Consider the following 85,462-nt stretch of genomic DNA (forward strand, 5'->3'; position numbering starts at 1 on the left):
ATGTATCATGATATATCAACTATACAAAAAATATTCAAACCTATCAAGATCATTTAAAATAAAAGCGCGAGCCGGCAGTCTCCCCGTACATCGGGATGAATCTGCGGCTCGCGCTATTGAAGCTAAACCGGTATGATTTCGTTACTATCACTGCGTTATTTACTTCCAGAGGCCGGAGTTAGCTAAGTTCCATCGTTAATTCGGCCCAATCCGCTGGCGGCGAGCGGAATTAGCTAAGTTCCTTCGTTCTCTCGGTTCAGTGACGGCGTGCGAAGATAGTAAGCTTTTGTTACTATCTCGTTTCGTTTCGACTACGGCGGGCAGAGATAGTAAGCTTTTGTTACTATCTCGGCTCGTTTCGACTGCGGCGGGCAGAGATAGTAAGCTTTTGTTACTATTTCGGCTCTTTTCGACTGCGGTGGGCAGAGATAGTAAGCTTTTGTTACTAGCTCGGCTCGTTTCGACTGCGATGGGCAGAGATAGTATTTTTTCGTTTCTATCTCGGCTCGTTTCGACTGCGGTGGGCGGAGATAGTAAGCTTTTGTTACTGTTTTGTCGTTATTTGCTCGCATAAGCAATCGTCTAACTTAGATCGCCCAGTTGCCCTTCCGGAACACCGGCACTACCGTACCGTCCGCAAGCACTCCGTCGATATCCATGTCAGCGGAACCGATCATGAAATCGACGTGCGTGATACTGGAGTTCACGCCGCTATTCGCAAGCTCTTCGGGAGACATCTCTTTGCCGCCTTCCACGTTAAAGGCATATCCGCTGCCGATGGCAAAATGGTTCGAAGCGTTCTCGTCGAATAACGTGTTTAAGAACAGCACGTTCGATTGAGAAATTGGCGATTCATGCGGTACTAAAGCAACCTCGCCTAAGTAATGCGAGCCTTCGTCGGAATCGACCAGCTGCTGGAGAATCTCCTGCCCTTTCTCCGCCTCCACGCCAATGATGCGACCGTTCTCGAAGGTCAGCTTGAAGCCATCGATGACATTGCCTCCGTAGCTTAACGGCTTAGTGCTCGACACATATCCGTTTACGCCCGTCTTCAGAGGCACGGTAAACACTTCTTCCGTCGGCATGTTTGCCATGAACGGAATCCCGTTCATGTTCGTGCTGCTGGCTCCTACCCAAATATGCTTCTCCGGCAGCTCGACTGTAAGCTCCGTACCCGTGGCGCGATATTGCAGCTTGCGGAACCGCTTCTCGTTCAGGATATCGCTTTTCCCGTGAAGCGTGGCGTTATGCTCTTCCCAGGCCTTGACCGGATCGGCTGCGTTTAATCGAACTGCCGCGAAGATCGCTTCCCATAGCCGATCGACCGCTTGCTGTTCCGACTCGCTATTCGGGAACACCTTAACCGCCCAATCCTTCGTGGACGCGGCGACGACTGTCCAGCTTACTTTATCAGCCTGAATCGCTCTTCTGAACTCCGCAAGCCCTTTGCCGGACGCCTTCTGAAAATTGCCGATTCGCGAAGAGTCGATGCCTTTCAACAGATCCGGGTTCGGAGAGATAATGGAAATGAAAGCTGCCCCGCTAGCGACGAACGCGCCTCTCTTGGCCGTCTCCCACTCGGGGAATCGCGTAAACACGTCATCGGCTGCTTTCTCGTATTTCAATCGGGACAGTGCCTCGTCCGTCCAATCCACGTGCACGTTGCTAGCCCCGGCTTCATACGCTTTACCCGCTACAAGGCGTACGAGAGTTGCCATCTCGATCGATCCCGTAACGAAAACCTCTTGTCCTTGTTGCACGTTCACTCCGACTCTTACGATAAGTTCCGCGTATTTCTCAAGCTGTTGGTTGAAGGTTATCATGAAAACAGCACGCTCCGATTCGTTATGTAAAATCACAAAAACGACAGGCAACCGCGAAACGCGGCTCCTGTCTTAATTTTTTTTAAAAATCGATTAAACCGACGCTAATTTGCAATGCTTCGTCGACCTTGCGCATGGTCTCGTCATCCAGATGAGTGATCTTATCCGTCAACCGTTGCTTGTCGATCGTCCGGATTTGCTCCAGCAGGATAACCGAGTCTCGCTCCATGCCGTGGTTCTTCGCTTCGATCTCGACGTGAGTCGGCAGCTTCGCTTTCTGGATTTGGGCCGTAATGGCCGCTACGATAACCGTTGGACTGAATCGGTTGCCGATATCGTTCTGGATAATGAGCACGGGGCGCACCCCGCCTTGCTCCGACCCTACGACCGGCGACAAATCCGCATAGAAAACATCCCCGCGCTTCACGATCAAAGCCTACACCCCGCTTACGAGGCGACCGAGAATGCTATCCGTTTCTTCTTCGGCGTGAAACGCTTCAGAAGCCATATGCAGATTGATTTTAGCCATTTCCAAATACCCGCGCTGCATGGCGTCGCGAATCAACCGTTTTTTGCGATCGACCAGGTAATGCTTCATTGCCTGACGAATAATCTCGCTGCGGTTAGTATTCTCCTTGGCGACGACAAAATCGACTTCGCGCAGCAAATGATCCGGAAGACTGATCATAATGCGTTTCGTATGGTGTAAATTGGCCACCGAACAGACACCCCCAAAGATTTTCCAACAAGCAACCTATTTCCCAGTATGCATGAGACGGCTAATAAATATACGAAAATTCAGGTAAAAAACGGTCATAATAGTAACCATTCTAGATAGGAGTAAAAATTTCCTGCCAAATCACAAAAAAACAGGATGCTAATATTATCCTAATAGCGGGTTTACGACCGTTACGACCTCTCCGTTGCTTCTGTAAACCCGCGGCACCCTTGCCGCAAGCATGCAGGTCAATTCATAGTTAAGCGTGCCTAACTTCGCTGCGACTTCGTCGGCCGAGATCAATGCCTCTCCTTGACGGCCGATCAATACGACTTCTTCCCCAGGCACGATCTTCGATCCTCCCGCAGCCTCCGCGTCATCTAAACGGATCATGCACTGATCCATGCAGATCGTACCTAACACCGGTACCCGTCGTCCTCTGACAATCACTTCGGCCTTGCCGCTAAGCATCCGGCTGAACCCGTCCGCATAACCGATCGGCAGCGTGCCGATCGACTCCTGACGCTGCGTGAAGTAACGCGTCCCATAGCTGATTCCTTCGCCTGCAGCCAAGCTCTTCACATGCACGACGGAGGTCTTCAGCGTAAGCACGGGCTCCAATTGAACCTGACGGGAATTGACTTCCGCGCTAGGATACAATCCGTACATGCTAATGCCTAAGCGCAGCATGTTGCCGACGTGCTCAGGCAGGTCGATTCCCGCAGCGCTATTGCCGGAATGGATAATCGATATCGGCATTCCGATGCGGCGAACATATTCGACTACTCCCGCGAATCGCTCGACCTGGAGGAGCGTGTAGCCCTTATCCGTTTCGTCCGCGCGGGCATAGTGGGTGTACAGCCCTTCCACTTCCAAATGCGGGATGGCGAAAGCCCTCTCCAGGAATCGTTCCGCTTGCTTGCCGGGAAGCAAGCCTAACCGGCCCATACCGGAATCGATCTTGATATGCGCTCTTAATTTCTTGCCGGACGCGGACGGAGGAAGACCAATCACCTCATCCAGCGTTTCGTCTCGATATAATGTTAAGGTAATGTCTTGCTCCCTTGCGACGGGGAACCCGCTCGAAGGCGTATAGCCAAGGACCAAAATGGGAGCATCGATTCCCGATGCGCGCAATTGCAACGCTTCGTCCAGGAAAGCGACCCCCAAGTAATCGGCGCCGACGGCCACCGCTCTTCTCGCTATTTCTACTGCCCCATGCCCATAAGCGTTCGCCTTGACGGAAGCCAGCAATCTCGTGCCGGAAGCCAAGTGCTTGCGAAATGCTTCGATATTGCGATCGAGGGCATCAAGGGAAATCTCGGCCACGGTCGGCCGGTAATAACAGTCCACGGACCGTTCACCTACCCTGCTGCTGCAAAAGCTACAATAAAGTAATGTTACCGGGAGGATGAGGTACTGTCAACGATATTCAAGCAGGCAACCTTTTCCTTCTTAGTGAACAAGAGGGCCGATCGCTTTGTGATCGGCCCCTATTCCAACCTTATTTGCCCGAGGATTGCTCCATCGATTGGGCGATTCGTATCATATCTTCACGCGGCAAGTCCTGGCTATTCAAGCGGTATTCCACGCCTTCGTAAGTCCAAGTCAATGTGCTCGTCTCGTCTTCAGTCAGATGTCCGATCGTAAATCCTAGATCCAAGAGGATTCCCTTGCTCATCGTTTCCTCAACATCCTTGGATATCATCTCGACGATCGTAAAGTCGTAAGTACCCCAGTAGCGGAGCATGACGCCTTGGTGATCGCCAAGTTGCAGTTCGCTTTGGTCCAGAAATTCTACGCCCACAGGTAGAGCGTCCGCATCCGGTTCAATAACCGAAAGCTCTACATCCACGGCAGGCGTTTCGCTGCCTTCGCCAGCCGTTCCTTCTTGATCCGGCTGCGCTGACGTATCCTCATCATCCGGCGATGCGGTTGCATCCGGGGAAGAGCTGGCATCCGGTGCTGCCGATGCGTCAGGGCTTGCCGTTCCTTCCGACGAATCCGAAGGCTTGGAATTGGAATTCGGGATAACTCCCATGTTCTTATCCATGTCGAAGGCGGACTTATCGTACTTCTTGTCGAATTCGAAGGAAGTAAAGGAAACCTCGACCATTTTGTTTCCGTTGGCATCCGATACCTCGACATGCGTCGGCGCGTAATTGTCTTGAGCAAGCCAGATCTTCTGGCGAGCGAAGGAGCCGTTCTGGTAATTCCCGGCCATTACGTCGAACACGTAATTGTCCTTGTCGGTCGTAAACTGCCTGGAATTATCCAAGATAATGCTTTTCGCTAAAGTCTGGAACAGATAGACTTGCCCTTGATTGTCCGGCCAGTCGCTCTGGAAACGATAGCTCTTGTTCAATTGCGGGGTTAGTACGAATACCCCTTCGTCGTTGCGCAGAACGATTTGCGTGATGTCCCGCTTGGCGTTGGTGAGCGAGATCCGGTATCGATCCGGCTTCTGATACAGCACTTCCACTTTGTACTCCAACGGCTGCTGACCTGTATGTAAGATCATCGTACCGCTGCCTTCATAACTCTCCATCTTGTCAACGACATTGTCCAGGTCCTTCACGATCGAATCCGCGTTCTTGCTCCCGCAACCGGTCAGGATGATGACCGAGATTAGGGCAATAGCGGTGATCCATGAAATCCGACGACGCATGCGATCCACCCCTCTGCACATTAATAATTCCATGGTTCATGTCTATGAGGGGACTTGACCAATTATGCAGACTAGCATGACAAGCTTGACGAGCTTATAACTTGAACGGAAAAAGGGCTATCCCTCAGGTTATGAAGACCTGATGGATAGCCCCATTCTTGCTTACTAATTATTTACCTTCTTGCGCTCCGTACATTTCAGCCGCATAGAAGGCACCCAAACCATAAGCTCCAGCATGCTCTTGAGCAATCGCTAGAACTTCATTGTAATGAGTTTGATCAGCCCAGTCGCGTTGCAGTTCAAGCAAATACTGCAACCAAGTCATAGGTATCGCGCCAGCTTGGATCATGCGCTCTACGGCCATGTCATGAGCTTCCTCGGATACGCCGCCGGAAGCATCGGAAATGAAGTATACTTCAAATCCTTGATCTAGAGCTGACAAAACAGGGTCTACTAGGCATACTTCTGTCCACAGACCGGCCATTACGATTTTTTTCTTGCCAAAGCTGTTGACTTTATCTGTTACGTTTTTGTCTTCCCATGGGTTCATGGTCGTACGATCGATAGGCTCTTGATCAGGAAATACTTTTTGAACTTCCGGGAAAATCGGTCCGCTAAAAGTCTTAGAAGCTACAGTTGTTAAGATCGTTGGAACATTAAATGCTTTTGCGGATTTAGCTAGCGCTTCAGTATTATTGCGAACCAGCTCTACGGAATGAGATTTAACGGCAAATGCCATTTGCGGTTGATGGTCTATTAACATTAAGGAATGATCCGTCGGCGTTAAAAGTTGATGGGCCGCTACAGGTTTTGCAAGTACTTTAACTTCTGAGTTACCAGCTGCTTTCGAAGTTCCGTTTACCGCTGCGAAACCCGTAGCAATAAGTGTTAGGGCCATTACACCCGTTGCTAACTTTTTGAAGATTGGCAGTTTCATTTTTATGATCTCCTTTATGATGGCTTTTTTGTGATGCTTGCGTAGTCGCGCTCTACAATTTTTAGTATATAACAAAAAGTTAGTAAGGTATAGAAAAATATCTTAAATTTAAGATGTATATTTTTCCAACACCATTGCCGGACAATTCAGGGAAAAATTCGTTAACGAAAAATGGCGGGGCAGGAATTATCTCCTGCACCGCCACTTTTAGATTGATCGGGCTAGTCTTCTTATTACTTAAAGCTTTGCAGCATGGGCATGATAGTTTTAATCATTCCATATCCCATTTTCATTATCGGCCATGCTTTTCCCATAAACCCCATGAAACCGCTCAAACCGCCTAAACCCAAGCCGCCGCCACCTCCCGGTATTCCAGCCCCCGCGGCTCCGGGGTTGACGCCTCCGCCCATCAGGGAGCCACCTCCCAGCATGGACCCTCCGCCCAGCATGGAGCCTAGCATGCCGGGTATAAAGCTGGAGACCTGCGCTTTGCTAGAGCGTTTGGAAGAGGTCACCCGAGGCTTTAGAGGACTTCTCCGGCCGGAAATTATCAATTGCCCTCTCTCCGCCCCGGTTACCAACCCGATGTACGAGCTGCCGTCCTTTAATTCGATATATACGGGCTTGCCGATCCACTGCTTGGCGTTTCTGCTCGTAATCTTAGATTTTGCAGCCATCTGTTCATCACCTCTTTTCCACATGTACTACACTCTATTCAGGCTATCGGGAATCGCCTGTACAGTGGAGCTAGGTTGGAGGCAATCAAATCTCAAGATTCCATTATGAACCCGGCCAGCATACGCGCGCCGAAACCAGTCGCTCCGATAACCTGTTCTCCCTTAACGGAGGACGAATCTTTCGGTCCGTTCATGTCGATATGCACCCATCTTAGAGAAGGGTGAACAAACTTTCGCAAGAACAACGCAGCGGTTATCGTTCCCGCTCCTTCGCCGCGGCTAATGTTGCAGACATCCGCGTAATCGCTGTCCATGTAGGATTCGTACTCGTCCACTAAAGGCATCTGCCACATTTTCTCGCCATACGGCTCTCCGGCTTTTTTCAGCCTGCCAACCAGTTCGTCGTCCCCTAAAACGCCGGCGATCTTGGTTCCGAGCGCTCCGACGACGGAATAGGTTAGGGTGGCCAAATCAACCGCTATTTCGGCGCCGATGCGATGAGCATGAATCAAGGCATCCGCTAGGATGAGCCGGCCTTCTGAATCGGTATTGCCAACCTGAACGGTTAGCCCGTTCGCGTAACGGATCACTTCGCCCGGCAACATCGAACGGTCGGACGGACTATTCTCCGCTAAAGGCACCAGAACAGCCACGTTCGCCGCTGCCTCGCTTCGAACCAAAATATCGAGCGCGCCAAGAACCGCCGCCCCTCCGGCCATATCCATTCTCATGTCGCTGATATCGTTGTCCCGCTTGAGACTAATGCCGCCGGTGTCGAAAGTGACTCCCTTACCGATTAACGCTATAAGCGGCAGCGTCTCGTCCGTGCAGTATCGCAGCTCTAGAAAGACGGGCGGATACGCGCTTCCTTTACCTACCGCTGCCAGACCAACGAAACCGAGACGCTCGAGTTCCTCGCCTTCATGAACGAATACTAGCGCTTTCGTCCCGGTAAATCGCTCAACCGTTCTATCCGCCATCGTTCGCGGACGCAAATAATTGGGGGGTTCATTGGTCAAATCCCGAACCCACATCGTACTTTCCGCCCGCACTCGGCCTTGTTGAATCGCTCCTTTCCCATTCTCGCATGGTTCATCTATAAAATGAACGGTTATGTCCGCGGACTCGGACCGTTTTTCTTTATACTTATCGAATGAATAAGTGCCTAGCAGCGATCCTTCGACCCACGCCGAAACGAGGTCTGCCTGATTGCGTCCTGAAAATTCTGCAAGCTGTAGAGCTTCGAACGATACTTCAACCGTCGAGCGCTTCTCCTTGATAAGCGATCGTCCCGCATTGCCGGCTGCTTCGCGCAGGAAGGAGGCTTGAAACTTATCGACCTCGCCCAGACCGACAAGCACGTAATCCGGCTCTCCGCGTTGGCCGTAGAACCATGTGACGGCGTGTCTGGCTGCCATATGCGGCAATACCGACAACGAGCCGAACGCGTCGCTGATATTCGGCAAACGCGGCAAGCTTTCCACGAACACCGGCAGGATTACGGTTTGCGGGGAGGCGGCTCTTCCGATTTCGAATTTCATCGAACAACGCCTCCATTATCCTGAACGATCCAGGTGTCAAAATCTCGCTTGCCTTCCCGAAGCCGAATCACGCGCGCGCCTCTTTGCAATTTGCCGTAACAGTTATAACCGGTAACCCGTCCGTAACATAGTCGGATTCCGTGGACGGTGCCGCAGTAGTCGTTGTCATGGTCGTGACCAACGAAGGCGCCCATCACGTCCCCCATTTGGACCATCGCTCCGAACAATCCGGTGTTGATTTTGGGACACTCGACCTTTTCCTCTTTCGTTCCGATTACCTGATCTCCGTTCCATGCGGCTTCGTATTCCGGAACCGGAATGTGAAAGAAAGCGAGCGCGGGAAGAGGCCCTCCGCTCCCTTCCGCCAGCTTGCGGGATTGCTGCGTATACCAATGAATCTGATCCGGATGAATCCATGCGTAACCGCCGATAGGATCCGGCGCGTTGATCCCGGAGTCGAAGAAATACAATGCGGCAGTATCCCCATTCCCGGTAGATCCCTTCACTTTTAACACAAAGTTGCCTACGCCGTTAATGTCCGCGGGCCCTGCGGAGGTAAGGCAATTCTCGGATTCCCGCTGAATGTCCAACAGTTCCTCCCTCGAAACCCCGTCTTCCGCATCGTGGTTTCCGTAAACGGCGGCCCAAGGCACCTGCGAGTTGACGATCGGCGCGATCGCCCTTCGGAATGAAGCTTTAGGATCTGCAACGCCATGACTCCAGATCATATCGCCGGTGAGCACCACGAGATCCGGCTTCTCGCTTGCTATCACTTGCTCCACTAAAGCAGCCGTTTGGCCGTCAGCATCCCGCTCTTCCTCTTTCCCGTCCCCATAATGCATATCCGTGAACTGTATGATCGTAAAAGTACCGTCCTCGCGAAATTTCAAGTCGGCATCCATAAGCGCCCTCCCGTTCCGATCAAAATCATCTTTTTGCCGCATGCTATTTACTCAAATATATCTGAATGCTTTCCAAAGTAGGCTGCCATCTGGATGCCGTGACGGATAATCTGATGTATCGGGCGCTCACCTCGCCGAAGCGGCAAATTCGTTTGTAACCGACAACCGTCCCGCGATCAAGAGGTTTCCAATCGTCTCCGTCTTTCCATGCCAATTCAAAGCTTTCGATCCGTTGGCCAGCCCGGATATGTTCCATCAGGACGATGCGGTCGAATGATTTTTCCCTCTGCAGGTCGATGATGATCTCCGCCTGCTCCGCACCTTCCGGAGGGCACCAGAAAGAGTCGCGCTTCCCGTCCAGCAGGTTGACAGCCGGATGCATGGCGTCCTCGTGAGAGGCAACGACCGCGGCTTCCAGGCACATATCGTTCCGGAACGTTTCCCGGATCTTCTGGCCGAGCTCTCTCATCCGTCGCGCATCGTTCTCGTGGATCAGCCCTCGCTTGTCCGGCGGCAGATTCAGCAGAAATGCGGCATTGCCGCCTACCGACCGGTAGTACACTTCCAGCAATTCATCGAGCGACTTTACTTGGTCATCCTCTTCGGGGTGATAGAACCATCCCGGCCGGATCGAAGTGTTGACTTCCGCGGGATACCAAACGAGTTCGTCCGCTTCCCGTATGATCTTGCGGCTTCCCAGGTCATCGTCTTGCGAGTTGATTCGCTTGGCAAATTCGCCGTCATCCTTTTTTTGCGAATTTTCCTGGATCTTCTCGTTGTCCCGCATGCTCGCGGGCACGACGCTCCATTCGGACGTTCGAGTATGGCCCGCTTCGTTCCCGCACCAACGCACGTCCGGTCCGCATACCGAAATGACGGCTTCGGGCTGCAGCTCGCGTATCAGTCGGTAATAACTTTCCCAGTCATAGACCTGTCTTTTACCATTGGGTCCTTCACCGCAAGCCCCATCGAACCATACGCTGAAAATATCGCCGTATTCGGTTAACAGCTCCCGGAGCTGGTTTAGAAAATAGGTATTGTACGCCGCCGAATCTCCGTAAGCAGGTTCATGAAGATCCCACGGAGAAAGGTAGATACCGAAGCGAATTCCGCCAGCGCGGCAAGCATCGGCAACCTCGCGGACCAGATCTCCCTTTCCCTCTCTCCACGGGCTGTTCTTGACGGAATGCTCGGTATACCGGCTTGGCCATAGGCAGAACCCGTCATGATGCTTGCAAGTTAGGATTAATCCTTTCATTCCGGCCGCTTTGCAGGTATCTACCCATTGAACGGCATCGAGCTCGCTCGGATTGAATATCGCCGGATCCTCTTTTCCATTGCCCCACTCCGAATTCGTGAACGTGTTGACCGTAAAATGAATGAAACCGTAGAACTCCATCTCTTGCCACGCGAGCTGTCGCTCCGAAGGCCTTATCCTTGCTGCCGATTGAATGAACTGGTCCATAATCCACATCCTCAAATAAGGAAATTTTCGCCTCTTAAGCTCGAACCCTTATACGACTGCCCAATGATCCGTCGTTTGCCCTTCATTTTCCGCAATAAAACGCTCTAGCGCGGCTCGGTCAGGAGTCCCCGTGCTTCCGCCGAAATGGCTGACGGACATTGCACCGCAAGCATTCCCTAACAGCAAGGATTGCTCCGTCGGTTGACCTGCCAAGAAACCGAAAATGTACCCGGCATTAAAAGAATCTCCTGCGCCCGTCGTATCGACGACGGGCACCTCGAATCCGGACCGATACATCCTTACGCCGTCAACCGCCGCCACGGCTCCGATCGAACCAAGCTTCAGCACGAAATGGCGGCTATGCTTGGAAAGCTCCCGCATGCACTCGTCTATCGAGGAGCGACGGGTATATTGTTGGACTTCGACTTCATTCATGAAGATGACGTCCACGATTTCCATCAGTTCGAATATGCCTTTATACCATTCTCCGGTATCGTCCCAACCGACATCGAGAGATAGGGTCATGCCCATCTCCTTCAGTCTGCACGCCGTTTCCATATATTCCATATGGTTATGGCTTCCGCGGTAACTAGTCAAGTGAACATGCCGCCCTAGCTCGACGCTTTTCATGTCCAATTGCCGAAGGTTAAGTTCAGCATTAGAGCCTGCATAAGTAATGAAGGACCGGTCTCTGTCCGGATTAATGGCAATCGAAATACCGGTATTGTTCAAGGTACTCGTCTTAATAAATCTGGTATCGATACCATATTGAGTGAATTGCTCCCGGACGAATTGTCCGAAGCCGTCCCCCCCTAGACTCCCGTGAAATGCCACCTTCATCCCGAGCTTGGCGAGCGCCAGGCTGAACAAAGCCGCGCCGCCGCCGACATGGAGAGTCATGTTATTAACGAACACTTCTTGACCCGGTCCCGGTATCTCGTTACATCCCGCAACGACCAAATCTATATTCACGTCTCCGATTACAATGGCATCGAATGGTTTCAATGTTATCCCGTCCTCGTAACTGCGGTTTGCTTAATCAGGTTGTCAGGTTGCTATGCTATTCATATGCGCGGTTGACAACTTTCGCGTATGACCAAACGATGTTCCAGCACGACATCGCCCGTCGGAATTTTTTTACCGGAAATTTGTTTCAACAGCACGTCCATGGTCGCTCTTCCCATCTCTTGAATCGGCTGCTCCATCGAAGTCAGCGTCGGCCGGACAAGCTCCGTCAACAAGCTGCCGTCGAACCCCATTACGGATATGTCCTCGGGCACGCGCAATTGATGGTCCCGGATGCAGTTCATGGCCCCGAGCGCCATATCGTCGCTGACGGCGAACACGGCGGTAGGCGGCCGTTCGATGCTAAGGAGCTCTTTCATATGAAGATAGCCGCTTCTGACCTTGTAATCGCCAAAACGGATATGCTCGTCGACGAGCGTTTTGCCGTTATCCGCCATGGCATTCCGATATCCGCTGTAGCGGTTTTGTCCCGACGTGATATCTTGCAAATCCCCGCCGATGAATCCGATCGTTTCATGACCCAGCTCGATCAAATATTTCGTTGCGTCGTAAGACGCCTGATAGTCGTCGACGATAACCGATGCGAATGATTGATCCAGCGGCTTCACGCTAGAGAATATAACGGGAATATTAATTTTATGGATTAAATGGCGAATCTCTTCGTTGATCTTCTCGTGCATGATAATGATGCCTTCGACCCGCATTTCTTGAAAAACGTTCAAATATTTGAGCTCTTTATCGATATTTTCGCTAATATTGCATACGAGAAGATTGTAATCGTTGGCGCTTGCCATATCTTCGATGCTGCTTAGAATCGTCGAATAGAAGCTTGAGGTGAGGTCCGGCACGATGACGCCGATCAGATTCGTTTTATTGCGAACCAAGCTGCGGGCGATTTGGCTCGGAGCGTATCCCAATTCTTGGATGGCATCGTTCACTTTGGCTTTGAGATCGTCTTTCACGTACCTTTCTCCGTTCAGAACCCTGGATACCGTGGTTACGGACACACCCGCATGTTTCGCAACGTCTTTGATTTTGACCTGCATCTCTCTCACCTCATCGAAAAACTGTAAAGCTACCAAAGAGATGGATTCGCCGCGAAAACGTTATATCCTTTTCAATATCCTATTTTTCGACAAAAAGCGGCTGGGAAAACGCGGAATACCCGCCTTCCAAATAGACGGCGATGCGCACGTATCCTTCGTCGCCCTTGCACTCGTATTTCGCTTGTTTGATTCTGCCCGTCGTTTCCTGCAGCACCCGTCCGTCTTTACCGAAGAACGTGACGTATTTGTACATTTTGTCCAGCAGCTCATTCGAACGAAGATCGACCACTACAGTATCGTCTTCCACTTGGATCGCATCGAACCCGTATCCCGTAGAAACGTAAAAGTTGCCTTTCACGATCGCGTCGACGATCGCTTCGTTCGTGTTTTCCATGGCCATGACCATGTTCCAAGCCCGCTTCTCTTGACCGTATACATGGGAGTCGTCGTTTCCGAAGCCCCACACCTTACGTCCGGCGGACAACAGCGCGTCCCATTTGTCAAAGGCGATATCGTACTCCGGGTTGCCGTCGCCGTTATAAACCTCAACCCCAAGAAAATTTTCCATCTTAAACATGTCATCCAATTTCCAAAAATTAGAAAAGTAACGATTCGGATGCACGAGTACCGCGAATCCGCCGTTTGCCGCCGTTAAATCCACGAAGCGTTGATAGTTCTCGATCGTAAACTCGCTGCTGTAGTTTTCCATGATGCTATGAGGAGGATTGACGAGCAACATATGCGTTTGCCTGCTGCTAACCTCGATTGCTTCGAAGACGGTTGGAATTTCCCTTTCCCCTTCGTGTTTCGTGATTTTGTCATGATCGGAAATGCCGAGAAAATCGTATCCCCCGTACATTTTGTAAACCGTCTCCAGCGGAAACCAGCCGTCGCTATTGGTCGTGTGGTTATGGAAGCTTCCTCTTAGCCATTTTCCCGTTATTTCGTACGGATTCCAGATCTTCATCCTTATTTCCTTCCTCTCCTCTCCCGGCTGCATTACTCTTTCATCGAACCGATCATGATTCCTTTGGCAAAATATCGTTGCACGAACGGATAGATGATGATGATCGGAGCGACGACGACGATGATCGTTGCCATTTTAAGCGAATTCCCCGTAATCTGGATTCTTTCAAGCATGTCGTAGTTAGCTCCTGCAGCCTGGTTCAGCGTATCCCGCATAGCTTCCGCGCTCATCAGCATCTCTTGAAGCAGAGTGGACAGCGGTCGAAGATCCGCCTTGCGGATGAAGAAGGCGCCGGTAAACCAATCGTTCCAGTGGCCGACGGCGGTAAACAAGCCAATGACGGCGATAACCGGCCGGCTTAGCGGCATGATAATGCGCAAAAAGATCGAAAAATCGTTATATCCGTCTATTCGCGCTGATTCTTCCAGACTGGGATGAATCTGTTGGAAGAATGTACGAATGATGATCAAGTTCCATGCGCTATACAAGCCCGGGATAACATAGACCCAGATGTTGTTCGTCAGATGGACCGACTTCAACAGCATGTAATAGGGGATAATGCCCCCGCTGAACAGCATCGTAAAGAAAATGAACATCATGAAAAACTTGCCGCCCGGAAGCGTTTTGCTCTTTAACGCGTAAGCGGCCATCGCGGTTAGAAATACGCTTGCGACCGTGCCTACGACCGTGCGGAAGATCGAGATTCCGAATGCGCTCGCGATATTGGAGGCTTCGAATACCTTGTTGAAATTATCCAATGACCAGATTCTCGGCCAGAAGTAAATACCGCCTCTCTCCGCGTCTTTGCCGGGGTTAAAAGCAAGCGCAAAGATATTCAGGAAAGGAAGGATGATCGACAAACACATCAAGGCAATAAGCAAGTAGTTGACGGCCTTGAACACCTTCTCGCCAACGCTGAGCCTATAAAATTCGTTTCCCACTTGCTCCCTCCTCCTCTAGGAAGGAAAGGCGGTTCATCCGAACGCGCGGATAAACCGCCCAACCATCGTTATCTTACAGCTTTACCGGAGTTTTCGGATCGGCGTTCTTTTCTCCGACCAGCTTCAAATAATCGTCCAGTCCGGCTGCTTTCAGTTGCTTCAGAGCGCTATCCAAAATTTTCTTCGCTTCGTCCGCGGTCTTGCTGTAATAAGCTCGGATAAGGTTTTCGTTGTAGCTGTCCAATGCGGATTTGAGCTCCGTGCTTCTATCGAATTCGCCGAGGAAAGAGGTCGGCGTGTACGCATCGACGACTTTGGCGTTTTTACGCTTCTCGTCAAAGTTCCAGTATTCGATGAGCTTTTGAGCACCTTGATTTACGCCTTTTCTCAGTTTGTCGCCGTATTCCATTTCTCCGAAATCGGCCATGAAGTCGATGTCCGTGCCTCCGAGCAACTCTCCCCAGTTGTTGCCTACGCCCGCAAAGCCAAGCTTCTTCGCTTCGTTCGGGTCTTTTTCTTTCAGGTCGAGAACTTCCTGTTTCACAAGCGGGAAGCCGTCAGCACCGAGCGTGTAGTCGCGACCCTCCAAACCGTATTTCCAGAGAAGCTTACCTTCTTTGCTAGCTAGGAAGTCTGCGAGTTTAACGACTTCCTCCGGTTTTTTCGTCGTGGCCGGAATGGCCCACGCGGAGTATCCGGATTTGAAGTCGACTTGCATTTGGTAAGGACCGTCCACTTGATTGATCGGTCCAAGCGGAATGTAATGCATGTCTTGGTTGTATTCTTGATAGTTGTGCGTATCGGCGATAATCGCCCAGGAGCCGTTCAATGCGCCTTCCGTTGCGCGGCTTTCGTCGATCGTGAAGAATTCCGGATGAATCAGCTTTTCTTTGAGCAGCTTTTGGACATACTCCACTTTCTTCAAAGCAAATTCCGTTTCCGCTTCGTGAAGGATTTTGCCTTCTTTGGATTGTTTGATCCGCTGGTCATCGGCGCCCCACTCCAAATCGTTGAACAAGGCTCCGACTTCTTTACCGCCCCAGTATGCCGGACCGATCGGGGTAACGGCACCGCCGTTGTTGTCTTTGAAATTGCCTTCTTTGATCTTTTTAGCCAGATCGTACAGCTGAGCGGTCGACGTGATCGTGCGCGGGTCGATTCCGAGCGAGTCCGCGATGTCCTTGCGGATGTAAGGACCGCCAACGTATTTGCGGGTTTGATATCCGCCTTGGCGGTTAACGTTCATATGGACGAAATAGGAGGACCCGTTAAATTCCGGGCGGAACATGACTCCGAACTTCGTATCCAGGGGCAAGAAATCCTCTTCCAGATATTTGCTGTATACCTTCGTATTCTTAAGCAACGGAGTCAAATCCGTAAACATGCCTTCGCGTCCCGCTTTCAACACTACCGGCATTTCTGGCCTGCCGCTGTTATTGAGGTAGAAAGCAACGAAATCCGGCAAGTCGTTCGCCGCGATGCCTGCAATCAAGCCGTCGATGGAATGTTCGGCTTTCATGATTTCGATTTCGAAATCGATCCCCGTTTGCTCCTTGATTTTCGCTTTGATTTCCGGATTCATATCTTCCGTGTAATCGTCGGTACCCATGAATACAAGTCCTTTGATCTTGCGATCGGCAATCCAAGTCGCCGGTTTCCCTTCAGGCGCAACCGAAGCCGTGCCGCTAGCGGCAGGATCAGCGTTGTTGTTACCGTTGTTGCCGTTGGAGCAACCCGCGATCAGCATTGCCGCCATCAAAGGAATCGCAAAATACTTTGCCCATTTCTTGCTCATGCGTTTTTTCCCCTTTTCGAAAAATGATTTTTATGAAATACGCCAAAAGGCGTCTCCCACCGGATGGATGGTCTAGAAAATCGGTATGGGATCGTTATCATGGAAACGTTACCATAAGGAAGTATCAGAAACCTTGCGTGAGATGCGATTCGCCATAATGACCAAAATCAGTCCGATTAAACCCTGTAGCATGCCCACCGCGGTTGCGTATCCGTACTGGCCGCCTTGCAGACCGACGCGGATAATATAGGTGTCCAAAATATCGGAGAGCTGCATGTTGCCCGGTGTTCGAAGCAAGTAAAGCTGGTCGAACCCGGCGGACAAGATATTACCCAAAGACAAGATGAAAAGAATTACGATAGTGGGTGTGATCGAAGGCAGCGTAATATTCCAAACTTCACGGAGCTTGCTGGCTCCATCGATTTTTGCCGCTTCGTACATGTCGGGATTAACTCCTGAAATCGCTGCCATATAGATGATCGAGTCCCAACCGATAGACTTCCATAGATGGCTTCCGAACATGATTTGGTAAAAGTATTTCGGCTCCATCATGTAGAAGGTGCTTCCGTCCCCGCCCATATTGGATATGACTTGGTTAAGCAAGCCGGTGTCCGGAGCGAGTATCCGCTGTATCAGTCCGACCACGACGACCCAGGAGATAAAGTGCGGCAAGTAAAGCACGCTTTGCGATACGTTCTTGAACCATTTGGAGCGTACTTCATTAAACATAAGTGCCAGTATGATGGGAAACGGCAAGTATAGAAATAATTTCATTCCGCTTATGATAAGAGTGTTCTTGACTAAATCTCTGCTTTGGTAGGAGTTGAAAAAGGTTTGAAAATACTCCAGCCCCACCCAAGGACTTCCCGTAATTCCTTTGTTGAACTTGTATTCCTTGAAGGCCAACAATAAACCGCCCATCGGAATGTACGCAAATACGACGAAGAACACGATACACGGCAACAACATGTAGTACAAATAGCGGTGCTGCAAAATGCTTTTCCATAACGCGCTTTTCGGCTTTGCCAGCTTCAACGGCGATGATGCTGTTTGTTGCATAAGTAGGGAATCACCTTCTTCGGATAAAATATGGTATCGATACCATAGTGAGACCACGCCACTAATAATCCTTAGCAAATCACCCTCTTCACGTAATATACATGTCTTTCCTCTTTTCGATTGACCGTTCAACTCTTACCGCAAATTATCCTGAATTGAGCATATGATTATAAAATGGTTAGTACAAGTCATGAATGGTTAGTTACAAGTAAACTTTCTGTAAATTCTCACTGACTATAAAAGCAGCGAGTTGTATGCCGCGTTTTCTGGAATCGCTACCATGTCAATCAAAAAAAGAGAGTCGAATTAAAAGAAAGCGCTTACTTTTAGTTGATTATATCAGATATATGATCTAATTGCTACAGCCTATTCTTTGTTTTTAATAAATTCCATAAGAATTCGAAGATACGCCTTCTGTCTCCAAACTCATTACGCCTTCCATGTAAGCCAATGCGGCGATTGCATCCTCGTAGTTTTGGATTTTCTTTAATTTCAACTGAATTCGAATGACAAAAAAACGATTGCTTTGTTGATCGCCCGTTTCATCGTTCTCGATCGTCAGTTTGTTGATTTGCAGCCCGCTTCGATTCAAATGCGCCAATACAAGATTGAGGCCGGACGACGATTTATCCATTTTGATTAAAAGCTCGCGCACCTTTTTCGTTCGGGAGAACAGCTTCTCGACTTTGTTCAACGCAAACAAGCTCATCACCACCAGGAAGGTCGCTATGAATGCACCGTAGTAAAAACCAGCTCCCGCAGCAAGTCCAATTGCCGCGGACACCCATAAGGAAGCTGCGGTTGTTAGTCCGGACACCCCAAGTCCCGTCCGCAGAATCGTGCCCGCACCAAGAAAACCGATGCCGCTGATCACTTGCGCGGCCAATCGTGCCGGGTCCAAACGAACATTCGGCTCCGAGGCGAAATCGGAAAATCCGTACATCGATAATAAAACAATGACCGCAGAGCCAAGGCAAACCAGGATATGCGTCCGAAAGCCGGCGGAATGCCCGCCAAGCTCACGCTCGAGTCCGATCAAACCGCCTAGCGCCAAAGCCAGCAATAGTCTAAGCGTCATCTCCGTTAAGCTAATTTGCCACACGGTTGGATCATAAATAAGCTCCATAGTGTCTCATCCTTTAAGCGGCAATGTTTTACGTACTCCTCGCTCGAAATAAACGACTTCTTCGTAACCGACCTCCCGGGCTAGCGAGGCGGCTTGCTCCAGCATCGTGCCAATATCATCCGGAAAATGGGAGTCGGAGCTTAACGTAATGGGAACGCCATATTGCTGAATAATGCGCAGAAAAGCCGGGCTCGGACACATTTCCTTGACCGGATAACGATAGGCAAGGCCGGTATTAATCTCCGTTGCTACATCCGCCTCTTTCATTGCCGCAGCCACTTCTTCATACATCCGAAGCAACGATGCCTCCTCAGGGCGATAATCGAACACCTTCAGATTATCCGGATGGGCGATGATATCGAACAAATCGCTGCGAATCGCTCCCAAAAGGTGATCGAACAGCTTACGATAAAGGGCGACCAGATCTTGTCCTTCGAACAATTCTTTCGTCTGCGGATTATCGAAACCCCACCCGTCAATAAAATGCACGGACCCGACGACATAATCGAGGTCGAATTGTCCAAGCAACGCGCCGAGATCTTGTTCTCCGCTCGGGAAATAGTCCGCTTCAACGCCGAGGGAAATCGGATGTCCGTCTTGTTGGGCTTGGCGCACCGCGGCCAAGAAAGGTTCAATGGAGCCGATGCATACCCGATCTAACCAATATTGCTGCAATTTCCCTAATTCTGAATCGTCCACGATCATATACTTCTCGTAATAAGAGCGAAACTCCGTAAATCGATATAGATGATCCACGATACCGAATTTTTGAATACCTTGACGTTTGCCCCGTTCTATATAATGGGACAACCATTCCTGGGAGAAGCAACCTTGCTCAAGTCTTTCCGTCAGCTTTCTATTCAACTCTTCCATCCACTCCAAAGAGTGCCGTCGGGCCCGAAAGCCTTGACGGTTTTCCTCTAGCGTCTCGATTGCTTTGGCCGTCCTTCTAAGCCAATCGATGGAATACGGTCCTTCTTCCAAGTGAAAATGGAAATCAACGATCATTCGCAACTTCCTCCTCCTGCAATGGTATCGATTTCAGATCGATATTTCCATCAGTAGAAAAAGAGGCATGTATAACCCTTTTTTGGGGTGTCATCCATGCCTCGATTACCACCGGAAATGATTAATTCGGGAGCTCGATCGAGACTTCGCGTCTGGCTTCTGCCGACCGAAGAACCCCGTCGATAATCGCTTGTTGGATAAGGATTTGCTCTCCCGGAATCGGCGCGGGACGTCCATCGCGAACCGCCTCGGCGAAGTCCCTTACTTTCTCGTCGAACAGGTTAAGCTTATGCCCGATCAGAGGAATCGGGGTCTGAGTATGTCCGCCGTATTCATCGTGGAACAGCGACATCTCGCCGATCGCTCCATCCCAGACTCCGGACCATGGACCTCTGCCGGCAGGCGTGACTTTAAGTCCCGCGTCGGTTCCCAGGAACATCGTCGCTCCGAGCGTGTCCATATGCATCGCCCAAGAAATCTTGAATTGAAGGACCAGATCGTTCTCGAATCGTACCATAGCCACGCCGAAATCTTCGACTTCGAATTTGCTCGCTTCCGGATGATAGAGCGGATTGCGACCGAAATGGTTCGATGTGAACGCGGATACGGTTAATGGACGAGGGTAACCCATGGCATTAAGCGCCATATCCAGCGAGTAACACCCGATATCCGCCATTGCGCCGGCACCTGCCAGTTTCTTGCTAATGAATGTTCCTCCCGGCATACCGCGGCGGCGTCCGCCGCCTGTCTCCGCATAATATACCTTGCCTAGACGTCCGGATTGAACGATGTCCTGCAATAGCTTCATGTTAGGATCATAGCGAGGCTGGAACCCTAAGGTCAGCATGTTGCCCGTCTCGCGAGCCACTTGCGTCATCTCTAGCGCTTCTTGGAATGTAACGGACATCGGCTTTTCCAGAAGTACCTGCTTGCCGGCGCGCAACGCGTCAACCGTCGTCACATGGTGCGATACGTTAGGAGTACAGATGCTTACGCCATCGAGATCTTGCTCCAATAACTTCTGATGTCCATCGTAGGCTGCCGCCCCTACGAGCTGCTCCGCCTCGACGAACTGTCCGGCTTTCCCCGGGATTACGTCCGCAACCGCAACGATCTCTACGAACGGCAACTTTCTGTAAGCAGATACGTGGGCTCTGGCGATTCCGCCGCTTCCGATGATTCCGATCCGTAAATTTTTACTCATGATAATTCGCTTCCTTTTCTCTAATTAATGGATTTAAACGTTCCGCGAGCTTCTCCGGTATGCATCCGGCGATAGGCCGTCGGAGTAACCTCATACTTGCCCTTGAACACGGGATACAGATAGTTCGGATTCGCGTAGCCGTGGTTAATCGCGATCTCTTCGATCGGCTTATCGGTGTGGATCAGCTCGGAACAGATACCGGTTAATCGGACATGCTCCAAGTAATCGCGGAAAGTCGTCTGCCCTTCGCTGCGGAAAATCCGTTGCAATTGCCTAGGGCTAATATTAATCGTCTCCGCTACCTGCTCCAAGGAGATGGGCAAGCTCTCGTTATCCTGAATGTACTGGGTAGCCAGCATGTACCGGTGAAAATTCATGTCCCTCTCGGGAATTCCCGGCTTATCGTTCGGATTATCGAATACGCGAGTCGTCCGAAGAAGGATCTGTACGATCGCTTGCTTCATGAGCGTGTAAAATCCGGACGGCTGCTCCTCCCAGGTCCGATAAGCCTCGAGGAACCCGTTCATCGCATGGAACCGGTCGACCACCGGAATAGCGGGAATCCGATCCAGGGAGGATATGCATTCCCTAGCTTCGCTCGCCTCTAATCCGTCTCCCCAGTTTTCCCCCTGGCGATCTCCGCCAAGAGGAACGATGTCCAGATGCAGACATAGTTCATGCATCGGATCATCCGGATCCGATTCCTGGTAGTGGACCATATCCGGTCCGGTCATGTAAAACAAGCCCTCGTGAAGATCATAGGCCTGATCAACGAGTATGACCTTCCCTTTCCCTTTCGGGATATAATGAAATTCATACTCGGAATGCTTGTGAAAGTTAATGATCTGTCCGGGCGAGAATACCGCAAGATGGCAACGCAGCACCCGGATTCCGTAATCTCCCCAGCGAAACTGCAGCTCGAGTCGATCCAGGGCATCCATCTTATCGGCCATTCGGGCAAAAGGAAAGGGACCGGGACTTCCGGCGAGCTTACGATCATGCGATTTCCTGGAATGGATGTCTTGCTTAACCGTATCCTCCGCCACCGTGATCCCACCCCGCTTCATTTCAGACTTATCATTTCGAATGGATTAAGCTAGCTCGTCAATGCGAATGGAACGCCCTTCAGCCACAGAACGCGTGGAGGCTTCCATTAAGCGGGTCAGGTCGACCGCAAGGTCAACGTTATCCGTCGCTTCCGTTCCGTTCCGAATATGCTCCACCCATTGATCGAACGCGACAGGGAGTGCATCGCCTACTGGGAGCGTTTCCCACTTATCGCTTACTCGGTTAGAGCGGATGATCGGATTTCCATCCGGGAAGCCGTATAGCAGCGTGCCTTCCGTGCCGTGGAGCTCGATGGAGAACGGCGAGTGACTGTTTACGAAGCCCGCTTCGACGATGCCTAGGGCACCATCCGCATAGCGAAGGATCGAAACCGCGTTATCCTCAACCTCCTTGCCCGTAACATATCCGAAATTCGCGCTAACGCTTTCCGGCATGCCTAAGAACAGGCGCACGAGGTACATCGGGTGGCAGCCCAGATCGATTAAAGCTCCTCCCCCGCATTGCTCCTTGGAATAGAAGTGCGGCGGCAACCAATTCGCCGTCGCGCCATTATGGGATAAACGGACTCTCGCCATCGTCAGCTTGCCCAGCGTTCCATCGCGGACAACTTGATTGATCGTTTGCGTCGATCCTGAATACAGGCGGGGAAGCGATACCGTGAACTTCACTCCGGATTCATGAATCGCCGAAAGGATTTCTTGAACTTCCGTATTCGTCGGAGCGACAACCTTCTCGGTAAAAATATGCTTGCCAGCGCGAGCGGCCTTCACCATTACGTCCCGGTGAATGTTCGTTGGCGCGTCGACGATGACGGCATCGATATCGTCCCGGGCAAGCATTTCATCTAGTGAAGCATAATAAGGCACGCCATATTCAGCGGCTTTGGCTTGTCCCCGCGCAGGCTCCTCATCCCATATCGCCGCCAATTCCGTAAAGGGATTTTTTAGCGCATATTGCGTGTACTCGTCTGCGTGCACGTGCCAATAACTAATCTTGCCAATCCGAATCATGTGTAGGCCTCCCTGGCTCATTAACTAAAAATATACGACAACAGGTACAGATTACACAAGTTATTATTCGTTTATAATGAGTTTATGTGTCATTTAAACTATAAATTCGCGACATCATTGTTGCGTGATAATTAAAAAAGGCCGCCAATTCCACTTTAACCCGTGGAATGGCGGCCTTCTCTTTGCTACAAAACCTTGCTAAGAAACTCTTTCGTACGGGGATGCCGAGGATTTGCGAGTACCTCGCGAGGCACTCCTTGCTCAACGATAACCCCTCCGTCGATAAACAATAACCGATCGCCGACCTCGCGGGCAAATCCCATCTCGTGGGTCACGATAACCATTGTCATCCCCTCGCGGGCGAGCGACTTCATGACATCGAGAACCTCTCCAACCATCTCGGGATCCAGCGCGGACGTAGGTTCGTCAAAGAGCATCACGTGCGGTCGCATCGCCAACGCGCGCGCGATCGCGACACGTTGCTTCTGTCCGCCGGACAACCGGCTTGGATAGGCGTCCCGTTTCTCCTCTAAGCCGACTCGCCGCAATAACTCCATGCCGATTTTATCCGCCTCGGACTTGGAAGTATTCCGAACCTTAATCGGAGCGAGACTGATATTCTGCAGAACGGTCTTATGCGGGAACAGGTTGAATTGCTGAAACACCATCCCCATATTTTGGCGCAGCACGTCTATGTTCAGACCCTTATCCGTAATCCGCTTGCCTTCGAATTCGATCTCCCCGCCATTCGGCGTTTCGAGAAGGTTGAGACACCTTAGAAATGTGCTTTTGCCCGAACCGCTTGGCCCGATGACGACAACGACCTCGCCTTTGGCGATGTCGGCATCAATTCCGTTCAGCACAGTCGCTTTGCCGAACGATTTCATTAATCCGCGTACTTTAATCACTGGCTTTCAACCTCCTTTCGCCGATTCCGAGCAGCTTGGACATCGTGAAGATTAGGACGAAATAGATTCCGGCGATAATAAGCAAGGGCTCGATCGTAATGAACGTCGCTCCGCGGATGGTATTCGCCTGGTAAGTCAGTTCGGCAAATCCGACGACCGACAAGATGGAGGACTCCTTAACGACGACGATAAACTCGTTGCCCAGCGCCGGAAGCACATTCTTGAAGGCTTGGGGGAGAATGATTTGCCGCATGGCCAAGCTTCGGGACATTCCCAAAGATCGCGCCGCTTCCATTTGTCCCTTGTCCACAGCCTGTATTCCCGCTCTCATGATTTCGGCGATATAAGCCCCGCTGTTCACCGTAAGAGTCAAATATGCCGCCGTAAAAATACCGATATCGAAGCCGAGGAAAATCGGAAGTCCGTAGTTGAATATGAACAGCTGCACGATCAACGGAGTCCCGCGAATGACTTCCACATACGAAGAGCCGACGAAACGAAGCGGCGACAGCCGCGACATCCTAAGGAAAGACACAAGCGTACCAAGAACTAGGCCGCTCAGGACGGCGAGCAGCGAAACCTCCAGGGTCATCCTGATGCCGGTTAAGAAATACGAACCATATTCGTCCATAAAAGAAAAATCCCAATTATAAGCCAATAACATAGCGTTAGCGCTCCTCTTCCGATCGTTAAAAAAGGGAAATAGCGGCCGCTTGGCAAGCGCCCCCTATTTCCCCACCGATTACATGTTGTCCTTTTATTGGTCCGCCAATTCGGTCATTTCGGAAACCCACTTGTCGATCGTCTTCTCGGCAGTCAGACGATCCAGCGTTTTCTGAATTTCGGCGAGCAATTCCGTTTCGCCTTTGTTCACGGCCACGGCGGAACCGCCGGATTCATACTCGGGAACGATACTCGTTAAGAATAAATCGGGATTCTTGTTCACGTAGCCTTGGGCGACGGGAAGCTCCACGATTAACGCGTCCACTTTCTTGGATTTCAGCTCGAGCACGAGTTCGGTCGTCTTGCCCAGGGATTTCACTTTCGCCCCGGTAATATCTTTAGCGATCTTTTCTTGCGTCGAACCCATTTGCACGCCGATCGCCTTACCTTCAAGGTCCTTCATCGTCGTGAACTTATCCTTGTCTTCCGCTCTTACGAACACCGCTTGCGTAGCTTCGTAGTAGTTCTTAGTGAAGTCGACGCTTTTGCGGCGATCCTCGTCCGGCGTCATGCCCGCGATGACGAAATCGATTTTGCCAAGCTTAACCTCGGCTAGAAGGTTACCGAAATCCATGTCTTTTATTTCCAGTTCTACCCCGAGATCCTTGGCGATTTCTTTGGCGATCTCGATATCGAAGCCGACGATTTGGTCTTTGCCGTCCACGTTTTTGTGAAACTCGTACGGCGCGTACTCGGCGCTCGTACCCAGAACGATTTTTCCTGCTTCCTTGATATCGGCAAGTTTGCCGGACTTCTCATTGTTGTTTCCGCATGCCGCAAGCGTTAAGGCAAGTACTGCCGACAATACGATCATTAATCCTTTTTTCATTTCATTCCAACTCCTGATGTATATTGATTCAGCATTGTTCATTTTAATACATTTACCGGATGCATTACCACTGGGTTTTTATTCCACGCGCCGCTTGATTAGCTTGATTGCCTTCCAACGAACGGCTACCATAGAGTTAATCCTATTTCTAAGGAGCATACTCATGATCGACCTTAAGAACAACATTAAAACCACGATAAAAGAGTATTCGGCTAAGCTGCGGGAAATTGCCGCCTTTATCGGCTCCCATCCCGAGCTCGGACACGAAGAGGTGCAAGCTTCTTCGCTTCTAGCCGGCGAGCTTGAGAAGCTGGGATTTTCCGTGGACAGAGGAACCCTAAGCCTACCTACCGCCTTCATCGCGGAATATCGCTCCGGGACACCCGGGCCGACCGTGGCTCTGCTCGCGGAGTACGATGCCCTGCCGGAGCTAGGCCATGCTTGCGGGCATCACCTGATCTGCACGATGGCACTCGGCGCGGCCGCCGGATTGCGATCGATCGCCGACACGACGGGAGGAACGATCCGGGTGTACGGAACGCCGGCGGAAGAAACGAAGGGAGCCAAGATCGACATGGCAGCGGCGGGCTTGTTCGACGACTGCGACATTGCGATAATGGCGCATCCATTCCATGTCTATGAACGGTCAGGCGCTTCTCTTGCCATGGATGCCCTGCAATTCGAATTCCGCGGCAAGGCCGCTCACGCCGCGGCCCATCCTGATCATGGCATTAACGCGCTAGATGCCGTCATTCTCCTGTTCAACGCAGTTAATGCGCTTCGCCAGCAAACGAAAGACGATGCCCGAATCCACGGCATCATCTCCCACGGCGGGCAAGCGCCGAATATTATTCCCGACTACGCAGCCGCCCAGTTCTATGTCAGGTCGGCTTCCCGGGCCTATACCGATGAGCTTGCCCTTAAAGTAACCGCCTGCGCCGAAGCGGCCGGTATCGCTACGGGATGCAAGCTGACCGTCAGCAACTATGAATACTCATATGATGAGTTGCGCACGAACGAGACGTTATCAGGTGCGTTCACGGCGAACCTCATCGCTAGCGGGATCGCAGAAGATGATATCCGTTTTAGCCAAGATCACGGTTCGCTGGATCTGGGCAACGTTTCGCTCCGCTGTCCGGTTATCCACCCCTACATCAAGGTCGTGAACGAGCCCTATCAGCTGCACACGATCGAGTTCCGGGATGCCGCTCAGACGGATACGGCCTATCAGGCCATGATATTCGGAGCGACAATGCTCGCTTACACCGCTTGCGACGTTCTCGCGGATTCCGAGCTTCTGAAACGGATCAAGGAAGAGTTCTCCCGCTAGGTTTCCTTCCTCCGCGGTTGGGTAAGGGGCGCACGCCTCTTGTCCAACCGTTTTTTATGCTGGAGAGATGCTCCGAGACACCTAATAAGCTATAATGCTCTTAGCTATACTTTTTATATCAGCTAATTCGTCCACATCATTCGTATTTTAGGAGGCGTTAGATCATGACTACACCAGCCGCTCCATCCTCTACGGTCCCGAAGGTTCCCGGGGTTATAGAATGCTCCATAGAAAAAACGTTGGACGTCATAGGAGGTAAATGGGCATTTCTCGTGCTGAGAGAACTTTTCTGCGGCACCCGGCGGTTTGGCGAGCTTCAACGCAGCATCGCATCCGTCAGCCCACGCGCTTTGACAAGCACGCTGCGGCACATGGAGGAGAAGGGCGTGCTCATTCGCACCGTCTTCCCTACCGTCCCCGTCACCGTCGAGTACACGCTGACTCCCAAGGGAGAAGACTTGCATCAAATCGTCAAAGAGATGAAGCTCTGGTCAGCCAAGTGGACGTAGGGGCTCAAGTCTCCACGTTGACTTAGGTTAGCTGCTTATGAAAAAAACCACCTCCGCAGCGGTATAGCGGAGGTGGTTTGGCGATTCTCTTATTTTACCGATAACAGAATCTCTTCTATGGAGGCAAGCGTTTCTCCCGTAAGAACGACGCCCGTTGCCTTGACATTCTCTTCTACCTGTTCAGGACGACTCGCTCCGACAAGGGCGCTGGCTACGTTAGGTTGGCGGAGAATCCAGGCCAGAGCAAGCTGTCCCGTCGTAAGGTCGATCTCGCGAGCGATTGCGGAAAGCTTCTTCACGGCTTCTATCTTCTCTTCCGTGATGCCGTTCTTCACCCACTCCAGCTTGGCGGCGCGGCTGTCCGACGGGATTGAAGCCGCCGAATCGTATTTGCCCGTCAGCAAGCCCTGCGCAAGCGGCGAGAAAACAACTTGCGATATACCTTTCGCTTCGCCAAGGGGAATGACTTCCTTCTCGATGTAACGGTTGAACATATTGTATACGGGCTGGCTGACCACGATCCGGTCAAGCAAATATCGGTCAGCCGTTCCGAGCGCTTCTTCTATCTGGGCTGCCGTCCACTCGCTGACGCCGACGTAGAGTACTTTGCCCTGCCTGAGGAAGTCGTCAATAGTGCGCAGCGTCTCGTCAATCGGCGTTTCCTTATCATAACGGTGGCAGTAGAAAATATCGACATAATCAAGCCCCAAACGGCTTAGGCTCGCGTTGATCTGTTCGGTTACATGTTTGCGGGACAGCCCCCGGTCGTTCGGCCCCTCTCCCATCGGCCAGAAAGCCTTCGTCGCCAAAACGTAACTTTCCCGAGGGTAATCTCGAAGAATTGCTCCCATCACTTTCTCGGCCGCACCTTGCTCGTACACGTTGGCTGTATCGAAGAAGTTCACGCCAAGCTCGTACGCTTTGCGAATGGCGGATGCCGCGCGTTCCTGCTCGACGTATCCTCCATAGGTTAGCCAACTCCCAAGACTGATCTCGCTAACTTTAAGGCCGCTGCGGCCTAATCGACGGTAATTCATCGCAAAATCATCCTCCCTAACATTCTATAGGTTACAGATGACATTTTATCGCAGCATCAAGGTAAGGGGAAGAAGTGAAAGTTTTCATACTTAGTATACTTTAGATAACTAACGTCGATAAAGCGCCCGAACGACCCTGACCGCTATCTCATACCATAGGGTATCTTAAATTAAGGAGAGTACGGTGTATATGGATATTCCTGTTACCGGATTCGTTTTCCATTCTGGCGATGATGACCCTCATCACTCCCATAAGTTGTATATTACTTCGTGGGATGGCAGGCCGGTTCACGTTCATCCTTTTGAGGGAATAACTTCATTCGACGTTGGACATCAACATCACTATGCCGGGGTGACCGAATCGGCGCCAAGCGGCGTACAACATTCTCACGGTTATTATGCGGTCACTTCGTTTAACGACGGCCATACTCATACGATTAGCGGCAGAACCGGTCCGGTAATTCCACTCCCGAACGGAGGACACTACCATTATTTCGAAGGCTACACCACCGTGAACGGGAGAATACCGCACACCCATATGTACCAAGGCAACACTGGCGATGAGGAATGAGCGGCTTAACGATGATCACTTATTGAGAAGGTCAAAAGGAGCAGTGAGGATTTCCCTCCTGCTCCTATTGCTTTGTTAATCCTCGAATACGATATTCATCTCCAAAAGATGGTTTTTATCGAGGATTATTGGTATTGATAATACGCTCATTTTAACTGCGGATATTTCGATTTGATTTCCCACGATTAACGTTGGCGGAGTAATATCTAGTGATATGCCTTCTTGAGAAAAAAAGCTCATCGCATTTCCGCAAATCATATTGGCCAATTCGGAGATAGCGCTTTGTTCCAATGCACCCAAGGCGGTGACTGGAGCTCCCCCCATCATTGATGAAACAATTTGTAGAAAACTTGATACTGCCCCTCCAAAATACATTTGACCGCGTATGTCTCCTGTTATACCAACAACTGTTAAAACTTCTAGCCCGGAAAATGGCGAAGTTGTAAAAGAAGGTTTTCCGACTTGGCAAGGCAGTTGAAATTGTTCGAATACATAGGAGGCGGATTTGAGAAAAGGATTAATGTAAATGGCTTTCAATTGATATTTACCCCACTTCTTTTAATGAGAAATAAAAAAACCTCCCGAATAGGAGGTATTAAAATTACCTTCTTATTTCGGCAACTGGCTGGCATGACGCATAACAATGCGTTGTAGCCCCTCTAGCTTTGCGACCCTATTTTTCAGTAGGTGTGCCTTTTCTGTTTTGAATAGGTATTTCGACATGAATACCAATAGTTCGACAATACTACCCAATGAAGATTATGTCAATTACTTGAGTTAAAAGATCTAAAGATAATTCATGCCGTTAACCGTTTCGCTAGCTTGCCCAAATCCAATCGTCCTTCAAACTAACTGACTATTTTACACTTAGTTTTTTCCGATGATGGCGGGGGTGCGGGGGTGCATCTCCACCACTCCCCTTATAAAAGCACAACTGCTAGCAACTAAAAAGGCTTCTCACAAGTTCATTTGAACTCATGAGAAGCCTCTGTTATTGAATGGGTAAAACCGCGTTTCCCATCAAGGAAACCTTATGCACAAGACTTTAACGCCTTGATTACATCATGCCGCCCATGCCGCCCATATCAGGCATGCCGCCGGCAGGACCTTTGTCTTTCTCAGGCTTGTCGGCGATAACCGCTTCCGTCGTCAAGAAGATAGCGGCAACGGATGCAGCGTTCTGAAGCGCCGAGCGAGTAACCTTAACCGGATCGATGATGCCGGCTTCGAACATGTTAACCCATTCGCCGGAAGCGGCATTGTAACCCGTTCCAACGGTTTCCTTCTTCAAACGTTCAACGATAACGGAGCCTTCTTGGCCCGCGTTAGCCGCGATCGTACGAATCGGCTCTTCCAAAGCGCGAAGAATGATGTTCACGCCCGTTTTCTCGTCGCCTTCGGCTTTAACCGCGGCAACCGCATTGTATACGTTAACGAGGGCAGTACCGCCGCCGGATACGATACCTTCTTCTACGGCAGCGCGAGTCGCGTTAAGAGCATCTTCGATACGAAGCTTACGCTCTTTCAACTCGGTTTCCGTAGCCGCTCCGACTTTGATAACCGCAACGCCGCCAGCTAGCTTAGCAAGACGCTCTTGCAATTTCTCGCGGTCGAAGTCGGAAGTCGTATCTTCGATTTGCGCTTTGATTTGATTCACGCGCGCGGTGATATCCGCTTTGTCTCCGGCACCGTCAACGATGATGGTGTTTTCTTTATTTACGCGCACTTGACGTGCAGTACCCAATTGTTGAACGGTAGTCGATTTCAGCTCCAAGCCCAACTCTTCCGTGATCACTTGACCGCCGGTAAGAGCGGCGATGTCTTGCAGCATCGCTTTGCGGCGATCGCCGAAGCCAGGCGCTTTAACGCCGACGCAAGTGAACGTGCCGCGAAGACGGTTAACGACGAGCGTGGACAACGCTTCGCCTTCGATATCTTCCGCGATGATCAGCAATTGCTTGCCGGATTGAACGACCTTCTCCAGCACAGGCAAGATCTCTTGAATGTTCGAGATTTTCTTGTCCGTGATAAGTATCAATGGATTCTCTAGGTTAGCTTCCATTTTGTCCGTATCGGTAATCATGTAAGGAGTAATATAGCCGCGGTCGAATTGCATACCTTCCACGACTTCCAGATCCGTATTGAAGCCTTTGGATTCTTCAACGGTAATAACGCCGTCTTTGCCGACTTTATCCATTGCGTCAGCAATCAATTGGCCCACTTCGTCATCGGCAGCGGAGATTGCAGCTACTTGAGCGATATCGTTGCGGCCTTCAACCGGTTTGGAGATCTTTTGCAATTCTTCTACAGCCGCTCTAACCGCTTTGTCGATCCCTTTACGGATGACCATTGGGTTAGCGCCTGCGGTTACGTTCTTCAAGCCTTCGCGAATCATAGCTTGAGCAAGAACGGTTGCCGTAGTCGTACCGTCGCCGGCGATATCGTTCGTTTTCGTTGCGACTTCTTTAACGAGCTGAGCACCCATGTTTTCGAATGCGTCTTCCAACTCGATTTCCTTAGCAATCGTTACGCCGTCATTAGTGATGAGCGGGGAACCGAATTTTTTCTCCAGAACGACGTTACGGCCTTTCGGTCCGAGAGTTACTTTTACAACGTTCGCCAAAGCGTCTACACCGCGAAGCATCGCGCGACGGGCGTCTTCGCTGAATTTAATTTCCTTAGCCATCGTTAATTACCCTCCTTGAGTTTGAGTCGGTTATTGAATTAGCCTACGATCGCGTGAATATCGCTTTCTTTCATGATCAAATATTCTTTGCCTTCATATTTGATCTCCGTGCCTGCATATTTAGAGAACAACACACGGTCTCCCGCTTTCACTTCGAGCGCGATCCGTTCACCGTCTTTAGTCAAAGCTCCGCTGCCCACCGCGACAATCGTACCTTCTTGCGGCTTTTCTTTCGCAGTATCCGGCAATACGATACCGCTAATCGTTTTTTCTTCTTTTGCGTTCGCTTCTACGAGAACGCGGTCACCCAAAGGTTTAATCATGTAAATAGCCTCCTTCTTAAATAGGTGTTTGTTTTGAAGCCATTTTCCTGTTAGCACTCAATTGTGTTAAGTGCTAATAACCATTTTCTATGATACGGTTTTTGTAGATGGTTTTCAAGTCCTTTGTGTTAAATCCTGCATAAAAAAATGCGAATCCGCATTTACAGCGGATTCGCATCGAAATGTCACATCTTCCATTGTCTCCCTCGAGGGATAAGCTCATTCAAGTTTTGAAATTTCCGACCAAGCCTTTCAAGCGGGAAGCCATCGTGCTAAGCTTCTCAGCCGTGAGAGCCATTTCCTCCGTAGAGGACAATTGCTCCTCCGTCATGGCCGATACCTGTTCGGTGAACGAAGCCGTTTCTTCCGTGATGCGGGAAATATCTTGGATCGACTGCACAACGGACGTACTGCCTGCAGACATCTGTTCAACGGACGCCGCGACATCCACGATGTTGCCGCTAAGCAATCCGACCTTGTCTACGATGTCGCGGAAGGTCTCTTCCGCATTCTGCATCCCGGACACCGCCGAGAATACTTGGCCCGCGCTTTGCTCGAACATCGCGGCTACTTGCCCGATATCGCTCGACATCGTACCTATCGTATCCCCGATCTGAACGGCGGATTGTTGCGTCTGATCCGCGAGCTTGCGGATTTCCCCGGCGACGACCGCGAATCCGCGTCCATGCTCGCCTGCGCGGGCGGCTTCGATTGCCGCATTGAGCGCCAGCAGGTTCGTCTGATTCGCGACTTCGGAAATATAACTAATTACTTCCTGAACTTCTTCCGATTTATGGTTCAGCCCTCTAACGACTTCCTGTAAGGAACGGAATGCCTTTTCTACTTGTACAATTTCTTCGGAGGTTGTTTGCAGTAACACAGAGCCTGCCTCCGCGCGGCTAACCGTCGATTGCGCGGCATCGGAAACTCCCGTCGTCGTAGCCGCCACCTGATTCAAACCGTCAAGCGTCTCTTGCATCGTTGCGGAGATTTCCTGCGTTTGGGCGACCTGAGTTTCGGAGCCCGTTGCTACCTTCTCCACAGCCTTGGATACTTCGCTGCTCACGCGAGCGTTCTCGTCCGCTCCTTGCTTAAGCAGGATCGCCGATGCTGCGAGCTCAGCCGTGCTGTCGCGAAGCTCCTTCATCATTTTCTGCAGACCGTCTAACATTTGGTTTGCCGCGCCTGCAAGATCGCCCATCTCGTCGTTCGACCGGATATGTATGCGTCTCGTTAAATCTCCGCCGGAGGAAGCGATGTTCCGAAGCGTTGCGGTTACCCCGCCGATCGATTCCGTCAGATTGCGCGACAGCCACATTAATCCAAAGCCCGCAGCTCCTGCCAATACGACGAAAATAACGATCACCTCAATGAACAAGGCCTGGTTATCGGCCAAATTCATCTGCGTAAGCAATAGCACGAACGCCAACCCCAATAACACTATCAAACCTAAGAAACCGATCAACATTTTGCGACTTAAAGTCAAATTCCGCATACCTATGCCCCTCCCGATTTTCACTGCCCCATGAAACCCTTTTCTTGGTACAAGTGTATCATAATTTTTCCAATTGGAATATCGAAATTTGACGCTTTTTGTTTATTTATGGAAGGGTTGACACTAGTCTAAAGGCCATGGAACCGGGAGTTTACATGCTTTTTTTAGTCTGCTTGCTCTAACGCCCTTTCTTTTTCCTCGCGCGCTTTCATTCTTTTGCCATAGGCCATCCTCGACAAAACTACGCTAAGTTCGTACAGTAAAATGAGCGGTATCGCAACCAAGATATCCGATATAAAATCCGGAGGGGTGACCATGACTCCGATCATAATGAGGATAAACCAAGCGACTTTACGCATCTTCTTCAGGATTTGAGGGTTTAAGATTCCGATCCGGCTCAGAAAAAGGATAATGAGGGGAAGCTCGAAGAGCAGCGAAATCGGAAGCAGAATGTTGAATAAGAACGAGAAGTATTGAGTCACGCCGTAGGTTTGTTCCAAGCCCAAGTTAAACGTGATCTTCTCCGTGAACAGGAAAGCCATCGGAAAGACGACAAAGTAGGAGAAGGAGAGTCCGATCAGGAACATGATGAGCGCCCAAGGCACGAATTGCAGCGTGGCTCTCTGCTCCTTTTTACCCAGACCAGGTCTAACGAATGCCCATAATTGAAACATCGTGAACGGGATAGCCGCGATGAAAGAAATCAGAATCGCGAATTTCATATAGAGACCGATCGCATCCCATGGCGAAAAGGCATGAAGGTCCAAATTGTCTACGGGAGCTGCCTTTACCAAATAGTCGAACACGGATTGCGCTCCGAATAAGCCGCCAACCAGCCCGATAACAAAGACGATCAAACAATAGATAATCCGTTTGCGCAATTCAGTTAAATGCTCCGTCAAAGGCATCCAATCTTGATCCTGCGACGAGCCCGCATTTCCACCCATTCCTATCCGCCTCCATGCAACAACAGGGCTGTCCCCTTAGCAAATGGTTCATCTGCTCCGAGAGACAGCCCCTTATATGTGTTCCTTGCCAGTCTCGTTTATTCCGGGAGACGCCGTTCCGCCTTCGGTTGCTCCGTCTCTTCGGGAGAGACGTCCACGCGGCTAGCTTGACGGTCTTTAGGATCATCCATCAGATCGTTAGCGCCTTTCTTGAACTCGCGCAGCGTACGGCCGAATGCTTTGCCCAATTCGGGAAGCTTGTTGGGACCAAACAGCAGCAAGGCGATAAGCACGAGCAATATGATACCCGACGCACCAATTCCAGACATAAATCTAACCTCCGTTCCTACTGTGACTACGTACTAGCAACGATGTAATCCACCGTAGCCCATTTCGACGATATCTTCCTTCACGACAGTATCTCCAGCCAAGATCCTCGGCAATAAAACATCAAAAGAAGTGTACGGGTCATGCATGACGCAGCCAGGCAACCCGAAAATGGGCACGCCTCGCAAGTAGCCGAATAGCAGCATCGAGCCCGGCAACATCGGCGTGCCATAACTTACGATATCCGTACCTGCTTCCGCGATGGCACCCGGCGTGCGGTCGTCGGGGTCTACCGACATTCCGCCAGTTACGAGTATCATATCATACCCTTGTTGCAGGAAATAGTGAATTTCCTTGACAATTGTATGGCGATCGTCGGGGACGAAGCGTTGCTCGGCAACCTCGGAGCCTAGCGCCTCAAGCTTGCCTCTGACCGCCGGACCGAACTTGTCGGCGATCCGGCCCGTGAACACTTCGCTTCCCGTCGTGAGAAGCCCGACTTTCATCGAACGGAAAGGACGGACGCTCACCGGCGCAATCCCGTGCTTACGACGGTATGCCTCGGCGATTCTCTCTACCTCCTGAACCTTATGTTCCGGAACGATGAGCGGAATGGCCCGCGTGGCCGCCAAGCCTTCGCCCGGTTGAATGACGCGATGGTTCGTCACGGAAGCGAGAGCGATCTCGCCGAGACGATTGATTTCGTCCACTACTTCGCGCGCGATGCAGGCAAGGCCCGTAATTTCCGATTTGACGGTTACTTTGCCTTCATGAGGCTCTCCGTAATTCGTATTTTCACCGCTTAATGCTACAGCCATCCGCAGCGCGGCGTCGTCCTCGTGAAGATCCGTGTCCGCAAGCTCGATGACATACAGGTTCTCTTTGCCGATATCCTTCAGCTTGGGGATGTCCTCGGTGACGACGACATGCCCTTTGCGAAACAATCTTCCTTTGAACTGGCCCGGCAAGATCTGCGTGAGATCATGGGCCAATACCATTCCGACGGCTTCCTCGACCTTGACTTCCCTGAGAAGGGAAGAGCTTAAGACGGTTGACTCGTTCCGCGGAGGCACCCCGGCGCCGCTCATCTTTCCAGCTCCCCTCGCAAGCCTTTTACCTGATCCAACGCTTCCGGAAGCATATCCATGACGGCCATCAAATGCTCGTGGACGCCCTTCGGATCTCCCGGCAAATTCAGAATCAACGTACGCCCGCGAATCGCGCAAATCCCGCGGAACAACAAGCCTTGGCGCGACCGCTGCGTGACGGCCGCCCGCATAGCCTCGGGAATGCCCGGGACGATCCGTTCCGCGATCATAAGCGTCGCTTCCGGGGTGACATCCCTATAAGCAAGTCCAACACCGCCCGTAGTCAACACGAGATCCGCTTGAAAATAGTCGGACATCTCGATCAGAGCGGCGCGAATTTCGTCTTGATCATCCGGCACGATTCGATAATCGACGATATCTCCGTGCAATTCTTCTTCAACTAACTCGCGGATCACTTGGGCGCTGGTATCTTCCCGTTCCCCTCGCGACCCTTTATCGCTTGCCGTCAACAATGCGACTTTCCAACGCATCTTTATCCCTCCGCACCCATGAATATGAGATTTATCTGTATTGATGCTTGTCTATTCCGCCGACCGCGCGTAATCGCCGCTTTTACCGCCGGTTTTGGTTAACAGCTTAACGGGACCGATCACCATATCCTTCTGCAGAGCCTTGCACATATCGTATACGGTTAACGCGGCCGCGGATACGGCGGTCAATGCTTCCATCTCCACGCCCGTTTTGCCGGTTGTCTTTACCTCTGCCGTAATCGTTAGAGTGTCTGCCCCATTGTCCGCGAATTGAATGTCAACTCCGGTTAACGGCAACGGATGGCACATCGGAATCCAATCCGATGTTTTCTTGGCTGCTTGGATTCCCGCAATCTGAGCAACGGCTAGCACATCCCCTTTGGCAATGGAACGATCGCGTATTCTCCGAAGCGTATCCGGCGCCATCGTCACTTGACCCTCTGCCACGGCTACTCTCGCGGTTACGGCCTTATCCGACACATCTACCATCCTTGCACGGCCCTGTTCGTTAAAATGCGTCAACCTATCTTCCGTGCCATCCATCAGCTTTCCCCCTGACTTATGCTTTTTGATCGTTGAACCAGATGACCCGCGCCTCAGTTGCGAGAACATTCAATCTGAGATCATGAGACTCCACTGGTAATGGTTCCGCGGCGACTTGAGCGTCAAAAGCGAAACCGATCCAGAGCGTCTCCGCGTTGCCTCTTCGGAGCATATCCTCGTATAACCTATCGTAGTAACCTCCGCCGTAGCCTAATCTTCCGCCGGTTACGTCGTAAGCTAACCCCGGTACGATAACGGCGTCTATCGGCTGCGTGCTTTCTATTAAAACGGCGCGAACCGGATCCGGCTCCGGGACTCCCCATTTACCGGGAATCCAATCCGTCAATTGTTCGACCTTCCGGAGCTCCATTCCTTCTTCGCCGGGAACAATGCTTGGCGCATAAGTTTGATCTCCCATCTCCCAGCAACGGAGAAGCAGCGGTACAGGAGATGCTTCAGAACGGAAAGGCGCGAATACGCAGAGGTTCATAGGACGGTTTAGCCGTTTCCTAAGCTCACTTAGAACCTCCGTCTCCAATCGATCGCATAGCTGTATAGAACGGCTTTCTCTCTCCGCGGAAGGAATGCTGTCCCTTGCGGCCATGAAGCGGCGACGCCGCTCCGGTTTGCCGATATTCCCTTGCCTATCGCCATAAGCCATGGTTAACAAGCCTACCTTCAATAAATCCGTGAAAATCTGTTTTCATTTTATCATTTTATGGCTATTTTCGCCAAAGAATAACGACTTGGACTTTTCTTGCGTTTTTACGGTACACTTGGGGTGTAAGGTTGAAATGAACTTGTCGGAGGGATTCCTCTTGCTTTTACAAGCATCCAGCATCACGAAACATTATGGCGTTACCCCCGTGCTAGACGGAGTTTCCATCCAGATTAACGAGCGCGATCGCATCGGCCTGGTCGGAGTCAACGGCGCAGGCAAATCCACTTTTCTCCGCATCTTAGCTGGAGAGTTGACAGCGGATACTGGTTCGGTGTCCAAGCCTAGGGAGCTTAAGATCGGGTATTTGGCCCAAAACGGCGGCCTTCAGGGGCACCGCACGATTATGGAAGAAATGAATTCCGCATTCGGACCGTTGTTGGAGCAAGAGCGTGTTCTGCAGGGGTTGGAGGCCAGGATTGCCGATCCGGCCGAACTGGAAAACGCGGAGCGTTACGAGGCTTTACTCGCGCAGTATGCCGACGTGAGCGAGAAATTCCGCGAAAGCGGCGGTTACGAGATGAAGAACCGTATCCGCAGCATCCTTCATGGGATGGGCTTCGGCAGCTTTGCTCCCGATACGGAGGTTTCCTCTCTCAGCGGCGGTCAGCGAACGAGGCTCGCTCTTGCCAGGCTGTTGCTCGTCCAACCTGAGCTCTTGCTGCTGGACGAGCCTACTAACCATCTCGACATCGATACCCTCACCTGGCTCGAACAGTACCTCAGATCGTATGCCGGAGCGATGGTCATCGTCTCCCATGATCGTTATTTCCTTGACGCGACGGTCACGGCCATCGTCGAGATCGAGCGTCATGCGGCAATCCGGTATACCGGCAATTACAGCCGCTTCATGGATTTGAAAGCCGCGGCTTTCGCGCAGCAGCTTAAGCTGTACGAGCAGCAACGCAAGGAAATTTCCCGTATGGAGGATTTCGTGCAGCGCAACATCGTACGGGCATCCACGACTCGCCGCGCCCAGAGCAGGCGCAATGCGCTGGAGAGAATCGAAAGGCTTGAGAAACCCGGAACGCTGCGCCAAGCGAGCTTCTCGTTCTCGACGGAAAGGCGAAGCGGCAAGGAAGTACTTAGGGCCATTAATTGTTCCGCCGCTCCTAAAGAGGATATGGCACCGTTGTTTCGAAACGTGTCGATAGAAGTTAAAAGAGGGGAAAGACTTGCGCTGCTCGGACCTAACGGAGTAGGTAAAACGACCCTGCTTCGGGCATTAATCGACAAATTACCTCTTCGGACCGGCGTGATCGAATGGGGAGCCGGCGTATCCCTTGGTTATTATGACCAAGAGCAACGCGAGCTTAATCCTGCCAACACGGTGCTGGAGGAAGTATGGAGTGCCTATGCCATGCATCCCGAGGCGGAAATCCGTACCGTTCTGGGAAACTTCTTGTTCAGCGGGGACGACGTTCGCAAGAAAGTCAGCGCTCTAAGCGGCGGAGAGAAAGCACGGGTGGCTCTCTCGAAGCTTATGCTTCGAAAAGCGAACGTACTCCTGCTTGATGAGCCGACGAACCATCTGGACCTCATGAGCCGCGAGGTACTCGAAGCCGCTTTGGACGAATATGACGGAACTTTGATTTTCGTCTCTCATGACCGCTACTTCCTTAATCGGATCGCAGATCGCATTGTCGAACTGGCACCGGACGGAACCGCGAATTTCCTGGGAAATTATGACGAAATGGTCGCTAAAAAACAAGAAATGAAAGAATGGGAAATCGCTCAAAGTAACTCGTCATCTCAAGCATCGCAAACCGTAGTCAGTAATTATGAAGCGGATAAGCAAGCCAAACGCGAGGATCGGGCACGCACCCGCAAACGGGAGCAGGCCGAAGCGGATATTGCCCGGTTGGAAGATGAGCTCGCCGCGCTGGAGTTGGAGATGGCTTCTCCGGAGATGGTGACGGATTACATGAAGCTTCGGGAAAAACAAGAGAAAGCGGAGAAGAAGCGAGAACTGCTGAACGCGGCCTATCAAACTTGGGAAGCATTAATGGAAGAATAAGCGATTTAACTGGAAAATAAGTTGTTCACATAGTTGTACACAGCTTGCGTGCAAAAACAGGAGTTTGGGTGGAGAGAAAAAAGCTCCCAAACACTTGGTACGCAAGCTTTTTTTGTCGATTTTTGCGTTGAGGCATAGTTTTCCACCATTTTATCCACATTGTACACACTGTCCACACCTCGCCTGTGAAAAACTAGTCCCATTTTCAGTGGTTTTCAACCGTTGATTTAACGGCGTTTTTTGGTGTTATACACATTGCCCACAGGCGGTGTGGATAAGTTTGTCCACACTGTTCGGGACAGGAGATATGGATAAAGACTCGCTGCTAGTGATGTGGAGCTGCAGTTCGGCTTGGTCGAACAAAATCGCAGTTTGGTGCTCGTGGTTAAGCTGTAGTTCGGTTTGGTCTAACTAAATTACAGTTTGGTGCTTGAACGGGGACTGTAGTTAGATTTGGTCGAACTAAATTGCAGTTTGGTGCTCGTGGATAGGCTGTAGTTCGGTTTGGTCTAACTAAATTGCAGTTTGGTGCTTGAACGGGGACTGTAGTTAGGTTTGGTCTAACTAAATTGCAGTTTAGTGCTCGAGCGGGGGCAGTAGTTTGGTTTGGTCTAATTAATTAATAAACGGGAATGCTCGACAAACACCGTTCGCTTATCGAGCATTCCCGTTATTTAGATTCTCCGGCCAATATAGAGCAGATGCGACGATGATCCCAGGATGTACGGACTTTCGGCGGTCTTCATGATGATCTCCATTACTTTCTCGAACTCCACATCCCCTCGGCGTCTCCAGTAGTCCCACTGCTCGGGTTTCATCGCTCCCGCAATGCTACCGGAAGCGATGATCTTCATGTTCTCGAAACCGCGTGCTTCCATAAAGGGGTCAATATCCTCGATGTTGAAATAGAAAGCGCCCGTAAACCTACCCTCGTCGTTATGGTTAAACACTCCGGTTTCAAGAAAATCAACGATTCCTTGAACATTATCATTCGGCTTCCAGGCTTCGGGAAACATCAAGGAGGTCGAGAGATGTCTGATTCTAGACATGAAAGCAACGAAGACAAGACCATCCTTCTTTGTAACCCTGCGTAATTCATTGATGGCTTTGCTACGATCTGCTTCCGTTTGCAAGTGATACATAGGCCCCAGCATCAGGCAGGCATCGAATTGCTCATTCTCAAATCGCCCAAGATCCCTCGCATCCGCCACATGAAATCCGTCAAATCGCGATTCCACGCCTGCTTCGCGGGCTCTGAGTTTAGCCTGATCAACAAGGCTCGGAGTAAGGTCAGCTAACGTAACCTCATACCCCCGCTGCGCCAACGCAATCGAATACTTCCCAGGCCCCGCACCAATATCTAAAATACGACCATGCGCAGGAAGGAGCGATCGAATAAAGTGGGAGTTAACCAGGAATTCGACGGGCTCCCGTTCTAAGCGTCCCCATTCATCGAACGAGCTATAGTACCGTATAACATTCTCCACGACGACAACCGCCTCCCTAATTTACGCGTTCCCCATTACTCTCCCGCTGCTTCCTTGCGCTCTTCGTTCTTTCTGCGGGCGAGAATGACGCCGTTGACCGCCGATACGTATGCCTTGGCTGCTGCCAAAATGATGTCGCGGTGGATGGCTGTGCCGATGTTCCGCTGTCCTCCGCTCGCGACGGTGACGACGGCTTCACCCGATGCATCTTCTCCCGTCGACAAGGAGTGCAGCTCCAAATCCTCGAACACCGCATCGACCGGCATCGCCTCGCGAATGCAGTGGATGACCGCCTCGAGCGGACCTTCTCCCGAACCCGTGTAGGTCCGCTCCTCCCCATCCTCCGAGCTGAATATCGTGACGGAGGCGATACGGGAACGATTCGTACCCGCCAACACTTGCAGATCAATTAAGGTATAGGGTTGAACGATCGAATCCGTCGATTCTCCTACCAATTGCATCAGAACGTCATCCGTGATGATTTTCTGCTCATCCGCTTTGGCTTTAAACCGGTTGTACAGATCCTCCATCTCCGAATCGCCCAGCTTAATTCCGTATTCGGCTACGCGATGCTTGATCGCATGGCGGCCGGAGTGCTTGCCTAGAATGATCATGCTGCGCGGAATGCCCATCGCTTCGGGATCCATGATCTCGTAGGTATTGCGATTCTTAAGCAAGCCGTCCTGATGGATGCCGGATTCGTGCTGGAAGGCATTGCGCCCGACGATCGGCTTGTTGAAAGCAATCGGGAAATGCATCGTGCGACTGACCAAACGGGAAGTTTCATAAATGTGTTCCGTCGAGATCCCGGTTTCGACGCCCATGGAGTCTCCCCTCGTCTCGATGGCCATGACCAGCTCCTCCAACGAACAGTTGCCCGCGCGCTCTCCTACGCCATTCACGCTGACCTCCACCTGGGTAACGCCATGGCGGATAGCTGCCAGGCTGTTGGCAACCGCCAAACCCAAATCGTTATGGCAGTGGGTGCTGTAGATTACTTTGTCCCCGCCACGAACCCCTTCGCGAACCCGGGTAAACAGAGGACCGAACTCTTCCGGCAATGCATAACCCATCGTGTCCGGGATATTGATGATCGTTGCTCCCTCTTCGATTGCCGCTTCTACTACCCTGAACAGGAACTCCTCGCTGGAACGGGAAGCGTCCATCGGGGAAAACTCGATTTGGTCTACGAACTGCTTACCGTACGAGACCATGCCGCGAAGCATCTCGATGACTTGATCCTGCGTTTTGCGCAATTGAAAGTCAAGGTGAATCTGCGAAGAGGAGATGAACAGATGCAAGCGGCGGCGCGCGGCATCTTGAGTAGCTGCAACGGCGGAATCGATGTCCGCCTTGACGCAACGGGCAAACCCGCAAATTTCCACGTTCTGAAGCTCGCGAGAGATTTGCTGGATCGCTTGAAACTCTCCGGGACTTGAGACCGGGAAACCGGGCTCGATAATATCCACGCCCAGTCGAGCCAATTGGCGGGCTATGACGATCTTCTGTTCCGGCTTCATCGAAGCGCCCGGAGCTTGCTCACCGTCTCTAAGAGTCGTGTCGAAAATTAGGATGCGTCGTTTAGCGGCTGCGATTGTCATTGGATTAACGTTCTTCGTGGTCATAGGGTAACCCTCCTTAGATTTCATCCCCTCTCGGGAATGGGTATCAAATCCAAGAGAACGTCGGCCCATCGTTATTCCGGGTGGATCGGTGCGCCGCCAATCGCTCCCGGATAACGCAAAAAGCCCGTCGTCTCTTAAGGCTAGAGACGACGGGCTCGTGAGCCGCCGCGGTACCACTCTGCTTGGAGGGGTTCGTCTTCCGACGGACGAACGGTTCCTCCCACTTGTGCGCGGATAACGATCGTTCGGTCGATCGACATCCGCGAGCGCCCTATAGCGGGGGCCAACCGTAGCGATGTACCTGAACTTCGGCCTTAAACGCCGAGTTCGCTTCCACCGTTCCGCTCCCGGGCGAGTTCGGTTTCCTCTTCGGCTGCGTCGCACCGACCCGCAGCTCTCTGCTCCCGAGGAATTCCTACTACTCCCGTTCATTGCGTATACAAATATAAAAGCCCGCCATCTCTGTATAAGAGACGGCGGGCTAATTTTAGCCATCCGCGGTACCACTCTTGTTGATATTCCGTTCTCGCCATCAAATCTCTCCGGCCGGAATATCCGCTTTGTACCTCATCACGGGGGTTAACCGTACGAATGTACGCATCGGACAATCCTTGTCCGAATGTTCCATTCATCCGCTCCCAGGCGAGTTTCGGGTTCCCATCTACTGCGTTGCACCGTCCCGCAGCTCTCTGAATTCCGGGTATTCCCTACTATTCCTGATCTTCGCGTTTGCTTTTGTATATTCCCCTTGGGGATTGGTCTTTATTATATTCACCGGAAAATAATCTGTCAATTCATTTTAAAGCGTAACTTTAATTTTCGGGCGTGAGTTGAACCCCAAAAACCAATGCTCAGATAAACTTGCGCTAAGTCTGCGGCATCACCCCTCTCTCTATAAGTTTGCTAACATCTCCACGGTCCGGCATGGAAGGAATACCTCCGCGTTTAGTAGTCGCCAGAGATCCCATTGCATTTCCATAAGTAATGATCGCAGTTAGTTGGGCTTCGCTAAGCTTATGAAGCTGTGTTTCCTCATCTAGAACTCCACTTAATACTCCGCCAAGAAATGCGTCTCCCGCTCCCGTGGTATCAATCGTTTGAACTTCAAAAGCATCCACAAAGCCTGTTATCGCGCCCGCTCTGTAAAAACACCCCTTATCGCCCAACGTGATACAAATCAGAGGAGTCCTATACTGTTCATAAATCCGTCTAGCCCCATCCTCTAGATCCTCCGTGCCTGTTAGAAAGGTCAACTCTTCTTCGGATATTTTCATAATATCCGCATAGTGGATCACGCTTAAGATTTGTTCCTTCGCCGTTTCCCGATCTGGCCAAAGAGGTAGACGCAGATTCGGATCGAAAGAGATGAGCACCCCGTTCTGTTTGGCATGAGCAAGTGCTTTCAATGTGGCTTGGCGGCTAGGCTCATGAGTCATGGAAATGGAACCATAATGAAAGACCTTAGCACTGGCGATAAAATCATAGTCGATTTCATCCTTATTCAGCATCATGTCTGCACCTGGCTTGCGGTAAAATGTAAAATCGCGATCCCCTTTATCATTCAATTCTACGAACGCTAGCGTGGTATTCTCTCTATCCGAGAAAACCAAGCCTTTAGTCGAGATTCCGTTGGATTCCAGAACATCTGCTAGATAGGTTCCGAAAGAATCGTTTCCTACCTTGCCTATAAACGCTGTTTTTTTCCCTTGTTTGGACAGGGCAGAAAGAACATTCGCGGGTGCTCCGCCTGGATTTTTTTGAAAGTAGGCGTCTTTGCCACCTTCCACCGATTGTGGAGTGAAATCGATCAGCAGCTCGCCTAAAGCAATAACATCGTACATTCCTGCACCTCGTCTTTGTTTTCGGAAATTATGTTTAATTGCAAACTCACTAGGAATATGAGAAGATCAAGTTGGACAATTTTCTTTTCATTGGCGTGATCGGCGTGATGGCTGCTTGGTGGCTCCATCTCCTGCACGCCTTTTTATTTTGTTCCTTAAATCGACTCCGACTTTCTCTCGCCGTCACCCTCTACGATATGCAGCTCGCCAAATAGTCCGTAAACTATATACACAAAGGGAATTGATCTTAACGTTCCCTCCTCGCGAATAGAACTCCAACCCCCCGCTGCCAGGATCGGGAAAGATGAGATCAGTCATGACTACTTCGCCCTCATTCGCAAAAACCTCAATAGATGACCAATCCACATAGATGTGTACCTTGATCCTATTATTTACAGGTTTTAGTCCAGCATCGTGCCGGCACGAAAAATGTTCATGTATACTATCTGTCACACCGGAATGAGACCGATCGATAAACAGTGCTTCTTTCTCTGCATCGAAGCCGATGATAGTAGCTTCCTTATCGGATACTCTGACCTTGAAACCAAATTCAACTGCATCCCGGAGTTCAATCTCAGCCTCAATCTCTAGACTATCGCCTCGTATTTCCTGTAGCGGGTTCATACCTGTTTGTATATTCTTATTGTGCAATTCATAAATCGGTTCTCTAAGTGCTTTGAGCTCATTGATCGGCTTCTGTATTAGACGTATCCCTTCATTTGTTGCCTTCAACTCCAATACGCGAGGAATCGTCATCGAGCCTCTCCAAACCTCTGTGGGCGTTGACTTAGCGTATTTCCAATTCGTCATCCAGCCGATTAGTAACCTGCGTCCATCCTGTGCCGGGACATCGGACCAAGTTACGCCCGCATAATTGTCTCTGCCGTGATCCAGCCATAGCAGGGTGTCAGGTGAATGATCATTTACGAATTGCGTACCATCGAATGAACCAATAAAGTACTGGGTTCTGGAACCTTCCGGGACATCTGGATGATCGCCGATACTGACAATTAGCACCCATTTGGACTGCTCCTTATTGCCATCAACGGGCAGTTCGAACAAATCGGGACATTCCCACACTCCCGCATGGGATCCCTCGCGTTCCCCGAACTCACTGCAGAGCGTCCAATCCGATAAGTTAGGAGAGCTGTAAATCATTACTCGGTCACCTGCGACAAGAAGCATGGCCCAACGTTGCCTAGGCTCATCCCAGAACACCTTAGGGTCTCGATAATCGATAAACCTTGCGTCCTCCAATACCGGATTCCCCTTGTACATGGTCCATGTCCTGCCCCTATCCCGACTATAAGCCAGGCTTTGGCGTTGTCTCGAAACGCCGGTTTCCGGGTTAGTATCCTCATGCGTGAATATCGCTACCAGACCGGATCCGCCTTCGAAGAAACCACTGCTGTCCTTCCAATCCACGACCGCGCTTCCGGAGAAGATAAATCCGTTATGGTCCGGCTTCAGAGCAATTGGAAGATGCTTCCACGATACTAAGTCCGTGCTTACCGCATGTCCCCAATGCATGGGTCCCCACACGTTGCTCTCCGGGTGATATTGATAGAACAAATGATATTCACCCTCGTAAAATAACATTCCGTTAGGATCGTTCAACCACTGGCTCGGAGGGGAATAGTGGAATTGCGGACGATACGCTTCATTATAGTTTGTTGTAGTTAACACATTATCTTCTCCTCTAGCTCGTCTTTGGTCCGGCTTCAAATACCGACGACATCTCCCATACCTCTATCGACACTCGTTCTACCAATCCGTCCGCCCAAATCCGGAGCCCCGTTGCATCGGTTCTCGAGGGATATGCTCTCGTCGTTAAGCTCTTCAATCCATTGGCATAACCTTCTATAAGAGACCTATCGACGAAAATACGCAGTTGGAGCCTTTCACCCTCTTCTAACAAAAGGCTGCCGCCTTGAATACCCGAAGAACGCTCCCTGTCATCCAAAGTCGTTTTTTCCCTATTGACCATCAACTCTTTGTTTACCCTGTCATAGTAGATAACCGTTTCCTCTTCGCCATTCGGTGATCGACGGATTGAAATTCCGTATTTCTTCGCAGATGGGGACTCGATATCTATCATAATTTCCAGTAAATCTCCGTGGACATCAGCCAATTCGAAATTTATCTCATCCATTGCTTTGCGTCCCGCGGAGGAGTATAGCTGCTTACCTCTGAGTTGAGAGATTTCCTCTATCGGTTCTACGCCTAGCTGCCCATCTTCTCTTAAGTAAAGTGCAACCGGCAGTCCCGCGCTGTGAGACCATCCACAGTCATAATCAATCTCAGGCGTCCGTTCGCCCTGTGCGATTGTGAATAGCAGGGAGCGCCCCGATAATGGATCTACCATTCCGCTAGGGCCTGTAAAATGGAAATCTCCGACATCAATAAGCAAAGGCTGCTCATGATCTGGAATAAACCTGCATTCGGACTTGTCGAATGTTCCGATCCAATACATCACTTCTACTTTGGAGCCGGGTCCCCAGGGACTGATCAAGAAAACATGTTTTCCCGAATCCTGCCCCTTACGTTTCAACGGAAGTAGAACCGGAAGCTCCCAAGCGGTTCCTAGGTATGGGTATTTAACGTAGTCGCTGACAAAAAGCGGGCCTCGATACTTCCACTCCTTAAAGTTTAGACTTCGGAATACCAGTATCATCGAGAACATGATGTTCGCTATCATTAATGAATTTCAAATGAAACTGCCTTTTTACGAGATAAATATCAAAGGAATGTTCATTCAACTATTCATTCATCTACTTCGCGAGAATTATTGGAATCAGAATCCTCAGTTACTTACCAACATGGATGAATTAATCAAGATTCGGAATTACTTGCGAAATCATGTCGAACAAAAGGTTACACTGGACGAGCTAGTTAAAACATCTGGAATAAGCAAGTTCTATTTGATTCATATCTTTAAGAAAACGTTCGGTATGAGTCCGATTCAATATCATCAGCTGCTTAGAATCGAAAAAGCGAAGGAAATGATACAGTTTACTACAGAGCCTTTGACAGCTATCGCGGATAAATTCGGGTACCCCGATATTCAGTCCTTCAGCAAAGCATTTAAGAAAACTGACGGTGTAAGCCCCTCTTTTACCGCAAACAAAAATAAGCGCCATCGTAGAGATGACGCCCTCTTTGGTTAACCAGCACTCCAGATCGATTTAAGCTTTGACAGCTCTAACGATGTCAACCGGGTTTTCCCTTCATTTGAAAACAGTATGATTTGATTGCATGGGTCATTCGGAAATATCAAGCTCGTAAAGACGGCTTTGCCATCATTAGCGAAAACCTCTATTGAAGAAGTATCGATAAATATTTGAAGCTTCAAGCTATTATTGATCATCTTTATCGGAGCTTCCTGATTGGCCGAGAAGGATGCAGAAAAGCTATTGTCCCCAGCATGGGTTCGGTCAACAAACAGCTTTTCCGTTACAGCGTCATAACTTATGACTGTTTTTTCCGTTTCAGAATGTTGAAGGATAATACCAAAATAACTTGAGCTTACTTTCTCAAATTCAATATTTATTTCCAAGAGATTACTGATCGAGTTAATCGTCAGAGGATTTGTTTGATTCAATAATTCGTCTTGATAAGATATTGTCTCTTGCCTTATTTGCTGAATTTCCGATACCGGTTTTTGGATCAAACAAATGCCATGCTCGCTGGATGTTAAAGCTAACTCTCTTGGAAGCGTCATCGCGCTTCGCCATTTTTCAGTCGGGACTTGATTGGCATAACGCCAGTTGCTCATCCAACCAAGGTAAATCCTCCGACCATCTCGATCCGGAATATCAGACCAGCTTACACCTGCGTAATTATCTCTGCCATAATCTAACCATTTAATAGTTTCTTCTGGGTTGTCATTGACAAAGGTTGTTCCATCAAAATGACCGATAAAATATTGGGTTCTTGATCCTTCTTTAAATTCCGGGTTATCCCCAATACTGACTATCATTACAAATTTTTGATTGTTTTCATCTTGATCGATTGGTAATTCAAATAGGTCGGGGCATTCCCAAACACCATGGTGTGAACCAGCTTTAGCACCAAATTCACTTGCGAAATCCCAATCTATCAGGTTTGGAGATGTATAAAGAGTTACGGATTGTCCCGTAGCTAATATCATGACCCATTTTTCGGTGTCCTTATGCCAGAATACTTTAGGATCTCGAAAATCGGCAATGTTCACATCCGAGAGTACTGGATTATTCTCATATTTAGTCCACGATCTTCCTGCATCCTTGCTATAGGCAATGCTTTGTCGCTGCCTGGGCCGGTTCGTTTCAGGATCATTATCGTTACTCGTATAAACGGCGACTAATCCAGGTGTTTCATCGAACAATCCCGATGTATTATTCCAATCAACGACAGCACTACCAGAAAATATAGCTCCATTTTCATCTGGGTATAAGGCTGCAGGCAGTTCTTCCCAATGAGTAAGATCTTTACTCACCGCATGCCCCCAATGCATCTTATCAAAAACAGGAGAAGTGGCAAAAAGAGTGTGTTGGTAAAACAAATGATATTCACCGTTAAAAAACACCATACCGTTCGGGTCGTTCATCCAATATTGTTCGGGTGAAAAATGATACTGGGGACGATGCTTTTCTTTATACTTTTCTCCCATCGCTAGTTTCTCCTTTAGTAGAATAGACTAAGGCTGTACGACAAAGCATGTACAGCCTTAGTCTATTTTTGATGAATATGTTATTTTACGTTTCTGTCATAACCTGCTTGTTTTATTTGCAGCCACTCTTTTAAGCCTAGGCGATCTAGTTCTGTCAGATATTTATCCCATTCTTGTTCGACCTTTCCATTTTGAATCCATTCTCCCCGCTTGCGAAGCACATTAGCAAACAAATCCGTTTCAATAATGGCAAGTCTGTCTAATTCTTCTATTGAGAAAAATACTTTTGGATAAATATTTTTTGCTTTCATGTCAGGGACCATAACCTTTTTCAGTAAATCCAATCTCCAGGCAGCATCGTCTGGTTTCGTCGTAACGGCCCCATAATACTCATCCAATATCGCCAATGGTCCGCCAACAAACGTTTTTTGTCTTAATTCCCATGGAGAAGTTCCATCAAGAGGCAGGTGTTTCAGCATTCCTGAAGCTTCATCTAATTCGAAAATATTTTGTACTTTTTCATCTCCATAAGTACCCCAGTTATTTTGTACGGATTGAATTGGATCATAAAGCTGATCAATCCACTTTGCAGTTTCTTCCACCTTTTTATTGGCATTGGTGATAACCATTCTTCCTCTATCCAGACCCATTCCATTTGTTCTGGTTACGTTAACGTGGCCGTCTGGACCTGCCAGAGCAGGCATTAGGTCATATTTATCATTCATGCCCGTAATATTTCCTTTATCCCAAGTGAAATACAAACCATAACGATCTTCTTTTCCTTTTGCTAGATAAGTATTCCAATCCTGCGAGAAGGCTTCAATATCGATTAAGCCTTCTTTGAACAATTCATTAAGAAATTTTATACCTTCTTTATATCCGTCATCCGATGCTGTAAATAATACTTTTCCATCATCGCTTACAACGGTATGATCCCAGTTTTCACCTAGACCAAAAGAGCCGAATAAGAAAGCCAAGTCTTCTCCACCGGTTTTATTAATAAAAGACATTGGAATTTCATCTGCTTTTCCATTTCCATTTGGATCTTTTGTTTTGAATGCTATCAATACTTGTTTTAATTCTTCAGTCGTCGTAGGCATTTCTAAACCTAATTTTTTTAACCACTCTACGTTTATCCATGGCAGATCATCTACGGAGTGGATGCTTTCTTTACCTGACCCTAACTCCTCAATCCATGGAAAAGAATAGATATGCCCATCTGGTGCAGTAATCATCGCTCTATACTCAGGCGCTGCTTCTAGTACTTTATTAAGGTTAGGCATGTGTTTCTCAATTAATTCTTCAAGCGGAATGATCGTGCCGTTCCTTGCCATTTTCAATAAATCATAGTCCGAATAGGCTGCATCGAATACTGCATCCGGTAGATCACCACTGGCAATCGCTAAGTTTCTTTTTTCTACAAATGTATCCCATGGATGGTTTGTCCACTCAATATGGACATCTGTTTTCTCCTCTAAACGTTGATAAATTAGCTTTTCATTTGGATCAGCAGGCGCCAATGGCGAGCTTTGAGTCAGAAACTTTAATGTAACTTTTTCGTTTGATTGCGAATTTGCGTTTGATGAGGCAGGATTTTGTGATTCTGATTCCTTTTTACTACTGCAGCCTGTAATAATAAACAGAGTCGCAAGAATCAAGATTAGTGCCTTTTTCAAGTTCTTCATACAACAACCCCCAAATTAGTTTTATAAAGCATTTAAGAATCTATGTGTAAGCGGTTCATTATTTCAACGAACCAGCCATGACACCTTTTTCAAAGTATTTTTGAAAAAAAGGATACATCAGAATTAATGGAAGACTCGAAATAACAATTGAAGAATACTTAATCATTTCTGAAAGCCGTTTCAGTTCAGCCATGGCTAATTGATCACTGATCATCCCTGGATCTGCTTGGTTTTGAATTAATATCGATCTTAAAACTAACTGTAACGGCTTTAATTTAGCATCATCCAAATAAATCATCGCATCGAAATAGGAGTTCCATTGAGCAACAAATGCGTACAATGCGATCACGAATATAATTGGTTTTGATAGAGGTAATACAATCTTGAAAAAGACATGTCTATCGGAAGCGCCATCAACATTGGCCGCTTCGTTTAATTCTTTCGGGATGCCCTTAAAAAAAGTTCTGGTCAAAATAATGTTCCATACATTTACTGCCCCAGGAACCATAATGGCCCATACGGTGTTTAACATTCCTAGGTCTTTCACGACTAAGTAAGTAGGAATTAAACCGCCGTTAAAGAACATCGTGATAATAAACAGCGTCATAAATAAGTTTTTACCCACTAAGCCGTTAACGGATAATGAATATCCAGCAAAGATAGAGATCACAACCGTAATAATAGTAAATCCGACTGAGTAATAAACAGCATTTGCAAAGCCTCGAATCATTGCTTCATTGGATAAAATCAATTTATAACCTTCAAAAGTCCATGCTGAACGATCAAAGGTAATCCCTTTACTTAACAACTCTGTCGGATCCATGAATGAGGCCACGACTACATAAAACAAAGGTACGATTACTAATAAAACGGATAAGCATAACAAGAGATTGCTTGAAGCTAATAGGATTCGATCCAGTTTAGTGTGCTTAAAATTCATATGGTGACTCCTTTATTTTTTAATAGAGGCCTTCCCCTTCATTTAGTTTCTTAACGATGAAATTAACGGCAACAAGCATAATCACGTTAATAACAGAGTTGAAGAGACCAACTGCGGTGGAATAGGCATAATCACCCGCTTGTAAACCTTGTTTATAAACATAGGTTGGTATAATTTCGGAAGTCGGCAAATTCATTGCCGTTTGCATTAAAAAGGCTTTCTCAAATCCGATCGCCATAATACTGCCTGCACCTAAAATAAATACGATCGCCATTACCGGTTTAATTGTCGACAGATCTATATGTCTAATTCTTTGCACAATATTAGCGCCATCAATAGTAGCAGCGTTATGCAATTCTGGATCAACACTTGCTAATGCAGCTACATATATAATCGATGCCCAACCTGCTCCCTGCCAGATTCCAGATATGATATAGACAGATCGAAAATATTCAGGATCCGTCAAAAACATTAATGGTTTACCTGTAATGTTAGTGAGGATGATATTGATGGGACCGGCTGGCGATAAAAAAATGAATATCATCCCTACGATAACTACAACAGATATAAAATTCGGTGCATAAAGGATAAGCTGAATGTTCTTTTTGATCGCATTTCTGCGCAACTGATTTATCATCAAGGCTAAAATGATGGGCACCGGAAAACCCAGAATTAGACCATATAAGCTTAGTTTGAGCGTGCTCATAAATATGATTTCAAAGTTGGGTGAAGATAAAAACCTAGTAAAATGCTTTAATCCTGCCCATTCGCTGCCTAAAATTCCTTTCATCGGATTAAAGTCCTTAAAAGCGATAATCGCTCCATACATGGGTAAATATTTAAAAAGAAGAGTAAGTATTAATGCCGGTGCTAAGAGCAAATAAAGAAAGTAGTTCTTAAAAATGTAGTCCATTCTGCCCTGCAATATTTAAACCCCCTCAAATTCCCCCGTTTTTTGTTATTGTTACATTTGTACAAAAAGTAAGGGTTTACATTTTAGAATTGTAATGTCTTCCGCAAATAGAATGTAACAGGATTCAGTGATATGGTCAATACTTTTTGTAAAATTATTTTGCCATTTGTAATCTACTTTTATTTACACATTTGTCAATTATATTGACAAATTGTTTGTTTTTCATTGATTTTAAGCGGGAATTTAGCATATTTCATATAAAAACTTAATCTCCACCCTTAAATAACCATAAAGGAAAAGATGATGTATGCACATTTTTGTAAACCCATTAGATTACATCTATAATCGTTTAATAATGTAAAAACTTAATTGTGCATTTGTAACTTTCCTATTGATATTTCATTCGAATTATTATACATTTACCATAGCATTTCCTTATTGCAGTATGGCGGATCAGTCCGACAGAGGATCCTTAACGACCTGCAAAATGTTGGGATTAGCCGAGGTGGCCAACTAGAAATGAAAAAAGAAAAAATTACCGCACAGCATATCGCCGATTCATTGGGACTCTCCAGGAATACTGTATCCAAAGCTCTAAACGGGAGTGAAACAATCCCTCAAGAGACTCGGAACAAAGTGATAAAAAAAGCTGTTGAATTAAAATATAAGCAATTCGCTTATGTGGATATCGAAAATTTGACTGCCAAAAATACGGGTAATATCGCTTTACTAACATCCAATATGCCCAACAAATCGCACTTTGGCTCCTCGCTTCTTGGCGGACTCGAGAAAAAAATCAGTTCCGAAGGATATAATTTGTCCATTCATATTCTCAGGGAAACTGAAGTAGACAAGCTGGAACTCCCTAATAACTTTGAAACAAAAAATGTAGACGGAATTATATGTATAGAGCTGTTCGATAAACAATACAGTAAATTAATAAATGAATTAAAAATTCCAACAATCTATATTGATTCTGCAGCAGATATTTTATATTCCGAACTAAATGCTGATATTATTTTGATGGAAAATGAACATAGCACCTATTCGCTCACCAAAAAACTGATAGATCATGGACATCAAAAAATTGGTTTTGTCGGCGATTACAATCACTGTAGAAGCTTTAATGAAAGATGGGTTGGTTTTAAAAGGGCACTATCCGACTCCAATATAGAATTTAACCTGTCTCACTGTATTGTTGGCTATGATCGATACTTTGCTGCTGACTCTAACTGGCTGGAAGAACAGTTGGTTAATATGGAGAGTTTGCCTGCAGCTTTAATATGCGCCAATGATTTTATTGCAATTAGCGTTATGAAAGCATTAAAAAATAATAATATAAAAGTACCGGACGACATTGCTGTTTGCGGCTTTGACGACTCTGCAGAATCACGTATTATCGAACCGCATTTAACTACGGTCCATATATTCAATAATGAGATGGGTATTATCGCAGCGGAAATGCTATTATCAAGGTTAAAAAATCCTTCAAAGCCGTTCCAGATCACTCATGTGAAAACGGAACCCATATTCAGAGAATCAACTGGAAACTTACAATAAAACAACAAAAGCCAGCCTCTTTCGGCTAGCTTTTGTTATTTTAGTTCTAAGATCCATTGAGCATGTTCTCTACTTCTTGCAGTTTCGGTAATGAAGGAATCGCTCCCTTGCGCTGCGTTGCCAAAGCACCTGCAGCATTTGCGAACCGAACGCAATCACGAATTTCACGATCCATCAGCGTACTAAAGCGATCCGGTGAATCCAACAATTGATAGAGTATGGCACCAAGGTATGCATCTCCTGCACCATTCGAATCCACAGACTTAACAACAAAACCGGGTACGGTCCCTGTGTAATTGTGCACGTTATAATAACATCCCTTACTTCCAAGCGTTACGAATATGGCCGGTATGCTATAACGATCGCTGAGCCACCGGCAGCCTTCTTCTTTAGTCCGAAACAACGCCACTCACTCCGAAAAATCGGTGCAGATACGTTGCGCCAGCCTCATTTGCATTTCGACTTTTATTATCAAGATGACAGTCCCTTAGTAGGAGTTTCCTTCAAAAACTTGCAGCACATAACCGACGAGGAATCGCATTACTTCCGCCAAAATATCATGGATCAGATGCCGGTTAAGCTTTCAACCCATTTACGGTTGCAGCAGCCGGGCGTCATTGAGCGAATGTTGTTCGATATTATTAATGAATTTGAAATGAAACTGCCCTTCTACGAAGTAAAAGCCAAAGGACTGTTCATCGATCTATGGGTTCAATTGCTGCGTGAAAACATCTGGCATCAGAATCCGCTTCTGATTTCCAATCTACAAATGCTGAACCGTGTAAAGGAGTACATTAAGGTCAACTTCTATACAAAGATATCATTGGACGAACTTTCCTCCAGATTCAATTTCAGCAAGTCATATCTCGTTCGATTGTTTACCCATACATTTGGAATGAGCCCCATTCAATATCATCAATTGATACGGATTGAAAAAGCGCGCGAGATGATTCAATTTACCGATGAACCACTCACGTCGATTGCCGACAAGATCGGTTACACGAGCATTCATTCTTTTAGCCGGATTTTCAAAAAAATTGATGGCGTCAGCCCGTCATACTATCGAAGAAACGAAGTGAAAGAAGAGTTAACCGAAAAATCATTACCGTGGAGATAAATCTGTGTCAAGCTGGTACATATAGCCTTTTACATTATGCGTTTTTAGAGGTAGTGAAGTCATTTACCACGCCCTCTGATCAACATAACGATAAAAAGAATAGTTGGTATAACTCCAATAAAAATCATATTGGCCTTGAATTGTTCCGCGATGATTTTCCCCATTTCTAAATGCGACTGCCAGCTCCGCGGAAGAAAGGAAGCGGCATACATTACGGCTCCAACCGGAAGGACAAACCTTCTATAATCGGTATTAAACAACTGAGACAACCCAAGTACGGCGGCTAAATACCATATTGTCGTTTTAATAAATATTCCCGCATAAAAGAGCAAGATAACTAATTCGTCGAAACGCTCGAATACTTCGGCGATCTTAATCAGTTGTACGAATTGTAATAAGTGGCTTTTTAATCTGCGCCGGATTAACGCTATATTGGTAACCATATCCTCGGTAAAACTATCTTTAGGACCCCGAACGACAGATTGGGACGAAGGCTCATCTACGCTTCTTTGCTTCCATTTGGACGAACTTCAGAAATGCCCTGTTCCAAACCTTCAGCGGAATAATCGTATCTCCGTTAAACATAGCCGACATAAATTCGTCCATTTTACTTATCGTATTTGTTCGGTTAACTGTATGCCCCTTGAAACGTTCGAATGGCTATATCCGAGCTGTATTTATTGATATTTTGTTGAAGGTTTTCGGATAGCGTATCGGCTTGCAGAAGTTTATTCACCTTACCATCCCATCTTCCCAACAAATGTGTAATATCGCTCGTCAATTGAATTGATTATTTTGGGCAAAAGACAATAAGCTTAATCAACAGCTAAGCTGTAGATTAAGCTTATTTCATAATTACATAGCAGTCGTATGTGGGAATTCAGACCGACCATTCTTCCAATGACAATATCGGCTCCGCCTTCAGATCGAGCGAGGAATACTGCCCTCTGCGCCACTTCAAATCCGCCGCGGCGGCGATCATCGCGGCATTGTCGGTGCACAGCTTGTTCGGCGGGATGAGCAAAGGCACGCCCGCCTCCTCGCACAACGAACTTAGCCTTTCCCTTAACCCCCGGTTAGCCGCGACTCCGCCGCACAACAACATCTGCTTGGCGCCGAACTCCTTGGCCGCTCTAATCGCCTTGCCGGTTACCACGTCAATTACCGATTGCTGGAACCCGCGGGCAAGCGCGGAAAAGTCCGGAGATTCCCCCTTCATCCGGGAACGGTTAATCTCCGACAAAACGGCGGATTTCAAGCCGCTAAAGCTGAAATCATAGGAGTCCTGCTCCAGCCATGAGCGAGGGAGTACGATTTCCTCCGCAGCCTCCTGAGCGAGACGGTCAACGCAAGGTCCTCCCGGATAAGGAAATTGCAGCGCTCTTGCTACCTTGTCATAGGCTTCGCCAACCGCATCGTCTCGCGTCCGTCCGATGATGCGGAATTTCCCCTCTTCTTCAAGAAGCACGATCTCCGTATGTCCGCCGGACACCACCAGAGCGATGGAAGGATAAACGATATCGCCGATAAGGTGGTTGGCATATATATGTCCCGCGATGTGATGAGTTCCGATCAACGGGACGTCAAGGGCCAGCGCCAAGCTTTTGGCAGCGATGACTCCCACGAGCAAAGCCCCGATTAGTCCAGGTCCTTGCGTCACCGCCACCGCGTCAATATCCTCCAACTCCACCTTTGCCTCCCGAAGAGCTTCCTCTAGGATTAACGTAATGCTCTCCACGTGCTTGCGCGACGCGATCTCCGGAACGACGCCGCCGAACTGCTTATGCGTCTCGATCTGGCTCGAGATGATGTTGGACAGTACTTCCCGTCCGTTCCGGACGACGGCAACCGATGTTTCATCGCAACTTGTTTCTATAGCCAAAAGCAGATAGTCGCCTTCCGAGGAAGCCGATACTGCTTGGAATGTTTCGCTCATGCCTCTTCCCCCTCCGTCGCTCCCGCGTATTCCGAATCCTCGAAGTCGTCATTCGGCACAAGATCAGCCCACATGATGAGCGCATCCTCTAGATTATCCGAATAATAGGCTGGCCGAACCCCGGACGGGGAAAATCCCATTTTACGATATAAGGACTGCGCTCTTTCGTTAGATACCCGTACCTCCAAGGTCATTCTTCGCGCCCCGAGATAAGAGGCGGTCTTCATCATTTCCTTGAGAAGCTTTTTTCCGTAACCCATTCCTTGATATTTTTCCCTAATCGCGATATTCGTAACATGCGCTTCGTCGATAATAAGCCACATCCCGCCATAACCCAAAATGGTATCCTCGCGTTCCATGACCATGTATTTGGCGAATAAGTTATGGGTCAGTTCGTTGCGAAAAGCTTCGGCAGACCAAGGCGCCGTGAAGGCTTCGCGTTCGATATCCACGATCGTGTCGATATCGTTCAAATTCATCAAGCGATAATTCATTCCCGTCACTCTCCCCGCGACGCCGCCAGCAACTTCGCTTCCGCTTCCGCCAATTGCGTGTAATTCGGGACGAAGCCGTGAACGTCATCCCGTTCTCCTTGCCTGAATCTATGCTCCGCAAGCTGTCCGACAGCAGTTGCGTTCATGTCGCATGCAAGCACTCGCAATCGCGTCCCCGACTGCTCGGCTTGTTCTATCGCGGCTTGGTGGGGAGCGGTTTCGCCCACGAACCAGATGGCGGCCACCTGCGAATCCGTCGAAGCCTCTCCCTCGATGCGACTGGCCCAATCCGCGATCAAGCGAATGCCGTCGCCATCTACAGTCTCCCATTTGCCCGCCGCGTCGGCCGAATAACGGGCGGTGTATACTTGACCTCTCCGCGCATCCATGAGGGGCACGATCCAGGTATCCCGATCCGGCACCATATTCTCGTTCGCCTCGCGCAAAGAATTCCATGCGCCAAGAGCCAGCGCTTTCAGGCTGGATACGCCAATGAGGGGCTTGTTCCAAGCCCATGCCAATGTTTTGGCTGCGGTTACCGCGATGCGAACCCCCGTATAAGATCCCGGGCCTTGACCTACGGCCACGGCATCCAGATCCTTGCCTTTTAAGCCGTTCCGGCTAAGAAGCTCCTTGATCTCCGATAGAACCCTGACCGAATGATTGCGTTCGGTAAAGGAAATAATGGAATCAACCCTGATCCCGTCCCTTACGATGGCAGCCGTAAACGCAGCCGTCGAGGTGTCGATGGCCAACACCGTCACGGAGCTGTCTTCGCTCCTGTTATCGATTGATTTCATGCGGTCGGTTCCTCCTCCTCGACTTGCCGCAGCTCTAGCAGGCGACACCATCGTTCGTATTCCTGCCCTACCGGCAAGCAGCTGATCCGACGAGATTCGGGTCCGGTCGTCTCTATCCGGATATGCAATCTTTCCGGCGGCAGAATAGAGGCAATAATAGATGCCCATTCAACCAAAGTGACCCCTTCGCCGTGGAAATATTCGTCCAATCCAAGCTCGTCGGCTTCTTCCAATGACAAGCGGTACACGTCCATATGGTAAAAAGGAAAGCGAGATCCCTCATATTCTTTAATAATCGTATAGGTAGGACTGTTCACGATTCCCCGAACTCCGATCGCAGCCGCGAATGCCTGCGCGAATCTCGTTTTCCCCGCTCCCAGGTCCCCATCCAGCGCCAGCACCGTTCCAGGCTGCGCCAGCTTAGCCAATGCTTCCGCAAAGGCTGCCGTATCCCCCTCCGTAGGGATTTCCAGAACGAACCTCATCGGATAATCTGCTTCATTCCATTGCATGCTTGGCATTATCCCTTCGGAAAATGATTGTAACCCTGCTTAAGCACCGGCTTGTACGCACCGGATGCTGTTTCCATGACGACCTCGGGCTCCCCGGCTTCGACTTCTCCGATGACGAACAAAGGGATTCCTTCCGCGCGAAAACGTACCCTCATCTCTTGCTCGGATCGCTTGTCCGCCGTACCGAGAAGAACGTAATCCTCCCCGCCATACAGCATGAAATCCAGCGGTTGTATCCCGTTATCATGGGCATAGGAAGCAAGTTCGCCCGATAGGGGCAGGAGCGTTTCCTTCAGTAGAAGCTTAACTCCCGAGGCTTCGGCGATTTCCCATGCTTCGCTGGCAACTCCGTCGCTGACGTCGTTAAGCGAAGCTCCCCATCCGTGCTCAAGAAGGATCCTCCCGGCTCTGACGGAAGGAGAAGGACGTTGATGCGCTTGAGTAAGCCTAAGCGATAGGGATTCGGCTTTGTTCATTAAGCCGTGGAGCCCTCCGGCGGATAAACCGGTAGGACCGGTCAGAAAGACGAATTGTCCGGGCTTGGCCCCGCTGCGCCGGATGGCTTGTCCTGCTTCGACCGTACCTATTACCGTTACCGCCACGACTAGCTGATTCGGTGCCGACGTGGTGTCGCCACCGATAATGGCGACGCCATATCGTTCCGCGCATTCGTATAATCCATCGTACAATCGCTTCATCCGATCGGCATCCCATGACGGGGGAACGCTCACCGAAACCAAGGCGAATTTCGGAATGCCGCCCATTGCGGCAATGTCGCTCACGTTGGCGGAGAGCGCCTTGTAGCCGACATCCGACTCGCCCATGGTCTCGTTCAGAAAATGAACTTTCTCTACCATCGTATCCATGGCGAGAAGCCATTCCTGTGCCGCCGAACCTCCTGCGACGATAGCGGCATCGTCGCCGATGCCGAGAGTGACTCCTGCCTGAGCAAGGAATTCCCTGGGCTGACGGCCTTCCGTCCAGGAGCGAATAAGCCCGAATTCGTCCAATGGCCGCACGGCGTATCCCCTTTTCGTCATTTTGTTCCTTCATTATATCGGGGTGCGCCCGAACATGCAAAGACCCGTCCGGCTTATGCCGAACGGGAAAACTCTTGAATCCGCTATAACCGGCCGAAGCTCCGCAGCGTGCGCAATGCTTTAAGCGTCAGAATACCTTGCCACTCCACCCTCGCCTTTTCCCATGTCTCCTCAAATCGGCCCCAAGCCCAATTCGGAGACCACGCGCCATCTTCTCCTTGGCTTTCGATCAGGGAATCCAGATCGCCGGGGATCACCTCCGAATACCAGGGATAATACCGTGAAACGGGAGAATCCACGATTAATAAAGGATAGCCGCCATAGCCTTGGCGATCTGCCGGGTTCTTAATGACGCAATTATTAACGAACTCGTCGAGCTTGCCGCCGATCGCCTTTCGTGAATCCTCGGGGAGGGTTTCAGCCCAGCGCAAGTAGCAAGCCATCTCGTGCATTTCATTCAAATCGCTAACTTCCCGCAATTGCTCGGTTACATAAGAATTAAGCGTGGCTGCTAATTCCGTGCATTCGACTGAAGGGATTTGGTTGAAATAACCGACGATCTCCGCGTTCGGATTTCCCCAATGATCGAGGAATGCTCCATATTCCCACCAAATCGCCCTTGGGAATTGCTCTGCTTCTTGAGGAATGATGTCCCAACCGTGACGGCTCTCGTCATAAGTACTCAGGAAGTAGCGCATGGCTCCTTCAATCATTTCTTCATTCCGTTCCGTGATTTTCAACAAAGTTTGCATCGCCGTCGTCGTAGCCAAGGCAGAAGAGGCAGCGCACCGAATGTCGGGCTCCAACGCGTTCCCGAAGCCCCCGTCTTCGTTTCTGAATGTCGCCAATTCCTTGTATACCTCTTCCGCATCCCCCTGTTCGAACTCGTGCAGGAACAATGCCGCCTCCAGTTTCCTGCCTCTTGTTAACAGAAACCGCCTAGCATTCTCATAAGCGTCTTTACTTAATAAAAGGGTCATGAGTTTCTCCTCTCGCGACAGCGATTTTCCGTATTTTCCTAAGCGATGGCAATGTGCAAATCAATCTCGTTATCGGGGCTATCCGGTATAAACCTTTCGTCCATAATCTCGAAATCGTATCCAACGGGATGTGTTCCGAGTTGACCTACGTACGTGCCGTATAAAAAATCGTAGGTGCGGCCCAACTCGCTCTCCAACCCTTTGTGCGTGCATTTGACGTAACGGTTCGCGGGAACGACGTGATGGATCATATCCGTCGGAGCGATGGAGGAACCGATCACTTTATAGCCAATAATCTGCGTGAACCTATCCACGTTCGGATTGAAGTTCTCTTTCATCGGATAAATTTGAACGAGATAGATGGCATCTCCGACGCGCCCCATGACTTCATCTGCGCGCGATTTCAAGCTTGCCGCAGCCTTGCTCCCGAGCTCTTCTTCAACGATCTCCTTCAAATTCGCCGTAAAAGTCACGCCCACAACCCCGAACTCCTCCAATTGCACAACCGATGGCTCCATCGCTATTCCTCCTGATTTGACCGATATGCGAATATATATTCGCCTTTTTACTGGAAATACCTTCTTAACGAGAAAGAAAAGTGCCCATTATTGCACGGTATAATAGGATGAGAATTTTGTAATATGTTCGGCAAAAGCCTGTTGTAACAGCGAAAATCAACTCAACTTTTCATAATTGTTAGATTTTATGAAATGAATTCACTAGGAATCCCTGATAGACTTTGAGATATTCCAAGCCTAAGGCCAACAAAGGGAGGACACATTAATGAACAAGTTCAACAACAAAGGTCTTAAAAAGACTCTCATATTAGGTACGCTAGCCCTCGCGATCTCCATTCCTACGGGAGTTGGCGCGGCATCGGCGGCAAGCAATAACGCGCCAGTTAACGGCAGCACGGTAACGATTACGCAGTTGACTAGCCGTCTAGGAATTGATCTGAACGCTTTGCTTCAGCAAATCATGCAAGGCAAATATCCGGTCGTATCCAATCCGTCCACAGGCACTGGCAACACAGGTAACGGCGGCCAAGTTACGCAACCGAGCAAGCCAGTTCAACCTTCCAAACCGCCCGTTCAACCTTCTAAACCGGTGCAACCTTCGAAACCATCTCAACCGAGCACCGGCACCGGAAATACAGGTAACGCCGGTACAGGAACAGGTACGGGTACTGAAGCTCCCGCATCTTCGTTCGCTAACCAAGTCGTTACGCTTGTGAACCAAGAACGCGCGAAAGCCGGTTTAAGCGCATTAAAATCATCGAATGCCACGTTAACGAAAATGGCTTTGGATAAAGCGAAAGACATGTACAACAACGGGTATTTCGACCATAACTCGCCGACATACGGTTCGCCGTTCGACATGATGAAGAAATACGGAATCAGCTACCGTTATGCGGGCGAGAACATCGCCAAAGGACAACGTACGCCGCAAGAAGTAATGACTGCATGGATGAACAGCTCCGGCCATCGCGCCAACATCCTTAGCGCCAACTTCACGACCATTGGCGTTGCATACTACAACGGCGTGTGGGTACAAGAATTCATCGCGTAAGATAAAGTTCAAGGTAGGGGCGGCTAAGCCGCCTCTTTTCTTTGCTTAGACCGCTCTCAGCGGCTTAGAGCTCCCAGCTACCCGGATTTCCGGCGTTTAGACCGCTCTCAGCGGCTTAGAGCTCCCAGCTACCCGGATTTCCGCCATTTAGACCGCTCTCAGCGGCTTAGAGCTCCAACTACCCGGATTTCCGGCGTTTAGACCGCTCGCAGCGGCTTAGAGCTCCCAATTACCCGGATTTCCGCCATTTAGACCGCTCTCAGCGGCTTAGAGCAATTGTGATTACATTATAACGAACGTTCCAGTTAAAAAGGCATCGGGAAACGCGCTTTCGCGCGTCTCTCGATGCCTTTATTTTTACCTAACTCTTCAGCACGTCATGGTCCACGTAACGCTCGCCATTGATTTCGCTAATGACGTTAATGGCTACCTTAGCGCCGTCGCCAGCGGTGATGATGGTGTGCATGCTAACTCCCGCAGCCGTGCCGGCTGCCCAAATGTTATCCAAGCTCGTCTTGCCTTCAGGAGTACATTCCACGATCGTTTTGATCCGCGGCTCCGTCCCGGGCTTCGTACGAACGCCGCTTGCTTCCGCAACTTCCACGAACAGACCCGTCGCAAGAATGACGTGTCCCGCCTCGTAGGTTTCCCCGTCGGTTTCGATCGTTATGAATCCGTCTCCCGCCGTTAAACGCGTTGCCTTTGCCGTCACGAATTCCGCTCCGAACTTCGCCGCTTGTCCCTTGCCGATGGCCACGAGGTCCGGACCGGTAATTTCATTTACCCCGTAGTGGTTTTTAACCCATGCTCGTTTTGTTACGCTTTGGTCGCTATCGATTACAAGGGTCGATTTGCCTGCCTTAGCGGTGAAGAGGGCTGCGCTCGCTCCTGCAGGACCTCCGCCGATGATGGCGACATCATACATGACGATCACTCCTTCGCGGGAATATAGGGAAACTTACCCTATTGTACCATGCGTTCAACCTACTTTCATTAAGTAAGCACGCATCGCGTGATCGTCAGCGACTCCTAATGCTCCTTCAACCGTTCCACTTTGACCGTTTGGACGTCGGTTGGACTCTTCCCGACCTGGACGGTTGCCACTCCGTTCGAGACATCCACTTTCTCGATCCATACCGATTGTCCATCATCCAACCGAACCGCGATATGGTCGGATGATTCGTAAATTTCCTTGGCTCTTTGCGCGTTCATGGTGTGTCCGCCTCCATAGTATCAGTCGTCGTCTCCGAGATCAATCCGTTTTGAATGGTCACCTGACCTCCGCCCAAGCCTTCATTGATCATGCGGTCAATATCCATGTCGTAGACTTCTTTGCCTTCATGGATCGAATCCTGGATGGGTTGCAAGTTGTCGTCTGAATCCATAGCTGCGAGCTCCCTTCTTGCATTGGCTTATCGTCCTTTCCAATATTCCCTGAGCGGTTGATTTACATGCGGAGTGGGAATCTTAAGCGATAGTAAAAAGCAAAGGAGCTTACGTCCATGCATACGGTCTGGAAAGGCGCCATCAGCTTCGGATTGGTACATGTTCCCGTCAAGATGTTCACCGCCACGGAAGACAAAGACGTCCACTTGCGAATGATTCACAAGGAATGCGGAACTCCGATCTCCAACGTCCGCACCTGCCCGCACTGCGAAAAAGAGGTTCAATGGGAAGAAATATCAAGGGGGTATGAACATGAAAAAGGGCGTTTCGTTCTCTTCGAGCCGGAAGAGATTGATGCAATTAAGCCGGAAAATACGCGCACGATTCAAATCCTGGACTTCGTAGACCTGACGGAAATCGATCCGCTTTATTATCAGAAGGCCTATTACCTTTCACCGGATCAAGCCGGCTCTGGAGCTTACAATTTATTGCTCGAAGCCATGCGGCAATCCGGCAAGATCGGCATCGCCAAGATTGCGATCCGCAGCAAGAGCAGCCTGGCCGCAATTCGCGCCGTGGACAATTGCATCTGCATGGAAACGATGCATTATCCCGATGAAATCCGCTCCCTGCAGTTAGTGCCGAATCTGCCGGAGCAGACGACCGTAAATGATAAGGAGTTGACGATGGCAAAGATGCTGATCGAGCAGCTCTCAACCCCGTTCGATCCGACCAAATACACGGATGATTATCGAATCGCCTTGCAGGAAGCCATTCAACGCAAAATCTCCGGCGAAGGCACGGATATCGTCACGGCTCCCGCGGCCGAAAGGACGAACGTCATCGATCTTATGGCCGCTCTGCAAGCGAGCCTGGAAGCGGTCAAGCCCGCGGCGCCGGCAGCTGCGGATGCCGGCGGAGACAGAGGCAAAGCCAAAACTCGCAGCACCCGGGGACGAAAGAAGGAAGAGGCCGTACCTTGAACGATTGTATATCTGTTTTGGCAGTCTTGACGTTATCCCCTATGGATAACGTCATTTTTGTCGAGAAAATGTTATCTAACCAAATAGGGAATAATGCTATTTAAGATTTTTATTTAGAAAGGCGGCAGTATCAAGTGGAACTTACACCAGTTGTCCCGTTCGAGCCGATAAGAACAGAAAGAATGCCTAAGGTTGGTAATTGGGTCGCACAGGTCAAATGGGATGGCGTGAGAATGCTCTCTTATTTTAACGGAACAAAAGTACAATTAATAAACCGACGGCTTAACAATCGTTCATTGCAATATCCTGAGTTTTTATCGGCTCAAGAATATTGTTCTGCTAAGTCCTTCATTTTAGACGGTGAGTTTATTGCATTCGATGAAAAAAAACCATCCTTTCACGAGATCATGAGAAGGGATAGCCTTCGCAAAAAGCAAAGCGTAGAGGCTTCAGTATCGAGCATTCCCGTTACCTACATGATTTTCGATGTGCTATTTTTTAATGGAAATTGGGTTGTATCTAAATCGTTAAGCGAAAGGCAAAAGGTTTTAAACGACATCATCAAGCCATCGAATAAGGCTCAGTTAGTCGAAAACTTTGAAGATGCAGATAGGTTGTTCCAACTTATGAAATCTCACAGCATGGAGGGAATTGTTATAAAGAATTTAGAAAGCAGCTATCTTATCAACGGAAAAGATGCTCGATGGCAAAAAAGAAAATTATTTTACGATCTCTTTGCCGTAATAGGCGGTATAACCTACAGAGATGGAATTATTAATTCACTTTTGTTGGGGATTTACTCAAATCATTCGCTCATTTATATCGGTCATTCAGGAACAGGTAAATTGACTCATGCTGACTGGATTAAGCTGACTCGTGATATGGAACCTTTAATTATTTCATCCTGTCCTTTCGAAAATAAACCCAGTCGTTTCAAGGATACAGTATGGGTAAAACCGAGGGTAGTAGTTAAGGTTCAATTTATGGAATGGACTGCTTCGAAAACGATGAGGCATTCAAGCATTCAAAGTATAAATGAAAACTTGCCGGTTAGTGAATGTAACTTCGAGCAAAATCAGTTATAACTTTGACATAGAAAAGTTGGAGCCAAGGAATATGGTGAAAATTACTACAGAAAAGTGGTTACCCAGTAAAAACAACTTGGTTCGTCTATTGACAGTTTCGTTCAAATGATCGGACAAATAAAATTCCAGAGAGAACAGTAAGCATTATACGAATTTGTGGTTCCACTAATATCTCAATAAAATATGAACCTACTCCAAACCACAGTGTATAGTAATGTATTGGAATAAAACATAAGATTATTAAAATGATAGTAGGAATAATAAGATAGTTAATTCTTATATTTTTCAAAATAATGAGAAATGATCTCCATTCAATTAAGATTCCAAAGATGAACCCCAAAAAACTCAATTTAATGGACTCCATCCAGTAATTACTTTCCATAAATCTATTATTAGTTATCGACTCTTTAAATAATATTAGAAGAAAAATCATCCCTAATACGATAGATATCTTATACAAATATTTTTTCACTTTACACCTCCCTCTAAGTTTTATTCGTATTCGTAACTTACCGGGAAAAAGAACGTACTGGGATGTCAAAACTCAACTATCATGAATCCATTAAGCGTAAGCGTCAAATAATCCACACCTTGTTGTCGGTGGTTAAGAACTTATATACTTAAGCGCGCGCCGGTTGCGCCCACGGTTCAAACGCCTGGGCGTTTTTGACCTTTTGAATGAACTGTTTAATTATTGTTAAAACTAATTTTATGACCTAATAAGGAGAGAAGCAAGATGAGAAAAATTCTCCTCAGCCACATTTTTCTGTTAATGATCGCCTTAGTCCCGTTACATCAGTCTTCTCTAGCTAAGCCTTCGTCAAATTCACCCTCAGTACTTAAGCAATTAGAGAAAGAAAGTCACGGTACTTTGGAAGTTACCTGGAGCAAGGAAACAAACACGCCGTCTATGCTTAAGGGCAGGTTGACGGCCCCTTCAAGACATTCACCCGAGTGGATCGCCTATGAATTTGTTAATAAAAAGAGAAAGCTGTTCGGCCTCCAAAACCCGCGTCGTGACTTGAAGGTAGTGGAGGTTGATCGTCTTCATGAAAAGACCGTAGTACGCTTTCAGCGTTTGCTATTTCGAACACCGGTATGGGAAGATTGCATCCTGGTTGAAATAAACAATCATGACGGGGTAATCGAGCGCATTGAGGCCACCGTTCATCCCAACTTAGAGAAACGTCTATTTAACCGACCTATGCACCCCGCTATTTCAAGCAAAAAGGCTATAGATACGGCAATGTCGTCAATTAAAGGGGAATTCGTTAAGGAGTCGTCGGTGGAAAGCTATTACTTAGCCACGCGTCCAGGAACGCCTTTAATATACGTCGTAAAGCTTCAACATCTCTCCCCGGCAAAAATGACGACCGTTATGATCCACTCCGTCACCGGACGGATAATAGAGCAAAAGAACCCTTAGCGAAGGAGCCTTGCAGGCTTAGTTCGCTAAGGGTCTTTTCTTGTCAAAGCAATACTAATTCCATTCGACCTTCTCCAAGAGTCGGTGTTTTAGAAGTTCCAGTACAAAATCAACATAGTAATCTTGACGCGCGATAACTCGGTAGTGATGATTTTCATATTCGTAGAATAAAACATCGGTAAGCACGCTGTTTTCCTCGAACTTCTTCTGGATCTCTTTCATTCCAGCCCATTTATTCTCTGCTAAAATCCGGATGTCGAACTCTACATCCGTCTCATTAGGAGTTTCGATTATTTGAATAACGGCTTCATTGAATTGATACGTAAGTCGCATTTCCCTTCGCCTCCTCCAAGGTTAAATTAAGTACCTAAGAAACACATAAACGCTCGCTAGCACAATAGACAGAAGCATAAGCGGGAACCCGTATTTCATGAACTGCACAAACTTGATCGGGTGGCCTTCTTTACTCGACATTCCTGCGACGATAAGGTTTGCGCTCGCGCCGATAAGGGTTCCGTTCCCCCCTAGACAAGCACCCAAAGCGAGACTCCACCATAACGGTTCCAGATTGCTCACGCCCATATTGCCCATTTCTTGGATCAGAGGAATCATCGTAGCAACAAACGGGATGTTATCCAGGAACGCAGAAGCGATTGCGCTTAACCACAAGATCAACATGGAAGTAGCCACAATATCTCCATTGGTTAATTCAATGGCTTGTGCAGCTAATTCGGCGATTACGCCCGTTTCAATAAGACCCGAGACAAGCACGAATAATCCAACGAAGAAGAATATCGTTGCCCATTCTACCTTGGTAAACGCCTCCTCCATCATATGCTCGCCGGTAAGAAGAAGGAGAACGAATGCGCCGGCCAAAGCAACGGTAGCCGACTCCAAGTGCAGCGATTGATGCAGGAAAAAACCGATTATGGTCAGTCCCAATACCGTCAAACATTTGCGCAGCAGCTTGTGATCTGCAATGAGCTGCTTTTCATCCATATCCATAATGCTTTGCGTATATTCGGGTTTGGTTTGAATCTGTTTGCGAAAAAGCAGAACGAAAAGGGGAATGAAAATGACCAAAATGATGGCTGCAATAGGAGCCAAGTTGTTGATGAACGCCATAAACGTCAGTTCTTTGACCGCGCTGCCGATCATAATGTTCGGAGGATCCCCGATCAGCGTGGCCGTGCCTCCGACATTGGATGCGATAATCTGAGTAATCAGGAATGGTAACGGAGGAACTCGTAGTTGCCGCGTGATACTGAACGTGACCGGTACCATAAGAAGAACCGTAGTGACATTGTCCAAGAATGCTGAACCGATAGCGGTTATAAGCGATAAAGCGATCAGAATGCGTACCGGATTTCCTTTGGATTTCTTGGCGGCCCAAATCGCGATAAATTTGAATAATCCCGTGTCAGCCGTTATGCTTACGATAATCATCATCCCGATTAGAAGGCCAAGCGTATTGAAATCGATATGATGCAATGCCGTTTCTTGATTCACGATACCCAATGCGACCATTAGCAGTCCGCCGATCATGGCTACGATGGTGCGATGAATTTTCTCCGAAATGATAAGCGCGTAAATGACAAGAAAAATACCGATTGCCCAGATGGCTTGTTGTTCCACAGATGATTCCTCCATTATAAACTACATTTAAAAGCATCATTTTTCCATTCACATATACGGTCCCCGCTACTATTCACAAACATACATCAAGCAATTCAGATCATCGAAAAACAAAAAAAAGAGCCCTTGGTGACAGGCTCCTCCGGTTGCGAAACGATATGTATGGTTAGGTAAAGGATACAACGGTCGGTTGAACAAAGTCAAGTTATTAAACGTCAGTTATTAAACGTCAGTTATTAAACGTCAAATCGATATTACATCGAAGGACCCATCATCCATGGTGGAGTCCTTATTCGTTTTTAAGGCTATACTAATCCCATATTCTCATGGAAAAAAGGGGATTGAAATGGCAAAGCAAAAAACGATCGTACGGCTAGGTGAATTCGAAATGGCGATTTCCCATCCGGAGAAGCTGATCTGGCCGGAAGCAGGAATCACGAAGCTAGATTACGTACAAATCCTGAACGAGCTAGCGCCCTTTCTTCTCCCCTATACCTCCGACCGCTACCTGACAACGATCCGCTATCCCGAGGGTATCCACGGCACTTCCTTTTACCAGAAAAATGCCCCTGAACCGACGCCGGACTTCGTTCGCGTATCCCCGGATGGCAGCATCCGTTACGTCGTCATGGACTCCGTGCCAACGTTGCTATGGATGGGAAGCTTGTACAGCCTGGAATTCCATGTCTCGTCCGATGAGATTTCGAACCCGCTCCCGAACACTTGGATGCTGGACATAGATCCGACCTTGGAGGAGGAGCCCCGGTTAATGGAGGCTACGGACTTGGTCGGGCAGCTGCTGGAATCGCTGGGACTGAATGCGGTACCTAAGACGTCCGGAGCGACAGGCGTACAGGTCGTCATGCCGATTGAACGCGGCCCCGACTTCGATGACTTAAGGCGGTTCGGCAAATTCATATCCGAGTACCTTGTTGCCAAGAGCCCGCAGCTATTCACCGTCGAACGTTTGAAGAAGGACCGCGGGGATCTCATCTATCTGGACTATCTGCAGCATTATGCAGGCAAGACGCTTCCCGCGCCTTACTCCCCGCGAGCTCGATCCGGTGCCACCGTGTCCACTCCCCTCTCTTGGGAGGAGGTTAGAAGGGACGTAAAGCCGACGGACTTCCATCTGCTCAATATTCGGGAACGGCTTCGCGGACAGGGCGATTTGCTTGCCTCCGCGGCCAGGCAATCGCTCCTCCCTATCCTTAACCATATACAAGGCAAATGATGATCATAATAGGGGGGACAAAATGCGCGCCATCGCTTCCTTAACCTTCTGTTTGCGAGGCCGCATCAGAAACTTCTGCAGGTTAATTTCCGTGCTGTCCTCCAGATCCTGCAGGAAATGTTGCTCTACTCCAGCAATCGCAACCGGATCGAATAGATGGGCATTGATCTCGAAGTTGCTGAAGAAGCTTCGCAGATCCATGTTCGCCGAGCCCACCACCGCCACAAACTTGTCGGCGATTAGCGTCTTGGCATGGACGAAGCCTTTTTTATATTGCCATACCCGTACTCCCGACCGCATCATCTCCTCCACGTACGATAATGTCGCTAAGTGAACGAGCCAAGTATCCGGGACGTACGGAATGATGATTCTCACGTCAAGGCCGCTAAGGGCCGCATCATGAAGCGCCATGGCAATGCTCGCGCTCGGAATGAAATAAGGCGTCGTCACCCATATCCGCTTGCGCGCTGCCGTGACCATCGCGTACACGGAATCGTGAATGGCGTCTCCCCGCCGGTTCGGGCCGGCCGGAACGATCTGCACGGGCTCCGACTGCGAGCAGTGATGCACCGGAAAGAACGAAGGATCATCGGGCTTCTCGCGAGTCGCAATCTCCCAATCTTTCAGAAATACCTCCTGCAGCCAGTAGACCGAATCCCCTTCCAGCTTCAGATGGGTATCCCTCCAATACCCTAGATGCGGATGCTTCCCTATGTATTCATCTCCGACGTTAATTCCGCCTACAAAACCTACCTTGCCATCTACTACGATGATTTTTCGATGGTTCCGGTAATTCATCCTTTTCTTTAGAAAAGAGGGCCTTAGGGGAAAGAAACAAGCGCATTCCACGCCTCCCTCGCGCAGGATCCGAACGTAGGAATCCTTGAGCGTAATGCTGCCGATTCCGTCGTACAGCATCTTCACCTTCACGCCTTGCTTGGCTTTGCTTATCAACGCTTGCTGAAAAGCTCTTCCGATATCGTCGTCCCTGACAATGTAGGTGGACAGGTGGATGTGGCTTTTCGCGTTGTTAATGGCCTCGAACATCGACTCGTAAGTATCCATGCCGTTATTGAAAATCCAGCTTTGGTTTCTGGAGGAAATGGGCAGCTCCCCGCCTTTGCGCAGAGCTCGGAATAACCTTGTCTGCGATGCGATGCCGGTCGATTCCGGCAGCTCCGAGATATCGGTTACGCTCGTGCTCATCTTAAGCAGTCTTGCCCTGCGTCTTTGATCCATGCCGGCTCGCTTCCGGGCTTTCCTGCTCCTGCGGAATTCCGTGGCCAGGAAATAGTACAAAATGAACCCGACAAGCGGGAAGAGAAACAGAATAAACAGCCATGCCGTGGCATGCGCCGGCCTGCGAAATTCAAGCAGCAATATCGTTGCCGCCTGGAAGATGAAGATGAATAGGAGGATGCTGATTCCAAGCCAGATCATTCACGTAGCCTCGCCGTCTCTTAATGTTATAGGAATGAAAGAAAGGTTTTCAGAATAAATAGAATTAGATCAGGATATTCTCGATTCCGAAAGGAGATCCGATGGCTAACAGAAAGCGGAAACCGCAATGGTCCTTACTCCTCATTAGGGGTGCCGACCATCGAGTTAAGCAGTTTCGGGTGTCAGGAAGAACGGTCGTGTTCCTTCCGGTCGCAACCGCACTGGCCGTGGCGGGCGGTTTCGGTGCATTGCATCTGCAATCGGTGAATCGAATCCACGAGCTGGAAGCTCGTCTGGCCAGCGATTCGATACAGAATAGCCAAGACATTGCCGTTAAGAATGGAGAAATTCGCTCCCTGGAGCATGAGCTCACTCTCCTTAGCGAACAAACCAACGTTATCAAAAGCCGCATGAATGAATTGAGCGAACTGGAGTTGAAGCTGCGGCTTTTCCTCGGCAAACAGGAAGACCGCTTATCAGGTGCGACAGTTGCGGCAGGTACGGAAGATGCTGAGGTATTCGCTTCCGGTTACTTCGATTCCACAGAATCGCCAGTGCCCGATCGTCTGTCCATGGCGGCCGTAGAGTCGAAGATCGACGACTTCACCGAGTTGTCGCGGATGCTGGACGAGATGGCGATCTCGATGGCTGAAGGGCTGCGCAAGGCTGAGCTAAAGAGAGCCGAGATCGACGCCATGCCGACGGAATGGCCTACAGTATCGAGGCGATTGACCTCGGGGTTCGGCTATCGGCGGGATCCGTTTACCGGGAAATCCACATTCCATGCCGGTGTGGATATCACCGGAGATTCGGGAGATCCCATCTACGCCGCTGGCGACGGCAAGGTTAAGGAAGCCGGCTTCAACCGTACACGTGGTAATTATATCATCATTACCCATCGAGATGGATTGGAATCATGGTATATGCATTTGAAGGTCATCGGCGTAAAAGCGGAGCAGAATGTCGATCGAGGAGAGCTTATAGGAGAGATGGGCAATAGCGGGCGAAGCACGGGACCGCACCTGCACTTCCAAGTCGTGGTCAGCGAAACGCCCGTGAACCCGCTCCCTTATTTGCGGCATGTAAAGGAGGACTGACGGATCATGTTCAAGGATAACAAGAAGCTGGCGTCAGGGGTAACCGATACCTTAATCGGAGCCGGTACCGAAATGAACGGATATCTGAAATCGATGGCCGGAGTGAGAATTGAAGGAGCTTATCAAGGAGACATCGAGAGCAACGGGGATATCGTCATCGGCGAAGGCGGCATCGCCAAATCCAACATTACGGCTCGAGACGTGACGATCGCGGGCAAGGTGTACGGGGACGTACATACGCGAGGCAAATTATTAATAACCCCGACGGGGCAGCTGCACGGCAACTCGCATGCCTCAATCCTCCTCGTTCAGGAGGGAGGCATACTGAACGGGAGCAGCCAGATGGAGCGTGGGGAGGGGAAGGTTGGGGGAGTAGCAGCGGAAACAACGGCATCTAGCGGTAATGCGGACAAGAAGGCTAAGCAAGCGGGTTGATCCCGCTTGCTTCTCATTATTGACTGTGTATGGATTACAAATTATAAAAACTTGCCAATCCACTTACGGCTAAGCTTATCCAATTCGTTGTCTGGGGGAAGGAGGTACTTCTGGTCATCCAGGTCCGTAATGACGCGTGATCCGTTCAAGAGGTTCGTCGTTATTTCATAGATAGGTCCGGTAATCATGTGGAGTTGACCATAGTCAGTATCTACTACCCAGACATAGTGGTTGAAGCGACGGCGAATCGAGGAGATACCCTCAATTAAAGGCAGATAGGGGCTAACCCGCAGTTCAGAGCTAAGCGCCGCTCTACTCAACTCATCCAATCCGACGTTCGATAGCAGTATGCCCCATTCGTTTCCTTCAGGATCAGCTATGGCGATGTAACTGTCTCCCCGCGTAATCGGGAATAATCTCCTAACTGTAACCGTGCCTCTCATTCCCTGCCATGCTGCTTGAAGCAATCCGCCTTCGGATTTAGTAAACCGAATTTGCGATGGATTGATGGACAGCCAATCATGGGTTCCTTCGTCTTCGGCAATGGTTCCGCTAAGATTGACAATCGTACTCATCGAACGCCCTCCCCGACATATTCATACCCCGACTTCGTAGAATCGATTATACGCCCTTTGTCCAGTTGCACGATCCGATCGGTATTGCTTAACGTATGAAGCCTATGCGCGATCGCAATCGTCGTTCGGCCTTTACACAGCTGTTCAAGCGCTTCTTGAATTTCGCGTTCCGTCTCGATATCCACGGAAGAGGTAGCCTCGTCAAGAATAAGCACGGAAGGGTTCTGCAACAGCGTTCTCGCAATGGAAATTCGCTGTTTCTCCCCTCCAGACAGATGCTCCCCGCGTTCTCCGACATTCGTGTCATATCCGTACGGCAGCCGCGAGATAAACCCGTGAGCGTTCGCTTGCCTTGCAGCGGCTATGATTTGTTCGGGGGAAGCTTCAGGACAACCAAAGGCAATGTTGTCCGCGATAGTGCCGTCGAACAGATAAGTTTCTTGAAAAACGATTCCTACATGCCGGCGCAGGTCGGATATCGCCAGTTGCCGCAAATCTACGCCGTCAATCTCGATGCTGCCGGCATCAGGGTCGTAGAAGCGGCAGAGTAGATGGATCAGGGTTGTTTTACCTGCTCCGGACCGGCCTACGATGCCAATTTTCTCCCCCGCGCGAATATGGAGGTTTACATCTTTCAACACGTTAATCCCTTTCTCGTAACCGAAGGCAAGTGATTTCACGACGATCTCCCCGCGCATCACGGGCATCGCTATGGGATGTTTCGACTCGCTAACTTCAGCTTCCGTATGCAGAAGTTCCAAGATGCGATCAGCGGACATCAAAGAAGCATTAAAAGCCTTCGTTATCCTAAAATTCCCCTGAAGCTGCTCAAGGAACATCGAGAGATATGCAGTGAAGGCAATGACGGTCCCAAAACTCATCGCCCCATTCATCACCTGGCGACCGCCGAAAAACCACACCATCGCGACGCTCGTCGATATCGCAAGGGATATGCCTGGTTTTAACCACAGCGTATACCGTTGCTGGTCCATCATTCTCCTCACGGAAGTCTCGTTATATTCCCTGAACAGTTCCTTTTCCTTCTCATCCCGGTGAAAAGCTTTGACAACCCGTATTCCGTGCAGAGTCTCGGATATATATTGCTGCAGCCAATAATCGGCATTCCATTTACGGTTCATTAACGATCGCATAACGGGAAAAACCCGCCAGAGCAGCGTGCAGCTTATGGCTATCGCTGAGACGATCAGAAGAGAAATTTGCCAATCCAAAATAAACAGGATGACCAAAATCGAACACGCCATCAGAAGCTGTACCAGGATAGAGGTTATACCTTTGGTGAGCAAACCTTGAATGCCATTGGCATCGTTCTGCACTCGCCCGATGAAATGGACGGTTTTCCTGCGTTCATAGAATCTAACGGATAAGCTGATAAGCTTGTCGAACATGTCTTTACGGATATGGCTCATGACCTGGCTGCCGATCCGAATGCTAATGGACGTCCGAACTACTGCGAGCAATGCCTGCAAAATGTAAACGGTCAACAATAATCCTATCAATCCGGCGAACTTACTATTCGAGGATGGCAGAACGCCTCCGTCTATTATCTCTTTGAATAAATACGGCGGCGCCATTTCCAAAGCTACCGTTAGAAGCAACACGCCGGCAGATAACAGAATCTGATTGCGGTAAGGCAATGCATAATGCGCTAGCCTGCTAATAATCCGTATCCTTTGGCGCAAAGTTAGCGGCTTCGTCTTCTCTTCGTCCCATTTCTCATCGGCAGAAGATCGACTCTCTATCGGCGCCCCTCTCTGAGCTGGTCCTTTCAAGTCCTCATTCACCCAATCGGTAATGGATCGCTGGCAACGGTAAAGGCCCCTCATTCCTGACAATGGGCTGAACGCGATACGCCGCGACTCGCCTCGAAGATCGGATATCTCCAGATAGGCGCCGCTGCCCGTGTCCAATATTCTTGCTTTATCCAACTCGCGACGACCGATGATCCACAGGACATTGCCTTCGGCATCCAACAGTTCTAATTGTTTGGAAGTGAGAATAACCATCCGGTCAATCAGTTTACCCTGCTCCGATATATCTTTAACCGGGTGGCTAATTCTCGATGTTGCTAGAACAGACGCCATTATGCTCTCCTCTTCCCTGTCGTGCTTTGGTGCAATGCCCTTTTCTTCAGCTTTCCAAGCACCACGAATGGCAGCATAAATAAAGGAAACCGAGACGCGAAATAAGACCATAGCCTTCTCGTTTTCCGGTTCTCCGGCATTACCTTTCCCTTTCGCTTGAGATCCATAAGTACGCCAATGATCTGTTCACTTTTCACGGGGGGATCATAGAACCGGTTCGCATCGCCGCGAAAAAAATACCGGGCTCCTTTATGGCTCCTCTTAACTCGGTGAAGACGATGGGAGTAAAGGATTCCGATATGAGAGGCCACTAGACCTATTTGACCGATTCGGAGCGATCCGGTAAGCGACACGAATCTGCATTCATCGTCGGGCTTAATGTATGGATACATGCTGTATCCCGAAGCCGCTAAGCGAACCTCCCCTTTTCGCTCCATTAATGCTCCGAATGTCCGAATGTTCTCCTCACGCACTGACGACCAGACCCACCTTCTCCAGCTGGATCAGGAAATTCTTTAAATCCTCGCTAGCTTTCTCCGCTTCCACGTTGTATTCTTTCGTCAATCGTTCCGTTAACTGCTCAATGGAACTGTTGTCCTCTAAGGAATTCCAAATCCAACCTCCGACTTCATTTAGCTTGGTTACAGCCAATGTTTTCTGATTGAGGATAAGCGTCTTCCCGTCTATCTCCATAATCTCCGTATTTTCCAAGCGGCTATAAATTGTCGTCATGAGATTTCCTCCCAAAATAGCTCGTTTTTCTGAAATTTAAGCCGGTAGACCGGAACTTGCTCTACTAACGCTTTGCATAAGCGAACGACCTTGAGCGAGTCTTCATTATTATGCGGCCAGTACCAAATATTTTCTAAGATCGATAGCAAGGCTTTGCTCTTGTCGAGGCGGCGTTTCTTAATTATTGGGGATTGCTCAAGCATGTAAATGGCTTTAATAGGTACGGAATGTATGGGGGAAGGGTTCATGATATTACTTCTTAACGGGGAATCGTAAACTATGACACGGCCATCCTGACCAATCTTCAGGATGGAAGCCTCATCGGATAATAACGTTCTAGGGTGGGAAAGCTTGGCGACGGTCGTCTTGCCCACTCTGGACTTTCCGGCGAATACATAAGCTTCGCCTTGGTCTACCAATGTAGAAGAATGAACAAGGAGGCCCCAGTCGTAATGGGTGATAATCGTGCTGTACCAATTCATAAGAACGCATCTTAGACCCACGTAATTATAAAATCGAACATCTGCTTCCCTGTAATCCGGACTGATGGCTAGATAGTAATCCGGACGATCAAAAATCATTCTTCCCTGCACGTCGCGCGTGAACGTGGTGTTGATACCCGGGTTCTTCAAACAGCCTTGTTGAATCGTAATCGTAAAGCTTGTGTCCGGATCCCTAAGCTGCGAATCTGAACGTTCTCCGAACATTTGGTTCATGAAAGACATCGTTTCCGCCCCGATAACCCGAAATAAAACGGAATGCGTTCCAATCTGCTTCCATAGCTGCTCCAAGAATAAACCTCCCGAGGATTTATGCATCTAACGAAAAAGAAGAAAGGAGAAAGGTCCTCTCTTCTCTCCGAGTGTTCTAAGTACTTAATGCCGTTTTACCACCATTTTTTCTTTGGCTTTTTAGAACCACTACCACTACCACTACCACTTCCGCTACCCGTACCGCTGCCATAGCCGTGTTCGAATACGACTGATTGATGCAAGATAATCGCTGGAGTTACATAGTTTTTCAACAAATATCACCTCACTTTTCTGTACTCATTTTATGATACAAAATGTATCTATGTCAATAATTTATAATGATTACAATCCTTTTTGGATCAGGAAATATTTAGACAATATTGAGGGAAAGTTAAACTTAGATACCCCGTTTCAAGTTATGTGTTCTCACTTTGCAAGGCTCTTTTATAATGACGATTAATAGAAAAGAATATAATTAAACCTAAACAGGCTCCCGAAGAATCTATCATGACATCGAAGATTGATGCTCCTCTAGCCGGAACAAAGAGCTGGTGAATTTCATCCCCTACACCATATAATGTCGCTCCAAACCAAGCAACTAGATATGATCGTTTATGCTTATAGAAAATAATCTTTAATAGTATAGCGAGAGTACCGAACAAAAAGAAATGTGCTCCTTTTCTTAAGACCATATTAAAGACCTTAACGTCATCTTTAGGCTCTTCCATAATGGTGGAGAGTTTCCTAATCGTACTGCCATTTGTAAAGTTATCGGATTGTGTGAAATAGAAAATTAAGGCACAAAGCAGCACTGCCGCGCAGATCCATGGCCATTTTTTCATAGTAATCTCTTTCCCCTTATACCAATTGGGCCTGATAAGCTTCTATCGTTCTTTTCAAACCATCTTCCAAAGTGATTTGCGGCTCCCAGCCAAGTAATTTTTTTGCTTTGTCGATAACGGGTTGCCGAACTTTAGGATCATCTTGCGGCAGAGGATGGAATGTAATTTTACTATTTGATTGGGCCATTTCTTTAACGAGCTGCGCAACCTCAAGAACCGAATATTCAATAGGATTGCCTATATTAACGATTTCGCCTTCTGTATCTTTCTTTACCATCAATAGCCTTAAAGCCTCTACCGTATCATCCACATAGCAAAAAGAACGGGTCTGTGAACCGTCACCGTAAACTGTAATATCTAGATTTGAAAGTGCCTGGTTGACAAAATTAGAAATGACTCTTCCATCATCATTGCGTAGTCCAGCTGAATACGTGTTAAAAACACGGGCTACCTTCACACGAACTCCAAAGCGGGCATAATATTCATAACAATAAACTTCACCCAACCTCTTCGCTTCGTCATAACAAGCTCTCGGCCCAAATGTATTTACATTCCCTCTATAGCTTTCTGGCTGCGGATGTACTTCTGGATCTCCATAAGCTTCGCTTGTACTTGTAAACAAGAATTTAGCTCCTGTACGAAGAGCTATATCAAGCATATTTCGAGTCCCTATTGTATTAATATCAATTGTTTCAAATGGGTTGTCTTGATAAAATTTGGGGGAAGCCGGTGAGGCTAAATGATAGATTTCATCCGCCTCTTGAACCTCTTCCAATTCTCTTACTTCAGGATTGGCAACATTCACTCTCAATAATTTGAACTGGGGATGATTGATGAATGCAGATAGATTCGTTTCCTTGCCCGTACATAAATTATCCAAACCAACAACTATGTAACCTTTGTTCAATAAAGATTTCGTAAGATGAGATCCTAAGAAGCCTGCAGCCCCCGTAATGATGGCCTTAATCAATTTCCCTCACTCCATCCATTATATTTATTATCTGATTAATGCATTGCGAAGCAATGATTTTATCAATATAGGCCGAGAGGCGATTAGGATTGTGGCGCTCAAATATTTCTTCTTTTCTAAGCGATCTTTAAACAACAACTCAGCTAAACCCCTTTGTTTCTTTTTACGGTGTGACTTTAGAGCACTTTCAATTTCCGGCTCCTGACTATACGTGGTAATTAGTTCTCCAGTAAAACGAATTTGCGACTGATGCAAAACGATGGCCCTTGAAATGGAAGAGCTTAAGGAGTTAGGGCGAGTTCGATAATAATACATCGGTTCCGGAATCAGCAGCATCTTTCCACTGTGATAAATACACTCTACTAGAAACTTAAAGTCTTCATCACCATTCAAATTCTCATCATAAAGAAGTCCTGTATTTTTAATGAGGTCGGATCGAATGATTGGCTTTAAGTAACCATAATCGTCGCTAATCATTCTCGATGCCGATAAAAACGTCATTTCTTTATGATGTCCGATAATTTTAGCCCTGGATTTTAAGTGCGTTGTATAGGGTACCTCTTCTCCGTCATGGATCAACCACAGATCATCACAAACAATATTGGCATTGTTTTCAATGGCATGATTCAACATCTTCTGTAGCCGTTCTGGACTCCACCAATCATCGGAATCCATAATGGCAATCCACTCACCCGACGATGCTTCGATTGCTTTATTTCTTGAAAATGACACACCCTTATTCGTTTGATTTTGTACTAGCTTGAGTCTAGTGTCATAAATACTCTTTATGACATTTACAGTTTCATCGGTAGAACAATCATCAACCACGATCACTTCAATATCTTTCAGTGTTTGGTTCAAGGCGCTCTCAATTGCCTTTTTCACATACTTTTCAACATTATAAGCAGGTATGATAACGGAAATCTTACAACTCATTGTGACTCTCTCCTTCTTATATAACTAAATTTGCCACAATTTCTTCCCACGACAGACATAGACGTATAATGTCTTCCTCCACTAACTCGCTTCCCGTCTGTATTTCTATAATTTCAAGATCCTGTGAAGCACGGATACTGTGGCTTGCATAGGCTGGTATTTTAAGCACATCCCCCGCTGTAACCCGGGTAAGCTGACCATTTAGCACAAACTCACCTTCTCCGGCTATAATGGTCCAGACTTCATTTCGATGTGCATGTATTTGGTAGCTTAAATTTTTACCTCCCTTTATACAGATCCGTTTAGTTAGAACATGATTCCCGTCCGAAAATTTCTTATAATCCAAAACCCTGTATGAGCCCCAACGGCGTTCTTCATACATCGGTCTTTGTTCGATATGACCAATAAGTTCTTTAACCCTTGGACTAGCATTTTTATCTGAAACTAATATACCGTCCGGGCTGGACGATACAATGATATTCGATAAACCCAAAATGACTACTGGTATATCCAATTCATTTATGAGGTGGGTATTTACTGAATCTCCACTTAATGTCCCGTTTCCAATAATAGGATTGTCAATCTGTTCCGTTAAGGTGTTCCATGTTCCGAGGTCCTTCCAGTAGCCGTCATAAGGGATCACAACCGTATGGCGCGCCTTTTCGACCACTTCATAATCGAAACTGATTTTCGGAAGAGTGTGGTATTTTTTAACTATCTCTTCATATTGAATGGGCAAGCCTTTGTTGATTAGAAGCTCGATCATAAAGTTCAACTTAAAAGCAAAAACCCCGCAATTCCAAAGCGCCTGCTGCTCCAGCAGTTCTTTCGCTTTGTCGGTGTGGGGTTTCTCGATAAAATGGCTTACCGTCATATAATCTCTGTCGTTATCCGAAGCCTTTGGCACGATATAGCCATATTTCTCAGAGGGAAATGTTGGATTCACGCCCATCAAGGCAAGCTCCGCATCCGATTGATGAACTGCTTCTTCCAGTTCCTTCATCTTGATGAAGAATTTCTCTTCCACGAACGGATCGACCGGTAATACCGTAATCACTTCATTTAGACTGACTCCCTGGATGGAGTACAAATAAGTAGCCGCCAATGCAATAGCTGGAAATGTATCACGTCGATCCGGTTCGATGATGACCGGCACATCCATGCCGATTTGGCTTTGGAGCATCTCAAGCTGACCTTTTCCGGCCGCGATAAAAGCGTCTTGTGCGAGATTTGTTTTACCCAGCTGTGACCAAACTCTTTGCACCATGGATTCCAGCTGATCATCGGAGTTCTTTAATACTTTCAAAAATTGCTTGGACCTAGAGTCGTTGGATAGCGGCCACAAACGTTTACCCGAACCTCCGGAAAGCAAGACCAGCTTCATAGGTTATTGAACTCCTTTCTATTGTTGTCAATGTATTGAAATAGTGTCCGAATAAATATAGATACACTGAATTGTTCTGCATGGTTCCGTATTGTTAATGGATCCCAACTTGTTTGATCCATATCCATAAGGGCAGTGGCCAAAGAATCAGCCGTCTGCAGATCAAAGAAAATTCCGTTTACTCCCGGAACAATTGTATCTAAAGCTCCGCCCCCCTTGAAGGCAACCACGGGCCTGCCGCTTGCATTGGCTTCCAAAGGGGTAATGCCGAAATCTTCAATCCCAGGAAATAAAAACCCCCGACAATGCTGCATGTAGTAAGCGACTTGATCATCCGGTAATCGTCCCATAAAAGTGACTGTAGGTCCGGCAAGTGACTCCAACCTTTTTCGGTCCGGCCCTTCTCCAATGATGATCAAAGGCTTTCCGATTTTGGTGCATGCTTCGACAGCCAGATCAATGCGTTTATAAGAAACTAAGCGCGAAACCACTAAGAAATAATCTCCTGGGTCCGCATCCGATATTTGAAACCTTGAAACATCAACTGGCGGGAAAATGACCTCCGCTTTTCTGCCGTAACAGCTTTCAATCCGATGTTGAACTACTGTTGAGTTCGCAATCATGTGATGAATCTTTAGAGAAGTCGTTTTATCCCAGATCCGCAGAGGAAGCATCGCCCATTTTGCCAGCCATTTCTGAATGGCTGATATCTCGCTCCCTTCCATATAGGTAGAGAAATCCCAGGCGAAACGCATCGGGGTATGACAATAACAGATATGAACTGTCTTTCCTTTCACAACTACACCCTTTGAATAGGCGCTGCTGGAGCTAATGACAAGATCATATCCTTGTAAATTCAAGAATCGAACAGCGAACGGGTATAACCAAAAAAAATGCTTGTATCGCTTCAGAATTCCCGGGATCTTCTGCATCCAAGTTGTTCGGATGTCTGCATCCTTAAGCTCAGGAAGCAGTTTATTTCGATCTGCGACTGTTGTATAGATAGGCGCTTGCGGGAACATTCGATGAAGCACACTTACCACTCTCTCCGCTCCACCCATCTGATTCAAATAATCATGGACGATCGCTACACGAAGGTTACCGTTCATGAAATCTCCTTTCCTTTGCTGAACTTCAATTCTTGTACCGGTTTATCCATAATGGATTTGTAGATACTCTCTACCTTGTAAACCGTGTTTTGGATGGAAAAGAAGTCCTTTACCCGTTCCGCTGCATTTCCGCCCATTCTTTGTCTCCATTGATCGTTTTTTAATACGCTATCCGCACAGTCCAGCATTCCTTCAAGATCTCCAACCTCATACAACAATCCGCTTAGTTCATGGTCAATGATTTCAGGGACTCCTCCTGCATTAGTTGCCACTACAGGCAAGGACTGCGACATGGCTTCGATAATGACACGTCCAAACGGTTCATTGTCTGAACATAAAAAAAGAAGATCCGCTGCACAGCAGATCTCCATCACATCTTTACGGAACCCTGTAAACCTTACACGATTTTCTACCCCGAGTTGGGTAGTTAACTCATGAAGGGAATGCCAGTATTCATTACATGCCTGACCAAATTTAGGTTCACCGACGACGCAAAGATAGATATCATGCCCATCATCCAGCAACCTTTGCGTTGCACGAATCGCATCCTCTTGTCTTTTCCATGGGGCGATTTGTCCTATAATGAGAATGACTTTACTCTGCATCGGAAGTTTTAATTCCTTTCTAATCTCTGCCTTCCAACGCCCTTTTTCCTGCTCTGAAAACTCGCGAATTTCTAACCCGTTATGTACAAGGTGCATTCGATCTTTCCATTTCGTTCGGTCAAATCCCAATAAGACGGAGCACGATATCCCTATGATTCCTTGTGCAGTAAGCCTTGCAAGGCGATCAATTCCGTTGCCAATTAGTCCCTTAGGGAGATTATCCCTCACGTGCCATATCATTGGGCGACGATGCAGCCAACCAAACAGGGCAGCCATAATCCCGGCTCGCATGGAATTAGCATGAATAAGGTCAACGGAATGAATTCGAATCAATCTGGCCAAACGCAAACCCTCCCCTAGCATTCCGATCATATCCACCAGAAGTCGAAGTGGATTTTTGGAAAGCCTCGCCCTGTAGCCCTTGATAGGAACAACTTGCAGCCCTGCTTCTCTTGCTCGATCTGTCAGCTCACCCTCGGGCGAGAAGATAACGGGTTCGACCATCGTCATGTTCTTCACTGTCAAGAGAAGACTAATCTCAGCACCGCTGACAACACTCGTATGATTATAGTAGGCTACTTTCATATTTCCCTAGTTCCTTTCGCTGTTGAATCGCTTGATCAAACACGCGAGTAACAGACCGGGCAACCTTGGTCCAAGTATAATGCTGAAGAACATGCTGACGACATTCCTCGCGCGAGGGAATGGAACAGTCACCTTTCAATATCGAAATGATTTTTTCCGCAATTGCATCCGGCGATCCCTCGCGAAACAACAATTGGTTTGAGAAGGGCTCAAGGATTTCCTTCGTCCCCCCGTAAGGAGTGCCGAGTACAGGAGTGCCACATGCCAATGATTCTGTTGTGACTAAGCCGAACCCTTCAAGTGTTCTTGTTGGAACGACACTTAAATCAGCAGCTTGATACCACCGAACCAGATCCTCATCGGATACCCTTCCTAATAAACGAACAGTTGATTGTAAACGAAGCTCTTCTATTAATTGTTCATATTCTTCTTTAAGCGCCCCTTGCCCCGCAATGAAAAGCAAGGTACTGGGAGCCTCCCTTGAAACCTCAGCCATGGCGCGAATCAATTGATCAATCCCCATCCGCCGAACCAACCTTCTGGCGCAGAACAGAACCTTCTGATCCTCTAGTATACCCAGTTCTTCCCGCAGGGCGCCTCGATTCTCTGAGGGTCGAAACCTTTCGATATCTGCCGCACCCGGAATCCGATGGATGCTATCTTTGGCAATGCCGAATTCTCGCGATAATAGGGCTCTGAAATAATCGCTTAACACAATAAAGGCATCGGATCGGCGATAAGTGGTTTGCTCTATTCTTTTTTTAATTTGATAACGAAGCAGCTTCGTTATCTGATTCCCCCCATCTTCCACTAGCGACTCTTGTGCCCAAGGGCCGTGAAAATGGGTGACAATCGGCACATGGCCGGGAATAAATCTCCTAGTGGTCAAGGAAGCGTACAATCCAAAATGGGGATTGATAATATCAGGGGTAATCACTGAGGTACGGTCTCTTATCGAAGCATGAAAAAATTTCATTCGTTGATAAGTACCCAATTTCGCGCTGCCGGAAACTACATCCCGGATATAGGAAGGAGCCTCCATCACCTTCCGCTCTGACGATATTAGCCCCTCCACTGTATGCCCATATTGATTCATCGCCTTCAAATAATCTGCAAAGTAATAATTTAATCCGCCTGGTCTATGTTCCGCCCATTCCATTCCGGTCGCTAGGATTTTCATTTGGTTTCTATGCCCCCATATTTAAGTTTAAAGTGCTCTCCCTTCCTTCGACTTCTGGTAAACTCGTTTCCAGCTTTAATCGCGTTATTCTCAATCAAATACCAACAAACATATGCAACAATAATTCCTGAGGTAAGAACCAAAACGTTAATAATCCACACAGGTACAGTATAATGCTCCCATAGGTTGAGACACAGGAGCGTGATAAATAAGTTATAATAAAACCATGGAAAAACGGAACCGATACACCCCAGAGTTTAAAACGAAGGTTGTGCTGGAGGTCTTGCAGGAAGAGC

General features: G+C 48.5%; 84 protein-coding genes, 1 pseudogene, 1 riboswitch and 1 other annotated feature. Of the genes and pseudogenes, 14 read left to right on the forward strand and 71 right to left on the reverse strand.

Features of this window, described 5'->3' with window-relative positions:
* Positions 1 to 587: 587 nt before the first annotated feature.
* From E2980_RS09920 to E2980_RS10035, 24 genes are all read right to left on the reverse strand, one after another.
* A complete protein-coding gene (locus tag E2980_RS09920; protein WP_135152025.1) occupies positions 588 to 1,823 on the reverse strand; it encodes an aminopeptidase in 1,236 nt (411 codons plus the stop codon).
* An 82-nt stretch (positions 1,824 to 1,905) separates the two neighbouring features.
* On the reverse strand, positions 1,906 to 2,256 hold the full coding sequence (locus E2980_RS09925; RefSeq protein ID WP_135152026.1) for a type II toxin-antitoxin system PemK/MazF family toxin: 351 nt from the start codon (positions 2,254 to 2,256) through the stop codon (positions 1,906 to 1,908).
* A 3-nt stretch (positions 2,257 to 2,259) separates the two neighbouring features.
* Entirely contained in the window at positions 2,260 to 2,541 is a 282-nt protein-coding gene (locus E2980_RS09930; RefSeq protein ID WP_135152027.1) for a CopG family ribbon-helix-helix protein, read from the reverse strand.
* A gap of 165 nt (positions 2,542 to 2,706) precedes the next feature.
* The gene (gene alr, locus E2980_RS09935) at positions 2,707 to 3,894 is read right to left on the reverse strand and encodes an alanine racemase (RefSeq protein ID WP_135152028.1); all 1,188 of its coding nucleotides are present in this window, start codon (positions 3,892 to 3,894) and stop codon (positions 2,707 to 2,709) included.
* Between the two features lie 151 nt (positions 3,895 to 4,045).
* Positions 4,046 to 5,209, reverse strand: coding sequence for an outer membrane lipoprotein-sorting protein (locus E2980_RS09940; RefSeq protein WP_135152029.1), 1,164 nt, complete (start codon positions 5,207 to 5,209; stop codon positions 4,046 to 4,048).
* Between the two features lie 169 nt (positions 5,210 to 5,378).
* On the reverse strand, positions 5,379 to 5,972 hold the full coding sequence (locus E2980_RS09945) for a hydrolase (protein WP_240702971.1): 594 nt from the start codon (positions 5,970 to 5,972) through the stop codon (positions 5,379 to 5,381).
* 407 nt (positions 5,973 to 6,379) lie between these two features.
* A complete protein-coding gene (locus E2980_RS09950) occupies positions 6,380 to 6,823 on the reverse strand; it encodes a hypothetical protein (RefSeq protein WP_135152030.1) in 444 nt (147 codons plus the stop codon).
* A gap of 92 nt (positions 6,824 to 6,915) precedes the next feature.
* On the reverse strand, positions 6,916 to 8,364 hold the full coding sequence (locus tag E2980_RS09955; RefSeq protein WP_135152031.1) for a leucyl aminopeptidase family protein: 1,449 nt from the start codon (positions 8,362 to 8,364) through the stop codon (positions 6,916 to 6,918).
* Positions 8,361 to 9,266, reverse strand: coding sequence for a metallophosphoesterase family protein (locus E2980_RS09960; protein WP_135152032.1), 906 nt, complete (start codon positions 9,264 to 9,266; stop codon positions 8,361 to 8,363). Before E2980_RS09960 ends, E2980_RS09955 begins: the two co-directional genes overlap by 4 nt.
* A gap of 43 nt (positions 9,267 to 9,309) precedes the next feature.
* The gene (locus tag E2980_RS09965; protein WP_135152103.1) at positions 9,310 to 10,731 is read right to left on the reverse strand and encodes an alpha-L-fucosidase; all 1,422 of its coding nucleotides are present in this window, start codon (positions 10,729 to 10,731) and stop codon (positions 9,310 to 9,312) included.
* Between the two features lie 48 nt (positions 10,732 to 10,779).
* On the reverse strand, positions 10,780 to 11,736 hold the full coding sequence (locus E2980_RS09970; protein WP_135152033.1) for a carbohydrate kinase family protein: 957 nt from the start codon (positions 11,734 to 11,736) through the stop codon (positions 10,780 to 10,782).
* Between the two features lie 59 nt (positions 11,737 to 11,795).
* A complete protein-coding gene (locus E2980_RS09975; RefSeq protein WP_135152034.1) occupies positions 11,796 to 12,803 on the reverse strand; it encodes a LacI family DNA-binding transcriptional regulator in 1,008 nt (335 codons plus the stop codon).
* A 79-nt stretch (positions 12,804 to 12,882) separates the two neighbouring features.
* Positions 12,883 to 13,770, reverse strand: coding sequence for a PHP domain-containing protein (locus E2980_RS09980; RefSeq protein WP_135152035.1), 888 nt, complete (start codon positions 13,768 to 13,770; stop codon positions 12,883 to 12,885).
* A 32-nt stretch (positions 13,771 to 13,802) separates the two neighbouring features.
* Positions 13,803 to 14,711, reverse strand: a complete 909-nt coding sequence (locus E2980_RS09985) for a carbohydrate ABC transporter permease (protein ID WP_240702964.1) — start codon at positions 14,709 to 14,711, stop codon at positions 13,803 to 13,805.
* A gap of 73 nt (positions 14,712 to 14,784) precedes the next feature.
* Positions 14,785 to 16,506 carry an extracellular solute-binding protein gene (locus E2980_RS09990; protein WP_135152036.1) on the reverse strand — a complete coding sequence of 574 codons (1,722 nt, stop codon included), beginning with the start codon at positions 16,504 to 16,506 and terminating at the stop codon, positions 14,785 to 14,787.
* A gap of 108 nt (positions 16,507 to 16,614) precedes the next feature.
* A complete protein-coding gene (locus E2980_RS09995; protein WP_135152037.1) occupies positions 16,615 to 17,565 on the reverse strand; it encodes an ABC transporter permease in 951 nt (316 codons plus the stop codon).
* A 379-nt stretch (positions 17,566 to 17,944) separates the two neighbouring features.
* Complete coding sequence (locus E2980_RS10000; RefSeq protein WP_135152038.1) at positions 17,945 to 18,691, reverse strand: MgtC/SapB family protein; 747 nt, start codon at positions 18,689 to 18,691, stop codon at positions 17,945 to 17,947.
* 6 nt (positions 18,692 to 18,697) lie between these two features.
* Positions 18,698 to 19,699 carry a PHP domain-containing protein gene (locus E2980_RS10005; RefSeq protein WP_135152039.1) on the reverse strand — a complete coding sequence of 334 codons (1,002 nt, stop codon included), beginning with the start codon at positions 19,697 to 19,699 and terminating at the stop codon, positions 18,698 to 18,700.
* Positions 19,700 to 19,820: 121 nt separating this feature from the next.
* Positions 19,821 to 20,903, reverse strand: coding sequence for a Gfo/Idh/MocA family protein (locus tag E2980_RS10010; RefSeq protein WP_135152040.1), 1,083 nt, complete (start codon positions 20,901 to 20,903; stop codon positions 19,821 to 19,823).
* Positions 20,904 to 20,923: 20 nt separating this feature from the next.
* On the reverse strand, positions 20,924 to 21,949 hold the full coding sequence (locus E2980_RS10015; RefSeq protein WP_240702965.1) for an AraC family transcriptional regulator: 1,026 nt from the start codon (positions 21,947 to 21,949) through the stop codon (positions 20,924 to 20,926).
* Between the two features lie 45 nt (positions 21,950 to 21,994).
* Positions 21,995 to 22,981 (reverse strand): Gfo/Idh/MocA family protein, encoded by a 987-nt coding sequence (locus E2980_RS10020; protein WP_135152042.1) that lies wholly within the window; start codon positions 22,979 to 22,981, stop codon positions 21,995 to 21,997.
* Between the two features lie 185 nt (positions 22,982 to 23,166).
* Entirely contained in the window at positions 23,167 to 23,889 is a 723-nt protein-coding gene (locus E2980_RS10025; RefSeq protein WP_135152043.1) for an amino acid ABC transporter ATP-binding protein, read from the reverse strand.
* Positions 23,882 to 24,553, reverse strand: coding sequence for an amino acid ABC transporter permease (locus E2980_RS10030; protein WP_135152044.1), 672 nt, complete (start codon positions 24,551 to 24,553; stop codon positions 23,882 to 23,884). The genes E2980_RS10025 and E2980_RS10030 overlap by 8 nt, the downstream gene beginning before the upstream one ends.
* A gap of 93 nt (positions 24,554 to 24,646) precedes the next feature.
* Complete coding sequence (locus E2980_RS10035; protein WP_135152045.1) at positions 24,647 to 25,441, reverse strand: ABC transporter substrate-binding protein; 795 nt, start codon at positions 25,439 to 25,441, stop codon at positions 24,647 to 24,649.
* 166 nt (positions 25,442 to 25,607) lie between these two features.
* On the opposite strand from E2980_RS10035, the gene E2980_RS10040 reads away from it, so the two are divergent.
* Both E2980_RS10040 and E2980_RS10045 read left to right on the forward strand, forming a co-directional pair.
* Complete coding sequence (locus tag E2980_RS10040) at positions 25,608 to 26,771, forward strand: M20 family metallopeptidase (protein ID WP_420808641.1); 1,164 nt, start codon at positions 25,608 to 25,610, stop codon at positions 26,769 to 26,771.
* 164 nt (positions 26,772 to 26,935) lie between these two features.
* On the forward strand, positions 26,936 to 27,280 hold the full coding sequence (locus E2980_RS10045; protein ID WP_135152047.1) for a winged helix-turn-helix transcriptional regulator: 345 nt from the start codon (positions 26,936 to 26,938) through the stop codon (positions 27,278 to 27,280).
* Positions 27,281 to 27,369: 89 nt separating this feature from the next.
* Here E2980_RS10045 and E2980_RS10050 read toward each other — a convergent pair whose 3' ends face one another.
* On the reverse strand, positions 27,370 to 28,317 hold the full coding sequence (locus E2980_RS10050; protein WP_135152048.1) for an aldo/keto reductase family protein: 948 nt from the start codon (positions 28,315 to 28,317) through the stop codon (positions 27,370 to 27,372).
* Between the two features lie 190 nt (positions 28,318 to 28,507).
* On the opposite strand from E2980_RS10050, the gene E2980_RS10055 reads away from it, so the two are divergent.
* Positions 28,508 to 28,888 (forward strand): YmaF family protein, encoded by a 381-nt coding sequence (locus E2980_RS10055; RefSeq protein ID WP_135152049.1) that lies wholly within the window; start codon positions 28,508 to 28,510, stop codon positions 28,886 to 28,888.
* A 75-nt stretch (positions 28,889 to 28,963) separates the two neighbouring features.
* Here the strand turns inward: E2980_RS10055 and E2980_RS10060 are convergent, their stop codons facing one another.
* The 10 genes from E2980_RS10060 to E2980_RS10105 form a co-directional block, all read right to left on the reverse strand.
* A complete protein-coding gene (locus tag E2980_RS10060) occupies positions 28,964 to 29,425 on the reverse strand; it encodes a chemotaxis protein CheX (protein WP_135152050.1) in 462 nt (153 codons plus the stop codon).
* Between the two features lie 76 nt (positions 29,426 to 29,501).
* Positions 29,502 to 29,592, reverse strand: a riboswitch (cyclic di-GMP riboswitch).
* A gap of 353 nt (positions 29,593 to 29,945) precedes the next feature.
* Positions 29,946 to 31,574 (reverse strand): chaperonin GroEL, encoded by a 1,629-nt coding sequence (gene groL / locus E2980_RS10065; protein WP_135152051.1) that lies wholly within the window; start codon positions 31,572 to 31,574, stop codon positions 29,946 to 29,948.
* Between the two features lie 38 nt (positions 31,575 to 31,612).
* Positions 31,613 to 31,897, reverse strand: a complete 285-nt coding sequence (gene groES / locus E2980_RS10070; protein ID WP_135152052.1) for a co-chaperone GroES — start codon at positions 31,895 to 31,897, stop codon at positions 31,613 to 31,615.
* A gap of 223 nt (positions 31,898 to 32,120) precedes the next feature.
* Positions 32,121 to 33,392, reverse strand: coding sequence for a methyl-accepting chemotaxis protein (locus tag E2980_RS10075; RefSeq protein ID WP_135152053.1), 1,272 nt, complete (start codon positions 33,390 to 33,392; stop codon positions 32,121 to 32,123).
* Between the two features lie 164 nt (positions 33,393 to 33,556).
* Positions 33,557 to 34,339 (reverse strand): twin-arginine translocase subunit TatC, encoded by a 783-nt coding sequence (tatC, locus tag E2980_RS10080; RefSeq protein ID WP_135152054.1) that lies wholly within the window; start codon positions 34,337 to 34,339, stop codon positions 33,557 to 33,559.
* A gap of 98 nt (positions 34,340 to 34,437) precedes the next feature.
* Positions 34,438 to 34,668 (reverse strand): twin-arginine translocase TatA/TatE family subunit, encoded by a 231-nt coding sequence (gene tatA, locus E2980_RS10085; RefSeq protein ID WP_135152055.1) that lies wholly within the window; start codon positions 34,666 to 34,668, stop codon positions 34,438 to 34,440.
* Positions 34,669 to 34,701: 33 nt separating this feature from the next.
* Positions 34,702 to 35,754: a molybdopterin-binding protein gene (locus tag E2980_RS10090; protein ID WP_135152056.1), complete on the reverse strand. Its 1,053-nt coding sequence runs from the start codon at positions 35,752 to 35,754 to the stop codon at positions 34,702 to 34,704.
* Positions 35,751 to 36,245: a MogA/MoaB family molybdenum cofactor biosynthesis protein gene (locus E2980_RS10095; RefSeq protein WP_135152057.1), complete on the reverse strand. Its 495-nt coding sequence runs from the start codon at positions 36,243 to 36,245 to the stop codon at positions 35,751 to 35,753. The genes E2980_RS10090 and E2980_RS10095 overlap by 4 nt, the downstream gene beginning before the upstream one ends.
* A gap of 51 nt (positions 36,246 to 36,296) precedes the next feature.
* The gene (gene moaC, locus E2980_RS10100; protein ID WP_135152058.1) at positions 36,297 to 36,788 is read right to left on the reverse strand and encodes a cyclic pyranopterin monophosphate synthase MoaC; all 492 of its coding nucleotides are present in this window, start codon (positions 36,786 to 36,788) and stop codon (positions 36,297 to 36,299) included.
* A gap of 16 nt (positions 36,789 to 36,804) precedes the next feature.
* Positions 36,805 to 37,449 (reverse strand): 5-formyltetrahydrofolate cyclo-ligase, encoded by a 645-nt coding sequence (locus tag E2980_RS10105; protein WP_135152059.1) that lies wholly within the window; start codon positions 37,447 to 37,449, stop codon positions 36,805 to 36,807.
* Positions 37,450 to 37,606: 157 nt separating this feature from the next.
* Here E2980_RS10105 and E2980_RS10110 point away from each other — a divergent pair, with 157 nt between their 5' ends.
* A complete protein-coding gene (locus tag E2980_RS10110) occupies positions 37,607 to 39,523 on the forward strand; it encodes an ABC-F family ATP-binding cassette domain-containing protein (RefSeq protein ID WP_167747059.1) in 1,917 nt (638 codons plus the stop codon).
* A 674-nt stretch (positions 39,524 to 40,197) separates the two neighbouring features.
* On the opposite strand, the gene E2980_RS10115 is transcribed toward E2980_RS10110, so the two are convergent.
* From E2980_RS10115 to E2980_RS10135, 5 genes are all read right to left on the reverse strand, one after another.
* Positions 40,198 to 41,010, reverse strand: coding sequence for a class I SAM-dependent methyltransferase (locus tag E2980_RS10115; RefSeq protein ID WP_135152061.1), 813 nt, complete (start codon positions 41,008 to 41,010; stop codon positions 40,198 to 40,200).
* A gap of 35 nt (positions 41,011 to 41,045) precedes the next feature.
* Positions 41,046 to 42,635, reverse strand: a complete 1,590-nt coding sequence (locus E2980_RS10120; protein WP_240702966.1) for a 2-isopropylmalate synthase — start codon at positions 42,633 to 42,635, stop codon at positions 41,046 to 41,048.
* Between the two features lie 466 nt (positions 42,636 to 43,101).
* Positions 43,102 to 43,368 (reverse strand) — a binding site (T-box leader).
* A gap of 133 nt (positions 43,369 to 43,501) precedes the next feature.
* Positions 43,502 to 44,476 carry a PfkB family carbohydrate kinase gene (locus tag E2980_RS10125; protein WP_135152062.1) on the reverse strand — a complete coding sequence of 325 codons (975 nt, stop codon included), beginning with the start codon at positions 44,474 to 44,476 and terminating at the stop codon, positions 43,502 to 43,504.
* A gap of 183 nt (positions 44,477 to 44,659) precedes the next feature.
* The gene (locus tag E2980_RS10130; RefSeq protein WP_240702967.1) at positions 44,660 to 46,162 is read right to left on the reverse strand and encodes a glycoside hydrolase family 32 protein; all 1,503 of its coding nucleotides are present in this window, start codon (positions 46,160 to 46,162) and stop codon (positions 44,660 to 44,662) included.
* 13 nt (positions 46,163 to 46,175) lie between these two features.
* Complete coding sequence (locus E2980_RS10135; protein WP_135152063.1) at positions 46,176 to 47,174, reverse strand: glycoside hydrolase family 32 protein; 999 nt, start codon at positions 47,172 to 47,174, stop codon at positions 46,176 to 46,178.
* 49 nt (positions 47,175 to 47,223) lie between these two features.
* Between E2980_RS10135 and E2980_RS10140 the strand changes: the two genes are divergently transcribed.
* Positions 47,224 to 47,643, forward strand: a complete 420-nt coding sequence (locus tag E2980_RS10140) for a helix-turn-helix domain-containing protein (protein ID WP_240702968.1) — start codon at positions 47,224 to 47,226, stop codon at positions 47,641 to 47,643.
* Here E2980_RS10140 and E2980_RS10145 read toward each other — a convergent pair.
* The 4 genes from E2980_RS10145 to E2980_RS10160 all read right to left on the reverse strand — a co-directional run bounded on the left by E2980_RS10145 (position 47,640) and on the right by E2980_RS10160 (position 52,665).
* The gene (locus E2980_RS10145) at positions 47,640 to 49,127 is read right to left on the reverse strand and encodes a glycoside hydrolase family 32 protein (protein ID WP_135152065.1); all 1,488 of its coding nucleotides are present in this window, start codon (positions 49,125 to 49,127) and stop codon (positions 47,640 to 47,642) included. The genes E2980_RS10140 and E2980_RS10145 overlap by 4 nt on opposite strands.
* 80 nt (positions 49,128 to 49,207) lie before the next feature.
* Entirely contained in the window at positions 49,208 to 50,812 is a 1,605-nt protein-coding gene (locus E2980_RS10150) for an ABC transporter substrate-binding protein (protein WP_135152066.1), read from the reverse strand.
* A 58-nt stretch (positions 50,813 to 50,870) separates the two neighbouring features.
* Positions 50,871 to 51,752 carry a carbohydrate ABC transporter permease gene (locus tag E2980_RS10155; RefSeq protein ID WP_135152067.1) on the reverse strand — a complete coding sequence of 294 codons (882 nt, stop codon included), beginning with the start codon at positions 51,750 to 51,752 and terminating at the stop codon, positions 50,871 to 50,873.
* 19 nt (positions 51,753 to 51,771) lie between these two features.
* Positions 51,772 to 52,665, reverse strand: a complete 894-nt coding sequence (locus E2980_RS10160; protein ID WP_135152107.1) for an ABC transporter permease — start codon at positions 52,663 to 52,665, stop codon at positions 51,772 to 51,774.
* A gap of 519 nt (positions 52,666 to 53,184) precedes the next feature.
* Here E2980_RS10160 and E2980_RS10165 point away from each other — a divergent pair.
* Entirely contained in the window at positions 53,185 to 54,225 is a 1,041-nt protein-coding gene (locus E2980_RS10165; protein WP_135152068.1) for a LacI family DNA-binding transcriptional regulator, read from the forward strand.
* A 46-nt stretch (positions 54,226 to 54,271) separates the two neighbouring features.
* On the opposite strand, the gene E2980_RS10170 is transcribed toward E2980_RS10165, so the two are convergent.
* The gene (locus tag E2980_RS10170) at positions 54,272 to 54,529 is read right to left on the reverse strand and encodes a PfkB family carbohydrate kinase (protein WP_240702969.1); all 258 of its coding nucleotides are present in this window, start codon (positions 54,527 to 54,529) and stop codon (positions 54,272 to 54,274) included.
* On the opposite strand from E2980_RS10170, the gene E2980_RS10175 reads away from it, so the two are divergent.
* Entirely contained in the window at positions 54,434 to 55,342 is a 909-nt protein-coding gene (locus tag E2980_RS10175; protein ID WP_240702970.1) for a helix-turn-helix transcriptional regulator, read from the forward strand. The genes E2980_RS10170 and E2980_RS10175 overlap by 96 nt on opposite strands.
* 59 nt (positions 55,343 to 55,401) lie before the next feature.
* Here the strand turns inward: E2980_RS10175 and E2980_RS10180 are convergent.
* From E2980_RS10180 to E2980_RS10215, 8 genes and pseudogenes are all read right to left on the reverse strand, one after another.
* Positions 55,402 to 55,854 (reverse strand): annotated as a pseudogene (locus E2980_RS10180) (GerAB/ArcD/ProY family transporter); the annotation flags it as partial.
* A 368-nt stretch (positions 55,855 to 56,222) separates the two neighbouring features.
* A complete protein-coding gene (gene tsaD / locus E2980_RS10185; protein ID WP_135152072.1) occupies positions 56,223 to 57,278 on the reverse strand; it encodes a tRNA (adenosine(37)-N6)-threonylcarbamoyltransferase complex transferase subunit TsaD in 1,056 nt (351 codons plus the stop codon).
* Positions 57,275 to 57,772: a ribosomal protein S18-alanine N-acetyltransferase gene (gene rimI / locus E2980_RS10190; protein WP_135152073.1), complete on the reverse strand. Its 498-nt coding sequence runs from the start codon at positions 57,770 to 57,772 to the stop codon at positions 57,275 to 57,277. The genes tsaD and rimI overlap by 4 nt, the downstream gene beginning before the upstream one ends.
* 5 nt (positions 57,773 to 57,777) lie before the next feature.
* Entirely contained in the window at positions 57,778 to 58,572 is a 795-nt protein-coding gene (tsaB, locus tag E2980_RS10195) for a tRNA (adenosine(37)-N6)-threonylcarbamoyltransferase complex dimerization subunit type 1 TsaB (protein WP_135152074.1), read from the reverse strand.
* Positions 58,569 to 59,084: a tRNA (adenosine(37)-N6)-threonylcarbamoyltransferase complex ATPase subunit type 1 TsaE gene (tsaE, locus tag E2980_RS10200; protein WP_420808640.1), complete on the reverse strand. Its 516-nt coding sequence runs from the start codon at positions 59,082 to 59,084 to the stop codon at positions 58,569 to 58,571. The genes tsaB and tsaE overlap by 4 nt, the downstream gene beginning before the upstream one ends.
* An 8-nt stretch (positions 59,085 to 59,092) precedes the next feature.
* Entirely contained in the window at positions 59,093 to 60,124 is a 1,032-nt protein-coding gene (gene thiL, locus E2980_RS10205; protein ID WP_135152075.1) for a thiamine-phosphate kinase, read from the reverse strand.
* 83 nt (positions 60,125 to 60,207) lie between these two features.
* Positions 60,208 to 61,104, reverse strand: coding sequence for a hypothetical protein (locus E2980_RS10210; protein ID WP_135152076.1), 897 nt, complete (start codon positions 61,102 to 61,104; stop codon positions 60,208 to 60,210).
* Between the two features lie 38 nt (positions 61,105 to 61,142).
* Positions 61,143 to 61,622: a GyrI-like domain-containing protein gene (locus E2980_RS10215; RefSeq protein WP_135152077.1), complete on the reverse strand. Its 480-nt coding sequence runs from the start codon at positions 61,620 to 61,622 to the stop codon at positions 61,143 to 61,145.
* Between the two features lie 265 nt (positions 61,623 to 61,887).
* On the opposite strand from E2980_RS10215, the gene E2980_RS10220 reads away from it, so the two are divergent.
* Positions 61,888 to 62,673, forward strand: a complete 786-nt coding sequence (locus E2980_RS10220) for a CAP domain-containing protein (protein WP_135152078.1) — start codon at positions 61,888 to 61,890, stop codon at positions 62,671 to 62,673.
* A gap of 361 nt (positions 62,674 to 63,034) precedes the next feature.
* Here the strand turns inward: E2980_RS10220 and E2980_RS10225 are convergent, their stop codons facing one another.
* From E2980_RS10225 to E2980_RS24185, 3 genes are all read right to left on the reverse strand, one after another.
* Positions 63,035 to 63,598, reverse strand: a complete 564-nt coding sequence (locus E2980_RS10225; protein WP_135152079.1) for an FAD-dependent oxidoreductase — start codon at positions 63,596 to 63,598, stop codon at positions 63,035 to 63,037.
* 104 nt (positions 63,599 to 63,702) lie between these two features.
* Positions 63,703 to 63,885 carry an H-type small acid-soluble spore protein gene (locus E2980_RS10230; protein ID WP_135152080.1) on the reverse strand — a complete coding sequence of 61 codons (183 nt, stop codon included), beginning with the start codon at positions 63,883 to 63,885 and terminating at the stop codon, positions 63,703 to 63,705.
* On the reverse strand, positions 63,882 to 64,058 hold the full coding sequence (locus E2980_RS24185; protein ID WP_167747062.1) for a hypothetical protein: 177 nt from the start codon (positions 64,056 to 64,058) through the stop codon (positions 63,882 to 63,884). The genes E2980_RS10230 and E2980_RS24185 overlap by 4 nt, the downstream gene beginning before the upstream one ends.
* 117 nt (positions 64,059 to 64,175) lie before the next feature.
* Between E2980_RS24185 and ku the strand changes: the two genes are divergently transcribed.
* From ku to E2980_RS10245, 3 genes are all read left to right on the forward strand, one after another.
* Complete coding sequence (ku, locus tag E2980_RS10235; protein ID WP_135152081.1) at positions 64,176 to 65,042, forward strand: non-homologous end joining protein Ku; 867 nt, start codon at positions 64,176 to 64,178, stop codon at positions 65,040 to 65,042.
* A 134-nt stretch (positions 65,043 to 65,176) separates the two neighbouring features.
* Positions 65,177 to 66,127 (forward strand): ATP-dependent DNA ligase, encoded by a 951-nt coding sequence (locus E2980_RS10240; RefSeq protein ID WP_135152082.1) that lies wholly within the window; start codon positions 65,177 to 65,179, stop codon positions 66,125 to 66,127.
* 736 nt (positions 66,128 to 66,863) lie between these two features.
* Complete coding sequence (locus tag E2980_RS10245; protein WP_135152083.1) at positions 66,864 to 67,553, forward strand: hypothetical protein; 690 nt, start codon at positions 66,864 to 66,866, stop codon at positions 67,551 to 67,553.
* A 54-nt stretch (positions 67,554 to 67,607) separates the two neighbouring features.
* Here E2980_RS10245 and E2980_RS10250 read toward each other — a convergent pair whose 3' ends face one another.
* Positions 67,608 to 67,886: a hypothetical protein gene (locus E2980_RS10250; RefSeq protein WP_135152084.1), complete on the reverse strand. Its 279-nt coding sequence runs from the start codon at positions 67,884 to 67,886 to the stop codon at positions 67,608 to 67,610.
* Between the two features lie 21 nt (positions 67,887 to 67,907).
* Complete coding sequence (locus tag E2980_RS10255; protein WP_135152085.1) at positions 67,908 to 69,188, reverse strand: ArsB/NhaD family transporter; 1,281 nt, start codon at positions 69,186 to 69,188, stop codon at positions 67,908 to 67,910.
* Between the two features lie 346 nt (positions 69,189 to 69,534).
* Here E2980_RS10255 and ligD point away from each other — a divergent pair, with 346 nt between their 5' ends.
* A complete protein-coding gene (gene ligD, locus E2980_RS10260; RefSeq protein ID WP_135152086.1) occupies positions 69,535 to 70,422 on the forward strand; it encodes a non-homologous end-joining DNA ligase in 888 nt (295 codons plus the stop codon).
* Positions 70,423 to 70,425: 3 nt separating this feature from the next.
* Here ligD and cls read toward each other — a convergent pair whose 3' ends face one another.
* Positions 70,426 to 71,862, reverse strand: a complete 1,437-nt coding sequence (cls, locus tag E2980_RS10265; protein WP_135152087.1) for a cardiolipin synthase — start codon at positions 71,860 to 71,862, stop codon at positions 70,426 to 70,428.
* A gap of 101 nt (positions 71,863 to 71,963) precedes the next feature.
* On the opposite strand from cls, the gene E2980_RS10270 reads away from it, so the two are divergent.
* Both E2980_RS10270 and E2980_RS10275 read left to right on the forward strand, forming a co-directional pair.
* Complete coding sequence (locus E2980_RS10270; protein ID WP_135152088.1) at positions 71,964 to 72,959, forward strand: M23 family metallopeptidase; 996 nt, start codon at positions 71,964 to 71,966, stop codon at positions 72,957 to 72,959.
* A gap of 6 nt (positions 72,960 to 72,965) precedes the next feature.
* Positions 72,966 to 73,394, forward strand: coding sequence for a bactofilin family protein (locus E2980_RS10275; protein WP_135152089.1), 429 nt, complete (start codon positions 72,966 to 72,968; stop codon positions 73,392 to 73,394).
* A gap of 41 nt (positions 73,395 to 73,435) precedes the next feature.
* Here E2980_RS10275 and E2980_RS10280 read toward each other — a convergent pair whose 3' ends face one another.
* The 12 genes from E2980_RS10280 to E2980_RS10330 all read right to left on the reverse strand — a co-directional run bounded on the left by E2980_RS10280 (position 73,436) and on the right by E2980_RS10330 (position 85,166).
* Positions 73,436 to 73,969 carry a DUF1854 domain-containing protein gene (locus E2980_RS10280; protein WP_135152090.1) on the reverse strand — a complete coding sequence of 178 codons (534 nt, stop codon included), beginning with the start codon at positions 73,967 to 73,969 and terminating at the stop codon, positions 73,436 to 73,438.
* Positions 73,966 to 76,071: an ABC transporter ATP-binding protein gene (locus E2980_RS10285; RefSeq protein WP_167747063.1), complete on the reverse strand. Its 2,106-nt coding sequence runs from the start codon at positions 76,069 to 76,071 to the stop codon at positions 73,966 to 73,968. Before E2980_RS10285 ends, E2980_RS10280 begins: the two co-directional genes overlap by 4 nt.
* Positions 76,071 to 76,544, reverse strand: coding sequence for a S24/S26 family peptidase (locus E2980_RS24190; RefSeq protein ID WP_167747064.1), 474 nt, complete (start codon positions 76,542 to 76,544; stop codon positions 76,071 to 76,073). Before E2980_RS24190 ends, E2980_RS10285 begins: the two co-directional genes overlap by 1 nt.
* Complete coding sequence (locus E2980_RS10290) at positions 76,537 to 76,803, reverse strand: PqqD family protein (protein ID WP_135152092.1); 267 nt, start codon at positions 76,801 to 76,803, stop codon at positions 76,537 to 76,539. Before E2980_RS10290 ends, E2980_RS24190 begins: the two co-directional genes overlap by 8 nt.
* Positions 76,800 to 77,594: a hypothetical protein gene (locus E2980_RS10295; protein WP_135152093.1), complete on the reverse strand. Its 795-nt coding sequence runs from the start codon at positions 77,592 to 77,594 to the stop codon at positions 76,800 to 76,802. Before E2980_RS10295 ends, E2980_RS10290 begins: the two co-directional genes overlap by 4 nt.
* Before the next feature lie 377 nt (positions 77,595 to 77,971).
* Entirely contained in the window at positions 77,972 to 78,397 is a 426-nt protein-coding gene (locus tag E2980_RS10300) for a VanZ family protein (RefSeq protein WP_135152094.1), read from the reverse strand.
* A 16-nt stretch (positions 78,398 to 78,413) separates the two neighbouring features.
* The gene (locus tag E2980_RS10305) at positions 78,414 to 79,367 is read right to left on the reverse strand and encodes a UDP-glucuronic acid decarboxylase family protein (RefSeq protein ID WP_135152095.1); all 954 of its coding nucleotides are present in this window, start codon (positions 79,365 to 79,367) and stop codon (positions 78,414 to 78,416) included.
* A 27-nt stretch (positions 79,368 to 79,394) separates the two neighbouring features.
* Positions 79,395 to 80,303, reverse strand: a complete 909-nt coding sequence (locus E2980_RS10310; protein ID WP_135152096.1) for a glycosyltransferase family 2 protein — start codon at positions 80,301 to 80,303, stop codon at positions 79,395 to 79,397.
* A gap of 16 nt (positions 80,304 to 80,319) precedes the next feature.
* Positions 80,320 to 81,687, reverse strand: coding sequence for a sugar phosphate nucleotidyltransferase (locus tag E2980_RS10315; protein WP_135152097.1), 1,368 nt, complete (start codon positions 81,685 to 81,687; stop codon positions 80,320 to 80,322).
* Entirely contained in the window at positions 81,684 to 82,796 is a 1,113-nt protein-coding gene (locus E2980_RS10320) for a glycosyltransferase (protein WP_135152098.1), read from the reverse strand. Before E2980_RS10320 ends, E2980_RS10315 begins: the two co-directional genes overlap by 4 nt.
* A complete protein-coding gene (locus tag E2980_RS10325; protein WP_135152099.1) occupies positions 82,793 to 83,986 on the reverse strand; it encodes a glycosyltransferase family 4 protein in 1,194 nt (397 codons plus the stop codon). Before E2980_RS10325 ends, E2980_RS10320 begins: the two co-directional genes overlap by 4 nt.
* Entirely contained in the window at positions 83,967 to 85,166 is a 1,200-nt protein-coding gene (locus E2980_RS10330; protein WP_135152100.1) for a glycosyltransferase family 4 protein, read from the reverse strand. Before E2980_RS10330 ends, E2980_RS10325 begins: the two co-directional genes overlap by 20 nt.
* Positions 85,167 to 85,462: the final 296 nt, after the last annotated feature.

Origin of the sequence: Cohnella luojiensis, assembly GCF_004564235.1 — a bacterium.
In the GTDB taxonomy this organism is placed as follows: Bacteria; Bacillota; Bacilli; order Paenibacillales; family Paenibacillaceae; genus Cohnella; species Cohnella luojiensis.

Excerpts from the sequence above, each read along its gene's own strand:
- E2980_RS10290 (WP_135152092.1), bottom strand. The coding sequence starts at position 76,803 with ATGACGACAATTTATAGCCGCTTGGAAAATACGGAGATTATGGAGATA.
- E2980_RS10120 (WP_240702966.1), bottom strand. The coding sequence starts at position 42,635 with ATGACCACGAAGAACGTTAATCCAATGACAATCGCAGCCGCTAAACGA.
- E2980_RS09980 (WP_135152035.1), bottom strand. The coding sequence starts at position 13,770 with ATGAAGATCTGGAATCCGTACGAAATAACGGGAAAATGGCTAAGAGGA.
- E2980_RS10275 (WP_135152089.1), top strand. The coding sequence starts at position 72,966 with ATGTTCAAGGATAACAAGAAGCTGGCGTCAGGGGTAACCGATACCTTA.
- tsaB (WP_135152074.1), bottom strand. The coding sequence starts at position 58,572 with ATGAAATCAATCGATAACAGGAGCGAAGACAGCTCCGTGACGGTGTTG.
- rimI (WP_135152073.1), bottom strand. The coding sequence starts at position 57,772 with ATGAATTATCGCTTGATGAATTTGAACGATATCGACACGATCGTGGAT.
- E2980_RS10245 (WP_135152083.1), top strand. The coding sequence starts at position 66,864 with ATGAGAAAAATTCTCCTCAGCCACATTTTTCTGTTAATGATCGCCTTA.
- ligD (WP_135152086.1), top strand. The coding sequence starts at position 69,535 with ATGGCAAAGCAAAAAACGATCGTACGGCTAGGTGAATTCGAAATGGCG.
- E2980_RS10125 (WP_135152062.1), bottom strand. The coding sequence starts at position 44,476 with ATGTACGATGTTATTGCTTTAGGCGAGCTGCTGATCGATTTCACTCCA.
- E2980_RS10050 (WP_135152048.1), bottom strand. The coding sequence starts at position 28,317 with ATGAATTACCGTCGATTAGGCCGCAGCGGCCTTAAAGTTAGCGAGATC.
- E2980_RS10325 (WP_135152099.1), bottom strand. The coding sequence starts at position 83,986 with ATGAAAGTAGCCTACTATAATCATACGAGTGTTGTCAGCGGTGCTGAG.
- E2980_RS10150 (WP_135152066.1), bottom strand. The coding sequence starts at position 50,812 with ATGAAGAACTTGAAAAAGGCACTAATCTTGATTCTTGCGACTCTGTTT.
- E2980_RS10315 (WP_135152097.1), bottom strand. The coding sequence starts at position 81,687 with ATGAAGCTGGTCTTGCTTTCCGGAGGTTCGGGTAAACGTTTGTGGCCG.
- ku (WP_135152081.1), top strand. The coding sequence starts at position 64,176 with ATGCATACGGTCTGGAAAGGCGCCATCAGCTTCGGATTGGTACATGTT.
- E2980_RS10210 (WP_135152076.1), bottom strand. The coding sequence starts at position 61,104 with ATGACCCTTTTATTAAGTAAAGACGCTTATGAGAATGCTAGGCGGTTT.
- E2980_RS10270 (WP_135152088.1), top strand. The coding sequence starts at position 71,964 with ATGGCTAACAGAAAGCGGAAACCGCAATGGTCCTTACTCCTCATTAGG.
- tatC (WP_135152054.1), bottom strand. The coding sequence starts at position 34,339 with ATGGGTGGAAATGCGGGCTCGTCGCAGGATCAAGATTGGATGCCTTTG.
- E2980_RS10215 (WP_135152077.1), bottom strand. The coding sequence starts at position 61,622 with ATGGAGCCATCGGTTGTGCAATTGGAGGAGTTCGGGGTTGTGGGCGTG.
- E2980_RS10165 (WP_135152068.1), top strand. The coding sequence starts at position 53,185 with ATGAAAAAAGAAAAAATTACCGCACAGCATATCGCCGATTCATTGGGA.
- thiL (WP_135152075.1), bottom strand. The coding sequence starts at position 60,124 with ATGACGAAAAGGGGATACGCCGTGCGGCCATTGGACGAATTCGGGCTT.
- E2980_RS10225 (WP_135152079.1), bottom strand. The coding sequence starts at position 63,598 with ATGTATGATGTCGCCATCATCGGCGGAGGTCCTGCAGGAGCGAGCGCA.
- E2980_RS10320 (WP_135152098.1), bottom strand. The coding sequence starts at position 82,796 with ATGAACGGTAACCTTCGTGTAGCGATCGTCCATGATTATTTGAATCAG.
- E2980_RS09940 (WP_135152029.1), bottom strand. The coding sequence starts at position 5,209 with ATGCGTCGTCGGATTTCATGGATCACCGCTATTGCCCTAATCTCGGTC.
- E2980_RS10155 (WP_135152067.1), bottom strand. The coding sequence starts at position 51,752 with ATGAATTTTAAGCACACTAAACTGGATCGAATCCTATTAGCTTCAAGC.
- tatA (WP_135152055.1), bottom strand. The coding sequence starts at position 34,668 with ATGTCTGGAATTGGTGCGTCGGGTATCATATTGCTCGTGCTTATCGCC.
- E2980_RS10075 (WP_135152053.1), bottom strand. The coding sequence starts at position 33,392 with ATGCGGAATTTGACTTTAAGTCGCAAAATGTTGATCGGTTTCTTAGGT.
- E2980_RS10220 (WP_135152078.1), top strand. The coding sequence starts at position 61,888 with ATGAACAAGTTCAACAACAAAGGTCTTAAAAAGACTCTCATATTAGGT.
- E2980_RS10285 (WP_167747063.1), bottom strand. The coding sequence starts at position 76,071 with ATGGCGTCTGTTCTAGCAACATCGAGAATTAGCCACCCGGTTAAAGAT.
- E2980_RS10310 (WP_135152096.1), bottom strand. The coding sequence starts at position 80,303 with ATGAGTTGTAAGATTTCCGTTATCATACCTGCTTATAATGTTGAAAAG.
- E2980_RS10005 (WP_135152039.1), bottom strand. The coding sequence starts at position 19,699 with ATGATCGTTGATTTCCATTTTCACTTGGAAGAAGGACCGTATTCCATC.
- groES (WP_135152052.1), bottom strand. The coding sequence starts at position 31,897 with ATGATTAAACCTTTGGGTGACCGCGTTCTCGTAGAAGCGAACGCAAAA.
- E2980_RS10105 (WP_135152059.1), bottom strand. The coding sequence starts at position 37,449 with ATGGCTTATGGCGATAGGCAAGGGAATATCGGCAAACCGGAGCGGCGT.
- E2980_RS09920 (WP_135152025.1), bottom strand. The coding sequence starts at position 1,823 with ATGATAACCTTCAACCAACAGCTTGAGAAATACGCGGAACTTATCGTA.
- E2980_RS09955 (WP_135152031.1), bottom strand. The coding sequence starts at position 8,364 with ATGAAATTCGAAATCGGAAGAGCCGCCTCCCCGCAAACCGTAATCCTG.
- E2980_RS24185 (WP_167747062.1), bottom strand. The coding sequence starts at position 64,058 with ATGGATTCAGACGACAACTTGCAACCCATCCAGGATTCGATCCATGAA.
- E2980_RS10010 (WP_135152040.1), bottom strand. The coding sequence starts at position 20,903 with ATGAGTAAAAATTTACGGATCGGAATCATCGGAAGCGGCGGAATCGCC.
- E2980_RS09960 (WP_135152032.1), bottom strand. The coding sequence starts at position 9,266 with ATGGATGCCGACTTGAAATTTCGCGAGGACGGTACTTTTACGATCATA.
- E2980_RS10145 (WP_135152065.1), bottom strand. The coding sequence starts at position 49,127 with ATGGGAGAAAAGTATAAAGAAAAGCATCGTCCCCAGTATCATTTTTCA.
- E2980_RS10330 (WP_135152100.1), bottom strand. The coding sequence starts at position 85,166 with ATGAAAATCCTAGCGACCGGAATGGAATGGGCGGAACATAGACCAGGC.
- E2980_RS10140 (WP_240702968.1), top strand. The coding sequence starts at position 47,224 with ATGTTCATTCAACTATTCATTCATCTACTTCGCGAGAATTATTGGAAT.
- E2980_RS10090 (WP_135152056.1), bottom strand. The coding sequence starts at position 35,754 with ATGAGCGGCGCCGGGGTGCCTCCGCGGAACGAGTCAACCGTCTTAAGC.
- E2980_RS10095 (WP_135152057.1), bottom strand. The coding sequence starts at position 36,245 with ATGCGTTGGAAAGTCGCATTGTTGACGGCAAGCGATAAAGGGTCGCGA.
- E2980_RS10300 (WP_135152094.1), bottom strand. The coding sequence starts at position 78,397 with ATGAAAAAATGGCCATGGATCTGCGCGGCAGTGCTGCTTTGTGCCTTA.
- E2980_RS09950 (WP_135152030.1), bottom strand. The coding sequence starts at position 6,823 with ATGGCTGCAAAATCTAAGATTACGAGCAGAAACGCCAAGCAGTGGATC.
- moaC (WP_135152058.1), bottom strand. The coding sequence starts at position 36,788 with ATGGATGGCACGGAAGATAGGTTGACGCATTTTAACGAACAGGGCCGT.
- cls (WP_135152087.1), bottom strand. The coding sequence starts at position 71,862 with ATGATCTGGCTTGGAATCAGCATCCTCCTATTCATCTTCATCTTCCAG.
- E2980_RS09945 (WP_240702971.1), bottom strand. The coding sequence starts at position 5,972 with ATGTTAATAGACCATCAACCGCAAATGGCATTTGCCGTTAAATCTCAT.
- E2980_RS10250 (WP_135152084.1), bottom strand. The coding sequence starts at position 67,886 with ATGCGACTTACGTATCAATTCAATGAAGCCGTTATTCAAATAATCGAA.
- tsaD (WP_135152072.1), bottom strand. The coding sequence starts at position 57,278 with ATGAGCGAAACATTCCAAGCAGTATCGGCTTCCTCGGAAGGCGACTAT.
- E2980_RS09965 (WP_135152103.1), bottom strand. The coding sequence starts at position 10,731 with ATGGACCAGTTCATTCAATCGGCAGCAAGGATAAGGCCTTCGGAGCGA.
- E2980_RS09995 (WP_135152037.1), bottom strand. The coding sequence starts at position 17,565 with ATGCAACAAACAGCATCATCGCCGTTGAAGCTGGCAAAGCCGAAAAGC.
- E2980_RS09990 (WP_135152036.1), bottom strand. The coding sequence starts at position 16,506 with ATGAGCAAGAAATGGGCAAAGTATTTTGCGATTCCTTTGATGGCGGCA.
- E2980_RS10045 (WP_135152047.1), top strand. The coding sequence starts at position 26,936 with ATGACTACACCAGCCGCTCCATCCTCTACGGTCCCGAAGGTTCCCGGG.
- E2980_RS10135 (WP_135152063.1), bottom strand. The coding sequence starts at position 47,174 with ATGATAGCGAACATCATGTTCTCGATGATACTGGTATTCCGAAGTCTA.
- E2980_RS10030 (WP_135152044.1), bottom strand. The coding sequence starts at position 24,553 with ATGTTATTGGCTTATAATTGGGATTTTTCTTTTATGGACGAATATGGT.
- E2980_RS10035 (WP_135152045.1), bottom strand. The coding sequence starts at position 25,441 with ATGAAAAAAGGATTAATGATCGTATTGTCGGCAGTACTTGCCTTAACG.
- groL (WP_135152051.1), bottom strand. The coding sequence starts at position 31,574 with ATGGCTAAGGAAATTAAATTCAGCGAAGACGCCCGTCGCGCGATGCTT.
- E2980_RS10160 (WP_135152107.1), bottom strand. The coding sequence starts at position 52,665 with ATGGACTACATTTTTAAGAACTACTTTCTTTATTTGCTCTTAGCACCG.
- E2980_RS10000 (WP_135152038.1), bottom strand. The coding sequence starts at position 18,691 with ATGGAGCTTATTTATGATCCAACCGTGTGGCAAATTAGCTTAACGGAG.
- E2980_RS10055 (WP_135152049.1), top strand. The coding sequence starts at position 28,508 with ATGGATATTCCTGTTACCGGATTCGTTTTCCATTCTGGCGATGATGAC.
- E2980_RS10230 (WP_135152080.1), bottom strand. The coding sequence starts at position 63,885 with ATGAACGCGCAAAGAGCCAAGGAAATTTACGAATCATCCGACCATATC.
- tsaE (WP_420808640.1), bottom strand. The coding sequence starts at position 59,084 with ATGCAATGGAATGAAGCAGATTATCCGATGAGGTTCGTTCTGGAAATC.
- E2980_RS10020 (WP_135152042.1), bottom strand. The coding sequence starts at position 22,981 with ATGATTCGGATTGGCAAGATTAGTTATTGGCACGTGCACGCAGACGAG.
- E2980_RS09975 (WP_135152034.1), bottom strand. The coding sequence starts at position 12,803 with ATGCAGGTCAAAATCAAAGACGTTGCGAAACATGCGGGTGTGTCCGTA.
- E2980_RS10280 (WP_135152090.1), bottom strand. The coding sequence starts at position 73,969 with ATGAGTACGATTGTCAATCTTAGCGGAACCATTGCCGAAGACGAAGGA.